This is a genomic window from Adhaeribacter swui, from assembly GCF_014217805.1.
GTDB classification, from domain to species: Bacteria; Bacteroidota; Bacteroidia; order Cytophagales; family Hymenobacteraceae; genus Adhaeribacter; species Adhaeribacter swui.
The window spans coordinates 519,045-634,387 of sequence record NZ_CP055156.1 but is presented as its reverse complement, the minus strand read 5'-3'; the positions used below and the strand labels follow the sequence as shown (position 1 = coordinate 634,387).

At 42.0% G+C, this 115,343-nt stretch carries 100 protein-coding genes and 5 tRNA genes (2 of these 105 cut by a window edge); 68 read left to right on the top strand and 37 right to left on the bottom strand.

Going from position 1 to position 115,343, the window contains the following annotated elements; all coding sequences use genetic code 11:
- On the top strand, positions 1 to 103 hold the end of the coding sequence (locus HUW51_RS03795; protein ID WP_185272667.1) for a peroxiredoxin. Its footprint begins 533 nt before the window's first position; the window shows 103 of its 636 coding nt (coding positions 534-636); the start codon falls outside the window, past its left edge; the stop codon is at positions 101 to 103.
- Between the two features lie 278 nt (positions 104 to 381).
- Positions 382 to 1,353 (top strand): sulfite exporter TauE/SafE family protein, encoded by a 972-nt coding sequence (locus HUW51_RS03790; protein WP_185272666.1) that lies wholly within the window; start codon positions 382 to 384, stop codon positions 1,351 to 1,353.
- Between the two features lie 151 nt (positions 1,354 to 1,504).
- Here HUW51_RS03790 and HUW51_RS03785 read toward each other — a convergent pair whose 3' ends face one another.
- Complete coding sequence (locus HUW51_RS03785) at positions 1,505 to 2,002, bottom strand: hypothetical protein (RefSeq protein WP_185272665.1); 498 nt, start codon at positions 2,000 to 2,002, stop codon at positions 1,505 to 1,507.
- Positions 2,003 to 2,064: 62 nt separating this feature from the next.
- Entirely contained in the window at positions 2,065 to 2,502 is a 438-nt protein-coding gene (locus tag HUW51_RS03780) for an OsmC family protein (RefSeq protein WP_185272664.1), read from the bottom strand.
- Positions 2,503 to 2,714: 212 nt separating this feature from the next.
- Here HUW51_RS03780 and HUW51_RS03775 point away from each other — a divergent pair, with 212 nt between their 5' ends.
- The 4 genes from HUW51_RS03775 to HUW51_RS03760 all read left to right on the top strand — a co-directional run bounded on the left by HUW51_RS03775 (position 2,715) and on the right by HUW51_RS03760 (position 8,010).
- Positions 2,715 to 4,211, top strand: a complete 1,497-nt coding sequence (locus HUW51_RS03775) for a GH3 auxin-responsive promoter family protein (protein ID WP_185272663.1) — start codon at positions 2,715 to 2,717, stop codon at positions 4,209 to 4,211.
- 30 nt (positions 4,212 to 4,241) lie between these two features.
- Positions 4,242 to 5,396: a 1-deoxy-D-xylulose-5-phosphate reductoisomerase gene (locus HUW51_RS03770; RefSeq protein ID WP_185272662.1), complete on the top strand. Its 1,155-nt coding sequence runs from the start codon at positions 4,242 to 4,244 to the stop codon at positions 5,394 to 5,396.
- A 92-nt stretch (positions 5,397 to 5,488) separates the two neighbouring features.
- Positions 5,489 to 6,814 carry an RIP metalloprotease RseP gene (rseP, locus tag HUW51_RS03765; RefSeq protein WP_185272661.1) on the top strand — a complete coding sequence of 442 codons (1,326 nt, stop codon included), beginning with the start codon at positions 5,489 to 5,491 and terminating at the stop codon, positions 6,812 to 6,814.
- Between the two features lie 17 nt (positions 6,815 to 6,831).
- On the top strand, positions 6,832 to 8,010 hold the full coding sequence (locus HUW51_RS03760; RefSeq protein ID WP_185272660.1) for a LysM peptidoglycan-binding domain-containing protein: 1,179 nt from the start codon (positions 6,832 to 6,834) through the stop codon (positions 8,008 to 8,010).
- Between the two features lie 95 nt (positions 8,011 to 8,105).
- On the opposite strand, the gene HUW51_RS03755 is transcribed toward HUW51_RS03760, so the two are convergent.
- Complete coding sequence (locus HUW51_RS03755) at positions 8,106 to 10,094, bottom strand: OmpA family protein (protein ID WP_185272659.1); 1,989 nt, start codon at positions 10,092 to 10,094, stop codon at positions 8,106 to 8,108.
- A gap of 389 nt (positions 10,095 to 10,483) precedes the next feature.
- On the opposite strand from HUW51_RS03755, the gene lon reads away from it, so the two are divergent.
- The 3 genes from lon to hslU all read left to right on the top strand — a co-directional run bounded on the left by lon (position 10,484) and on the right by hslU (position 15,567).
- Positions 10,484 to 12,979, top strand: coding sequence for an endopeptidase La (gene lon / locus HUW51_RS03750; RefSeq protein WP_185272658.1), 2,496 nt, complete (start codon positions 10,484 to 10,486; stop codon positions 12,977 to 12,979).
- Between the two features lie 37 nt (positions 12,980 to 13,016).
- Positions 13,017 to 14,057, top strand: a complete 1,041-nt coding sequence (porQ, locus tag HUW51_RS03745) for a type IX secretion system protein PorQ (RefSeq protein WP_185272657.1) — start codon at positions 13,017 to 13,019, stop codon at positions 14,055 to 14,057.
- 106 nt (positions 14,058 to 14,163) lie between these two features.
- The gene (gene hslU, locus HUW51_RS03740; protein ID WP_185272656.1) at positions 14,164 to 15,567 is read left to right on the top strand and encodes an ATP-dependent protease ATPase subunit HslU; all 1,404 of its coding nucleotides are present in this window, start codon (positions 14,164 to 14,166) and stop codon (positions 15,565 to 15,567) included.
- Positions 15,568 to 15,713: 146 nt separating this feature from the next.
- On the opposite strand, the gene HUW51_RS03735 is transcribed toward hslU, so the two are convergent.
- The 6 genes from HUW51_RS03735 to HUW51_RS03710 form a co-directional block, all read right to left on the bottom strand.
- Complete coding sequence (locus HUW51_RS03735) at positions 15,714 to 16,580, bottom strand: DUF2911 domain-containing protein (RefSeq protein WP_185272655.1); 867 nt, start codon at positions 16,578 to 16,580, stop codon at positions 15,714 to 15,716.
- Positions 16,581 to 16,739: 159 nt separating this feature from the next.
- Positions 16,740 to 18,575 (bottom strand): ABC transporter ATP-binding protein, encoded by a 1,836-nt coding sequence (locus HUW51_RS03730; RefSeq protein ID WP_185272654.1) that lies wholly within the window; start codon positions 18,573 to 18,575, stop codon positions 16,740 to 16,742.
- Between the two features lie 146 nt (positions 18,576 to 18,721).
- On the bottom strand, positions 18,722 to 20,206 hold the full coding sequence (locus HUW51_RS03725; protein WP_185272653.1) for a sodium:solute symporter: 1,485 nt from the start codon (positions 20,204 to 20,206) through the stop codon (positions 18,722 to 18,724).
- A 408-nt stretch (positions 20,207 to 20,614) separates the two neighbouring features.
- A complete protein-coding gene (locus tag HUW51_RS03720) occupies positions 20,615 to 21,613 on the bottom strand; it encodes an MBL fold metallo-hydrolase (RefSeq protein WP_185272652.1) in 999 nt (332 codons plus the stop codon).
- 250 nt (positions 21,614 to 21,863) lie between these two features.
- The gene (locus HUW51_RS03715; protein ID WP_228466928.1) at positions 21,864 to 23,651 is read right to left on the bottom strand and encodes a M61 family metallopeptidase; all 1,788 of its coding nucleotides are present in this window, start codon (positions 23,649 to 23,651) and stop codon (positions 21,864 to 21,866) included.
- 140 nt (positions 23,652 to 23,791) lie between these two features.
- Positions 23,792 to 24,457: a class I SAM-dependent methyltransferase gene (locus tag HUW51_RS03710; RefSeq protein ID WP_185272650.1), complete on the bottom strand. Its 666-nt coding sequence runs from the start codon at positions 24,455 to 24,457 to the stop codon at positions 23,792 to 23,794.
- 117 nt (positions 24,458 to 24,574) lie between these two features.
- On the opposite strand from HUW51_RS03710, the gene HUW51_RS03705 reads away from it, so the two are divergent.
- On the top strand, positions 24,575 to 25,459 hold the full coding sequence (locus tag HUW51_RS03705; protein ID WP_185272649.1) for a c-type cytochrome: 885 nt from the start codon (positions 24,575 to 24,577) through the stop codon (positions 25,457 to 25,459).
- A gap of 107 nt (positions 25,460 to 25,566) precedes the next feature.
- Here HUW51_RS03705 and HUW51_RS03700 read toward each other — a convergent pair whose 3' ends face one another.
- Both HUW51_RS03700 and thpR read right to left on the bottom strand, forming a co-directional pair.
- Positions 25,567 to 26,061, bottom strand: coding sequence for a CinA family protein (locus HUW51_RS03700; RefSeq protein WP_185272648.1), 495 nt, complete (start codon positions 26,059 to 26,061; stop codon positions 25,567 to 25,569).
- Positions 26,062 to 26,110: 49 nt separating this feature from the next.
- Positions 26,111 to 26,668 carry an RNA 2',3'-cyclic phosphodiesterase gene (gene thpR / locus HUW51_RS03695; protein WP_185272647.1) on the bottom strand — a complete coding sequence of 186 codons (558 nt, stop codon included), beginning with the start codon at positions 26,666 to 26,668 and terminating at the stop codon, positions 26,111 to 26,113.
- A gap of 248 nt (positions 26,669 to 26,916) precedes the next feature.
- Here thpR and HUW51_RS03690 point away from each other — a divergent pair.
- Positions 26,917 to 27,003, top strand: a tRNA-Leu gene (locus tag HUW51_RS03690).
- Positions 27,004 to 27,120: 117 nt separating this feature from the next.
- Here the strand turns inward: HUW51_RS03690 and HUW51_RS03685 are convergent.
- From HUW51_RS03685 to HUW51_RS03675, 3 genes are all read right to left on the bottom strand, one after another.
- Entirely contained in the window at positions 27,121 to 28,527 is a 1,407-nt protein-coding gene (locus HUW51_RS03685) for a serine hydrolase domain-containing protein (RefSeq protein WP_185272646.1), read from the bottom strand.
- Positions 28,528 to 29,087: 560 nt separating this feature from the next.
- Complete coding sequence (locus HUW51_RS03680) at positions 29,088 to 29,612, bottom strand: hypothetical protein (RefSeq protein ID WP_185272645.1); 525 nt, start codon at positions 29,610 to 29,612, stop codon at positions 29,088 to 29,090.
- Between the two features lie 76 nt (positions 29,613 to 29,688).
- Positions 29,689 to 31,074: a dicarboxylate/amino acid:cation symporter gene (locus tag HUW51_RS03675; protein WP_185272644.1), complete on the bottom strand. Its 1,386-nt coding sequence runs from the start codon at positions 31,072 to 31,074 to the stop codon at positions 29,689 to 29,691.
- A 259-nt stretch (positions 31,075 to 31,333) separates the two neighbouring features.
- Here HUW51_RS03675 and HUW51_RS03670 point away from each other — a divergent pair, with 259 nt between their 5' ends.
- Positions 31,334 to 32,320, top strand: coding sequence for a dipeptide epimerase (locus HUW51_RS03670; RefSeq protein WP_185272643.1), 987 nt, complete (start codon positions 31,334 to 31,336; stop codon positions 32,318 to 32,320).
- Between the two features lie 459 nt (positions 32,321 to 32,779).
- Here HUW51_RS03670 and HUW51_RS03665 read toward each other — a convergent pair whose 3' ends face one another.
- Entirely contained in the window at positions 32,780 to 33,430 is a 651-nt protein-coding gene (locus HUW51_RS03665) for a hypothetical protein (protein WP_185272642.1), read from the bottom strand.
- Between the two features lie 433 nt (positions 33,431 to 33,863).
- Positions 33,864 to 34,166: a hypothetical protein gene (locus HUW51_RS03660; RefSeq protein ID WP_185272641.1), complete on the bottom strand. Its 303-nt coding sequence runs from the start codon at positions 34,164 to 34,166 to the stop codon at positions 33,864 to 33,866.
- Positions 34,167 to 34,576: 410 nt separating this feature from the next.
- On the opposite strand from HUW51_RS03660, the gene HUW51_RS03655 reads away from it, so the two are divergent.
- From HUW51_RS03655 to HUW51_RS03640, 4 genes are all read left to right on the top strand, one after another.
- Positions 34,577 to 35,026: a MarR family winged helix-turn-helix transcriptional regulator gene (locus HUW51_RS03655; RefSeq protein WP_185272640.1), complete on the top strand. Its 450-nt coding sequence runs from the start codon at positions 34,577 to 34,579 to the stop codon at positions 35,024 to 35,026.
- Positions 35,027 to 35,085: 59 nt separating this feature from the next.
- Positions 35,086 to 35,739: a YceI family protein gene (locus HUW51_RS03650; RefSeq protein ID WP_185272639.1), complete on the top strand. Its 654-nt coding sequence runs from the start codon at positions 35,086 to 35,088 to the stop codon at positions 35,737 to 35,739.
- A gap of 571 nt (positions 35,740 to 36,310) precedes the next feature.
- Positions 36,311 to 37,066 (top strand): SDR family oxidoreductase, encoded by a 756-nt coding sequence (locus HUW51_RS03645; protein WP_185272638.1) that lies wholly within the window; start codon positions 36,311 to 36,313, stop codon positions 37,064 to 37,066.
- A 78-nt stretch (positions 37,067 to 37,144) separates the two neighbouring features.
- The gene (locus HUW51_RS03640) at positions 37,145 to 37,729 is read left to right on the top strand and encodes a TetR/AcrR family transcriptional regulator (protein ID WP_185272637.1); all 585 of its coding nucleotides are present in this window, start codon (positions 37,145 to 37,147) and stop codon (positions 37,727 to 37,729) included.
- 32 nt (positions 37,730 to 37,761) lie between these two features.
- Here HUW51_RS03640 and HUW51_RS03635 read toward each other — a convergent pair whose 3' ends face one another.
- The 8 genes from HUW51_RS03635 to HUW51_RS03600 all read right to left on the bottom strand — a co-directional run bounded on the left by HUW51_RS03635 (position 37,762) and on the right by HUW51_RS03600 (position 46,996).
- Complete coding sequence (locus HUW51_RS03635) at positions 37,762 to 38,271, bottom strand: DUF1493 family protein (protein WP_185272636.1); 510 nt, start codon at positions 38,269 to 38,271, stop codon at positions 37,762 to 37,764.
- 538 nt (positions 38,272 to 38,809) lie between these two features.
- Positions 38,810 to 39,523: a hypothetical protein gene (locus HUW51_RS03630; protein ID WP_185272635.1), complete on the bottom strand. Its 714-nt coding sequence runs from the start codon at positions 39,521 to 39,523 to the stop codon at positions 38,810 to 38,812.
- Positions 39,524 to 39,603: 80 nt separating this feature from the next.
- Positions 39,604 to 40,173: a hypothetical protein gene (locus HUW51_RS03625; protein ID WP_185272634.1), complete on the bottom strand. Its 570-nt coding sequence runs from the start codon at positions 40,171 to 40,173 to the stop codon at positions 39,604 to 39,606.
- A 223-nt stretch (positions 40,174 to 40,396) separates the two neighbouring features.
- Entirely contained in the window at positions 40,397 to 42,325 is a 1,929-nt protein-coding gene (locus tag HUW51_RS03620; RefSeq protein ID WP_185272633.1) for a peptidylprolyl isomerase, read from the bottom strand.
- Positions 42,326 to 42,390: 65 nt separating this feature from the next.
- Positions 42,391 to 43,011, bottom strand: coding sequence for a hypothetical protein (locus HUW51_RS03615; protein WP_185272632.1), 621 nt, complete (start codon positions 43,009 to 43,011; stop codon positions 42,391 to 42,393).
- Positions 43,012 to 43,149: 138 nt separating this feature from the next.
- Positions 43,150 to 44,106, bottom strand: a complete 957-nt coding sequence (locus tag HUW51_RS03610; protein WP_185272631.1) for a nitrilase family protein — start codon at positions 44,104 to 44,106, stop codon at positions 43,150 to 43,152.
- A 438-nt stretch (positions 44,107 to 44,544) separates the two neighbouring features.
- The gene (locus tag HUW51_RS03605; RefSeq protein ID WP_185272630.1) at positions 44,545 to 45,873 is read right to left on the bottom strand and encodes an inositol-3-phosphate synthase; all 1,329 of its coding nucleotides are present in this window, start codon (positions 45,871 to 45,873) and stop codon (positions 44,545 to 44,547) included.
- Between the two features lie 520 nt (positions 45,874 to 46,393).
- On the bottom strand, positions 46,394 to 46,996 hold the full coding sequence (locus HUW51_RS03600; RefSeq protein WP_185272629.1) for a histidine phosphatase family protein: 603 nt from the start codon (positions 46,994 to 46,996) through the stop codon (positions 46,394 to 46,396).
- A gap of 538 nt (positions 46,997 to 47,534) precedes the next feature.
- Between HUW51_RS03600 and HUW51_RS03595 the strand changes: the two genes are divergently transcribed.
- Both HUW51_RS03595 and HUW51_RS03590 read left to right on the top strand, forming a co-directional pair.
- Entirely contained in the window at positions 47,535 to 48,641 is a 1,107-nt protein-coding gene (locus tag HUW51_RS03595; protein WP_185272628.1) for a polysaccharide pyruvyl transferase family protein, read from the top strand.
- A complete protein-coding gene (locus HUW51_RS03590; RefSeq protein WP_228466927.1) occupies positions 48,638 to 50,023 on the top strand; it encodes a Coenzyme F420 hydrogenase/dehydrogenase, beta subunit C-terminal domain in 1,386 nt (461 codons plus the stop codon). The genes HUW51_RS03595 and HUW51_RS03590 overlap by 4 nt, the downstream gene beginning before the upstream one ends.
- A 498-nt stretch (positions 50,024 to 50,521) precedes the next feature.
- On the opposite strand, the gene HUW51_RS03585 is transcribed toward HUW51_RS03590, so the two are convergent.
- The 3 genes from HUW51_RS03585 to HUW51_RS03575 form a co-directional block, all read right to left on the bottom strand.
- Positions 50,522 to 51,448 carry a glycosyltransferase family protein gene (locus tag HUW51_RS03585; RefSeq protein WP_185272627.1) on the bottom strand — a complete coding sequence of 309 codons (927 nt, stop codon included), beginning with the start codon at positions 51,446 to 51,448 and terminating at the stop codon, positions 50,522 to 50,524.
- Between the two features lie 55 nt (positions 51,449 to 51,503).
- Entirely contained in the window at positions 51,504 to 52,388 is an 885-nt protein-coding gene (locus HUW51_RS03580; protein WP_185272626.1) for a glycoside hydrolase 5 family protein, read from the bottom strand.
- Between the two features lie 529 nt (positions 52,389 to 52,917).
- Entirely contained in the window at positions 52,918 to 54,120 is a 1,203-nt protein-coding gene (locus HUW51_RS03575; protein WP_185272625.1) for a THUMP-like domain-containing protein, read from the bottom strand.
- A 300-nt stretch (positions 54,121 to 54,420) separates the two neighbouring features.
- Here HUW51_RS03575 and ahcY point away from each other — a divergent pair, with 300 nt between their 5' ends.
- The 9 genes from ahcY to HUW51_RS03530 all read left to right on the top strand — a co-directional run bounded on the left by ahcY (position 54,421) and on the right by HUW51_RS03530 (position 65,134).
- Positions 54,421 to 55,728: an adenosylhomocysteinase gene (gene ahcY, locus HUW51_RS03570; RefSeq protein WP_185272624.1), complete on the top strand. Its 1,308-nt coding sequence runs from the start codon at positions 54,421 to 54,423 to the stop codon at positions 55,726 to 55,728.
- Positions 55,729 to 56,075: 347 nt separating this feature from the next.
- Entirely contained in the window at positions 56,076 to 56,828 is a 753-nt protein-coding gene (locus HUW51_RS03565) for a glycosyltransferase family 2 protein (RefSeq protein WP_185272623.1), read from the top strand.
- Positions 56,825 to 57,856 carry a glycosyltransferase family 9 protein gene (locus HUW51_RS03560; RefSeq protein WP_185272622.1) on the top strand — a complete coding sequence of 344 codons (1,032 nt, stop codon included), beginning with the start codon at positions 56,825 to 56,827 and terminating at the stop codon, positions 57,854 to 57,856. The genes HUW51_RS03565 and HUW51_RS03560 overlap by 4 nt, the downstream gene beginning before the upstream one ends.
- A gap of 114 nt (positions 57,857 to 57,970) precedes the next feature.
- Positions 57,971 to 59,290 (top strand): O-antigen ligase family protein, encoded by a 1,320-nt coding sequence (locus HUW51_RS03555; RefSeq protein WP_185272621.1) that lies wholly within the window; start codon positions 57,971 to 57,973, stop codon positions 59,288 to 59,290.
- A 230-nt stretch (positions 59,291 to 59,520) separates the two neighbouring features.
- On the top strand, positions 59,521 to 60,129 hold the full coding sequence (locus HUW51_RS03550) for a sigma-70 family RNA polymerase sigma factor (RefSeq protein ID WP_185272620.1): 609 nt from the start codon (positions 59,521 to 59,523) through the stop codon (positions 60,127 to 60,129).
- Positions 60,130 to 60,247: 118 nt separating this feature from the next.
- Entirely contained in the window at positions 60,248 to 60,526 is a 279-nt protein-coding gene (locus HUW51_RS03545; protein ID WP_185272619.1) for a zf-HC2 domain-containing protein, read from the top strand.
- A gap of 6 nt (positions 60,527 to 60,532) precedes the next feature.
- Positions 60,533 to 61,117 (top strand): guanylate kinase, encoded by a 585-nt coding sequence (gene gmk, locus HUW51_RS03540; protein WP_185272618.1) that lies wholly within the window; start codon positions 60,533 to 60,535, stop codon positions 61,115 to 61,117.
- Positions 61,114 to 61,686, top strand: coding sequence for a nicotinate (nicotinamide) nucleotide adenylyltransferase (gene nadD, locus HUW51_RS03535; RefSeq protein ID WP_185272617.1), 573 nt, complete (start codon positions 61,114 to 61,116; stop codon positions 61,684 to 61,686). Before gmk ends, nadD begins: the two co-directional genes overlap by 4 nt.
- 571 nt (positions 61,687 to 62,257) lie before the next feature.
- Positions 62,258 to 65,134: a TonB-dependent receptor gene (locus HUW51_RS03530; protein WP_185272616.1), complete on the top strand. Its 2,877-nt coding sequence runs from the start codon at positions 62,258 to 62,260 to the stop codon at positions 65,132 to 65,134.
- 120 nt (positions 65,135 to 65,254) lie between these two features.
- On the opposite strand, the gene HUW51_RS03525 is transcribed toward HUW51_RS03530, so the two are convergent.
- Positions 65,255 to 66,004, bottom strand: coding sequence for a hypothetical protein (locus tag HUW51_RS03525; protein ID WP_185272615.1), 750 nt, complete (start codon positions 66,002 to 66,004; stop codon positions 65,255 to 65,257).
- Positions 66,005 to 66,215: 211 nt separating this feature from the next.
- On the opposite strand from HUW51_RS03525, the gene HUW51_RS03520 reads away from it, so the two are divergent.
- Both HUW51_RS03520 and HUW51_RS03515 read left to right on the top strand, forming a co-directional pair.
- Positions 66,216 to 66,833, top strand: a complete 618-nt coding sequence (locus HUW51_RS03520; RefSeq protein WP_185272614.1) for a deoxynucleoside kinase — start codon at positions 66,216 to 66,218, stop codon at positions 66,831 to 66,833.
- 175 nt (positions 66,834 to 67,008) lie between these two features.
- On the top strand, positions 67,009 to 68,850 hold the full coding sequence (locus HUW51_RS03515; RefSeq protein ID WP_228466926.1) for a glycosyltransferase: 1,842 nt from the start codon (positions 67,009 to 67,011) through the stop codon (positions 68,848 to 68,850).
- Here HUW51_RS03515 and HUW51_RS03510 read toward each other — a convergent pair.
- Positions 68,847 to 69,944 (bottom strand): mechanosensitive ion channel family protein, encoded by a 1,098-nt coding sequence (locus HUW51_RS03510; RefSeq protein WP_185272613.1) that lies wholly within the window; start codon positions 69,942 to 69,944, stop codon positions 68,847 to 68,849. The two genes, HUW51_RS03515 and HUW51_RS03510, sit on opposite strands and share 4 nt — an antisense overlap.
- Before the next feature lie 194 nt (positions 69,945 to 70,138).
- Here HUW51_RS03510 and HUW51_RS03505 point away from each other — a divergent pair, with 194 nt between their 5' ends.
- From HUW51_RS03505 to purU, 4 genes are all read left to right on the top strand, one after another.
- Positions 70,139 to 70,888 carry a copper homeostasis protein CutC gene (locus HUW51_RS03505; RefSeq protein WP_185272612.1) on the top strand — a complete coding sequence of 250 codons (750 nt, stop codon included), beginning with the start codon at positions 70,139 to 70,141 and terminating at the stop codon, positions 70,886 to 70,888.
- A 716-nt stretch (positions 70,889 to 71,604) separates the two neighbouring features.
- Positions 71,605 to 71,907, top strand: coding sequence for a Dabb family protein (locus HUW51_RS03500; RefSeq protein ID WP_185272611.1), 303 nt, complete (start codon positions 71,605 to 71,607; stop codon positions 71,905 to 71,907).
- 79 nt (positions 71,908 to 71,986) lie between these two features.
- Positions 71,987 to 72,538 carry a HEAT repeat domain-containing protein gene (locus HUW51_RS03495; protein WP_394353952.1) on the top strand — a complete coding sequence of 184 codons (552 nt, stop codon included), beginning with the start codon at positions 71,987 to 71,989 and terminating at the stop codon, positions 72,536 to 72,538.
- Between the two features lie 90 nt (positions 72,539 to 72,628).
- Entirely contained in the window at positions 72,629 to 73,459 is an 831-nt protein-coding gene (gene purU, locus HUW51_RS03490; protein WP_185272609.1) for a formyltetrahydrofolate deformylase, read from the top strand.
- 85 nt (positions 73,460 to 73,544) lie between these two features.
- Here the strand turns inward: purU and HUW51_RS03485 are convergent, their stop codons facing one another.
- Positions 73,545 to 74,873: an ammonium transporter gene (locus HUW51_RS03485; protein ID WP_185272608.1), complete on the bottom strand. Its 1,329-nt coding sequence runs from the start codon at positions 74,871 to 74,873 to the stop codon at positions 73,545 to 73,547.
- A gap of 501 nt (positions 74,874 to 75,374) precedes the next feature.
- Here HUW51_RS03485 and HUW51_RS03480 point away from each other — a divergent pair.
- Both HUW51_RS03480 and fbaA read left to right on the top strand, forming a co-directional pair.
- Positions 75,375 to 76,718: a 1-acyl-sn-glycerol-3-phosphate acyltransferase gene (locus HUW51_RS03480; protein WP_185272607.1), complete on the top strand. Its 1,344-nt coding sequence runs from the start codon at positions 75,375 to 75,377 to the stop codon at positions 76,716 to 76,718.
- A 188-nt stretch (positions 76,719 to 76,906) separates the two neighbouring features.
- On the top strand, positions 76,907 to 77,983 hold the full coding sequence (fbaA, locus tag HUW51_RS03475) for a class II fructose-bisphosphate aldolase (RefSeq protein WP_185272606.1): 1,077 nt from the start codon (positions 76,907 to 76,909) through the stop codon (positions 77,981 to 77,983).
- Positions 77,984 to 78,051: 68 nt separating this feature from the next.
- Here the strand turns inward: fbaA and HUW51_RS03470 are convergent, their stop codons facing one another.
- Positions 78,052 to 80,472 (bottom strand): glycoside hydrolase family 31 protein, encoded by a 2,421-nt coding sequence (locus tag HUW51_RS03470; RefSeq protein WP_228466925.1) that lies wholly within the window; start codon positions 80,470 to 80,472, stop codon positions 78,052 to 78,054.
- Between the two features lie 368 nt (positions 80,473 to 80,840).
- Here HUW51_RS03470 and HUW51_RS03465 point away from each other — a divergent pair, with 368 nt between their 5' ends.
- Positions 80,841 to 82,193, top strand: coding sequence for a glycosyltransferase (locus tag HUW51_RS03465; RefSeq protein WP_185272605.1), 1,353 nt, complete (start codon positions 80,841 to 80,843; stop codon positions 82,191 to 82,193).
- A gap of 97 nt (positions 82,194 to 82,290) precedes the next feature.
- On the opposite strand, the gene HUW51_RS03460 is transcribed toward HUW51_RS03465, so the two are convergent.
- The 6 genes from HUW51_RS03460 to HUW51_RS03435 form a co-directional block, all read right to left on the bottom strand.
- The gene (locus tag HUW51_RS03460; protein WP_185272604.1) at positions 82,291 to 83,991 is read right to left on the bottom strand and encodes a GMC family oxidoreductase; all 1,701 of its coding nucleotides are present in this window, start codon (positions 83,989 to 83,991) and stop codon (positions 82,291 to 82,293) included.
- Between the two features lie 63 nt (positions 83,992 to 84,054).
- Positions 84,055 to 84,681 (bottom strand): gluconate 2-dehydrogenase subunit 3 family protein, encoded by a 627-nt coding sequence (locus tag HUW51_RS03455; protein WP_185272603.1) that lies wholly within the window; start codon positions 84,679 to 84,681, stop codon positions 84,055 to 84,057.
- A 247-nt stretch (positions 84,682 to 84,928) separates the two neighbouring features.
- Complete coding sequence (locus tag HUW51_RS03450) at positions 84,929 to 86,962, bottom strand: alpha amylase C-terminal domain-containing protein (RefSeq protein ID WP_185274420.1); 2,034 nt, start codon at positions 86,960 to 86,962, stop codon at positions 84,929 to 84,931.
- A gap of 315 nt (positions 86,963 to 87,277) precedes the next feature.
- Positions 87,278 to 87,841 carry a ribosome recycling factor gene (frr, locus tag HUW51_RS03445; protein WP_185272602.1) on the bottom strand — a complete coding sequence of 188 codons (564 nt, stop codon included), beginning with the start codon at positions 87,839 to 87,841 and terminating at the stop codon, positions 87,278 to 87,280.
- Positions 87,842 to 87,966: 125 nt separating this feature from the next.
- A complete protein-coding gene (gene pyrH / locus HUW51_RS03440) occupies positions 87,967 to 88,677 on the bottom strand; it encodes a UMP kinase (protein ID WP_185272601.1) in 711 nt (236 codons plus the stop codon).
- 157 nt (positions 88,678 to 88,834) lie between these two features.
- The gene (locus HUW51_RS03435) at positions 88,835 to 89,332 is read right to left on the bottom strand and encodes an acetyl-CoA carboxylase biotin carboxyl carrier protein subunit (RefSeq protein WP_185272600.1); all 498 of its coding nucleotides are present in this window, start codon (positions 89,330 to 89,332) and stop codon (positions 88,835 to 88,837) included.
- A gap of 87 nt (positions 89,333 to 89,419) precedes the next feature.
- On the opposite strand from HUW51_RS03435, the gene HUW51_RS03430 reads away from it, so the two are divergent.
- The 32 genes from HUW51_RS03430 to rplE all read left to right on the top strand — a co-directional run.
- Positions 89,420 to 92,002 carry a M1 family metallopeptidase gene (locus HUW51_RS03430; RefSeq protein ID WP_185272599.1) on the top strand — a complete coding sequence of 861 codons (2,583 nt, stop codon included), beginning with the start codon at positions 89,420 to 89,422 and terminating at the stop codon, positions 92,000 to 92,002.
- Positions 92,003 to 92,205: 203 nt separating this feature from the next.
- A tRNA-Tyr gene (locus HUW51_RS03425) sits at positions 92,206 to 92,288 on the top strand.
- Between the two features lie 77 nt (positions 92,289 to 92,365).
- A tRNA-Gly gene (locus HUW51_RS03420) sits at positions 92,366 to 92,438 on the top strand.
- Positions 92,439 to 92,487: 49 nt separating this feature from the next.
- Positions 92,488 to 92,559: transfer RNA gene (locus tag HUW51_RS03415), tRNA-Thr, on the top strand.
- Between the two features lie 97 nt (positions 92,560 to 92,656).
- Positions 92,657 to 93,844 (top strand): elongation factor Tu, encoded by a 1,188-nt coding sequence (gene tuf / locus HUW51_RS03410; RefSeq protein ID WP_185272598.1) that lies wholly within the window; start codon positions 92,657 to 92,659, stop codon positions 93,842 to 93,844.
- Between the two features lie 108 nt (positions 93,845 to 93,952).
- A tRNA-Trp gene (locus HUW51_RS03405) sits at positions 93,953 to 94,025 on the top strand.
- A 27-nt stretch (positions 94,026 to 94,052) separates the two neighbouring features.
- On the top strand, positions 94,053 to 94,244 hold the full coding sequence (gene secE, locus HUW51_RS03400) for a preprotein translocase subunit SecE (RefSeq protein WP_185272597.1): 192 nt from the start codon (positions 94,053 to 94,055) through the stop codon (positions 94,242 to 94,244).
- 11 nt (positions 94,245 to 94,255) lie between these two features.
- Positions 94,256 to 94,813 carry a transcription termination/antitermination protein NusG gene (gene nusG, locus HUW51_RS03395; protein ID WP_185272596.1) on the top strand — a complete coding sequence of 186 codons (558 nt, stop codon included), beginning with the start codon at positions 94,256 to 94,258 and terminating at the stop codon, positions 94,811 to 94,813.
- 93 nt (positions 94,814 to 94,906) lie between these two features.
- Positions 94,907 to 95,350 carry a 50S ribosomal protein L11 gene (gene rplK / locus HUW51_RS03390; RefSeq protein ID WP_185272595.1) on the top strand — a complete coding sequence of 148 codons (444 nt, stop codon included), beginning with the start codon at positions 94,907 to 94,909 and terminating at the stop codon, positions 95,348 to 95,350.
- Positions 95,351 to 95,363: 13 nt separating this feature from the next.
- A complete protein-coding gene (rplA, locus tag HUW51_RS03385) occupies positions 95,364 to 96,062 on the top strand; it encodes a 50S ribosomal protein L1 (protein ID WP_185272594.1) in 699 nt (232 codons plus the stop codon).
- Positions 96,063 to 96,066: 4 nt separating this feature from the next.
- On the top strand, positions 96,067 to 96,609 hold the full coding sequence (gene rplJ, locus HUW51_RS03380; protein ID WP_185272593.1) for a 50S ribosomal protein L10: 543 nt from the start codon (positions 96,067 to 96,069) through the stop codon (positions 96,607 to 96,609).
- A 38-nt stretch (positions 96,610 to 96,647) separates the two neighbouring features.
- Positions 96,648 to 97,031: a 50S ribosomal protein L7/L12 gene (gene rplL, locus HUW51_RS03375; RefSeq protein WP_185272592.1), complete on the top strand. Its 384-nt coding sequence runs from the start codon at positions 96,648 to 96,650 to the stop codon at positions 97,029 to 97,031.
- Between the two features lie 152 nt (positions 97,032 to 97,183).
- Positions 97,184 to 101,056 carry a DNA-directed RNA polymerase subunit beta gene (rpoB, locus tag HUW51_RS03370; protein ID WP_185272591.1) on the top strand — a complete coding sequence of 1,291 codons (3,873 nt, stop codon included), beginning with the start codon at positions 97,184 to 97,186 and terminating at the stop codon, positions 101,054 to 101,056.
- A gap of 96 nt (positions 101,057 to 101,152) precedes the next feature.
- Positions 101,153 to 105,466, top strand: coding sequence for a DNA-directed RNA polymerase subunit beta' (rpoC, locus tag HUW51_RS03365; protein ID WP_185272590.1), 4,314 nt, complete (start codon positions 101,153 to 101,155; stop codon positions 105,464 to 105,466).
- Between the two features lie 6 nt (positions 105,467 to 105,472).
- Positions 105,473 to 105,796, top strand: coding sequence for a DUF3467 domain-containing protein (locus HUW51_RS03360; protein ID WP_185272589.1), 324 nt, complete (start codon positions 105,473 to 105,475; stop codon positions 105,794 to 105,796).
- Positions 105,797 to 106,299: 503 nt separating this feature from the next.
- Positions 106,300 to 106,725, top strand: a complete 426-nt coding sequence (rpsL, locus tag HUW51_RS03355; RefSeq protein ID WP_185272588.1) for a 30S ribosomal protein S12 — start codon at positions 106,300 to 106,302, stop codon at positions 106,723 to 106,725.
- 16 nt (positions 106,726 to 106,741) lie between these two features.
- Positions 106,742 to 107,209: a 30S ribosomal protein S7 gene (gene rpsG / locus HUW51_RS03350; protein WP_185272587.1), complete on the top strand. Its 468-nt coding sequence runs from the start codon at positions 106,742 to 106,744 to the stop codon at positions 107,207 to 107,209.
- Between the two features lie 2 nt (positions 107,210 to 107,211).
- Positions 107,212 to 109,311: an elongation factor G gene (gene fusA / locus HUW51_RS03345; RefSeq protein ID WP_185272586.1), complete on the top strand. Its 2,100-nt coding sequence runs from the start codon at positions 107,212 to 107,214 to the stop codon at positions 109,309 to 109,311.
- Positions 109,312 to 109,322: 11 nt separating this feature from the next.
- Positions 109,323 to 109,628 carry a 30S ribosomal protein S10 gene (gene rpsJ / locus HUW51_RS03340; protein ID WP_106930172.1) on the top strand — a complete coding sequence of 102 codons (306 nt, stop codon included), beginning with the start codon at positions 109,323 to 109,325 and terminating at the stop codon, positions 109,626 to 109,628.
- 169 nt (positions 109,629 to 109,797) lie between these two features.
- Positions 109,798 to 110,415 carry a 50S ribosomal protein L3 gene (gene rplC / locus HUW51_RS03335; RefSeq protein ID WP_185272585.1) on the top strand — a complete coding sequence of 206 codons (618 nt, stop codon included), beginning with the start codon at positions 109,798 to 109,800 and terminating at the stop codon, positions 110,413 to 110,415.
- Between the two features lies 1 nt (position 110,416).
- Positions 110,417 to 111,046: a 50S ribosomal protein L4 gene (gene rplD, locus HUW51_RS03330; protein WP_185272584.1), complete on the top strand. Its 630-nt coding sequence runs from the start codon at positions 110,417 to 110,419 to the stop codon at positions 111,044 to 111,046.
- Between the two features lie 2 nt (positions 111,047 to 111,048).
- The gene (rplW, locus tag HUW51_RS03325; protein ID WP_185272583.1) at positions 111,049 to 111,336 is read left to right on the top strand and encodes a 50S ribosomal protein L23; all 288 of its coding nucleotides are present in this window, start codon (positions 111,049 to 111,051) and stop codon (positions 111,334 to 111,336) included.
- A 14-nt stretch (positions 111,337 to 111,350) separates the two neighbouring features.
- Complete coding sequence (gene rplB, locus HUW51_RS03320) at positions 111,351 to 112,175, top strand: 50S ribosomal protein L2 (RefSeq protein ID WP_185272582.1); 825 nt, start codon at positions 111,351 to 111,353, stop codon at positions 112,173 to 112,175.
- Positions 112,175 to 112,453 (top strand): 30S ribosomal protein S19, encoded by a 279-nt coding sequence (gene rpsS, locus HUW51_RS03315; protein WP_185272581.1) that lies wholly within the window; start codon positions 112,175 to 112,177, stop codon positions 112,451 to 112,453. The genes rplB and rpsS overlap by 1 nt, the downstream gene beginning before the upstream one ends.
- A gap of 2 nt (positions 112,454 to 112,455) precedes the next feature.
- On the top strand, positions 112,456 to 112,845 hold the full coding sequence (gene rplV / locus HUW51_RS03310) for a 50S ribosomal protein L22 (RefSeq protein WP_185272580.1): 390 nt from the start codon (positions 112,456 to 112,458) through the stop codon (positions 112,843 to 112,845).
- Between the two features lie 7 nt (positions 112,846 to 112,852).
- Positions 112,853 to 113,710 (top strand): 30S ribosomal protein S3, encoded by an 858-nt coding sequence (gene rpsC / locus HUW51_RS03305; RefSeq protein WP_185272579.1) that lies wholly within the window; start codon positions 112,853 to 112,855, stop codon positions 113,708 to 113,710.
- A 27-nt stretch (positions 113,711 to 113,737) separates the two neighbouring features.
- Positions 113,738 to 114,160: a 50S ribosomal protein L16 gene (rplP, locus tag HUW51_RS03300; RefSeq protein WP_185272578.1), complete on the top strand. Its 423-nt coding sequence runs from the start codon at positions 113,738 to 113,740 to the stop codon at positions 114,158 to 114,160.
- Between the two features lie 2 nt (positions 114,161 to 114,162).
- On the top strand, positions 114,163 to 114,369 hold the full coding sequence (gene rpmC / locus HUW51_RS03295; protein ID WP_185272577.1) for a 50S ribosomal protein L29: 207 nt from the start codon (positions 114,163 to 114,165) through the stop codon (positions 114,367 to 114,369).
- A 4-nt stretch (positions 114,370 to 114,373) separates the two neighbouring features.
- Positions 114,374 to 114,631 (top strand): 30S ribosomal protein S17, encoded by a 258-nt coding sequence (gene rpsQ / locus HUW51_RS03290; protein WP_185274419.1) that lies wholly within the window; start codon positions 114,374 to 114,376, stop codon positions 114,629 to 114,631.
- A 3-nt stretch (positions 114,632 to 114,634) separates the two neighbouring features.
- Entirely contained in the window at positions 114,635 to 115,003 is a 369-nt protein-coding gene (gene rplN / locus HUW51_RS03285) for a 50S ribosomal protein L14 (protein WP_106930152.1), read from the top strand.
- 2 nt (positions 115,004 to 115,005) lie between these two features.
- Positions 115,006 to 115,338 carry a 50S ribosomal protein L24 gene (gene rplX, locus HUW51_RS03280; RefSeq protein WP_185272576.1) on the top strand — a complete coding sequence of 111 codons (333 nt, stop codon included), beginning with the start codon at positions 115,006 to 115,008 and terminating at the stop codon, positions 115,336 to 115,338.
- Between the two features lies 1 nt (position 115,339).
- Positions 115,340 to 115,343: the beginning of a 50S ribosomal protein L5 gene (gene rplE / locus HUW51_RS03275; protein WP_185272575.1), read on the top strand. The gene runs 551 nt beyond the window's last position; the window shows 4 of its 555 coding nt (coding positions 1-4); it begins with the start codon at positions 115,340 to 115,342; its stop codon lies beyond the right edge, outside the window.

Here is a 115,343-nt window from a genome sequence, read left to right as displayed (position 1 = left end):
TGTGGTACCGGCAATTGCCACCGAAGATATTCCGGCTAAATTCCCGAAAGGGCACACGGTAATTAAACCGTACCTGCGTACTACCCCGCAGCCTAACTTGTAAGTATTTTTAAAAAGTAGCGGCAAACCAATTCGGGCACCGCTACTTTTTTTATGTGCCAGTTATTAGCGCTGCCTGCTCTTTTTATGGCAAAATCCGGAGAAAGGGTAATATAAATTCTGATAATCTGGTTTAAGCCATTACATAGGTGCAAAATCTAAAAATTTTAAAAAATTAGTTATTTGGCAAGCACCGCCTGCACCGTAAATCGCATCATTCCTTAAAATCGGACATTATTCTGGTTTGCTTTAATAGCTTTTATACCCGCTAATTTATTTTATATGCTACCCACTCATTCTTCCAGCGAAAACCCAACCGAAAATAAAAATGCGATTACGGCTATTTTACCAGATGCTATGAGTTCAACTGAAAAGCCAGAGAAAAGTAAAAACCAGCTTTGGCGTTATTTAGGTTTAGCGGCGGCAGTGGGCGTAACATTGCTGTTTATTAGCCAGGTGCCATTGCCACAGTCTACTACGGTGTATAACTGGCTGGCGCAAAATCTCACTTCGGAGTTTTTCTTGTACATGCTGGGTGGTTTTATTGCCCAAATGGTAGATGGCGCTTTGGGTATGGCTTATGGCCTCACGTCTACTACTTTTTTACTTTCGGTGGGCATTACGCCCGCGGCGGCCAGTGCCAGCGTACACGCTTCCGAAGTTTTTACCAGTGGCGCTTCGGGGCTCATGCATTTAAAATTGAAAAATGTAAACCGCAAGCTATTTACTTCGCTATTAATTCCGGGTGTAATCGGGGCCGGTTTGGGAGCCTATATTTTATCGTCCCTGGAAGATTACAATTATATTATGAAACCAATAGTGGCCGGTTATACCCTGGTTCTGGGTGTATTAATCATAATAAAAGCTTTTAAGCCCAACCGGAAGAAGTTAAAAGAAAAATTAATACCCCCATTAGCGGTTTTTGGTGGTTTTATGGATTCCGTTGGGGGTGGAGGCTGGGGCCCGATTGTGTCTTCTACGTTAATTGCCGGCGGCCATTCGCCCCGTTTTACCATTGGCTCTGTTAACCTGGCCGAGTTTTTTATTGCGCTGGCCAGCTCCCTTACTTTTTTTACTATGATTGGCATCCACCACTGGCAGATTATTGCGGGCTTAATTTTGGGCGGCGTAATTGCAGCGCCCATTGCAGCCAATATGTCGAAAAAACTGCCGGTTAAAAGTCTGATGATACTAGTGGGCGTGCTGGTAATTCTGGTAAGTATCCGGATTTTGTATCTGGCTTTAGCCGGCTAATTTTGCTAAGATAAGCTAAGAAGGCCAGATGAAAAATCTGGCTGTTCGACTTTCTCCATCCGGTACAATCTGCCCTAAATTTTAAAAATTTAAAAATCCAGCGCGACTTGCTTTCGGTAGCAATATGCCGGAATAGCTACTTCGTGCAGTTTTACTTAAGATCACTGGTAGGAATTTGCCCTTCGGTGATAGCAAAATCAAACTTCAGGGCCATAATATGAAGTTGCTCTTTAATTTTTTTTAAATTTCTACGACGGCTGATGATCTTTAAATCAATAACATGCTTTTCGCCGTTTTTCAGGAGCAGCCGCAAGGCCAAGGGGGCAATGTGCAGGTGGGCTAGTTCTTCGAAAGAGTAAACCGTTTTAGGCCGGAAATGTCCGCGCTTCAAAACAATATAATCGGGAGTAATTTCAAAGTACGATTGTGTGCCAAATACAGGGGTGTTTTGCGCCAGAATATACACCAGGTAGCCAATGGCAAAGGTCAGAAATACGTAATGAAAAAAGTGGCTGTCGTTCGTAGGGCTTTCGGTAAATAATAGAAATAAGGCGTAAATAATCCAGAAAAAAACTAAAGCCAATTGCACCCCAAACGAAATACGGGCATTCCGGGACGGCCGCAATCCTACGCGTACCAATGATTTCATAGAATAATTTTAAGTTACCAATAAGAAAGTAGCGGCCCCAAGCAGGGCCGCTAGCAATAAGTTTATGCGCTTTTTAAAGACGCTTTTAAGGTAATATCCGGCACGCCGCCCAAGGCCTGCGAAATAGGGCAGCCTTTTTTGGCTTTTTGAGCGTGCTCCTGAAAATCGCTGTCGCTTAAGCCGGGTACTTCGGCTTCGGTTACCACATCAATGCGGGTAACAAACGGACCGCCATCTTTGCTGCCTAAGTTTACTTTAGCCGAGGTATTAATTGCGGTAGCGGGGCTACCGGCTTGTTCGAGCAAACTACTCAGGAACATAGAATAACAAGCTGCCAAAGCAGCGCCGATTAATTCCTCCGGGTTTGTTCCATTCGGGTCGTTTTCGAAACGGGTCCGGAAGGAGTAAGGTGTATTTAAGGCCCCACTCTCGGTAGATACCGTACCATTGCCGTTTTTTAAGCCGCCGTTCCAGACAGCTTTACCAGTTGTAAATGCCATAGTTTTAAAATTTGATAGGTTTAGTGCTTTATTACGCGATTTACTTAAAATAAATAAGATTGCCAAGGTGTATACGAGCGTCAACCCCGGGAGTAATCCCGATTCCTGGAGTACGCAGTGCGGGCAAAGTTGGTTAAAAACTACGAACCAGGCATTACAACTACCAGCTAATATAATTACCTTTACCATCCGCTAAGCGTTTCACGTGATCTATGGGTTTAAAAGCTGCTTTAAGTAAACCATTTGCCGCCTACATACACCAGCGTAACCAAGCCTGGATACAACAACCCGCGCTGGCGCAACAGAAAATTTTTAAAAATTTAATCCAGCAAAGCGGGCAAACGGTATTTGGCCGTGATCATCATTTTAAAGATATCCGGAGCCACTCCGATTATATCCAAGCCGTACCCGTCCGGGACTACGAGGGTTTAAAGCCTTACTTTGAAAAAGTAAAAAAAGGCGAATCTAACGTGTTGTGGCCGGGTAAACCTATTTATTTTGCTAAAACCTCGGGTACTACTTCGGGTACCAAATATATACCCATTACCCGCGATTCTATATCGAACCACATTAACGGTGCCCGCGATGCCTTATTAGCGTACGTACACCAAACGGGTAAATCTACTTTTCTGGACGGTAAATTAATTTTCTTATCGGGTAGTCCGGAGCTCGACGAAGTAGGTGGCGTTAAAACCGGACGCTTGTCGGGTATTGCTAACCACCACGTGCCGGCTTATTTGCGGCGCAACCAATTGCCAAGCTACCAAACCAACTGCATCGACGATTGGGAAACAAAGCTGGATGCCATTATTGCCGAAACCATTAACCAGCGCATGACCCTGATTTCGGGTATTCCGCCCTGGGTACAAATGTATTTCGATAAAATTACCGCTCTTACAGGTAAGAAAATTAAAGACGTATTTCCGGATTTTTCTTTGTTTGTATACGGCGGCGTAAACTTTGAGCCATACCGGGCTAAGCTCATCGAAAGCATCGGCAAACCCATAGATTCGATTGAGTTATTTCCGGCTTCGGAAGGTTTTTTTGCTTACCAAAACGAGCAAGACGATCCGGGCATGTTGCTGTTGCTCAATTCCGGTATTTTCTACGAATTTATACCAGCCAGCGAATATTACGATGAAAACCCACAACGCTTAACCATTTCGGAAGTAGAAACGGGGGTAAATTATGCTTTGGTGGTGAGCAGCAATGCCGGGCTGTGGAGCTACTCCATTGGCGATACGGTAAAATTTACGTCTACCAATCCCTACAAAGTAATCGTGAGCGGGCGTATCAAGCATTTTATTTCGGCTTTTGGCGAGCACGTTATCGGCGAAGAAGTAGAAAAAGCTTTGCGTAACACCATGCAAAAATTTACAGAAGTAGAGGTGGTAGAATTTACGGTAGCGCCTTACGTAAGTCAAACGGCTGGTAAATCGTACCACGAATGGTTTATTGCCTTTGCCCGTCCACCGCACGATGCAACAGCCTTCCAACTGGAGCTGGATAGCCAACTGCGGCAGCTTAACGTGTATTACGACGACTTAATTGCCGGCAATATTCTGGCCCCGCTGAAACTAACCGCTTTGCCGCCGGATGCTTTTCAGCGCTACATGAAAGATTTAGGAAAACTAGGCGGACAAAACAAAGTACCCCGTTTAAGCAATGACCGGACCATTGCCGACGCGTTGCAGCGCATGAAAATTTAAAAAATAGCATTATTTAACTATACAGGTAAATTGAAAAAAAGAATAGCGGTATTAGGTTCTACTGGTTCCATAGGCACCCAAGCCTTAGAAGTAATTCAGGCTCAACCAGACGCGTTTGAAGTAGAAGTACTTACCGCCAACAACAACGCTGATCTGCTCATTCAGCAAGCTTTACAGGTAAAACCCAACGTGGTAGTTATCTGCCGCGAAGAATTATACGACCAGGTTTTCGATGCGCTTGACCCCCACAATATAAAAGTGTACGCCGGCAAAAACGCCCTGAAAAGCGTAGTGCAAATGGATACCATTGATGTGGTATTAACCGCCATGGTAGGTTATTCGGGTTTAGAGCCTACCATAAAAGCCATTGAAGCTGGTAAAAATATTGCCCTGGCCAATAAAGAAACCTTGGTTGTAGCGGGCCAGTTAATTACCGACTTAGCCCGGGAAAAAGGCGTTAACATTTACCCCGTCGATTCGGAGCACAGCGCTATTTTCCAGTGTTTGGCAGGAGAGTTTCATAATCCCATCGAGAAAATTATTCTTACCGCTTCCGGTGGACCGTTCCGGGGCAAAGATCGCCAGTATTTAAGCACCGTAACCCGGGAACAAGCTTTAAAGCATCCTAACTGGGACATGGGCGCTAAAATTACCATCGATTCGGCTTCGCTCATGAACAAAGGCTTGGAGGTAATCGAAGCCAAGTGGTTGTTTCATTTACAAAATCAACAGATTGAAGTAATTGTGCACCCGCAGTCGATTGTGCACTCGCTGGTGCAGTTTCAGGATGGTTCATTAAAAGCGCAACTGGGTTTACCCGATATGAAATTACCGATTCAGTACGCCTTAAGTTATCCCAATAGACTAAAAAACAATTTCCCCCGTTTTAACTTCGTCGATTACCCGCAACTCACCTTCGAGAAGCCCAACTTGGAAACTTTTCGGAACCTGGCATTGGCGTTTGCCGCTATGGAGCAAGGGGGCAATGCCGCCTGTATTTTAAATGCAGCTAACGAAGTCGCCGTTAGTGCTTTCCTGGATAACAAAATAGGTTTTTTGCAAATGTCGGATATAATAGAAAGTTGTCTGGCAAAAGTTGCTTATATTGCTCATCCGGCACTTACCGATTACGTAGCCACCGACCAGGAAACACGACGGATAGCGCAGGAAATGATTAAATTGTAACTTTAAAACCCTAAATTTGTTTTTCGAACAGGTTCTTGTTTCCTGATTATTAGTGAATACAGAAGCCAACGGAATTTTTTAAATATTTTTAAATGCAATTCTCAGCACCAGAAATTTTAGATTTTTTTATTACGGTAGCCCAGTTTCTTCTGGGGTTATCCTTTTTAGTGGCCATCCACGAGTTTGGTCACATGTTAACGGCCAAGTGGTTTGGCATGCGCGTGGAAAAATACGCCATTGGCTTTCCGCCTAAAATCATCGGGAAGCAAATCGGCGAAACGGAGTACATGATTGGCGCCGTGCCCTTAGGCGGGTTCGTAAAAATTTCCGGGATGGTAGACGAATCTTTGGATACCAACGCGTTAAACGAGCCGCCCAAACCTTACGAGTTTAGAGCGAAACCCGCCTGGCAACGCCTGATTGTAATGTTAGGCGGTGTTATTGTAAACGTGCTAGCGGGTATTATTATCTTTATTTTACTGCTTTACTTTAACGGCGAACGGTATTTGCTGGCTGATGATGCCAAATACGGTATCGTAGCAACCGAGGTAGGTAAGCAAATAGGGTTAAAAGATGGTGACAAAATAGTTAAGGTTAATGGCAAAGCGGTAAAAGAGTTTGATGAAATCAACAACCCGGATATATTGCTCGGCAGCAACAAAATTACTTACACCATTAACCGCGACGGTAATTTGTTAGATATAGTACCGCCGGCCAATTTACTCGACGAAATTACTAAGAAAAATGAACCCATTGCGGTAGAGCGAAGCCCGTTTGCCATTATTGGGGTTAAGAAAGAATCCGCGATTAAGGCTGGTTTAAAAACAGGTGACAAAATTGTGCAGGTGGCCGGGCAACCGGTGCAGTACTACCACGAGTTTCAAAAGGCGTTGCAAAGCAATGTAGGTAAGGTAATTAACGTGGTTGTAAAAAGAGATAACCAGGATGTTACTTTACAAGTGCCGGTAAATAAAAAAGGGCAATTAGGTATTGAAGTAAAAAGCTTACTAAACTATAATACCCGGCAATATTCCCTGGCAGAATCTATTCCGCTGGGTACGCAAAAAGCTTTTAATGTAATTGTATTAAACATAAAAGGCTTTGCTAAAATCTTCCGCGGCGAAATTAAAGCCAGCAATGCGGTAAGTGGCCCCATTGGTATTGCCAGTTTATTTGGTGGTTCGTGGGTTATGTTTTGGTCGTTGGTGGGCATGCTTTCCATGGTTCTGGCATTTATGAATTTACTACCCATTCCGGCTTTGGATGGTGGACACGTCATGTTCCTGACCTACGAAATGGTTACAGGACAAAAGCCTTCGGATAAGTTTTTAGAGAATGCGCAGAAAGTAGGCATGGTACTCTTGCTGGGCTTAATGGTTTATGCCTTCGGCAACGATATCTATAAATTATTTACCTGAACTTAAAATGAATAGTTATGCAAAGATGGGGAAGACCAGGAGGGAAACTATTTTTTTTAATTTTTCTATTTTGCCAATCCGTTTGCGCGCAATCGCTGGTTACTGATTCCGTTTCTACTGGCAGTAATCAGGAAATAACCGGTCAGCACCTGGTTCAACCCGGCGATACTTATTACCGGCTGTCTAAAATATACCAGGTGCCGGTAGATTCTTTAATTTCCTGGAACGGGGCAAGTTTGCCAGTAGGTAAAACTATTCGGGTGCGTTCCCAAAGTTTAATAGAGCCAGCGAAAGCATCTGGAGCAACAGTTAAAGCGCAGGCACCACGGCTTAATTCGCCGGCTAAAGCAAAAGCAGCCGATAGTAAAAATACTGCTACTGCTTCGGAGCCTCCCCAACCCGTAAGTACCACCATCACCCATTACGACAAAGAAGATCATGCAACTTCGGCAATGCATAAAACTACCCAACGTATAATGGTAGTACCCTTTGATCCGTACCTGTACTTTTCGGATGCTGATGAAGATATTTCCCGGCAGTCCAAAATTCCCCGGCCCGATGTACGTTATACATTCCGTAGCCGCTTGAGCGCTTTACTTACGCCAAATGGTTTTGAAACCATTAACTTACTGCACGGAGGAACCAGCAGAAGTGCCGATTCTTTGCCGGCTATTTATAAGGCTCTGGATTACCAGTACCTGCCAGTAACGGCTTCAAAGTATAACCCTTTACCTCCCAAGCAAAAAACAATATTGTCTGGACCAAAAGCCTGGTTTCAGAAACAAAAAGCCAAGGTGGGAATAACAACGCCCCAAGAGGCAACGGCCGCAACTGCCGCTGACAAATATTACGGGGTAACTGCGAAAAGCTCTGATTTTTATACTTATTACAACAATCGCTACCAGCTCGATTATTATTTATTCATCAATCAGTTCGAAATTCATACGGATTACAGCAACTGCCTCGACCGGACTACGCAGGATTTTATCCGGGAATTTACGGTGCATTATACCTTGGTGGATGCTCAAGGAAATTTGATTGCCGGTAATAAAGTTAAGATTCCGTACGTGTCCAATGTGAACGATCTGGATAAAATTAGCCGCGATAATCTGGGCAAAATAGCGCAACGCATTTTAGACGACCTGCCACCCGCCCAAATACCAAACTCTGAAGCCGCTGCCGCAGACCAAAACTAAACTATACCTTTCCATAAACTAAGGTTGAAGTGTATTCAGTTTTTAAAATTTGTTATTTTTTAAAAACTGAATACACTATAAATTCTTCCTTCCTGCTATTCTTTCAAATTAGCGGGTTCTGGTTTTATTAGTTTAAATTCTACGCGCCGGTTAATGCGCCGGTCTTCTTCGGTTACTTCGTCGCGTAAAGGTTCGGAGTTGCCGTAACCCCAGGCTTGCACCCGGTTGTCGGGAATTTTGCCTTTTTGCTCAATGTATTTCTTTATGGAGTCGGCGCGTTTCTGCGATAATTCGGTATTAAAATCCGGGTCACCACTGCTATCAGTGTGGCCGCCTATTTTTAGTTGAAAGGTTGGATGATCCGCCAGAAACAAGACAATCCGGTCGAGGATCGGTTCCATAATTGGTTTAATGTCTGATTTGCCTTCGTCAAATTCAATATTTTTAAAAATTAACGGCAGTTTATAATCTATCGCTGAGGTCATTATTTTAAAAACCGTGTCTTGCTTCAGGTCAATTTCTTTTTCTACACTAAAAAAATCCGGGCTTTGAATTAAAAGCATGTATCGGTTTTGGTCAATCAAGTCAAAATCAAAAGAGCCATCGTTCCGGATGTATTTAGAAGCTACCTCAATGCCGTTAGTTAAATCAATTACCGAAACAATGCCGTTTAGGGGCGCATTGGTAACCGAGTCCACGAGCGTGCCTTCCAGGCGGGTTACCGCTAGCGGGTGGGCTTCCATGGGTAACGGAAAAGAATATAAATCCAGATTTTTTAAATCGTTGGGCTCCGAGCGGGCATAGTATAAGTTTTCGGATTTGCCATCGATGGTAAAGTAGTATTCGCTGCCTTTGCCGTTTACCAAGGGACCGATGTTGCGGGGTTCCTGCCAGCGGCCATTAACGCGGTACGTTTTATAGATATCAAAATCGCCGTTATTCAGGAGTTGTCCCCGGGAGCTGAAGTACAAAACCTGGTATTTCGGGTGAAAAAACGGGCTTACTTCGCTTTCGCGGGTATTAATTACTGGCCCCATGTTTTTGGCGGGTGCCCAGCGGCCGTTTTTAAGTTTGTACGTGAAATAAATATCCGAAGTGCCAAAACCACCCAATCGATCAGAGGCAAAGTAAAGCGTATCTTCGTTTTGCGATAGCGTTGGTTGCGAGTCCCAGGCCGGGCTATTTACCTGCATGCCCAAATTTTTAATGTTGCCCCAGGTACCGTCTTTCATTTTTTTAGCCACGTACAAATCGCAATTGCCGTGGCAATCGCGGCAGTCGCAACGGGCAAAATACAAGGTTTGTCCGTCTTTGCTCAGGCAGGCCGAGCCTTCATTATAAATACTATTTATGGGTTTACCGAATGATTTTGCTTTTTCCCAGTTACCGTCTACATTGTCCGTATAAAATAAATCTTCGTTGTAGCCCGAGTTGATGGAAGGCCCCCGGTTGCGACGCGAAGTAAAAATTAAACGCCCCGTGTTAGAGTTAATGGTAGGGCCATAATCTTCGAATTTCGAGTTAATATCTGGGCCCATGTTGGTGTATACGCCTTTGGGCGGCTGAAACGTATTAACGGATTTGCGGTACTCCACCAGTTCGTAGTAAAAATCTAGGGGCAAGTACAACGATTTGGATTTTGCCTCCAGAGAATCATAATACAACTGAATCTTGGTGATATCGGAGCGGTGGTGTTTCAGGGCTAAGCGGTAAAACGCTTTTGCGTGGTCCATGTCGTTAACCCGCTCGTATAATTGCGCTAACCGCCACAGTAAAGAAGTATTCCGGTAAAAATTTTCGATGCCAAAGTTGTTCACGTAATTCCGGAGCAAAGGCAATGCTTTAAGGTATTCTTTCCGTTTTTCGAGCCGGTTTATGTTTTTTAATGCCCGGCGATCTTCGTAGTACGGAATTTTATCTACGTTCGGAAAATCAATAATTACTTCGGCCTTAGGCTGCTGCCGGTGAGCGGTGCTGTCGGTAACTGATTTTTTTTTGAGCGAGAGTTTCGTTTGGGCCAGGGCTGGTCCAAAAGTGCTGCAAAGCAAAGCCAAAAACAAGTTAAATACAAAAAAGCGACGCATACAACCAATTCAGCATTACCGGCACGGATATTCAATTAATCAAATATACCGTAAAATAATTCAAAACCACAAAAACTTCGTTAATAGATGCATAACGTAGTTTTAATTAATAAAATCAGCTACTTGTATAATAGCCAAATTTGCAATAATCCGTTTAAGTAACAACCGGATTAAAAGTTATCCGGATTTTAAAATTTTAAAAAAATACAAGCCCAGTAGCCTTGCCAACCATTTCAACCTTAAAAATTGGCTGGTGCTATCCTCTTTTTTAGGATAGTTTTTAAAATGGCACTGCTGGTATTGGCATAGGACTTGAGAATTACTTATATTGATTTAAATTTACAATTCACTTCGCTGGTTGCTGTCAGTTTGGCACGGCCTTGTACACTATGGACTATAACGCCACTAATCTTCAGGAGTTGTTACTCGCTGCTAATCGGAGCAACGACCCGGAAGATATGATCTCGATTATTACTACTGAACCTGAACATGACGAATTAGCTGGAAAAAAGGCGCCGGAGTTGCTGCCTATTTTGCCGGTACGCAATACCGTTTTATTTCCGGGAGTAGTGCTGCCCATTACCGTTACCCGCAAAAAATCAATCCGGTTGGTGCGCAAAGCTTACCGGGGAAACAAAATACTGGGCGTAATTGCTCAGAAAAATACCAAAAGCGACGACCCTACCCGCGATGATTTGTACACGGTGGGTACCATGGCTAAAATTTTAAAAATGTTGGTGTTGCCCGATGGTAATACTACCATTATTATTCAAGGCCAGACCCGGTTTGAGATTAAAGAAGTAGTGCGGGAAATTCCGTATTTAACGGCCACGGTTAGTTACTGCCAGGAGTCTTTCCCGGCCAAGCCCAGCAAAGAAGTAAAAGCCTTGGTACAGTCGTTGAAAGATGCGGCGGCTAAAATGCTGAAACTCAATCCGGAGATTCCGCAGGAAGCCCAGGTGGCCCTGGATAACATTGATTCGCCGAGCTTCTTAACGCATTTCTTATCGTCGAACATTAACGTGGAAGTGCAGCAAAAGCAATCGCTGCTGGAGATTAACGATGGCGTAGAACGCGGTACTACCTTGCTGCAACTCATGTTGCGCGAGATCCAGATGCTGGAAATCAAGCACGAGATTCATACCAAAGTACACACCGATATTGACCAACAACAGCGGGATTACTTTTTGCGGCAGCAAATAAAAGTTTTGCAGGATGAGTTGGGTTTCGATGGGCCAGATCAGGAAATTGAGCGTTTCCGGGAAGCAGCCAAAAAGAAAAAATGGCCGGAAGCAGTAGCAAAGCATTTTAATAAAGAAATTGAAAAATTAGCCCGTTTAAACCCGGCAGCGGCAGAGTACCCGGTTTCGGTGAACTACGTCGAGTTTCTGTTGGATTTGCCTTGGGGCGAATACACGAAGGATAACTTTAATTTAAAAAGAACCAAGAAAATTCTGGATGCCGACCATTACGGCCTGGAAAAAGTAAAAGAGCGCATAATCGAGTATTTAGCGGTTTTAAAGCTGAAAAACGATATGAAAGCGCCCATTTTGTGCTTGTTTGGGCCTCCCGGCGTAGGTAAAACTTCGTTAGGTCGTTCAATAGCCAAATCGTTGGGCCGCAAATATGTCAGGATGTCACTGGGTGGCGTACGCGACGAAGCCGAAATCCGGGGGCACCGCAAAACCTATGTGGGGGCTATGCCGGGCAAAATTGTGAGCCAGATTAAAAAAATTGGTTCCGCCAACCCGGTTATCGTACTCGACGAAATTGATAAAATTAGCTCCGATTTTCGCGGCGATCCTTCTTCGGCTTTGTTGGAAGTACTGGATCCGGAGCAAAATAGTACGTTCGTAGATAATTACCTGGAGGTGGAATACGACTTATCGAAGGTTTTATTTATTGCTACGGCTAATTCCCTGGATACCATTCAGCCGGCCCTGCGCGACCGCATGGAAATTATTGATATTACCGGTTATACCATCGAAGAAAAAACCGAAATTGCTAAAAAGCATTTGGTGCCTAAACAAAAAGCCGAGCACGGTTTAGAACCCAAAGACGTTGTTTTCTCTGCGGCCGCTATTCAAAAAATAATTGAAGATTATACCCGCGAGTCGGGCGTACGTAGCCTGGAACGCAAAATTGGTGCGGTTGCCCGGAACATTGCCAAAGCCAAAGCCCTGGAGGAAGAATTTAAAAAAGTAATCGACCCGACGGATGTAGTAAGAATTCTGGGACCCGAAATTTTTGATAAAGAAATTTACCAGGATAACGACACCGCCGGCGTAGTTACCGGCCTGGCCTGGACTTCGGTAGGCGGCGATATCTTGTTTATCGAATCGATTCTGAGCCGGGGTAAAGGCAAATTAACCTTATCGGGGCAGTTGGGCGATGTAATGAAGGAATCGGCTGTAACGGCGCTGTCTTATTTAAAGGCGCACGCGGCAGATTTAAAAATTGATTACCGGATTTTTGACCAATACGATTTGCACATTCACTTTCCGGAAGGAGCAGTGCCGAAAGATGGACCATCGGCGGGGATTGCTATTTTTACTTCCATCGCCTCGGTATTTACGCAACGCAAAGTACGGTCGCATTTGGCCATGACCGGTGAAATTACCTTGCGCGGCAAAGTATTACCGGTGGGGGGCATTAAAGAAAAAATATTAGCCGCCAAACGGGCCGGTATTAAAGATGTAATTCTGTGCCAGAAAAACCGGAAAGATATTAACGAAATTCCGGCCGAATACATTAAAGATTTAAATATTCATTTTGTAGATAAAGCTCCGGATGTGCTGCAAATTGCCTTACTGCAGGAAAAAGTAGCCCACCCGCTGAATCTGGAAATTAGCGAACCCGTGTTGCCAATTGCGGCGGAGGTTTAATTTAAAAAATTAGGAAAATGGTTCTAATACTTAGGTAATGTTGTTAAACCAAAGAACCATTTTTACCTTTTTTTTATTTTTACAGGCATTTATTGGGCACGGACAGGTTGGTAGCCGACAAGTTTTTTCTTTTCTGGATAATCCGGCCGGTGCCCGTTTAGCGGCTTTGGGCAGCGTAAATGTATCGGCGCCGGGCACAGATGCCACCATGTTGCAGGCAAATCCGGCCTTGTTGCAAGCAGGCATGCACAAACACCTGGCACTAAGCTACACCGATTATATTGCCGATATTTCGCTGAGCTCGGTTTATTACGCCGTAAATCATCCTAAATACGGGCAATGGGGAGCCGGTTTGCAGTACCTGGGTTACGGCGATTTCACGCAAACCGATCCTACAGGGCAATCCACCGGCAGTTTTTCGGTTCACGATTACGTGCTAAGCCTTACGCACGCCACCACGCTAAAACCATTTACGCTAGGCGCCACGTTAAAATTTGCCCTTTCGGGAATTGCCGAATATAAATCAACAGCGGCGCTGGTAGACTTAGGGGGCATTTATAAACATCCGGAAAAAGAACTGTACGTGGGGCTGGCGCTGAAGAATATCGGGTATCAACTTAAAACGTTTACCGGCGAAAAACGCGTTGCCATGCCTTTTGATGCGCAATTGGGCGTAACCTATAAGCCCGAACACATGCCTTTGCAATTCTCGGTAACCGCGCACCACCTTCAACAGTTTAACATCAGCTATTCCGATACCACCCAATCCGGACTATACCTGGTAAACCCGCCAGCTACTACTTTTACTGACAAGCTGGCCCGGCATTTTGTGGTGAGCAGTCAGTTTTTACTCAGCAAGAATTTTCAGGTTATAGTGGGTTATAACCACTTGCGCCGGCAAGAACTGCGGCTGGAAACTAAATCGGGTGGTGCTGGTTTATCTATGGGAGCTACCGTGCGGGTAAAATCGTTTGAGTTTATTTTTACGCGGGCGTATTACCACGTAGCTGGGGCGAGTAATGCTTTTACGGTTATTTCAAATGTAACGCCGCTTTTTAAAAAGAAAACCAGGGTTTAATCCGTTTTATTAATTTTGAACGTATAATTTCTTTTTACCAAAATTTTAAAAATTTAAAAAATTACGAAGAACTCCCGCTAAGGAGTTTATTCCGGAACATACCATTATGCTAGATACCACGCAATATTTAACCCCGGTACAAATTGTAGCCGAACTAGATAAGTACATTATTGGGCAGCACGAAGCAAAACGCAATGTTGCTATTGCCTTGCGTAACCGCTGGCGCCGCATGCACGCCGCCGCCGACATGCAAAACGAAATAGTACCGAATAATATATTAATGATTGGCGCTACCGGTGTTGGTAAAACCGAAATTGCCCGCCGTTTAGCCAGTATTGCCGATGCGCCTTTTACCAAAGTAGAAGCTTCTAAATTTACCGAAGTAGGTTACGTAGGCCGCGACGTGGAAAGCATGGTGCGCGATTTGGTAGAGCAATCGGTGAATATGGTGAAAACCCGCCGGAAAGAAGAAGTAAAGGTTCAGGCGGCCCAGGCCGTAGAAGACATTATTCTGGATGCGTTAATTCCGCCGGTTACCAGTGCGCCCGCCAAACCTTACGCCGGATTTTCTACTACCCACGATGATTCGCAAATGCCCGACAGCGACCAGGAACTGAACGAACGCACCCGCGAAAAATTCCGATTAAAAATCCGGAACGGCGAACTGGAGGATCGTAAAATTGAAATAAAGGTGCAGCAGAATAGTTCGGCCGGCGTGGGCGTGCTGGGGCCGGGCATCGACGAGGCTTCCATGATGAATATTCAGGAAATGATTAGCGGCATGATGCCCAAGAAAACCCGCAAACGTAAAGTTACCATTGCCGAAGCCCGTAAAATTTTGCTGGAAGAAGAAGCCGTGAAGCTGATTGACATGGACGAGGTGAAAGAAGAAGCCATCCGGAAAGCCGAAAATGCGGGCGTTATTTTTATCGACGAAATTGATAAAATTGCTTCGGCCAGCAATAAAGGTGGGGGCGGACCTGATGTAAGCCGGGAAGGCGTGCAGCGCGACTTGTTGCCCATCGTGGAAGGTAGCACCGTAAGCACCAAATACGGCGTTATTAAAACCGATCATATATTGTTTGTGGCTGCCGGCGCTTTTCACGTAGCCAAACCTTCGGATTTAATACCGGAATTACAAGGCCGTTTCCCGATTCGGGTAGAACTGAATAGCTTAACCAAAGAAGATTTTTACAGCATTTTAAAATTCCCGAAAAATGCTTTAACCAAGCAATACGAAGCCTTGCTGCAAGCCGAAGAAGTAGAGTTAACTTTCTCAGACGATGCTTTACATAAAATTGCCGAGATTGCTTTTGAGGTAAACGCCGAAGTAGAAAATATTGGCGCCCGTCGCTTACAAACTGTAGTAAGCCAGTTATTAAACGAAATTTTGTTTGATGTGCCGGATAAAATCGGGGCCAATGCCAAAGTAATGATTACCGCCGAAATGGTAGACGAGAAACTATCCGGCATGGTGAAAAACCGGGATCTGAGCCAATATATTTTGTAGTAAAAAGTGAATTTTTAAAAAATTAAAATAGAAAGTTAGATTACGTTCTACACTTCTGTTTACTATAATATAAAAAAAGCCGATGTAAGTACTTACATCGGCTTTTTTGTGATTTTTAAAATTAGAAATTTTTAAAAATCAATAATCTATTTGGATTTCGCCCACTCGGCAATGGCTTGTTCGTTCATGCGTACGTAATCGTCGTTTTTAGCGGCTTTGGCCAGTTCAATAGATTTTTGCGCTGAGGCAGTAGCTCCTTTAAAATCTTTGGCCCGGGCCTGAATTTTAGCTTGGGTGTGCATGTTCCAGAACTTCGGATCTTTTTCGTTGGCTTTTTTAATCCACTCCAGAGCTAATTTATTGTCTTTGTTGTTTTCGTAGTAGTAGCTGGCGGCAGCGGCGTACATATCAGCGCTAACGTTTTGCCCATTAACTACCTGCTCCTGAATTTGCTTCATTACTTTGCTTTCTACCTCGGTAACTATTTTAAATTTAACCGACGTATTTTCCCAGAGTAATTCTACGTTAGCGGTAGCCGGGGTAAGGTCCGAAAAGTTAATGGTAAAGGTTTCGGTGCGGTTAGTTAACCGGATGGGTTTTACTGTGAAGCGGGTTACGTCTTCTTCTTTTTTGTAACCTTCTGTGTTGCCACCCAGCGTTAAGTTTTTGTTTAACACAATGGTCCACTCGTTTTCGTTCGGAATGGTATACAACGCGTATTCGCCGGCCGGCACTTTGTTGCCTTGTACCGTTACATCGTCTTTAAAAGTGATTTTGGTGGTGCCATTCGCACCCGTACGCCAAGGTTCACCAAACGGCCGAACTCCCCCGAAAACTTTGCGGCCTTTAGCACTAGGCCGCGAATATTCAACCGAAATAGTAGTAAGACCAACCTTCTGGCTTACGGTGCCAAGCGGACTAGCTTGCGGCGTTTCTAACTGAGCAAAGGCCATATTGGCAGAAAGCAGACAAGCCACAACAACCGACATACTTCCGGTGATAAATTTTTTCATTTTTTAAAAAATTAATAATTTGGATAATAGAATTTACCAGTAAAAATAAGGAAAACTACCGGTAAGCTAAATGCTTTTTAAAAAGATACTTTTGGGTAAGGATAGGATAAAAAATAACCAATCCGTTGCCAAATTGGTTATTTCGGTTTTTTTTAAATTTTAGCTTAATTCAAATTGTAGCCGGAGTAAGTTGGCGTACAAGCCGTTTTCGTTGAGCGATAATTCTTCGTGGGTGCCTTGCTCGGCTATCTGACCGTTTTCTATTACCAATATTTTATCGGCTTTCCGGATGGTAGATAAGCGGTGCGCAATAATAATGCTGGTACGGCCTTTCATCAGTTCGTCCATGGCTTGTTGTACCAGTTTCTCCGATTCAGAATCTAAAGAGCTGGTAGCTTCGTCGAGGATAAGAATAGCCGGATTTTTTAAAATTGCCCGGGCAATGGCAATACGTTGCCGCTGCCCACCCGATAATTTAATGCCGCGTTCGCCCACCACCGTGTCCAGTTGTTCCGGGAAAGATTGAATAAACTGGTAAGCATTGGCTTTTATGGCGGCCTGTATAATTTCTTCTTCGGTAGCATTGGGCTTGCCGTAAGCAATGTTTTCGCGGATAGTGCCGCCAAATAATAAAACTTCCTGCGGCACAATGCCAATATTGCGGCGCAGCTCGGTTAAGTTTATATCGTTTATATTTTGCCCGTCGATGCAAATCTGGCCGCCTTTTAAGTTATAAAACTTCATGAGCAAAGCCACAATCGTAGATTTACCAGCCCCGCTGGGTCCCACCAGAGCTACTTTTTCGCCGGACTGAATTTGAAACGAGATATCTTTTAAAACCGCAATATCAGGCCGGGTAGGATAAGAGAAGGCTACCTGGTCGTATTCAATGTTTCCGCTTACTTTTAAAGCAGCACCCGTGGTATTTTCTTTATTAGTAGGCTCTTCCGGTTCGTCTAAAATTTCTAAAACGCGGTCAGCGGCGCCCAGCGACGTTTGCACGCGACCGTACATATCACCTAAACCACCTACCGAGGCTCCGATAAATGTAGTATAAATAATAAATTGTACTAATTGACCAATGGTTAACTCCCCGCTTTCTACAAGCGAAGCTCCAAACCACAACACCAGAATAATGCCACCAAAAAGCCCCACAATAATAAAAGAAACAAATGCTCCCCGGAAGTAAGAAGCTTTTAAAGCATTTCGAACGGCATTGCCCAACGACCGGTTATAGCGGCCAATTTCAAATAATTCGTTCGTAAAGGCTTTTACCACGTTAATGGCCTGCAGCGTTTCTTCTACAATTACGTTGGTTTTTCCTATTTCTTCCTGGGTTGCTTTCGATAATTTTTTAATCCGTTTTCCGAAAACGAATGCCAGGAGTACCAATACCGGAAAAGTGCCCAGCATAAACAAAGACAACTTTACCGAAGTAACCATAATAATGATTACCCCCACAATTAAGGTAACCAATTGCCGGAACAACTCGGCTAAAGTAATAGAAAACGTATCCTGTAACTGAGCAACATCGGAAGTAATGCGGCTGGTAATTTCGCCTACCCTTTTTTGCTCGAAAAACGGAATGGGCAGCACCACAAACTTCGCGTATAACGAGCGCCGGATATCGGCTACGGCAAATTCACTTACCTGGGCGAAAAAGTAAATCCGGAAAAACGAAAAAATACCTTGCAGCACAATTACCCCGAATAAACCCAGGGAAATCAAATTGATATTTTTTAAAAAAGCTAGGCCGGTACCCGTTGCAGCGCCAGTAGCCGAATCGACTAACTGACCCGTAAGGGCCGGAAATATCATAAACGTAGAGCTGGATAAGGCTAAGAATATAAGCCCGATAATAAATTTAACTTTATAAGGAAGGGTGTATTTAAAAATACGAAGACCTTTCTGAAAGTTTTCTTTGGTTAGTGGTTTTTTGCCGGAAGTGGAGTCATCGGTATTGTTGGCTCTTCCCCCGAATCCGCGTTTAGCCATTAAATAATGTTAAGCTGGTAGTATTATCTATTTTAAACACGAAGTACGTGTAAATCGTTTGCAAAGGTAGGTATTCTTAAGAATTAAGCAGGGTTTATCGCTCTAGAATTACTGAATCTTATTTCTGGTAGATAACCTTGTCTTTTTCAATTATTTACCATCTCACCGGTGGTTGGTTCCAAAACGGCCGATGCCGGTCGCGAAATGCTGAGCAGACCCAGGATGGTGATAAAACCATTTAGCATTAAAATCTCGAACCCAAACTCGTAGCCCCAGAACCATTCTTTGGAATTGATATTGATTATATACGTAAGAATGGGCGCTAAAAAGCAAACTACCGGTACCAATTTATCCTGTAAGTTCCGGCGAATAAATAAGCCGAAGAAGTACAAGCCCAGTAACGGCCCGTAGGTATAACCCGCAATTTTAAAAACAGCGGTTACCACGCTCTCGTCGTTAATAATTTTAAAAATTACAATTACCAGCATCAGCAGCAGCGAAAAGCCAATGTGCACGTAAAATTTAAGCTTCTGGCGCTGGGTTTCGGGACGATTTTTAAAATCCAGAAAATCGACGCAGAATGAGGTGGTAAGGGCAGTTAAAGCAGAGTCGGCGCTGGCGTAGGTAATGGCTACAATACCCAGAATAAAAGCTATCGCGGCAAAAGCCGGAAAATAATTAAGCGCTAAAAACGGAAAAACATCGTCGCCTTTAGTGGGTAAGGTAATGCCTTTGGCTTCGGCAAAAATGTACAACAGGGCTCCCAGGGATAAGAACAAAATATTTACCAGCACCAAAATAATGCTGAACGTAAACATGTTTTTTTGCGCTTCGCCCAGGTTTTTACAACTCAGGTTTTTTTGCATCATGTCCTGGTCCAGACCGGTCATTACAATGGTAATAAAAGCGCCCGAGAAAAACTGCTTCATAAAATACCGGCTGTCTTTTACGTCCCAAAAAAATACTTTAGAAAAGCTACTTTCTTCCACGGTTTTAACCAGCCCCTGAAACGATAAATTTAACTCGTCGGAGATTAAAACAATGCTGGTTCCCACGCAGATCAGCATCGCCAAAGTCTGAAAAGTATCGGTCCAGATAATGGTTTTCATGCCTCCCCGGAACGTGTATACCCAAATAAGGCCAATAGTAATAAATACCGAAACGTAAAAAGGAACACCTAACGCATCAAAAACGGCTAATTGTAATACCCCGGCTACCACGTACAAGCGTAAAGCGGCGCCAATGGTACGCGCCAGCAAAAAGAAAAAAGCGCCGGTTTTATACGACCAATAGCCAAAGCGCTGCTCCAGGTAGGCATAGATGGAAATTAAATTTAACCGGTAATACAGCGGCATGAGAATGGTGGCAATTACCAGATAACCCAACAAATACCCGAATACGAATTGCATGTACGAAAACTCGGCTTTATTTACCATGCCCGGAATGGAGATAAAAGTAACCCCGGAAAGGGAAGTACCAATCATCCCGAAAGCCACTACAAACCACGGCGACTTGCGGTTGGCCAGAAAAAAGGAATCGGTGTTATCGGATTTGCTGCTGGTAAGAAACGAGATTAGGATTAAAATGCAGAAGTAAGCCGCAATAATGCTAATAATGGTAATCGGCGACATAGGAGGTTACAGGTTACAAGTTGCAGGTTGCAAGTTACAAGTTATTTTGGTTACAAGTTGCAGGTTATTCTGGTTAGAAAGTTGGAAGGTTGGAAGGTTAGAAGGTTGTAAGATCAGAAAGTTGGAAATTTAGAAATTTAAAAAACAGACTAATCTATTTCTCTGCCTAAGTACTACGCCTACCTGCCGCCAGTTTAGCGTTAGCGTAACTGGTGGCTGTTTATACTGGCAAGCTTTCAGCTTGCGTCAAGTTGAAAACTTGACCTATTAGGAACCCCCAGCTACAAGCTGGCGGTAGTAAATTTTTAAAAAATTCCATTGCAAGCACGCCTTGCTCGCGCCAACAGAAATTAAGCAAGTTAATTATTGCCGACATCTTAAAACCTTCCAACTTTCCAACCTTCCAACTCACAAAAGTACCCGCTCGCCTACGGCCGGAATTTTTAGTTTGCCTTGTAGTTTGCCAGCGGCGGCTAGTTCCTGCATCCAGCGGATGGATTCGCCAGCGGGTTCGTCGGATAAGTCGAAGGTACCGTAGTGCATTGGGATAAGAGTTTTAGCTCCCAGGTCGTTGCAGGCTTGCACCGCTTCCGGCGGATTCATATGACTGAGTTGCATCAGGTAGGGCGGTTTGTAGGCACCAATGGGTAAAATAGCTACATCGGGTGGACCAAATAATTCTTTAATTTCGGCAAAGTGCTTTTCGTAGGCGCTATCGCCGCCAAAATAGATAAGCTGGGTAGCCGTTTGAAAAAGAAAGCTGCCCCACAAGATTTTGTTCATGTCAGTTAAGCCCCGACGGTGCCAATGGGCAGCGGGTAAATAATATACTGCTACGCCTAAATTTTCCGGCAAGCTGTATTGCTGGTACCAGCCGGCTTCCTGGTACGTTATACCGGGCGCCATGTGGTGCAATAACTCGCCCATAGCCAACGGAATAAGTGCTTTTACCTGCGGATTGTTTTTCACGAGGGCTTTAATGGATTTTTCGTCCAGGTGGTCGCGATGCCCATGCGACAGGGCCAGGTAATCAATGTGGCGGATGTCGTTAATGGAACAAGGCAAAGGGTGCCGCCGGCGCAGAAACGGAGAATCGAGTAAAACCGGATCTAACAAAAACGAAACCCCATTTAGTTGCAGTAAAAACGAGGCGTGCCCCAACCAAACCAGTAGATCATTGTTAGCCGTAAACACCTGCGCGTCCGGAATAACGGGCGGTACGTATTTGTCTTTTTCTTTCTCGGCTTTTTGCGGATTAGGGGAAAGTTGCCATTTCAATACTGTTTTAAACGATGGGGTATATAACTCGTCGCCGTTGGCAAATTGGCCATCTATTATTTTGTTGCCCGGGTAATTAGGTTTAACGGTTTTTAAGTGATCGTTGCGCCGGTAACGGATGGTTGTCAAGGTTTGATGGTTTGAAGGTTGAAAAGTTAAAAGGTTAGAAAGTTAAAAGGTTGAAAAGCTGAAATTTTAAAAAATTGAATTTTTATTAAACGTTTAAAGTAAAAATTTAAAAATAGCAGACTTTTACAAACAAGGCAGTGCCCGCGTTTGTGTCTTCACAAACGATTTTCCAAGTCTTTTTGGGTTAAATTAAAATTCATAAGACTAAGTATTGCCTAAAACCTTCAACCTAAAACCTTTAACTTAATACTTATTTACTGCCGAGCCAGTTTTGCCGAAAGGCTTTCTGCGTTTTGGTAAGTTTACCACCCGCATTTTCGGTAGGTACAATCTCCCAGCTAGGGTTTTCAGTTAAAGTTACACTACTCTGTTTAACCTGGCCTTGTTGCATAAACGCGATAGTAACTTTATCGTTAGGCTGGTGCTTGGTTAATACGGCATCTAAGCCGGCTTTGGAGGTAATGGGTTGGTTATTTAAACGCAGAATAACATCTTGTTTATCGAGCCCGGCCTGGTACAAAGGACTGCCCACAAAAGTAAAATTAGTTAAGGTTGCTTTCTCATCCGGGAAGGCAATCGGCACCAGGCCCAGACTAGCTTTGCCAGGCAAACTTTTACGTAATTCCAAGCCAGCCGCCTTTAGTAAATTTTTATAATCGGTTAAGGTTTTACCGAAAATATGATTTTGAAAGAAATTACGGGCAAATGCTTCGTCGCGGGTAACGGTAGCCAGGGAGTTTTGCAAATCGGTTAAGGTATAAGGCTTTTCGGGTTTGCCGTAGGTTTGCCACAAGGCCTGCATGTAGTTATCTAGGGTTAAATTTTTAAATTTTTGCCGCAGCTCCAAATCCAGCGCCAGGGCAATTACGCTGCCGTAGGTATAATACGAAATGTAGGTGTTCAGGCGGTTTATCGGGTCTATGGATTGGGCGGCATCCACAAACGGTGCTTGCATGCTCATTTCTACCGGCGAAAAGTAGTTTTTACCCGGGGCATTCAATACAAAGTTAAGTTCGTTCCCAAAGCTGGTTATAGCCTCGTCGAAGGTGCTGTTTTTGCTGCGGTGTACGAGCAAGTCGCCGTAGTAACTGGTAAAACCTTCGGCAAACCACAAGGCGTCGCTCATATTGGCTTCGGCAAAGTTAAACGGTTCCAGGCTTTTGGGCCGAATCCGTTCCACGTTCCAGGAATGAAAAAACTCATGCGACACAGTACCTAAATGATCGGCAAAATGTGTGGCCAGAGGATGCGTACTGGTTACTACGGTAGAGTTGCGGTGTTCCATGCCGTCGCCCACCGACTGGGGCATGTAGCAGGCGATAAAAGTATATGTGCCGTAATCGTATTCGGGTAATTCGCCGTAAACAGCGCGTGCTTGAGCTACTACTTGTTTGGTGGCTTCCGTGTAGCGGTTGGCATCGGCCTCGATGCCGGTGTGGTGCAGGGCAATCCGGATGGTTTTTGTTTTGCCTTTATCGTTTATTTGCCATTGTTGCCACGTAAAATTGCTCAGTTCCACTGGGCTATCCATTAAGTATTGCATTGTGGGCGCCCAAAAAGTAGTTTCGTTTACGGGTTTTAACTGCGTAGCCACCGTCCAGTTTTTACCCGACGCTATCGTAAACTTTACCGTGGCTGGGCTATTCTCAAAACCTATTGCGTACATTAAAGTAGCGGGCATGTTTAAGTGGGCATGTTGTTCGTCGATGCCGTTATACGTGCCATCGGCCCGAAAACCAAAAAGCGTATACGTTATTTTTACCGTACCATCGTGGTTGCTCAGGTTCCATTGGTGCGGGTTCGGGCGATTAATTGTTACGGGTTTGCCCTGGCCATTTACGGCTTTTACGTTGTATACATTTTTGGCAAATTCGTGCAGGGCGTACCGGCCCGGCGAAGAGCGGCTCATGCGTACCTCCAGGGTGGGGGTTTTTATCTCCCGGAACTCCACCGTTACTTCAGCTTCGTGATGAACCGCGTTGGGGAAAGCCAGCGAATAATGAACCTCAGCCTGTGCCCAGGCACTTACAGAAAGCAAAAAATTTAAAAAAAAGCAAAAACAGAAACGCCGCATATAAAACAGTTTTCCAGAAGAAGTAAAATATTTAACCTAAAAGAACGGATATTTTTACCAAACCAAAAACGATCAGCTACAAATAAAATTTAACCCTGGTCAGGCTAAGAATTGGATTTTTGATAAGCCCGCGCCTGAATAAAGCCGTTAAAAAAAGATTGGCTGCTTACTAAGTTTAAAGGTAATTTCTGAAATAATCCGGATAAATCGGGTAACGTGTTGGTGGGTAAACCTTCCAGCCAACCAAAAAAAGTATACATCAATCGGGCCATGCCGGAGCGCCACCATTTCCCCCAACCTTTTAGTTCCGGTGCAATAAAAAAGTCGGCCAGTAACCACAAACCCCCGGGCTGCAGATAAGGAAGTAAACAATGGAGCATCTGTTGCGTTTGCGCCGTTGGGTAAAGGTCCAGCACAAACGGCGTAAAAATAACCTGATATTGTTCGTGGGCAAGTAAGGCCGTTTCTGTACCCAGCCGAAGGTCAATTTTTAAAAAATTAGATGATAATTGAGCGGCTACCTGTCGGGCTTTAGCCAACATGCCCGGCGATGCTTCCAGGTAAGTAATTTTTAAGGGAATTTGTAATCGGGCAAGATCTTGCAAAATCCAACCGCTGCCACCGCCAATTATTAGCACGGAGGCCTGGGGTGGTATAAAAGAAAGTAAAGCTACCTGCGATTGCCGGATAGCGCCACCATAAATTATTTGGGCCAACCAATCATAAAACCATACCGAATGGTTGAAGGCGGCGGGGGTACGTAGTTCCACGTAATTTGTTTTAAAATCTGGAAATATTATGGTAAATATTTGACAAGTAGGATGTTGTTTAATGATCTTTGTTTTATATATTACTAAACTCTTAATTAATCCAAATATAATCCTATCATGAAAAAAGTACTTAAATGGCTCGCAATTGGTATTGGTTCGCTGGTTTTATTACTGGTAATTGCCTATACGGTAATTTACTTTAAAACAGAAAGCCGAATTAATAAACAGTACGCTATTAATGTGCAGCAGATTGCTGTAACCCAAGATTCGGCTGCTTTGGTTCGGGGCGAACACCTGGTACAAATTAAAGGTTGCCGGGAATGTCACGGGGAAGATTTAGGAGGCAAAGTATTTATTGATGATCCGCAATTAGGTAGGATTGTTGCGGCTAACTTAACGCAAGGCAAAGGGGGTATTATGCGCGAATATACCAAAGCCGATTTAACCCGGGCCTTAAAACACGGCGTTCGAAAAGATGGCAAATCGGTTTTATTTATGCCTTCGGAAGAGTACAACCCGCTTTCGGCAGAAGACTTAGGCGCTTTGATGTCTTACGTTAAAAGCTTACGGCCCGTTGACCGGGAATTGCCTAAACACGAGATTAAACCTTTGTTGCGCGTATTAACCGCCTTTGATAAATTTCCGTTGCTGCCAGCCGAAAAAATTGATCATACCAAGCAAAGTACTCCAACCGTTACCCCAGAAATTACGGCCAATTACGGGCAGTATGTGGCAGTAGCTTGCATTGGGTGCCACCGGACCAATTATAAAGGAGGAGAGCCATTAGTACCAGGTTCGCCCATGGTGCCTAATATTACTAAATCTGGAAACCTTGGTAAATGGACCGAGGCCGAATTTATTAATACTTTACGCACCGGTAAAACTCCCGAAGGAAAGCAAATGGATCCCAAAAATATGCCCTGGACCATGACCAAAGAATTTAGTGATACCGAAATTAAATCGGTTTACCTGTTCCTGAAAAACCTGCCGGCAGAAGGATGATTTTAGTTGAAAAGTTAAAAATTTAAAAAATTGAAAAGTTTAAAGGTGGTAAGGTTAGAAAATCGTTTTAATCTTACAACCTTTTGCTGTAATCTATACGCTATAATTTATTCGCGTTCAAAGTGGCGGTCGATGGTGTTTTCAATTTTTTCAAAAATAAACTCGGCAGCTTGTTTGCGGATGTCGCCGTTTTCCTGCGAAAATTCCTGGCGGAATTCTTCTACCCGGCTCTTGCAATAGATTGAGAAGAAAATGGTGCCAACCGGTTTTTCGCTGGTTTCCGAAGCCCCCTGCCCACTTAAGCCCGTTACCGATACGCACATTTCGGCGTTTAATAATTTATACAAGCCCAGCACCATCTCATTAGTTACTTGCTGCGATTCGGCGGTGTATAATTTTAAAGTTTGCTTTTTTACGCCCAATACTTTTTGCTTTACTTCTTCGGCGTAGGTAACAATACTGCCCAGTAATACATCGCTGGCACCTTTAGCTTTTACAAATTCCGAGATTAGCATACCACCGGTTACACTTTCGGCAAAAGCAATGGTTAATTTTTTATCGCGTAGCTTAGTAACAATCCGGGTTAAATCTGTAGCATTCATAAATAAATTATAAGGTGCCCACTCTATACTGTATTTAAAGAGCTTAGGTTTACGAATCTGCTGTTTTAAGAGGGTACATCACTAAAATACGGTACTCCGGGTGCGGACTTTTGAACTCCGACTGCCACAAAGCCAGGGCGTTTACGGGTAAACTCATGTGTTGCGTTTTAAAATCCAAGATAGGCAAATGTATGGGTTTAGGCATATCTTTCCGGAAGCGGGCTAAGGTAATATGCGGAATGTAGTCGGGGTTGGTTGGTTTGATGCCTAAATGAGTGGTAACCGCTTGGCACAATTCTGTAAAAGCCGGGTGAGCGGTAAATCGAGCCCAGATTAAACGCGGCGATTTAGGTTTAGGACCAGGCTCTATACATTCTAAATCTAAGTTAAAAGCAGAATAACTTTCGGCTACTTTTTTCACCGCACTAATAATCTTATCTACCTTATCCGGGGGTACTTCGCCTAAAAAGTGTACCGTTAAATGCAGGTTGGTATCCGGTACAAACCGGATAGCATTGCTAATAAAAGCAAGTTGTTGTTCCTGAAAAAATGCCTGCAGGCTATTGGGTATGGGTACCGCAATAAACAAACGTTGGGTAGAGGCCATAGAACTTACACGTGTTTTAAGAAAAATACTTACCTGCTTCTTAAGAGTTGTATGTGCCCCGGTTTTTTTTTAATAGGACTTAGTTACTCTGAGAAAATTAAGTGCTGGAAGCTGATTTTAATGTAATGACGCAGTGGAATAAAAATAACCCGGGTAGCTTCGTTTGATTTCCGGCTAAATTTTAAAAATATTCTTTACGATAGGCAGATAATAGAATATTTATTTTACCTTTGCCCTTCGAAAATTGAGCGCACGTGGCGGAACTGGTAGACGTGCAGGTCTCAGAAGCCTGTGGGAGTTGTCCCGTGGGAGTTCGATTCTCCCCGTGCGCACCAATGCAAAAGCCGGCTAATTAGCCGGCTTTTTTTATGTTCTTCTGTATTAAACTACTTCTTTCCTAATTCTAAAAATTTAAAAAATTACTAAGTTGTTGCTCTAAGTATGAGGCCATGTTACTGCGCATTAGCCGGGTTGTTGGTAAACAAATCTATTTCGGGCCAATCTGTTTTTAACAAAGTTTGATTTTTAACCGTGGATTCGAAGGCTTCGGTTATTTGGAACGGTTGCGTATTGTTGCGGGTATTGGCCAATATGGCAAAGCTGTACTCATCATCTAAACGGGTAAGCAGGGTAGAGGTGCCAGGCAAAGAACCGGTGTGGCTCCAGTTAAAATACCCCATGTAGGTCTGGTTTAATAAGTCCTTGGATATAATATCAGATTTCTGGTTGTTCCGGTCGATGTGCACCATTAAACGCATTAAATCGGTGGCAGAAGCCAACCAACCGCCGTTAGCATCCATGCGACTGATGTTATAAGCATACGGATTGTCGTCGGGTTGGTAGTACGTAACTTCGTTTAAAGCATTCTGTTGCGGTGAGTTCCCGGCAATACGCATATCAATAATGTTTAAAGGCTGCAAAATCTCGGATTGTACAAAAGCCGAATAAGTTTTACCAGATACCTTTTCGATGATACGGCCTAAAACGCAATAGCCAAAGTTAGAGTAGTAATAAGTGGAGCCAGGCGTGTAAGTTAACGGACGGGTTTGCACCACCTCCGCAATCAGTTCTTTATACGAGTACGTAGGGTTGGCTACTATTGGGTCGTTGGGTTGGTTAATCCAGCCCGATTTATGTTCCAGCAGGTCTTGTACGGTTATAGCGCTTACGTTGGAGTTAGCTGGTGCCGTGCCATAATCATTACCTAGAATGCCGTTTGCACCAAAAACTTTATCGGTAAGTTTTAGTTTGCCATCCTGTACTAATTTTAAAATAGCTACTACCGTAACGGGTTTAGAAATACTGGCAATCCGGAATAAACTTTGGTTATCTACAGGTTGCTTAGTCTCCAGATTAGCGTAGCCGTAACTTTTGGCAAATACCAGTTTTTCGTTTTTTACAATAGCCAACGAAATGCCGGGAATCTGGTATTGCTGCAACAGTTTCTCCATAGCCTGGTCCATCTCCGGAAATACCGGGCTTAGCTCCAGGTTAACGTAGTTCGCCGAACCATTTGGGGCAATTATTTTATACAATACCGGGTTAGAAAAATCATTTTCGGTTTCGCCGCTTACCTGTTCCGTGTTGTTAATGTAAACTTTCGTGTCCGGCGCGTTCGTAAACGAAGCTATGAGTTTGTTAAAAGCCAATCCGGTGGGTACTGATACGCTGATTTTTTCACTGGAAATTTGCCCTACCAAGTCTTGGGATAATTGCGGATTAAACGCTTTTAAAAACTTAAAAGCCGACAAATAACTCTGCCGTAAATTAGTTTGCGGAGCAACAATCTCATTGTCCTCTTTTTGGCAACTTGCTAAAAATAATACAAGCGCCAAAAGCACCCATTTTCCTGATTTCATTTATTGGAAAATGAGCTAATTATATTATTTTTTAAATGATTGCTCCGGCTGGCGTTTGCGGCAGAAATACTTTCTTTTATTTTGCTGAGGTAACAGGAAAAGAAGAAATTAAGCGTAAATTTTACTTCAATAAGCATTATTAATTAGTTTTACCAATTTTTGGATGTGCAAAACTAGATTATAATTAGCAGTATTGAAATATGGTAAATTGAACTATTCTAACATTGTGATAGAATAGGTTATTAGAAGGCGAAACTAGGTAGGTTAGATAAAAGTGCTATTCCGGATAAGCTAAAATTTGCTGCCCGGTAGTACATACAGCCACTTAAAAGTATTTATTTAAAAAAAATAGCCAAGAAACAAGTCGGAAAGATAAGGCAAGGGTATGTTGTAATAATTTGATTTATAAAGGAATATGTTTTGTAAAACTAGCAATTGTTGCTCCTGTTATAGTTCAAAATGCTAGACCTGTAATTTTTAAAATATTCGAATAATAAAACCGGGTGTAAATAATAGTAGGATTAAAGTGGCGGGCTTCAGACTTTTTAAATAATTATCCATCAGGCTTTAAGTTGTTTTAGTAAATGGCGGCCTCTGGCGTTTACGGCCGCTCCACCTTTAGCCATCTCGGTTTTTATTAAATCAATGGTTTCCTGCCGTAACCAATCGTGTTGCCGGGATAGGTTAGCCATGGCCTGCAGGCAATGCACTTTCATAAATTTATTGGGATCGGTGTACAGCCAGGTTTCTAAGTAGTTCAGTACGGTGGCCAGTGTATCGTCCGTTAAAGGGAGGTAAGACAAAAGCAAACCTACCTGCCAGCACATTACAGCAGGTTGCATTTGGGGCAAGGCAGCTAATAAAGCTGCCTCATAAGGAATAACGAGATGCGGGTACCAACGCGCTACTTTCTCGGCGATACCGGCGGCGCGGCGCGCCAAATCAGTCCCGGTATCCGGGTGCAGCATAGCCTCCATAAAAACCTGAAATTTCTCCGGGTTATCGCCAACCTCCTGCACTACTTGCTTTACCAAATCGGGCGATTTAGTACCGGAAGTAGCTAAGCGGGCAAGTAAAGGATCCATTTTTTAAATTTTTAAAAATTCAAAATCAATAAATAGAACCTCCGGAAGTTACAAGTGCCGGTAGAGAAAGAGGTTTTTAAATTTCTTCTACCAATACCTGTTCCGGCGTAGGATTATCCTGGAACTCGCCTTCCCAACGGGCAATAACTGCCGATGCCAGGCAATTGCCCGTTACATTCACCGCAGTGCGGGCCATATCCATTAATTCGTCGATGCCCAAAATAATAAAAATAGGCTCAATGGGTAAATTAAACGATGCGGCAGTACCCAATAATATTACCAAAGAAGCCCGCGGCACGCCGGCCACTCCCTTGCTGGTAAGCATTAAAGTAAACACCATAAGTAATTGCTGCTCCCAGGGCATATCAATACCGGCGGCCTGCGCCACAAAAATAGAAGCCAGCGATAAGTACAAGGTAGTGCCATCAAGGTTAAAAGAATAACCCATAGGCATAACAAAAGCAATAATTTTGCGGGGTACGCCAATACGCTCCATGGCTTCCATGGCCCGGGGCAAGGCTGCCTCGGAACTGGTGGTAGCAAACGCAATGGAAACCGGTTCGGCAATGGCAGCAACAAATTTTTTAACCGGAATCCGGAAAAAGTAGGCTACCGGCAGGAGCACTAACAATACAAAAGCCGCCAACGATACATAAAGTGTAGCGAGCAGCTTAAATAAGTTTACCAATATACCAAAGCCCATGTGGCCCACAGTGTAAGCAATAGCGGCACCTACGGCAACAGGGGCAAATAGCATAATAATGTTGGTGAACTTAAACATGGTTTCCGAAAGACTTTCGGCAAAATCCAGCATGGGGCGGCGTTTGGCCTCGCTAAGCATCGCCAGCGCAATACCAAACAAAATACTGAACACAACAATCTGTAAAACATCGCCCTCGGCTACCGATTTAGCAATGTTTTCCGGGAAAATGTGCAGAATAATATCCGATACCGACTGTGCTGCCGGTTTTGTTATTTCTTCGGTAACGGGGGCTTTTAACTGAATGCCTTCGCCGGCCTTACTAATATTTATCGCAATTAAGCCAATAAACAAGGCCAGGGTAGTAACTACTTCAAAGTAAATCAGGGCTTTAATACCCATGCTGCCTACTTGTTTTAAGTTGGAGTGCCCCGCAATACCCACCACCAGCGTACCAAAAAGCAAAGGGGCAATAATGGTTTTTACCAGTTTTAAGAAAATTTTGCTTAATACGTTTAAGTTTTGGGCGAATGTGGGAAAATCGTAACCTATTTCGGCGCCAATGGCCATACTCACCAAAATCCAGGTGGTAAGCGAACGTTTGCGAAAAGCATAAAATACCAGCATGGCAATTACTACCCACCGGACAACCTGTAAAATAACCGGAGAGATTTGCAGATGGCCATATTCGTTTAACAAAGAAAGGCCTAAAGCAACGGCAAGGGAAATTAGTATGAGTACTACAAAGCGGGAGTTGCGCATAAAGAAAAAGGTATTAACCAGTAAGCCGCCAGATTTTTAAAATTTAAGTTTCTGCGGTGATTTTTAGTGGCCAAAGGCAAGTTTATGTTCAATTAGTTAACAAATATATTACTTATTTTTCGATTTCACCGGAAAATGGCTTATCGCTCCTTTGTAAGCAGGTGGTTAAACAGCATACTTTAAAGTGCCTTGGCATGGGAGTAACGTAATAATGCCGGAGAATTTATATCTTACTTCCTGATTTTTAAAATTTCTCTTTATGCTAAACTGGCACCTCGAAACCAAGGAATTGCACTTGCGCTATACCTGGAAAATTGCCCGGAATGCAGCGGATAGTAAGACAAACTTATTTGTACGGGTGGTAGACGGTGCGTGCCAAGGGCTGGGCGAAGCTGCACCGAATAGCCGCTACCACGAGACGCCTGAATTATTGGTGCAGCAGTTTAAAAGCTTAGTTCAAAATGGCCTGGCGCAGGTAAACTCAATGGCTGCGATGCAGGATTTTTTAAAATTTTACCCGGTGGCTAATGCTTTACGTTTTGCTATCGAGTCGGCGTACGTGCATTTGCTTTGCCAGCAGCAAAACATTTCGGTGAGCCAGTTTTTGGGCCTGAAATTTACTGCCAAAGTGCCCACGATGTATACGTTGCCCATTATGGCGCCCGGGTTAATCTCTGATTTTGTACAGTTGAACAATTTAAACCGGTTTCAGGTATTAAAAATAAAAGTAAACCAACCCGATGCTTTGGCCTTGGTACAAGCTACCGCTGCAGTTAGCCGGCGGCCCTTTGTTATTGATGGCAACGAAGCCTGGGAAAACCCGGAGGAAGTAGTGGCCTTTATGCGCCAGTTAAAAGATTTGCCCGTTTTATTTATAGAACAACCCTTGCCCGCCAGTAAAGTTGAAGAATACCGGTATTTAAAAAAGAACAGCCCGCTGCCTGTATTTGCCGATGAATCAGTAACGGATAAACCGGATTTCTTAGTGCTGCGCGATCAGTTTCACGGCGTTAACATGAAGTTAATGAAAGCCGGCGGCTATATAAACGGTTTACGCATTTTGCAGGAAACGCAAAAACATGGTTTGCAGCCCATGATTGGCTGTATGGTAGAATCTTCATTAGGTATTTGGTCAGCAATGCAGTTGTGTGCCGGTATCCGGTACGCCGACCTGGATGGATTCTTAATTTTAAAAGATGAGCCTCTGGGCTTAGTCCGGGAACAAGACGGGGAACTGATTTTTTAAATTTCAGGCAATTTACCAGAATGTGATGCAAGCTGTTCGGTATTTAAATTAAGACAAAGCTGGTTGCCAGGAGCAGGAGCAATACGGCCCCCTTACCGGTAAAATCACGAGAAGGCTGTTTGCATCTGTGATAATTTAAAAAAAGTCCCCGCAACTTGGGTAATTAGTATACGGTGGCGCTGATTTACTTTACAATCCTGCATTCCCGCCAGCTTTAGCTGGCGGTTAGTTATAAAAGTGCATGTATAAAAGTGCATGGCTTAATAAGCGTTACCCTTAAAACTGCTAATTTTTAAAATTTTCGATTTCTCAAATCTAGCAACTGCGGGCAGCCTACCGATAAATATAGCTTTAAAAGAAAATAAAAAAGCTAACAGACAAGGTCTGTTAGCTTTTTAGCGCCTATTATGAAAAAACTATAAATTCTTCTTCTTTAAATTAGTTTTAGTTAAAAAACTATTACTTACCACCGGTAGTTCCGCCGCTAGTTGTACCGCCAGTAGTTCCTGTACCAGAAGTAGTTCCGCTGGTAGTGCCGGTGCCAGATGTGGTTCCGGTGCCTGCCGTAGTACCCCCTGCCGTAGTGCCACCAGCAGTAGTACCGCCGGTAGTAGTACTACCTGCAGTTGTTCCCATCCGGGAGCCAGCGGTAGTACCAGTAGTAGAACCCGTAGTGGTGCCTCTGGTAGTTCTGCCGGAAGTTGTACCCGAAGTAGTTCCTACAGTAGTACCAGCTGTAGTTCTAGAGGTAGTTCCGCTGGTAGTACCGGCAGTTGTTCCTACTGTAGTACCAGCAGTTGTGCCAACGGTGGTACCGGCTGTAGTTCCAACGGTGGTACCAGCAGTAGTAGTGCCAGTTGTGGTGCCAATGGTAGTACCCGCGGTGGTTCCGCTGGTTGTACCTAAAGTAGTAGTTCCGCTAGTGGTTCCGGCGGTTGTACCCGCGGTAGTTCTGCCGCTGGTTGTGCCCACTGTAGTTCCGGCAGTAGTGCCGCTTGTGGTTGTTCCTGTTGTCCCGGCTGTAGAGCCTCCGCTAGTAGTTTGCGCATTTGCCAAATAAGAAGCAAAAACTAAGGCAACGGCTGGTAATAACTTTAACTTGTTTGTCATGACTGTACGCTTTTAAAATTAAAACTTAAAAATTTTTAGAGGGCTGTTGAAAAAGCCATTGTTTATGGTCTTTTTCTGGTATAATTACCCAACCCAATTTTTAATGTGCTTTCTTAATATTTGGATTTTTTATTTCTGATTAAAAAATCTGTAAGAAATGCACGTTCTTTTTACGAGGGTTTAAAAATTAAAAATGAAAAAAAAATACCTAATTTTCGTCCTGATAAATACGTAAATTCACTTGTTTATAGGATTTAAAAAAGATTTAATGCAATTTTTAAAGATTGACTGGTTTTGAGGTTAATTAATATCCGGTGAGTAAACAAGCCGGTTAAATTTAAATAATTGTACTTTTCAAAAAATGTTATTCAAGCCTACGGCACTGCCCCAGCGGCTTCGCTTTGTCTTAATTGGGTTTTTATCAGGCTTTTACTTAGTAAGGGTTTGTTTTTTTGTTTTTCGTAGGAGTGGGCTTCGAACGTTTTTTTTGCTTTTTGGTGCCAGGTGCCGTAGCTATACTGGTGCCATTTTCCGGAACCGTAACTACCGAGTCGGTACGGGTAGAGGTTGCTTTCGTGGTATTCGGCGAAACACTTTTATCAGTGGTGGGAGAAGCAGTAGTGGCCGGCGTATTTTGGTTTGGTTTGCTCGTGGCCGGGTTAGTTGTTTGCGCCAGGGCCGGCATGCCGACCAAAGCTAAAAGCAAGGCGATTAAACCATTTTTTATCTTTTTCATCTTCAAGTCTGTGTATAATAACCTTGTTTGGCTTAACGGAACAGCTTGCTTTAAGGTTAACTAAATAACTGCTTTCTGGAGTGCTAAGGGTTTATTCAGGTAAATGTCTTAGCCAAATGCATCTGGGCGTAACCAATTATTTTTACATTAACTTGGCCTGAACTTATTTTAACGTGGGTTCGGGTTTTGCAAAGAATTTATTTGCGTAGGGCTCATTCTTATATGTTTCGATCTTGTTGGCGTCTTCTAACTAGGTAGTTTAATGCCATGTACAGCAGGTTCTAAAACCAGGATATTACATTTCTGTTTATAAGAAGATCTTGCTTGGGTTTCTGAGCGGAATAAAATAATTTCAAAAATATGTTGCAACATTAAATGTATGTACATATATTTGCATCGTAGTTAAGGATATGAAAATAGAAGAAGAAATTAAGCAACGTACTTTTAAAGATGTGTATCAAAAAGTATACATCAACCTGATTTTTACGGCGGGTTGGTTGCAGGAGCAGCAAGCGGTGGTTTTTAAAAAATATAATATTACGCTGCCGCAGTTTAATATTCTGCGCATTTTACGGGGGCAGTATCCCAAACCGGCTACGGTAAACTTACTCATCGAGCGCATGCTCGATAAAACATCCAATGCTTCGCGCATTGTAGATAAACTGGAGGCGAAAGAACTGGTAACCCGGCACCAGTGTCCCAACGACCGCCGCACAGTAGATATCTTAATAACTGACAAAGGCTTGGCCTTACTGCAGCAAATTGACGAGGCCGAGGGTACGCAGATTAAAGGTTTGCAAAACATATCGGCGGCCGAAGCCGAGGAGCTCAGTCGCTTACTGGATAAAATCCGGGATTAATTTAAACACAGTATTTCAAAAATTTAAAAATTTATAAAATCACAACCTGTTTAATTATTATGAAAAAGTTTTTTTTATCGGCTGCTGTTGTAGCCAGCTTATTTGTTGCTCAAGTTAGTTCCGCGCAAACTTTGGCCTCTGTCACCCCTAAAGCTAAAAAAGTAGCTGTGGCTGCTACTACCTATAAAGTAGAAACTGCACAAAGCAACCTGGAGTGGAATGGCAAAAAAGTGACTGGCGAACATACCGGTAACATCTCTATCTCTAAAGGCGATATTTTAGTAAACGGTAATAAAATTGTGGGCGGTAATGTAGTGATTGATATGAACTCGATTACCAACAAAGACATTACCGAGGATGAATACAAACAAAAATTACTGGGACATTTAAAGTCCGATGATTTCTTCTCGGCAGAGAAACACCCAACCGGTACTTTCAAAATTACCAGTGTAACTCCCATTAAAGGTGCCCAAGCTGGTGCGGCTAATTACACCGTAAAAGGCAATTTAACTTTAAAAGGAATTACCAAACCTATTTCTTTCCCGGCTACCGTTAATGTAAAAGATGGGGTTGCTTCGGCTACCGGTACCGCTACTTTAGACCGTACCCAGTGGGACATTAAATACAACTCTAAGAGCTTCTTCCCGAATATTGCGGACAAGGCTATTTACGACGACTTTACCGTTAAATTTAATTTAGTAGCTAAAAAGTAATTTTTAAAATTCTCACCTATTCTGAATAGCCTTGGTGTACTAGCCAGGCAAAATTTTAATTACCTGTGAAAATAAAGAAGCTGGCTTATGCCGGCTTTTTTGTTTTTAAGCTAAAGCTTTGTTAATAATTTAAGTACGCAGAAATCAATCGAATCAAATCTAGTTTATTTAATTTTCCTTTTTTGCATAAGTCCAATAAAAAGAAACCCAATTCCTAAACTGATGAGACCAGCGGTAAATCCTACCTTATAGTTAAGCGAAAACTCTTTCCGGATTAAATAGCCGTATATTTTACTTTACTTACTATCAAATACCGTCATTCCAGAAGAATCTAACCAGTAGGTAACCGATTAGATTCTTCTGGAATTCTTCGAATTCTACAGAATGACGGAGATGAAGAAGAATGGCTTAGCTTATATAGCACGCAGCTACGGTAAACAGCAAGGTGAAGCCAATAATAATTTTGTACATTTTTTTCATAATTATAAATTTTTAAAATTTTAATTTGGAATGTTCGGTCCGTATTGTAGATATTTGTGGAACATTTGTTCCAGAATTAAATATTAAAACAATGACCAAATTACAAAACAAAGTAGCCGTAGTAACCGGCGGAAATTCCGGAATCGGGCTGGCAACCGCGCAAGAGTTTATCAATCAAGGCGCCAAAGTGGTGATAACCGGCCGCAACCAGGCAACCCTCGATGAAACTGTTCAGCAATTAGGCAGTAATGCTGTTGGCATTCGATCGGATGCGGCCAATATAAATGATATAGATAAGCTGGTGGAGCAGGTAAAAGCTACTTACGACAAGGTAGATGTGCTTTTTGTTAACGCCGGGGTGGCCATGCAAGAACCAGTAGGGCAAATTACCGAAGAAACCTTCGATACCGTGGCGGACATAAATTTTAAAGGCGCGGTTTTTACCACCGAAAAGTTTATTCCTATCCTGAACGATGGGGCGTCCATTATTCACATGACCTCTGTGAGTGCGTTTACCTATGCCCAGGGAACATCTATTTATTCGGCCAGCAAAGCGGCTCTTACGGCGTACAGCAAAACCGCAGCGCTGGAGTTGGCCGGTAGAAAAATCAGGGTTAACACCGTGGCTCCGGCCATGACCGAAACCCCAATCATTTACCAAGGACAATTCGCTAGCGACGAGATTCACTCGTTTATCCGCAGCCGCATGCCATTTAAACGCTACGGCCAACCCGCAGAAGTAGCCAAACTGGTAACTTTTCTGGCATCCGATGATGCTTCCTTTATTTCCGGCGCCGAGTACACCATCGATAGTGGCGCTTCGGTAAACGCCCCGTTGCGGAGCTAATTTTTTTGCCAAAATATGGAACATTCGTTCCGGATTACGTATCTTTGTGAGATATAATGGTCTCACAAAGATATTTTTATGGCTAGAACGAAGGTATTTGACGAGGATTTGATTTTAGACAAAGCAATGAATTTATTCTGGGAAAAAGGCTACAATGCTACCTCAGCGCAAGATTTGGTGGATCGGCTGGGCATTAGCCGTTCCAGTTTGTACGACACCTACGGCGACAAGCATTCGCTGTACGTAAGCGCCTTAAAAAAATATCGCCGTGACCGCATTGACGATACTATAAAAGCTGCCGAAACCGCCGAAGATGTAGAGCAATACCTCCGGGATATTTTTGAGTTAGTAAAAAACGAGGCTATTCAGGAAAACCACGCCCGGGGTTGTTTTATGGTAAATTCGGCCGTAGAAATGGCCCCTTGCGACGAAGAAGTAGCCGCTATCGCTAATTCTATTATGCACGATGTAGAAGAAGCCGTGTGTAAAGCCATTGAACGAGGGCAAAACCAAGGGGTTTTTTCTAACGAACATTCGGCCCGTTCCTTAGCCCGGTTTTTATTCAATTCCTTAAACGGCTTGCGGGTTACCGTTAAATTCGACGCCAATAAACAAGCTTTCGACGATATTGTGAACGTTTGCTTGTCGGCTTTAAAGTGTTGATTTACGGCAGAATGTGTTGATTTCTATTGTTGTTAAGCAACGCCTTTTTTTATCACAAACTTAACAGTTTCTCTTTTTATAAATTTCCCTTTAATTGCTGTCGTAATCAAATCTTCCACAGTTAGTTTTTCAAGTTTGCTTGGCCAAATTTTGTTAAAAAATTTATTAATCTGGTCGGAATTGATAAAGTTGAAAATCTTTTTGCCCTGTTCACTATCAAAAGGGTACACAATTCCGGCTATAAAAGTTTTTACTAGAAATAGAGTTATCAAAAGTGCTATTATTGGGATTAGCAATGGGTTTACGTAAACGCCTTCTGGAGAAAAGTATTTACTGAAGTCAAACCCATCTAAATCAACTTTAAATTTTTGAGCAAATTTCTCCAATAACTCAACCGCATCATCGCCGGTTATCCCTAAATCATTTTCAATGCTACTTTTAAAATTAGTGTCATCTTCCCACCAATATTCTGTTTTTATAAAATTAACCACAGATTCAGAAACTTCTCTAAGATAGGAATAACGGATCTCGACTGCTTCCATGTTTTTATTTTTTAAGATGTTGCCTAACGTTCTTTTCGGTAATTCTTCTCCTTTTAGTTAGCTTTTATATTGAACACTTTTTGAACGTGTAAATAAATTCCAACAATCAAATAAATTAGAAGAAGGGGTATACCAAAAAATGTAAACAATAAGGGTGGAAATACCCATGGTAGTCCACTTATAACTAATGAAATTAGAACCCAACTTTTTAACTTCATTTGATCTCCATATATGGCGTTCAATTTCACATTTATAATTCCTAATCCCCACAAGATGAAAATGTATGGGATGAGGGTTTGTAATTCACTATTGAATTCCAACATTAAGATTAAGCCCAAATAGCTTAAGATTAAAAAAGTTAATGAAAGTATTTTTATTAGGTTCATTCTGTTTTGAATGTGGTACAACGTTAAAGTGTTTATGAAGTTGTGGCATTTGAAAAACGTCTGTTTCAATTAACCACAAAAGCAAAATAGCGATTTATAGCTGAATGCTCGTTCGTCCAGCCACAATTTTATAAACACACTGTTGGGCGCAGTTAATCTTTTGTAATATTCGTGGTTAGTCCAAATGCCTCATTTATAGTTCTTGCTTCCTCAATAGCTTTAGGTTTCAAGGTTGTTTTAAATTTATAATGCTTCCCATACACATCACGGATTTTGATAACTACTTTTATCGTTCCGTCTCCATCAGAACTTTTGGGATTAAGATTTCCCCATGCTTCTCCTTGTTCAAAATATGCTACACCAACAATACTTTCACCCACGTCCAGCGAATCAGTACGTCTTTGATTAAAAACATCTGACCTTGTCCTCAAAGGTGGTATGAAAACCAAAGATTCGCCATACTCAAACTTAAAATCAGCAAAAATATGGGATTGAGGAAGCCAAACCATTTGCTTGTCAAAAAGCTTCGTCTTAGTTGTGTTTTTGTAATAACCTAAGTAGATTTTGTCAATGGAAGTGGGCATATTTCCAACGTTGGCAATAGACATATACACAGCAAATCCTGTTTGATGCAAGTTGAATGTTTCATTAAGTTGTTCTTCGTACGATTGATTTCCTGTATAAAAAAATGAAAAGAAGGAAGACTTTTCAATAAATCTAACTTTTAATTTTGGTTTCTTTATAAGAGAGTTAAATAAGCCACTTATCCAACCGAAAAGTATTGTTACTAAAAACAAAATCAGAGAAAGAAACCCACTGTTATCATTTGTCCACTTGATAAGGTCTGTCCAACTATTACTTAACAACTTTCTAAAATTTAATTGCGCCCAACGTTCTTGGCTAAAAAGCGTGAAATGGTTTTTAGGTGTTGTTGAGCTTAGTTATTCTATTTCCACGGTTGCCAATCAGGATCTATTTTCTTTACTCCTTCCTGTACCCGCCCGTAATAATTAGGTCCATCACTATCATAAGATTCTAACATGTCATAAGCTAAGAAGATACCCAGAAGAAGCAATTCATCTTCATCATTGTTTGCTATCACAAACGCACGGTCATACTTGAACAGGTTCACCGTCCTTTTGTCAAAGCGAGCTACCTGTCTCTCGTCTTTGAAGAGCGATTTTTGATGCCACTTATGATGATAAAATGCATACTGATGATTCTTATATTCAAATGTCCAGTAACCTTTAGAATAATTTTGAATCGTTATCTCTAGTGATGTTGCCGACTCAGGAAAATTAATGATAAAAGTTGCTTTCGACCATCTATTAATACCAGGAAACCAGATGTTGTTTCCAATTTTTACTAACGCCACCAACTCGTCAGTGGAATTAAATATCTCTGAGTAGTCACCTTTAAAGAAAAACTGCCTGTGACGCCCTTTGAATATTGGCTTTTCAATTCCAAGCTTGTAAAAAGTGTACTTATTTCCTTTTTGGGAAATATCTAATCTCATAATTTTAATTAAGCTCAACTAGAAGATAAATGGAGCTACTCCGGTTATCTGCACTATATTTTAAAGGTAATTAGCTTGAAAACATAAGTGAAGCTACTCCTGTATTTATAGTTATTTGCTAATATACGAAATAATACTAATTTAACTCAGTAACCTATTCCTTAATCCGCAGATTTAATTGGTTGAAAATTTAAAAAACTTATCCTAAGGGTAATTTAAAAAATTACCGCAACCGTACTTCCTGAATTTTATCACCAATTTCCAGCAGAGGTAAAACTTCCAGGCCTTTAATCACGCGGGCGAAGATGGAGTAGCGGCCATCGAGGTGCGGGGTGGGGGAGTGGGTGATAAACCATTGGCAGCTTTCGGTGTCTTTGCCCGCCGAGGCCATGCCGAGGTATCCTTCGCGGTAATGCAGGTCGTGGAGTTCCGAGCGGATGGAGTAATCGGTGCCGCCCCAACCATCGCCGCGCGGGTCGCCGCCCTGAATAACGAAGTTAGGCACCACCCGGTGAAAGTTTTTGCCGTTGAAAAAGTCGCTTTGGGCTAATTGCACAAAATTAGCCACCGTGCCCGGTGCTTCTTCCACGAACAACTGCAAAATTATTTCGCCGCGGTTGGTTTGAATGCTTACTTCTTGCTTAGCCGGTAAGCTTTGCACCAAGGTCCAGTCGATGGGGTGGGAGAGCGGGTTTTTGGGCGTTGGCGGCTCGGGTTTACCTTCCAGAAAAGCAATGGTTTTTACTACTTCCTGGTACGCTTCGTTGTCGCGGGGTAAAACAAGTTTGGCTAAGGCATTTTTTAAAAAATTAATATCAGTGTACTCGTTTTTAAAATTTAATTCCGGCTGACGAAGCAAACCCGCGGTAATACCAATAACGGCTAAGTCGCCGGAAGCAATGGCTCGTTTAAATAAATCGGCAAAATGCTTTTTCTGGTTCGCCGGAAAGTTTTTATCGCTGCGGATCTGGGTGAGCGCTTCGATACCATACGTCCGGATGACGGGGATATCGGTGGCGAAGGTTTCTTTTTCTACAAACGCAGCCCCGGCAAAGTCTTTGGCGGCGGCCGTTAATAAAGCGGCTTTTTCGTAGTTATTGTTGCTTTGATTATATCTTTCCTGAATGCTCGTTAAAACTTCTTGTTTATCGGGGTGTTGTTTCAGAGCGGCACCCAATAAGGTAGCTCGTACACGCCAGCGTAAAGTTTGCTCGGCTTTTAATAATAACGCGTCAGCTTGGTCCGGGGTAGATTGCGTGGCAATTACATCGGCGGCCGTAAGGGCTACGTTTATGTTTTTATCGGCGAGGCCGCGCCACAAAATTGGTTTGGCGGCGGCGTATTCCAGGTTAACGGTGGCGCGCAAGGCGCTTAAACGTACGCGGTAATCTGGTTCAGTTTCCATAATCCCGTCCAGTTCTTCAGCTAAATTAGCGGCTTTAACCTTGGTAAGCGCCTGAGACGCTGCCATTCTTACGTCTACGCTGGGGTCAATTTGGGCGGTGTTTACCAGTGTGGCGGCATGCGGCGAAAGATCGAGTTTAGGCGTGCGGGCTAGAAAATGAGCCGCCGCCAAACGGGTTTCGGGATTGGGTGCCGTTAAGAAACTTACCGCTTTCAGAATGGCTTGGTCGAAGTTGAGCGGTCGGGAATGAGCCCGGTAAATCCCCCAGGCCTGACCAGCCTGCACTTCAGATACCGTAAAGTCGAATTTTACCAGCGCATCCAAGCCTTTTTGCGTCGCGCATTTACCTAAAGCTTCCAGCAACTCCGCCCGTACCGCTGCGTTTTGTTCTTTTTCAATGGCGATTAGTAAAGTTTCTTCGGTAGTGGGTTTACCTATTTGCCCTAGGGCGTAAGCGGCCGATTGCCGTACCGCAGTTTCGGGGTCGGAGAGCAAAGCAACCAACGGGGGGATGGCGAGTGAGTCCTGCACCGAGGCAAAAGCCATGGCGGCTTCCTGACGGTAGCGGGCCGTTGGATTTTTTAAAAAAGGTAAAAGTTGATTGGTTTGCCGTTCGTCCTGAGCCGTGTAAATAGTTTGCAGGGTAACATCTTTAAATTTGTTGCCCAACTCAGTTGCATTTTGCCGGCCAGTTACCCGGCAACCCGTAATAGATAAATAAATCAGCAGCAAGTAAAAGTATCTCATACGAAAAGCTCTCGGGAGGGAAGATACAGAAAAGCCCGGAAATTTGCAGGCCCAGTTTAATCCATTTACAGTCCCAGCGTGTTGGCCTCAGGCAGTTCACCCAAACCGTTTTCCTGGGTAATCCAATCCAGCAAGGCAATAAATACATCCAGGTTCCAGGTGTCTTTAAAATACAGGTTGGTGTAAATGGCGTAATCGGTTTGGTTATTGAGTACCAACCGGTCGTGCAGGATTTGGTAGTGCAGTTCCGGCCAGGTAATCAGGAGCGGCTTTCCGGTTAAGTCGGTGGCTTTATGCAACGTAATGCCGGTGCGGCTAACCTGGCAATGCCCCACCGCGATAGTGCCATTATTTTTTAAAATTTCTTTATGCCGGAGCCAGATTTGATCAGTAGTTTGCTCCCAAATGGCGGCGGTAATTCGGTCTTCCAGGTCAAGGAAATAATCCTGGTCAATATCAAAGTAACAGGTGAGCAAAATATCCAGTTGCTGGGTAGCGGTTTTCAGGCCTAAATAGTGTTGCTCGCCCACCCGGAACCGGTAAAACTGTAAGGCTTTGGCATATTGTTTTATGCCGATTATATCTTTCCGGAAAATGGTTCGGCGGTTAAACTGAATAACTTCCTCGTTGATTAACAAGACCTTGTTTTTTCGGCCGAAGGAGCTCAGTTTAATCGTTTCGTTCACGGTTATAGGTGTTTAGATATAATCGGAGTGGGGTTAACGATTAAAATTTTAAAAAATTTAAAACTAGGGTTTGTGGGTTATACTGTTAAATTATTATAGAGTTGGTTTGGATTAAAAATCCATAAAAACAGGGAAGAATTATTTACTATCGGCTTGCAGCCAAACTACTTTTTGTTCCGGGTTATGTTCCTGGCCGATAATGTCGCGGTACAAATCCGGACGACGGGCTTTGATGTACCGGGTGCCACCGGCTTGTTGCAGTTTCTCGGGCGTGAGCGTTGCTATTTGTATTTCGTTACCCAGTTGGCGGCATTCCGCAATTACATCGCCAAACGGATCGATAATCATGGAGCAGCCATTTTTAAGCTGGTCGGCATCCATGCCAATGGGGTTTGAGAAAACGGCATAAATAGCGTTATCGTAGGCGCGGGCGGGTAACCACTTCATGAGCCAACCCCGGCCTTTCATGCCATCAAACTCCAGCCGCAGCGAAGTAGGGTCATTTTCGCGGTTTTCCCAAAGTTTCGGGTCCACGAAGCCAGCGCCGGGCCGCGTAGACGGCGTACACATGGTTACGTGCGGCATAAAAATAATATTGGCACCTAGCAGTTTGGTTGCCCGTACGTTTTCGATTACGTTATTGTCGTAGCAAATTAAAATGCCGCATTTCCAGCCCAGCAAATCGAACACGCAGTAGCTATCACCCGGCGTAATGTGCGGATTGATAAACGGGTGCAACTTGCGGTATTTCGCCACCAAGCCTGTAGCATCTACGCAAACATAAGCTTTGTAAATTTTATCGTCCTGGTCCTTCTCGAACAAACCCGCCAGTACAGCTATTTGGTATTTGGTAGCTATTTCGGTTAATTTTTGAATACTCGGACCATCCGGAATAAACTCAGCTAAGTCGAGCATTTGCTCCCGGGTTAATTCCCGGGCGTGGGTATAACCGGTAATGGAGCACTCATGAAAAGAGATTACCTGGGCGTCTTGCTCTGCCGCTTGCCGGCTTAATTCTTCTATTATACTTAAATTATACGCTTTATCGCCGCTTTTATTCTCGAACTGCGCCGTGGCTACTTTTAATTTTTCCATTCTGAATAGGTAGTACGTTTTAAGTTTTAAGTATTAGGTTATTCCGGAATTGGCAATTAAACGAAAGTTATAAGACATTCGCTAACTTAAAAATTTAAAATTATAGGTTAGAGCTTCTTGCTTGGAATACATTTATAAAGTAAAGCCAGCTGGCGATATTGATTATAGATTATTCATTCAGGAGTGGCCTAAAAGTTGGCAGTGAAGACACTGCCAACGGGCGGATATTAATTAAGAATTAAGATTTGCAGCAAATGTTTGTATTCCATAGCCGCTATCGTTTGTGTCTTCACAAACGATTTTATGGATTGGCTTTTCCTGCATCCAGTTTTTGTAAAATATTTATTTTTTAAATTATCACCAAAAAGCTGGTTAAAATAAAAAGTGCCGGTTACAAAACCGGCACTTCCATTTATGATAAGGCAGAACTTAAATAGTTTACAACGAAGCTTCTACTAAATCCTGATCGAAATCCTGGCCTTGGTGCGTAATAATTTCTTCGCCCATGAGTTGGCGTAAAGTGTTTTGCAGTCCTATTAATTGCTTGAAAATATCGTGTTCCGGGTGCAAGCCAGATTCAGTTTGCGGCGACTTAAAGTAAAAAGACAACCACTCCTGAATGCCCGACATGCCAGCGCGTTTAGCTAAATCGCTGAACAACGCTAAATCCAGCACCAACGGAGCAGCCAGAATAGAATCGCGGCACAAAAAGTTAATTTTTATTTGCATGGAGTAACCCAGCCAGCCAAAAATATCAATGTTGTCCCAGCTTTCTTTGTTGTCGCCGGCCGGGGGGTAATAGTTGATTCTTACTTTGTGATAAATTTCGCCGTACAGTTCCGGGTTGGTTTCGGGTTGCAGAATATCTTCGAGTACGCTTAATTTCGAAACTTCTTTGGTTTTAAAATTGTCCGGATGATCGAGCACGTAGCCATCGCGGTTACCCAGAATATTCGATGAAAACCAGCCTTTTACGCCTAAAGCCCGCGCCTGCAAACCGGGAGCCAGGATAGTTTTCATTAAAGTTTGGCCGGTTTTAAAATCTTTACCGCCGATGGGGGTATCGGTTTGTTTGGCTAGTTCGATTAAAGCCGGAATATCGCAGGTTAAATTAGGAGCGCCATTCATAAAAGGTACGCCCAGTTTTAAAGCCGCGTAAGCATAAATCATAGAAGGGGCAATGGCCGGATCGTTGTTGCGCAAGCCTTCTTCAAAACTGGCCAGGGTTTGGTGTACCGCCGAAGGTTCCAAATAAATTTCGGTGGAACCACACCACACGAGTACCACGCGGGAGCAATCGTTGGCTTCTTTAAAATTTTCGATGTCGTCCATTACGGCCTTGGCCAGATCGGCTTTGGTAGCCGCTTGTTTTACGTTATCGCCGTGCAGGTTGGCAATATATGCTTGGTCAAAAACGGCTTTCATGGGCTTAATGGCTTCCAGTTCGGCGCGAACGGCGTGCAGCAACATAGGCTCCAGTACTTTAGCGTTCAGGGCGGCTTCAAACACATTATCGCTATACACATCCCAACCACCAAAAACAATGTCATGCAGGTCAGCGAGCGGTACAAAATCTTTAATTTTGGGGTTCCGGTTTTCTGATTTTTTTCCTAACCGGATATTTCCCATCTGGGTTAAAGAGCCAACCGGCTGCGCCAGATTTTTTTTCACGGCTTCTACACCGGCAATAAGGGTAGTGGCTACGGCACCTAACCCCGGGGTTAATATACCAAGCTTTCCTGTTGCTTTTTCAATGGTATTATGCATGTGAATTATCTTTAGTGATATAACTACTCGACTGTTAAAAAGCTTTTGAAACAGGAATATAGCTAAATTGTTACAGTATCAAACCTGTTTATGTTAAATAAAATACGGTAAAAAGGCAAAATTAGGTTTTAACTGCCAGATTTTCAGCTGAAAGCTACTCTTACTAACAAGGTTTTTATTTAAAATTTTAAGCTGGCATTTATTTCTACTGTTATTATCGCGAGCGTACTTTTTGAAATAAAAATTACTGGCATTTTTAGAAAAAGCTGCCGGAACTGAAAAAAAAATAATAACGCCTTGGCCTAATTGCAAAATTTAAAAATGTACTGAGTTAAGCTACTTTCCTGAGGGTTGTACGTTAACTACCGGATGGTGTTACTTGCCAGTGTAAAACTTGCCACTCAGGTAAGGCAATAGCGCCCGCAACAAAGGTGATTTAAGGTGGCAAAAAACCAAATTTAGTTGTAAAAAGTGCTTTTGGTGTTTAGCCTGTTTGTTTAGTAATAAGCAATATTATAAGTTAAATCTTTAGGTCGCCAGTATCGTTTATCACTAAAATTTTAGCCGTTTCCGGAAAAATTTGAATCACACTTACCGAAGCCGGACTAATTTCGATGCGCTGAAACATATCCAGGTGAATGCCGCCATAATAAGCCAGAGCGGCTTTTATTAAATCTGAATGGCTCACAACGGCAATGGTTTGTTGTTGGTGCTGGTGGTATAATTTTTCGATGCCGGCAATTATGCGGGTCTGGGCTTCCAGCATCATTTCGCCGCCGGGTATGCGCGTTTGGCTCCTAAAAGAGTTAAAATGTTGAAATTGGGTTTGCCCTTGCAGTTTCTCAAAAGTAGCGTTGGTCCAGTCGCCGAAGTCAATTTCTAAAAAATCCGGAGAAATAAGTGTTTTTAAATTATGTAAGTTCGCTACTGGCTCGGCAGTTTCTACGGCGCGTTCTAAGGGGCTGCTATAAATAGCCGCCAGCGGTACATTGGCGAGCCGCGAAGCCAACTGTTGCGCTTGTTCGCGACCGGTGTTATTTAAGGAAACACCCGGCAAACGGCCCGATAAACGCTTTCCTACCGAGTCGGTTAAAGCATGGCGAATAAGAAGTAGGTTAAGCATTCTGTTTTATTTTAGCTGGGCGAACGTGTGTAATCCAGCGCTTCTTTTTTAATTGTTCCGGATAAATACCTTACTTTACGGCAAGATTGTTGGCGCGGTAATTTTTAAAATTTTGCCTTTTAACGAAGCTTACCCGGTTACCGTTTTAGTTCTTTTCTTGTTTAACAATTTTTAAAATTAGCGAGGCTTAGGATTTTAAAAGTTTAACTGCCCCGCAATGCTTGTTCAGGTGGTTGAATAGAAAACACAACCTGGCTGCTTATTTCATAGCGTATTTGTCAGCCGTTATAGATTTAATTAGCTTCGCCGAAATCTATTTAACTGAAGTTGTATACCAATAGCCTGGTTCTCAAAAATATATCAGGTGCGTAACAAACATCCAAGCACAAACAACTAATTGCCAGGATAACCTAAATTGCCTTTATCCCGTTCGGTGTTACCGAAACCCTTAGCCGATTGACTGTAAAATTTAAATTTTTAAAATTTAGGTCTGGTTAAGATTTAACGATTATTTATTGACCCTTTTCTGAAAGATACATTGGAGCATACAAATAAAGATACTTTAAAAATCGGCGTTCTTACTTTTCACCGGTGCATTAATTACGGAAGTTACTGGCAGGCGCGCTGTTTAACCGAAGGCTTGCAGGGCCGCGGCCACCAGGTAGAAATTCTGGATCACGACTCGGACCGGGTAAACCAGGCCGAATGGACTTGCGCTTTTCAGCCGGTATTACCTACGCACGTACCTAAATCGGATTACCCGCTGTACCGCGAGAAAATTTTAAAATTTTTTAAAATTTTTAAAACCATGCCTTTGTCGCGGCGCTTTCAACTGGAGAATCCGGCCGAAATGGATAACTACGATGTGGTGGTAGTGGGCAGCGACGAAGTATGGAATTTATCGCACCCGTGGTTTGGCGGCTGTTCCATCTTTTATGGCGACAACGTGCGGGCCAAGCGACTGATTTCGTACGCGGCTAGTTTTGGTAATTACGATGCAACCTGGGGCATGGACCCCAACTGGGCCGAAAAGCTGCGCAACTTCGATCAGATTTCGGTGCGCGACGCTAACTCGCAAGAAATTGTAAAAAATGCTTTAGGATTTGAGCCCGAAATGGTACTGGACCCTTGCTTGCAGTTCCCGGTAACGCCCGATGATCGCAGCTTAAGTCGATTGCCAAAAGCGTATATTGCCGTTTACGGCCATAATTTTTCCGAATCGTTTGCCCGCGAAATTCAAGCTTACGCCAAGAGCAAAAACTTGCCACTCATCAGCATTGGGTACCGCAATGACTGGGCCGACGAACAATGGCTTACCGCCGATCCGCATGATTTCGCGCATTTTATGGCGAAAGCCGAAGCCGTAGCCACTAACTTTTTTCACGGTTGTGTTTTTGCTTTGCGCAATGCCAGGCCGTTTGTGTGCGAAACCACGCCTTACCGGCGCTATAAACTACAAGGTTTAATGGCTAAAATTGGCGGCGAAAAGCATTTAATTCTGGAAGGTACGCCATCAGAGGTGATCGAAGCCCGCTTAAGCGAGCCTTTAAACCCCGAAATTACCGCAAGAATAAACTTATTGCGGCAATCATCTAACGCGTACCTGGACCGGGCGCTGAGCACGAAACAATTACAACCCGCATGAGCGCTTTAGTAAGTCCGCAGGAAATTGTGTGTTCGGGTTTGTGCATTGGGTGCGGCAGTTGCGTGGCCCAAGCCAATTTACCCGACGTACAGATGAACTTTGATGATTACGGCCAGTTAAAACCTACGGGTAATAATGCCTGGTTTAATCAGCGTTCGGTTAACTTTACCCAAACCTGCCCGTTTTCGCCGGAAGCCAAAAACGAAGATTATTTAGCCGATAAGTTATACCCGGCCGCCCAACGGCAACACCCTAGTATTGGTCGGTTTGAGAATGCGTACGTAGGGCACGTGGGCGAGGAAGATTTCCGTTTGCAAGGCAGTTCGGGCGGCATGGTTACCTGGGTAGCCACCGAGTTAATGCGCCAGGGTTTGATTGATGGCGTAGCGCACGTCATTGCCACCGAAGATCCGCAAACCAATGGCCGTTATTTCCGTTACCGCATTGCCCGCACCGAAGAAGAGGTCAGGGCCGGCGCTAAGTCGCGGTATTACCCTATTGAGTTATCCGAAATTTTAAAAACTATTCGCGAAGTTCCGGGCCGGTACGCCGTAGTGGGCATTCCGTGTTTTATTAAAGCCGTGCAGTTACTACGCCGCGAAGATCCCGTTATACGGGAGCGCATTAAGTTTACTTTGGGCCTGTTTTGCGGCCACATGAAAAGCGCCCGCTTCGTGGAAAGCTTTGCCTGGCAGATGAACGTACCCGTAAATCAGATTGAAAAGGTAGAGTATCGCCTGAAAGACCATAACCACCCGGCTAATTGGTACAACGCCCAACTGACCTTGCGCAATGGCCAAAAAGTAAACCGCCTCTGGTGGCATTTAGCCGATGGCGACTGGGGCGCCGGTTTTTACATGAATTCCGCGTGTAATTACTGCGACGACGTAGTAGCCGAAACCGCCGATATTTCTTTCGGCGATGCCTGGGTAGAACCGTATTCTTCGGATGGTAGAGGCACCAACGTGGTAGTGGTACGCTCTCCGGTAATAGAACAACTGGTTGCTAACGCTATTCAGGAAAATAGATTAGAATTAAAACAAGTGGATGCCGAATTTGTGCACCAAACGCAAGCCGCCGGTTTCCGGCAGCGTCGTGAAGGTTTAGCTTACCGATTAACCTGGCAGAAAAAAGGCGTGAAACCGCGTAAACGCGTTGCCCCGGATGCCAAAACGCCTACCCGGCATCGCAAGCTTATCTACCGGACACGCTATTACATTTCGGCGTGGAGTAACCGGGTATTTAAATTTGCCCGCCATCTCCAGAAACCACCAATTTATTACCGCTGGGCGCGCGTAGTCGCCGCCGTTTACCACGGACTGGCCTACCACCAAGGAAAAGTTAAAGAAATGTTCAAACGCTACAGCGAACTAAAAGGATAAAAAAAGCGGAGATCACAAGTCTCCGCTTTTTATTTGTTGTAAGCCAATTTTTTAAATTTTTACATTTTGTTATGGCTAGAAAGTGGCTATTAAATATTCCTGTCAACAAATAGATTTTTAAATAATCTTAAAATTCTAATTCGCCAGTCAGGAGACTGGCATTTGTCTATAAGTCACGCTACGCTAAGACTTGCGCCAGGGATTTAGCTAGGAATTTAAATTTAGCTAGGAATTTAATAAGTAAAAAAACACATGAACAATCAAGAAAGACGGTAACTAAGCGCAACTGATACCAGTTTGGCTGTTGAGGGCCTTCTAAGGTTCCGGTTCTGCGGAGCAGAATTCCGCAGCGAAGCGAGGAAAGGAAGCTTAGACCGCCCGAAAGAGCCAAACGAGGCCCGCCGGCCACGAGGCAAAACTTGTAGCCAGCAAGCTAGATAGCACCACAGCATGGAGACGGGAACCGGCTCCAAAGAAGAAAAAAGAATAAGTAATAACTTAATCTTTATCTCTACTAAGCTTACTTAACTCCTCCGCAACACGGCTAATAACTTTATCCCAATTACCGGATTGAGTCTGCCGAAACAAATGCATGGTCGGATACCACGGACTATCATCCCGATCATCCATCCACCGCCAGTCCGCTTCAGTACGCAATAAAGTCCAAACCGGTATACCCATAGCGCCGGCCAAATGCGCCGGCATGGAATCCACGGTAATTAGTAAATCCAAGTCTTTTACTACCCGGGCATAATCATACAAACTAAAGTTACCCGGAAATTCCCCAAATTTACCGTTCCAACCAGCTTCAGGGGCATTAGCTTGTAGCATGTAAAATTGAAGGGATGGTAACTCGGCCAACGGTGTTAATGAAGAAAACGGAATAGAACGGCTTTCGTCCCAATCTCCCGCTTTCCATACTAAGCCTACTTTTAATCTGCTATTATCAGACGTAAGAACCAAAGGCTCTGCGTGCAAATAAGGCACCTGCGCTGGTAGGGTAGCCAGGGTAGTGCGGAAGTAATGCGGCAATTCCATGATTTCGATATCGGCATCATAATCTACTTCGGGCGTACCATCGTGCAGCGGCAAAAGCTGGTCAATGCCAGATACGGTTTTTAAAAGCGGGATGAGCGGAGCTTGCGCCCAAACAATCACTTTAGCAGCAATTTCTTTCAGCAAAGGCATGTACCGGATAAACTGGACGGTATCGCCCAAGCCGTGGTAACAACGCACCAGTACGCGCTTGCCGACTAAAGAGCTGCCATCCCAGATGTATTGGAAATGCCGGGGCAAGTGCCAGCAAGGCTGACCTGCCCGGGCTTTCAAATCCGCATCACTTTTTTTCCAGGCTTCTTCAAACTTTCCCCGACGCATATGTTGCATCCACACGTCCGGTTCAGCCTCCTGAATTTGTTCGCTCATGAATTGGTTATTTGTTACTCGTAATCAGTTATCCGATTAAGAAAATTTTTAAAAATTAAGCGTAACGGCGCATCATGGTTACGCAGAAATCAGCGAACTCTTCAATATTTTGGGGCGGACTGGTATGGTGCGGCTGAATTCCTTTGGACTCCGGGGTAAAGCAGAACGTAACGGTTAAATCAAATTCTTCCAGTTTTTTCATCACGTGGTCGAACCACACTTCGGCGTTGGGGCGCAGCCAATCGGCCCAGCTTAAGCCGGTACGCAGGTGCTTTACCCCTAACTTCCGCAGCCAATCTATAGCCTGGTCTAAACGGTGATCTTCGAAATGGAACCACTGGCAAATACCGAATTCCGGGGTATAGTCGGAGAAATGTTTTAAGGCTAATTTAGGCGTGCCGTCTTCGCGCAGCAAACCCATATGAAAATGACGGTAATATGAAGAACCCTCGGCTTCGCGGTGGCGGGTAGTTGCTTCCCAGGCTTGCGGTAAATCGTATAAGCTGTACCAGTGCGCCCGCGGTACGCGTCCCATTAATAATTCAGCCGTCCGTTTTAGCCCAAATTCCTGTACTTCTTCGGCACCAAAACTGGAAATACCTACTTCCGTTACCCACACCGGTAAATTGGTTACGGCTTCAATTTCGGCTATTTTATTGGGCCACTCGTGTATCGACCATAAATTCCAGTCCAGCGGGAAACCGTGCACTGCTATGGCGTTTAAATCATCAAGAGCACCGTAGCTTTGCATGCGATTTATAAAACTAGGATCAATGGGAGAAATACCGCCGAGAACGCGCAAGATGCCCGGGTTTTCGGCTTTAACGGCTTGAGCGGCTAATTTTACCATTTGGCCGTAAATCCGCCATTCCGGATCTATTTGAGGGTCCCAGTGCGATTTGTTGTTAGGTTCGTTCCAGAATTTTACTGCTTCAATCATATTTTAAATAAGGTCTGTTTTAATCACCGGAATAGCTGTACGCGGGAAGAGTCGGGCAGTTCGGTGCGCGGGCAAATATAATTTACTTTTTCAGGATTACCGGAATTTAAAAATTGGGCTGCGAGGCCACAGATTAACAAATAAAATTGTCTGGAACCTGGATTTAGATTATAAAGATAGAAGCTGTTTTTCTTCTTTCGGTTATCGGTTAATGAGTTAACTATTTGTAAAACAGAATTAAAATAATGATAAAAGGCAGGCCACCTTCTTCAGTCACAGAAAACCGAGTTAGGCTTACTTCAACTGCTTCTCTGCACCAATTAGCTGAGCAAAGGGTAAGCGCATTAATTATGGTTTACCCGCTTTTTCTCTCGGTTTTGAAAAAGGCGAATCTGTAAATTTTAAAAATTTAAAAAATGGCCAGCGAAAAGAAATTTGCGGAAAGCAGCTCGGTTGTTATTTAAAGCTACATTTTAAAGTTAAATGCAAAAGTTTAACATTTAATATCCGGAGACTTGTGACTTAATACTTATTTACCGGCAGCAGCTTTTTCACAGACCAGAATAATAGGCTTTTGGTGCATATCCGTCGTAGCAAATAAGTATTGGTCGCCGCCTTCCTGCAAACCTAGCTTTTTGCGGATAGCTGCTACGGGTTCCGGGAAATTACGCGCCGTGATGTTGGCTTTTTTAGAGGGTAAATAAGGGAGAATATCTTTTTTCTGGTATTTACAAATGGCGCGGCAGCTAAAAGCCCGGCCCGGAAAATCTGTCACTAAAGTTTCGGAGGTATATAAATGGCTGTTGCGGTGCAGTTTATTTACGCGGTATTGCTGGGCTACGCTTTTAAAGCCACCTGCTTTTAGAATAGCCGTGTTGGGTTCGTAAATAAAAGCTTGAGGTTCGGAATAAGTAATTGCTGCCGCTTCCTCTTCTGATTTTTTAAATTTAAAAGCAATTTCTGCTTGGGTGGCGCGTAAGTTTACCGCTACGTATTCCGGCTCCGCGGGCACATCTGCTTGTAAGAGGTACAGCACTTCCTTGCATTCATTATCTACGGCCACTACCGTAATGGTACTTACCTGGCCCAACTGCTGGCGAGCTTGTTCAATATCCAGCATGGGAGAGGTTTTTAGTAAAATTTGGTCGGCCTTCCGGAAAAGCAAGGGAAGTAACTGCAATACATCCGGTTCGCAATCCGTAAGAAAATGGAGCTTCTGGTTAGCGTTACCCCGGCGGGCCGGGTCCAGGTAAATGCAATCGGCCTTGCTATTAAAATTTTTTAAAAAATCGGCCGCTGAACCAGCCTGAAATTGAATGTTGGTAGCGCCTAGTACAGTAGCATTATACGCGGCAATAGCAGTCAGTTCCGCATTCTGTTCCACGTAATGTACTTGCTCAAAATGTTGGGCAAAGTAAAAGCTATCAATCCCAAATCCGCCGGTTAAATCAATTAATAAGTTTCCGCTTACCAGCCCGGCTTTATATTGCGCCGTTAATTCCGAAGAGCTTTGTTCTAACGACAAGAAAGGCGGGTAGATAATCTGTAAGTTTTGATACCAGAGCGGCAGCTTGCTTTTAACTTTTTGCCGGGCTTGTATGTAGTGCACCAGGCGAGGCACGTCTAAACCTTTGTACCGGTGTTGTTGCAAGAGCAATTTAGCTGGATCGGCTTGGGCGTGTTCCTGCACAAAATCCTGTTCGGTGCTCGAAAGAGGTTGTAAATCCGGCATTTATCCGTTCGAAAAATTAAAATTTTTAAAAAATCGTGTCATCAAAGCAACATAAGAGGCCTGATGTAGTTGTTAATAGGCATCAGTAATTTACAGCTTAGATATAGTATTACTGGTGCCAGCGGGCCAACAGGGATTATCTGTTGCTAAGCCGAACTCTTTATTCTTTAATTTGTTGTAAACTAAACGTATTGTGAAAGCAACAGGTAATGAGCCACTTCTGTATAAAGCCTTTAGCACTACCGAGTTTTGCAGTTCATAAACCTATTCTGTAACTTTGCCATTCAAAACTATATAAAAATGATCGAAACCGCCCTTAACTACAAAGTTAAAGATATCTCACTCGCCGAGTGGGGTCGGAAAGAAATTAGATTAGCCGAAGCCGAAATGCCGGGCTTAATGGCTATCCGCGAAGAGTTTGGTCCTTCCAAGCCTTTGCAAGGTGCCCGTATTGCCGGTTGCTTGCACATGACTATACAAACTGCGGTTTTAATTGAAACCCTGGTGGAATTAGGTGCCGAAGTAACCTGGTCTTCCTGCAATATATTCTCTACTCAGGATCATGCAGCGGCAGCTATTGCGGCTGCCGGTATTCCGGTATTTGCCTGGAAAGGCATGAACGAAGAAGAATTTAACTGGTGCATCGAACAAACCTTGTTCTTTGGCGAGGATCGCAAACCTTTAAACATGATTCTGGACGATGGTGGCGATTTAACCAACATGGTGCTGGATCAATATCCGGAATTAGCCGCTGGTGTTCGGGGAATCTCAGAAGAAACTACCACCGGGGTGCATCGCTTATACGAGCGCGTGAAAAATGGCACATTACCGTTGCCTGCTATTAATATTAACGACTCCGTTACAAAATCCAAATTCGATAACAAATACGGCTGTAAAGAATCTTTAGTAGACGCTATTCGCCGGGCAACCGACGTAATGATGGCTGGTAAAGTGGCCGTGGTTGCTGGTTACGGTGACGTAGGAAAAGGTTCGGCGGCTTCGTTGCGGGGCGCTGGTGCCCGCGTAATTGTTACCGAAATTGACCCGATTTGTGCTTTACAAGCGGCTATGGATGGTTTTGCCGTGAAGAAAATGGCGGATGCCGTTAAGGAAGCAGATATTGTGGTAACCGCTACCGGTAACTGCGATATTATCCGGGAAGAACATTTCCGCGCTTTAAAAGATAAAGCCATTGTGTGTAACATCGGTCACTTCGACGATGAAATTGACATGGCTTGGTTAAACAAAAACTACGGCCACACCAAAGATACCATTAAGCCACAGGTAGATTTATACAACATCGAAGGCAAAGACCTGATTGTGTTGGCCGAAGGCCGTTTGGTAAACTTAGGTTGTGCTACTGGTCACCCTTCTTTTGTAATGTCTAACTCTTTCTCTAACCAGGTGTTAGCGCAAATAGAACTGTGGACCAATGCTGCCAGCTACGAAAACCAGGTGTATACCTTACCGAAGCACCTCGACGAAAAAGTAGCCCGTTTGCATTTAGCTAAAATTGGCGTGGAACTGGAAGAATTAACCGATCATCAATCTGCTTACATCGGGGTAGAAAAACAAGGCCCGTATAAACCCGAGTATTACCGTTACTAAATCACGGATTTTCGCGGATTATTTTTAGTACGCGGATTATCTTTTGAGTATATATTTTAAAAGAGCCGGATTTTCATTCGGCTCTTTTTATTTTGTTTTAAGAGGTATGTGCTTCTGAGTAATGATGTTGTATTTATGCAGAGTTTTTACCAAAACAGCGTTGCTATTTGAGCTTTCGTGCCCTTGAGAAAGTGCAGTGCCTTCGTTTGTGTCTCCACAAACGATATTGTATTACAGCGAAAGTTCTTTAATAAAAGCTGTTGCGGTAAAAATTTAAAAATTCAACATCCTATTCCGGAAAATCCGATATTCGCGCAGAATTTAACTGCGTCCTAAATTTAAGATTGATGTTCGTAAAATTGTCGGTGGTAATTATTACGTTTAACGAGGAACGCAACATTGGGCGCTGCCTGGAAAGCGTAAAAAATCTAGCCGACGATATGGTAGTGGTAGATTCGTACTCTACAGATAACACCGCCCAAATTTGCGCCCAATATGGCGCCCGGTTTGTTTCGCGGGCTTTTACCGGTTACGTCGATCAAAAAAACTTTGCCAATAGCCAGGCCGCCTACCCGCATATTCTTTCCCTGGATGCCGACGAAGTTGTTACTCCGGAACTCGAAAAATCCATACTGGCCATAAAAGCGAACTGGCAATTAGCCGGTTATTACCTGGTGCGCTTAACCAATTACTGCGGTTCCTGGATTCGGCACGGTGGCTGGTACCCCGATAAAAAATTGCGTTTGTATAACCGCGAGCAAGGCCAATGGCAAGGTTTGTTATTGCACGAAGTTTACCAGGTGCAACCCAACCAAACTACCGGTTTGCTGAAAGGCGATTTGCATCATTATTCTTTCCATAGCCTGGAAGATCACCTGAAACAAATTAATCATTTTACCACCATTGCCTGTCAGGAATTAAAGCTGAAAAACAAACGTCCGGGTTTATGGCCCATGCTGGTAAAGCCGCCGTTTAAGTTTTTTCAGATGTATTTTTTAAAATTTGGCTGGCGCGATGGCTTTGCCGGATTTTGCGTGGCGGTATTGTCGGGGTACGCGGTTTTTGTAAAGTACGCGAAACTATACTGGGCTAACCGATGAAGAACTTGAACGCTCCCGTTAAAACCATTCTGATCAGCCGGATTGATGCGATTGGGGATGTGGTGCTCACGCTGCCCATGGCGGGCTGGATAAAGCAAAACGTACCCGACGCGCGCGTGCTGTTTTTGGGGCGTACGTACACGGCGCCCGTAGTAGCTTGCTGTAAATACGTAGATCAGTTTTTAAATTGGGATGATATAAAAGATTTGCCAGTAGCCGAACAAGTCCGGTTTTTTAAAAATCAGCAAATCAGTAGCATTATCCATGTCTTCCCGAATAAGCAGATTGCGCAAGTAACTCGCCAAGCAAGTATAAAACAACGCATTGGTACGCGCAATCGGTGGTTTCATTGGTTTACGGTCAATGCTTTAGTAAACCTCAGTCGCCGCCACTCGCCTTACCACGAAAGCCAGTTAAACTTTGCTCTACTCCGGCCTTTGGGTTTAAAAACTATCCCTACTTTACCGGAGGTAACCGCTTACCTGGATTTTTCCAGAATAACTCCGCTGTCGGATAAATGGCAAGAATTTTTAAAAAATGATCAGCCCTGTATTATTCTGCACCCAAAATCAAAAGGCAGTGCCCGGGAGTGGGACTTAGCGCATTTTTCTCAATTGGCTCGCCAACTACATGGCTTAGGCTGGCAGGTTTTTATTTCGGGCTCAACGGCAGAGGGAGAGTTGTTGCAGGATTGGCTCCGCGAAAATCAGAATTTTATTACAAATGTAACTGGTAAATTTTCATTATCCGAGTTTATTAGTTTTATGAAAGCTTGTACCGGTTTAGTAGGAGCCAGTACTGGCCCTTTGCATTTAGCAGCTAGTGTGGGCATTCATGCGTTGGGCTTGTATCCGCCCATTAAGCCCATGCATCCGGGGCGCTGGGCACCAATAGGCCCAAGGGCCGAATACCTGGTAGTACCCAAAGATTGCAGCGATTGCCGGAAAACGCCCGGTAGTTGTGTATGCATTCAGCAGATTACTGTAGCGGAGGTAGTTAGCCAAGTGCAGCAATGGCGCCCAGAATAATAAAATTAACCGCCGTAAAGCGACTTTCGTTTATCCCGCGTTCCTGATTAACTTCGTGCCTGCTTATGCTATTTTTCGATACCTATTCTTTTTACTTTAACGGCAACACCCGGCATGCGTACTGCGGTTACTAAACCCTGGACTTTGTTTGAACCGCAAGATTCCCGAACCCAGCGGCTGTATTTTGGGTTATGCGCCTTGTTTCTGATTGGGCTGTTCTTTTCCCGTGCCCTGATTACGGCCGTGCCTGTTGCTTTGCTTATTTTGGCGCTTACCGCCAACGATTTTAGCCAAAAATTTAAAATTTTAATTAAAAACTGGTCGGCTTTAGGTTTAGCGGCAATTTATGGTTTGTTGCTGGTGAGTATTATTTACACCCAAGATGCCCATAACTGGGGCAAGCAAGTGTACCGGTATGCGGGGTTGTTTTTATTTCCGGTAGCCGGTGGGTTGTTACCACCCTTGCGCGCGAAACAAATTTACATTCTGCTTTACTTTTATTTGCTGCTCACTACCATTATCACCATTGGCACCATGGGGCAGTATTTCAGCAACATTCAAGCCTATAACGAACTGATTACCCACAGCCAGAATCCGCCTACCATAAACCGCATTTTTCATATTCATTTTGGCGTGATGATGACCTTATCCATTTTCTTTGCGGTTTATATCTATCGGGCACCGTGGGTATTCTGGCAAAAAAAAGAAAAATACCTGGCTTTACTTTGTGCCCTGATTTTGGTAACATCCATGCATATTCTGGCTTACCGCACTGGTTTACTGGCTTTGTACGTTACTTTAATTTTTAAAATTTTTTGGTTTATAAAAACCAAAAAAAAGTATTTGCTGGGAGTTGGTTTATTGGCAATATTATTTACGGTGCCGGTGGTAGCTTATTTTTCTTTGGAGTCGGTGCGGTTTCGCGTAGAAAATACCCGGACCGATATTTCGCGCTACGTGCAGCATCAGGATATTAATTATTACTCCATTGCGCAACGTTTAGCCGCCTGGGAAACAGCTTTTGCAGTAATTAAAAAAAATGCCCTGGTGGGTGTAGGCCTTGCCGATGTTAAAATGGAAATGCGGAACCAGTATGCGGTGCAGGATTTTAATTTAAAAAAAGAAAATCAAGTAATGATTCATAACCAGTATTTGCACATACTGATGGGATCGGGTATTATTGGGCTGATTTTATTTTTAGGCGTACTGCTGTATCCGTTTTATAAATTACAGGGCCTGCAGGATTGGTGTTTAAGCGCTTTTTTGCTAACCTGCGGCACCGCTATGCTGGTAGATTCTTTTTTTGAACTGCAGCGGGGCTTAAATTTATTTGCCTTTTTTTATCTGCTGCTTATCGTGCAAAAAGAACAACGCGTATTAACCCAAAACCGGTTTGGGGTAAATGAAAAAGGCGCACCAGTAACTATAAAATAAGTTTAAATATCTCGGAAAAGCACTTAGTTATATCTTATTGCTGCTATTTTCGTACGTGCTACGTACGAGACCGTAACTAAATCCGAAAATAGAGGTAACAGATAATTATTTTAAAATTCCTGTTTCTGTATGGCTGGTATTGGCGTACGGACTAAACGGTAACCTGCCTGTTATCGTAGTTTTACGTATAAGGTAGGTTTTATAGGTTTTTAACATTCAAATTAAGTTAAATGAGCGAGCAAGGAAGCAATCAGCTAAGTAAACAAGAAAAAGATACCCGGTTCGAGGCAGAATTGCTGCCTATTATCGACCCGCTGTATAACTTTGCTTTTAGACTTACCTTAGACGAAGACGATGCGAACGACCTGGTTCAGGAGACCTATCTGAAGGCGTACCGGTTCTTTGATTACTTCGAACCCGGAACTAACGCTAAAGCCTGGCTGTTCCGGATACTAAAGAATTCGTTTATTAATGATTTCAGGAAGAAAAGTAAGCAGCCGGCTAAAGTTGATTACAGCGAAGTAGAAGGGTATTATAATTCGGAAGGTTTAGATGGCGACGGCGAGATTGCCACTACCTCGGATATGCGCTCGCAGAGCGTGCAGGAATTAATCGGCGACGAAGTAGCTAGTGCGCTTAATTCGTTACCCGTCGATTTCCGGACGGTAATTATCCTCTGCGACCTGGAAGGGTTTACGTACGAAGAAATGGCCAAAATTCTGGACATACCTATTGGTACGGTTCGCTCCCGTTTACACCGAGCCCGGAACTTTTTAAAGGAAAAACTAGAAAAATATGCCCGTTCGATGGGCTATAACGGAGAGAATGACGAAGAGTAATTAAAAAAAATAAAAAAATATATAAAGCTGTAAATTTTTATTTGGATTTTTTGTTACCAAGGAAATAGCCAGGTAAATTATACAACTAACCCGAGTAAAATCGCAACCACCAACGCCCATGAATACAAGCCTTACCATGCAACATGCCCTAACCGAAGAAGGTCCTAAAACTGACTGCGAGAAAGTAGTAGAGTTATTAGACGTAATTATTGACGGCGAAGCCACTGCCGAAGATCGTCATTATTTTTTTAAGCACCTCGAAACTTGCCAGGACTGTTTTAAAGCCCACGATAAGCACCAGCAACTTAAATTTTTCTTAAAAGATCATATTAAGCGCAAAATGGTGCCCGCCAATTTAATGGGCTCTATCAGAACAGTTATTCATGAAACCGTTTAATCCGGAATGCAAGGTAAGATTATTATATTTTCGGCGCCTTCGGGGGCAGGTAAAACCACTATTGTAAAGCATTTACTCCAAGTTAATCCCCATTTGGGTTTTTCTATTTCGGCCTGCACCCGCGATAAACGGGGCCGCAACGAAACGCACGGTAAAGATTATTACTTTATTACTCCCGAAGATTTTCGTCGAAAAATTGAAAACGACGAATTTGTAGAGTGGGAAGAAGTATACGAAGGCGCTTTTTACGGCACTTTAAAATCAGAGATTGAACGCATCTGGAGCACCGGCAAGCATGCTATTCTGGATGTAGACGTAAAAGGCGGGTTGCACATTAAAGAATTTTACCAGGATCGGGCGCTGGCCGTTTTTGTAAAACCTCCTTCCATCGAAGCCTTGGCCCAACGGCTCGAAGCCCGGGCTACCGATTCGGCTTCCAGTATTTCCAGCCGCGTATTTAAAGCTAAATTTGAGTTGAGTTTCGAAGATAAATTCGATAAAGTAATTGTAAACGACAACCTGGAAGATGCGTTCCGGAAAGCGGAAAAATTAGTGAACGAATTTCTGGGAGTGGAAGAACGTGTGGTATGAAAGTAGGCCTGCTTTTCGGGTCTTTTAATCCCATTCACACCGGTCATTTAATTTTAGCTAATTACATGGCCAACAACACCGATTTAAGTGCCGTTTGGCTGGTAGTTTCGCCGCAAAATCCGTTTAAAGCCAGCGCCTCGCTGTTGCACGAGTTCGACCGGCTGCATATGGTAAACTTGGCTATTGATAAAAATACCCGGTTGGGCGTATCGGATATTGAGTTTAAAATGCCAAAGCCGAGTTATACCATAGATTCGCTTACCTACCTGCAGGATAAATATCCGTCTTATGAGTTTGTGTTGATCATGGGCGAAGATAATTTGCCCTCTTTCCCGAAATGGAAAAACTACGAGCAAATTTTAAATTTTTTTGAAGTTTACGTGTATCCCCGTTCCGGTACGCCGCCATCCGCTTTAAAAGAGCACCCCAAAGTAAAAATGGTACCTGCTCCCCTGCTGGATATCTCGGCCACCTTTATCCGCGACTGCGTACACCAAGGCAAATCCATCACCTACATGGTACCCGAAGAGGTAGAAAACTATATTAAACTTAAAAAATTCTGGTTGTAATAACCCCTGAATTGTTGTAAATAAGTAGCAGGATAAAACCTGCTTTTTTTATGCCCTTTATCTAAGATGCAGTGTTGTATTTTTAAATTTATTTAATTACGTATATTAATATCGGTTTGTACTTAAATACAACTTTTTGATTAATAGTATTTTAATTTTTATATGCCATGCAACAAACAGCCTAGACCAGATGCAGTATACAATTACCAGCTAACTATGCAACAGATAGTATTAGCCAGGTGCAAAATACGACGCTAAACTGTTTGAGCGTTCAGCGAGTTTTTAGCGTCTTGATTTTTTTGGTTCTTTTTGTATCAAGACAAAAAGAACAGAACCTCAGCTATAAAACAGCTTCACTCAGAAATAAAGCGACTGCAGCAGCTATGCGAACGAGAGCTTTTACTTCTCTGAGTTGCAAGTCACGGAAGTAACTTCCGCGCCATAGTAGGGTGTTATTTTTTTAATTTTACCAATTTTGTTGCTCCTGCATTAAACTTTATTAACTCCCAGGCATCCAAGAAACTCACGTTCCGTTTCTGATGCTATGAAAATATGGTTTACATTTTGGCTGTTGGCATTAACGCTTCCGGTGCTGGGGCAGTCTTTTCTAATAGAAGGTACCGTAACCGATAATCGGGATAATTCGGCTTTGCCGGGTGCTACCGTGTTGCTCCTCCGTTTACCCGATTCCACGCAGTCGGCGGTTATAACGAATGCTACCGGCCGGTTTGCTTTTCAGCAAACGCCGGGCAGGTATTTGCTCCGGGTGTCGTTTCTGAGTTACCAAACCGCCGAACGTTCTATTAATCTAACGAATACTCCGATAAATTTAGGTACTATTGCCTTAACGGCCGACACTCGGCAATTAAAGGAAGTGCAGGTAATTGGCAAAACGCCTACGGCAGTACAAAAAGGCGATACCACCGAGTTAAATGCCAGAGCCTTTAAAACCAACCCCGATGCCAATGCCACCGATTTAATTCAGAAAATGCCCGGCATTAACGTACAGGATGGCCAGGTAAAAGCCCAGGGCGAAAACGTGCAACGCGTGTTGGTAGATGGCAAAGAGTTTTTTGGCGACGATGTAAATGCCACTTTAAATAATTTGCCCGCCGAAGTAATTGATAAAATTCAGATTCTGGAAGAACAAAGCGAGCAAGCTCGGGTGTCGGGGTTTGATGACGGTACTCGGGTGAAAACCCTAAACATTGTAACGCGCGCCGATAGACGAACTGGTCAGTTTGGGCGGGTGTACGCCGGAGCCGGTACCGATGCCCGCTATCAGGTAGGCGGCAGTTTAAATTTTTTTAAACCCGGTCAGCGCTTAACTATTCTGGGGCAATCTAATTCCATCAATCAGCAAAACTTTTCCGGCGAAGATTTAATTGGCGTTTCCAGCGGCGGTGGAGGAGGTGGCCGGGGTGGAAGAGGCGGTGGTGGACCGGGCGGTGGTGGTTTTAGCGGTGGCAACGACTTTGCCTTGCCGCAGCTAAACGGCATTACCAAAACCCATTCGGCAGGCTTAAACTACTCGGGCCAGATTGGTAAAAAATTAGAAATTACTGGCAGTTATTTTGGCAATTATACCGATAACGATGCTTATGAGAAATCTTTTTTGCAGTATGTCGTTAACCAGCGCTTGCCTTACAACTCAGAAAGTGAGGTAAATAACTCTTCCAATCAAAACTACAACCACCGGTTAAACTTTAGGTTGGAATACAAAATAGACTCGGCCAACACTATTTTTATGCGCCCTCGCTTCAGTTTGCAAGGCCGCGATGCTTTGGCGGGTATTAACCGCCTCCGGAGTATGGATACCTCGCAGGTTACCGAAACTGTGGGGCAAAGTAAGTCAAACTCCCTGGGTTTAAATTTTACGAACGAATTTACTTTTCAGCACCGGTTTGCCAAACGGGGCCGCACGCTTTCAATTGGCTTAGGAACTACCCTGAATAACCGCGATGTGGATTCTTATAACCAATCCGAAACAGAACAATTTAACCCCGATGAATATATATCCATTAACCAGCGCAACGACCAAGAGGTAAAAGGTTGGAGCTTGACGCCCTCGCTTTCGTACTCTGAGCCTTTAAGTAAATTCAGTCAGTTGCAGTTTAACTACTCCGGTACCATTCAACGCAACGAATCGGATAGAAGGGCTTATAACTTTATTGACGAGGAAGAAGGCTATACCGGCTTTGATCCGCGCTTTTCCAACACCTTCTTAAATTTTAATCCACAGCACCGGGTGGGAGTAGGCTACCGTTTCCGGACGCAGGATAACAAGCTAAATTTAAATTTTAATACTTCGTACCAATACTCGGAGCTAAATAACAAGCGGGAGTTTCCTACTGTTAATTCTTTTTCTAGGGGTTTTCATAATGTGGTGCCGAATGCCCGGTTGCAGTATAACATAAATAAGCAGAAAAACTTTAGGCTGTTTTACCGGGGAGCCACTAATCCGCCCACGGTAGAGCAATTGCAGGATGTAGTTACTTTAAGCAACGATTCGTTGCGGTTTACGGTAGGTAATCCCAACCTAAATCAGTTTTACCGGCATTTTGTTAATTTTCGTTATTCGGCTACTAACTTGGAAAAAGCCAGTACTTTTTTTGTTGGCGTAAATGCCTCGGTTAATCAAAACCCAATCGTAAACGAAACCATTATTGCCGATTCTACCGAAGTTATTTTTGGCGTACCGCTTATTCGGAACCAACAGATTACCAGGCCCACCAACGTAAACGGCCAGTATAGTTTTACCGGGTTTGTGAACTACGGTATTCCCGTAAAAGCCCTTAAAACCAATATAAACGTAGATGCCAATGCGGGCTACAACAAAAATCCGGGTTACTTAAACGGAATTTTAAATTTTTCTTACACGCAAACCTACGGGGTGGGCTTAACTTTAAGCAGCAACATCAGTGAGAACCTGGATTTTACTTTGGCCAGTAACGGCACCATGAATTTTACGGAAAACTCAGCAACGGTGGGTCGGAATAATAATTATTACACGCTGATTAACCGGGCGCGGGTAAACTGGATTTTCTGGAAAGGCTTGGTTTTACAATCCGACTTTTCGCAGCGGATTTACTCGGGTTTAAGCGCCAATTACAACCAGAATTACAGTTTGTGGAACGTGAGCGTGGGCAAGAAGTTTTTCCCGAAACGCAACGGCGATTTACGCTTAGTGGTGTACGATTTACTCAAACAAAACAACAGCATCCAGCGCAACATCCAGCCTACTTATATCGAAGACGTAGAAACCCGAACTTTGCAACGGTATTTTATGCTGTCGTTTACTTATACCATTCGGCAGTATAATGGCAGCAACAATTCTAACGGCAATACTCCCAACAACCCCGGTAACCGCGAACGCCGTCCCGGTGACTTTAATCCTGGTAATCGCGGTTTTGGTCCGGGTGGTCCGGGCGGTGCTCCAATAAATTAAAAAATTTAAAAAATAAATTGAAGAGTTTCCTAAAGAAGATGTGTCAAACTGAAAATAATTTATAACGGATAACAACTTGGCGAAAGCAGTATATTAAAATTTCTGTTTTTAAAAAGATATTTATTTTAATTTATATTTTGCCGATCTGCTTTTGCCAAGCTGTTGTTGCCGGTATTTTTTTCGCTCTTTTTTATATTTCTTCTGCTCTTTTTCCGTTAAGATTCTAATTGCAATTTCTGGTCCTCCATTGTAATAACTCTCAAAAGGAATTTGCTTTGAAAACTCTTGCCAAAACGTTTGCGCATTTACTATACTGAATGCACTGTCGACAAATGCCTGAACTAGCATAGCTTCTTTCAAGGAGCCTTGCGCTTTGGGCGTCCAATAGCTTTTGAACGAATAAGTGTCTTTTGTTGAATGTTCAATGATGTAAGTTATCCCGTCAAATCCTTGCTGCCATCCTTTTATTGAATCCTCAGTCGGAAGAACCAAAACATTACTTAATGTTAGTAGCTTTCTTAAAAGTCGCACAGCATCAAATGTTATAGGCTTTGATTTGATGAAAGTTCGATTGGTTGGCTCTTCATTTCTATCTACGTGTTCGTCTGTCCATGTTGTAAGTTTCCCAAAAAGGCTGCCCGTGTTGTCTTGCCAAATGTCAATAACTTGCGTATTGGTCCAGATGCGAACATGCTCAGATTCTAATGTATTGTCCAGCAGAGGGAGTGAAAGTTTATTTGCACGTTTAGTTATATATTTAAACCATAATGTCGTATCGCCATTTGGTTTGATGATATTGTAAAAGGTTTTACCTTGTCTGAAAGAGGAAAAGCAAATCAATAAAGCAGCTATGGTCTTCAGGATTTTCATAGAATTACCACAAACTTTTAAATATAGGAGTATTTCATGCCTTAATCCAATTACTACAATTAATTGGAAGCACCTGCAATTAAAATTCTATAATCACTAGCTATAGGCAATCTTTTAAAATAATTCACCCTCCCACCTGATAAAACCCAAGCCAATACCGCTTCTTTACCGTATAACGGGCAACTTGTAACGTGCAACCTGTAACGCATTTATGCATATTGCGATAGTCGGAAATATTGGCGCTGGTAAAACCACGTTGGCGCAAAAATTAGCGCAGCATTACAAATGGGCGCTCTTCGAAGAAATAGTAGATAACAATCCGTACCTGAAAGATTTTTACGACGACATGCCCCGCTGGGCTTTTCATCTGCAGGTTTACTTTCTGAATAGTCGTTTCCGGCAGGTGCAGCAAATTAAGCACTCCGAAAAAAGCGTGGTGCAAGACCGTACCGTGTACGAAGATGCTTATATTTTTGCCCGCAACCTGTACCAGTCGGGGATGATGAGCGAGCGCGACTTTGATAATTACTTTGAGCTGTACCGGTCTTTAATTAGCCTGGTATCGCCCCCGGATCTGTTAATTTACTTAAAAGCCGACTTACCGAAATTAATCGGGCAAATTGAAAAACGGAACCGCGAGTACGAAAACAACATCAGCATTCAGTATTTGCGCAGTTTAAACGAGCAATACGAAAACTGGATCAGCCACTACGATTTAGGGAAATTGCTTGTAATTGACGTGAATAAGCTGGATTTTGTAGCCAATCCTGAAGATTTAGGCTTTATTATAAACAAAGTAAATCTGGAGTTATTCGGCTTATTCCGGTAAAGCCCGGGAAATGTAAAATTTAAAAAATTTACATCCCGAAGCATGATTTAACCGTTAATCAAATTTTTTTGCGGTTAATACGCTAAAGTAGTTTCTACTTGGGCCAATTTACCGTAATAATCTGGAGTAATTTTTTACCTTTAAGAGTATACTTCCACATTTAAACCATCTGCCCGTGATAGATTTAAATTATCCTGCCAAGTTAAACGAAGAAGCGCTGAAGCAAGCGTTGTTAGCCGAAATTGCCTGGGAAGTGTGTAACCAGGTAGGCGGTATTTATACTGTAATTCAAACCAAGGTACAGTCGATGATTGATCAGTGGGGGAGTTGTTACTTTCTGATTGGGCCTTATTTTCCGAAAACCGCTGCGGCCGAGTTTGAACCGACCGATGATTACAGCAGTCCGTTTGGCCAAGCCGTTTTAAAAATGCGCAATATGGGCTACGAAGTGCATTTCGGGCATTGGCTTGTGGCGGGTAACCCACTGGTAGTGTTGCTTAACCCGTATAGCGTATACGACCGCCTCGGCGAAATTAAATACGCACTCTACGCCGATCACGACATCCCTTCGCCGGATAACGACGAATTGTTAAACCAGACCATTGCTTTTGGTCATATGGTTAAAGTGTTTCTGTCGGTACTTATTTCGCCGGGTATTACCGATCGGCCGGTGATTGCGCATTTTCACGAGTGGATGGTGGGTAGTGCTATTCCTGCTTTGCGCCGGGATCAGGCTAAATTAAAAATTGTGTTTACCACGCACGCTACTTTACTGGGCCGTTACCTGGCCATGAACGATCCGTCATTTTATGATAATTTAACGTCGGTAAACTGGCTGAAAGAAGCGCAGCATTTTAACATAGAAACAGCCGTTAGGATAGAACGTGCTGCGGCTCACGGCGCGCATATTTTTAGTACGGTGAGTCAGGTTACGGCGCGCGAGTGTATCTTTTTGCTCGATCGCATACCGGATGTGTTGTTGCCCAATGGTTTAAACATCGAGCGGTTTACGGCCATCCACGAGTTCCAAAACCTGCATGCCCAGTTTAAAGAGAAGATTCACCAGTTTGTGATGGGGCATTTTTTCCAGAGTTATCCTTTCGACCTGGATCATACTTTGTATTTTTTTACCTCGGGCCGGTACGAGTACCGCAACAAAGGTTTTGATGTTACCCTGGAGGCGCTGGCGCGCTTAAATTACCGCATGCAAGAAGCCGGCATCAAGAAAACGGTGGTTATGTTTTTTGTGACCAAGCAACCATATACCTCCATTAACGCCCACGTGCTGCAATCGCGGGCCATGATGCAGGAAATCCGGGAAACCTGCGAGACCATTGAGCGGCAAATTGGCGAAAAGCTGTTTTACTACGCGGCTTCTAACTCCGATTTTAAACTGCCCAACATGAGTGAGTTTGTGGACGATTACTGGCAATTGCGTTACCGTCGGAATTTACAATCCTGGAAAACGCATATCTTACCCAGTGTAGTAACCCATAACCTGGTGCACGACCATTCCGATGAAATTTTAAATTTTTTACGTTCGGCGCACTTAATTAACAATGCCCACGACCGGGTTAAGATTGTATACCATCCGGATTTTATTTCTGCTACCAACCCGTTGTTTGGTTTAGATTACGGGCAATTTGTGCGGGGTTGCCACTTAGGTATTTTCCCGAGCTACTATGAGCCGTGGGGATATACCCCATTGGAATGTATTGCCCGCGGCGTACCGGCTGTAACTAGTGATTTGGCTGGCTTTGGCGATTACCTGGCCAACCGGCAAGTAGACGAAGAAACCGCGCGGGGTACGTACGTAATCAAGCGCCGGAACAAGAGCTTCGACGATGCGGTAACGCAACTCACTAATTACTTATTCGACTACGTGCGGTTAACCCAACGGGAGCGTATTTCGTTGCGGAACAGCGTCGAAAATTCGTCGGTGGAGTTTGATTGGAAAAACCTGCGGAAGCATTATAACCGGGCCTACGTGTTGGCCCTGGAAAAAGAATACACCTAGGCATCGCCTAAACTATGGCGCAAGGAACCGGCTCCGGCCGGTACCTCGTTCCGGGTTTTGGGCAAGCTATCCGGGAAGTTCTGCTGAATATACGCCACTAATTTCTCCCGGATTTCGCAACGTAATTCAAAAGCATTTGGGGAGTTGGAAGCACTCACCAGAGCCCGTAATTCCAAAGTTTTTTCTTTTGATTCGGTTACGTGCAGTTTACAAACCCGCTTATCCCATAGCGGCGAAGCAGCAGCTAAACGTTCTAATTCTGCCCGAACGGCATCTACCGGAATAGTATAATCCAGGTACAAATAAACGGTTCCGAGTAGTTCCGCGTTCGAGCGTGTCCAGTTCTGGAAAGGTTTTTCGATAAAATAATTTATGGGCAGCACCAAGCGGCGTTGATCCCAGATGCGCACCACCACGTAAGTCAACGTAATTTCTTCAATGTTGCCGTATTCGCCTTCCAATAAAACCACGTCATCAATCCGGATGGGCTGGGTAAAAGCAATCTGAAAACCGGCCAGCAAATTGGCTAACGAACGTTGCGCCGCAAAACCCACGATAATCCCCACAATTCCCGCCGAAGTAAGTAAACCCGTGCCAATTTTACGCACGGTGGCAAAGCTCATCAGCACCAACGATAGGGCCACAAAAGCAATACTAATTACCACTAAGCGTTTAATAAACTGCAGTTGGGTAATTACTTTTCGTTCCCGGAAATTATCAGCTTTGGATATTTGATAACTCTTCCGGACTACTTCTTCAAACACATAAACCGCCCTGATCAGTACCCAGGCAAAAGTTATAATTAAACTGGTTTCAATAATGCGCCGCATTACCTCAAAACTGCCTCCGGTTAAGGGCATTAAGGGGGCCACAAACGAAAACACCAGCACCGGTAAAAAATAACCAAGTGGCCGCTTCACAAACCTAACGATCGATGAAATAAGAATGGCCTCCGTACGGTGGCGGCTATACAGAACCAGCGTTTTAAAAATTAAAAGATTAAAGAGTAACCCTACCACCAGGCTCCCGATAATTAAGCCGGCCGCATGTAAAACTTTCTCGAGCAAGTAAGGAATTGGTAAACCTAAATCCATCTGGCTTATCTTGATTTTGGGTTTTAACTAATATATCGTCCTACGAAATTGCTTTATTTTCGCGACAATATACCCGAATGTTTTACTTTTATGGCCAGTTAAGAACTATAAAAATAGCAGGTATTTTATTTTGGCTGTTTTAGCTAGTGTTAATGCAACCAAATCATAGAATTTTAAAAATTTTAAATTTTATAATGGATCAATTGTTATTAGAGATTTGTACCGATTCGGTAGCCTCGTGCCGCGAAGCCGAGAAAGGAGGGGCAGCCCGGGTAGAACTTTGCGCTAATTTATTTGAGGGCGGTACTACGCCTACTGCGGGTTGTATAAAAATTGCCCGTGAGCAAGTAAATATTCCTATTCACGTAATTTTACGACCCCGGGGTGGCGATTTCTGTTATTCCGATGAGGAGTTTGCCGTAATGCAGCACGATTTAGAAGTAATAAAGAGTTTAGGTGCCGACGGCGTGGTTATTGGTATTCTGCAAGCTGACGGCAGCATTGATATAGCGCGTACGGCCGCTTTAATTGAGCAGGCGCGCCCCATGAAGATTACTTTTCACCGGGCTTTTGATATGGTAGCTGATCCTTTTGGGGCCATTGAGCAGTTGATAGCGTTAGGCGTGGAACGGATTTTAACTTCGGGCCTGGAAAAGTCAGCGTTAGAAGGTTCAGAACTTATTGCGCAGTTAATTCAGCAAGCCGCTGGAAGAATTATTATTATGCCGGGTGGCGGCATCACCAACCGTAACATTGCCCGGTTAAAACGCGAAACTGGCGCCGTGGAATTTCACTTAACCGCCCGCGAGAAATTACCCAGCCCTATGACTTACCGTAACCATAATGCTTTTATGGGTGGGGAACTCCGTGTACCTGAGTATGAATTAGCTTTTACCAGCGCCCACAAAGTAGCTCAAACTCAAAAAGCCTTGCAAACGAGTTAAGTGAATTGCTGTTATCAGGTGCTTATCCAATAGCCATCAAGTTAAATCCTCACTATGGCGCGGATTTACTTCCGTGACTTTCGAATAATCAACTTAGCTTAAAAAGTTCTCGTTCGCATAGCCGCTGTACTAGTTCTGATTGCTAGTTGAAGTTGTTTCATAGTTGAGGTTCTGTTCTTTTTGTCTTGATACAAAAAGAACCAAAAAAATCAAGACGCTAAAAACTCGCTGAACGCTCGAACAGTTTAGCATCAATCCTTGCACCTGGCTTAAGCTATCTGTTGCATAGTAGATTAAGGAAAATTAAAGTTGTTCTGCCTGCTTCCAGTTTAACGCAGTGTAAAGGGAGTTATTGATAGTGGCCAGTTTTCAACTGGCAGGAAGTTGAAAACTTCCTTTTATAAATATTCACCAGCTACAAGCTGGCGGGATTTACATGAGAGATGTATTATTAGTTCTGCGGCTTACGGTTAATGAAATTTAATGGTATATAAGGATTTAGCGCTTCAGAAACTCTGTTGGGGTATTTGCTAAAATAGATGGACACAAGCTAACCTGGGTTTGGTCAATATTTTTTTACTAATTCAGCAACGAGCAACGAACAACGAATAACGAGCAACGAACATCCTGTAACTATTTAGATTTTAAAAATTAAGTAGGCAATATTTTCAGAAACCTATAAATTGCCGGCCATATTCATCATTAATCTGCCAGTTATGTTTGTACACCACGTATTTTTCTTTTTAAAACCCGAATTAAACCAAGAGCAGCAAGCAGCCTTTGAGGCGGGCGTAAAATCGCTGTTGCCCATAAAGTATGTAAAATTAGGCGATGTAGGAAAACCGGCCTCTACCGACCGCCCGGTTATTGATCGGTCTTATTCGTATTCGTTGTTGCTGGTTTTTGAAAATCTGGCCGATCACGATGCTTACCAGGTGGATCCTATTCACCTGAATTTTGTGGATACCTGCAAGCAGTACTGGGAGCGCGTGCAGATTTACGATTCGGAAACAGTATAATTTAAAAATTTAAAAGCCTTCTGTTTGTAGCAGAAGGCTTTTTCGTGCGTATGCTATTTGATTGTTGTAATTGATACAAGTGATAAAAATTTTGGATATCCAAACTGAAATTTTAAAATTTTGGCAATGGGCAGAAATGTCTCCAGAAGACTACTCTAAAAATAGAGGATACGGAGAGTGGGAAGGGTTATATCCAGGATGGAAGGAATTAGAAAAAGCAATAGATGAAGCAATATTCAAGCTAAATGAACACTTTGACTATAAAACTGCAGAAATTCTAATTCAAGCGCTTGCCATTGATAATGAAGCTGAAGGGGTTCTTGAAAAAATAGAAGGAAGATTAAAGAACTATAAGGATTTCATTGAATTGGTTATAAAATCAAATCAACCCGAAGCAAGATGGCAAATTGCGGAACTACTCGGAAGAATAAACTTAAAAAACAGAGATGAAATTTTAAGTAATTTAATAATTGAGGATGAAGACAATTATGTTAAAAGGAGAGCCTTGCTCAGTTTAAATTTAATAAATCCTTTAAGAGCCATTCAGCTAGCAGTAAAATTTGTTGATAATGAAGATGACTATTTAAAAATGGTTGCTACTAAAATTATTTCTGGTGAAACAAATTACTAATTACAACGCCATGTATAAGTAAAGTTTCGCCTAACTTACTTCATGTACTTAATCATTACTACACTCCAACCTGTGTTATAATTCGATAAAATGATTTACACCTTACGCATTGATTGCCCCGACCGGAAAGGGTTGATTTATGACATTACCCGCGTGGTTTTTAAGCATAATTTAAATATTATCAGCAACGATGAGTTTGTAGATAATACCTTAAATCATTTTTACATGCGCGCCGAAGTAGAGGGCGAAATACAGGTAGAACAAGTAACTGCCGAACTGTACATGGTTTTACCCGCCGGCGTAATCATACAACTGCTGCCGCAGCAAAAGAAAAATATTGTTATACTGGTTACCAAAGAACATCATTGTCTCGGCGATTTATTATTGCGCTACGAGTTTAACGATTTGCAGGCGAACATTCTGGCGGTAATCGGGAATTACGACGTATTAGAGCCCTTGGTAACCCGTTTCGGTATACCGTTCCATTATGTAACTCACGAAGGCAAAACCCGCGAAGCCCACGACGCCGAAATGATGCAGATTGTGCAAAGCTACCAGCCCGATTATATTGTGTTGGCTAAATACATGCGGGTATTAAATCCGGCTTTTGTCAGCCGGTTTCCCCGACAGATCATTAACATTCATCATTCATTTTTACCAGCCTTTATTGGGGCTAATCCTTATAAGCAAGCCTACGAGCGCGGGGTAAAGATTATTGGCGCCACGGCGCACTTTGTGAGCAACGAACTGGATGAGGGACCCATTATAGCGCAAAACGTAATTCAGGTAAACCATTCGCACAGCGCCCGCGACATGGCGCAGTCGGGCAGGGATGTCGAGAAGATTGTTTTGGCGCAAGCTTTAAAACTGGTTTTTGCCGATAAGGTGTTCGTAAGCGGCAACAAAACAATTATTTTTTAAAAAATATATTTTCCAGGAGTTTATAAAACAAAGCGGGGCGCCAGATTTGGCGCCCCGCTTTGTTTTATAAATTAAAATGTTAAAACTAGGCTACTAATAATTTTTCTTCGTGTTGCGATACATCTAAACCAATGCTTTCGTCTTCTGGTGATACGCGTAGCGGTGAAATCAGGTCAGTAATTTTCAATAAAACAAAAGTACCCAGGAAAGAGAAAGCCACTACAATGCCCAAAGCCGTTAAGTGAATCAGGAACAATTTGGTTTCGCCGTAGAATAAACCGTTACCGGTAGTGTTGCCGGGGTTAATGCCTTGGTGTGCAAAAATACCAGTCATTAACATACCTACCATACCACCTATACCGTGGCAAGGAAACACATCCAGGGTGTCGTCTAAGCTGGTTCTGCCTCTCCAGGAAACAGCCAGGTTGCTAATAATAGCGGCAATGGTGCCAATAAAGATACTTACCGAAATACCTACAAAGCCGGCAGCAGGAGTAATGGCCACTAAACCAACTACTACGCCAATACAGAAGCCCATAGCCGAAGGCTTTTTGCCCCGGAATGCATCAAATAAAATCCAGGCTAAACCAGCAGCAGCAGCGGCTGTGTTGGTGGTAGCAAAAGCCGAAGCAGCTAAACCACTGGCGCTAACAGCCGAACCGGCGTTAAAACCAAACCAGCCAAACCATAATAAACCGGTACCAATTAATACAAACGGGATGTTAGCCGGAGTAGTGTGCATCTGATCGGTTTTGCGTTTACCTAAATACATAGCAGAAGCTAAAGCGGCGCAACCAGCCGAAATGTGTACTACAGTACCACCGGCAAAGTCTAAAACGCCCATGTTAAATAAGAAACCTTGTGGGTGCCAGGTCCAGTGCGCAATAGGAGCGTAAATAAACATGCTGAACAAGCAGGCCAATAAGATATAAGAAGTAAAGCGAATTCTTTCGGAAAAAGAGCCAGTAATAAGCGCCGGGGTAATAACCGCGAATTTTAATTGGAAGAAAGCAAATAACACTAACGGAATAGTGGCAGCTAAAGGCCAAGGCTTGCTTTCGAGTACGCCATTAAACATAAAATACGTGCGCGGGTCGCCGATAAAACCACCAATAGAGTCGCCGAAAGCCAGACTGAAGCCCACAACTACCCACAAAATGCTAATAACACCCATGCAGATAAAGCTCTGCAACATCGTTGAAATAACATTTTTAGCATTTACCATGCCTCCGTAAAATAAGGCTAAACCCGGAGTCATTAATAAAACCAAACCTGTTGCTGCCAGCATCCAGGCTACGTCGCCCGAATTTAAATCTTCCGTTGGCATGCTGCCGGGCACTCCCGACAAGGCTACACCCAGTACGCTGATAATAACCAGCATGGAAAAGGGAACGATAGATAATTTTTCTTTCATGGGTAATTAATTAGATGTGATGAATAGTTGATGTACGATTCAAACATAATAATAATTTTAAATTAATACCTAATTTTTAGAGGCAAATTTTTAAAAAATGTACATTAATAGTGAATAATGCCTTTGTAAATAGGTGTAATAGGTTAAAAATACTTAAATAATGAGATTTGTAGATTAAATATAAACTTGTTTGTTGTTTGGGTGCTTAATAATTAAGAGGTGTTGCGTTTTATTTATTGATAAATCAAAATTGCTTATTAAATATAGTGTGGTTTTTTAGAATTAAATGCGTTTTTGCTTCTGGGTATATAGACTATAGAAAGTAAACAGGAATAAAATGCTGATTTTAGATAAACCGGGTTGCTACTACAGAGGTAAGTTAAATTACGTTGTACTGCCAGCTTTGTAGTAAATATGTAGCATTGCCTAAACCTTAATAATAGTAATTACTTATTAGTACAGTTTAGTATAGTAATTAGTAGGGTAGTTAATTTGCCAAGTATGGGGTATTTTATTCTGAAGCTTATTTTTCGGGTTGCTTTAAAAATTTTTTACAGCAAAATAGAAATAAAACAACCTGGCTCGCTGCCAACCAAGGGTCCATTGCTTTTGGTGGCTAACCACCCCAATACTTTTATGGACCCGATTGTTATTGCTTCTTTATTTCAACAAGAAGTTTACTTTATTGCCAAGAGTACCGTTTTTAATACGCCTTTCCGGAAGTGGCTACTCGGCAAAATGAATTTAATTCCGGTTTATCGCCGCGAAGACGGAAATGCTACTGCGGGCGCCAATGAAGCAACTTTTGAAAAATGCTATCAATTTTTACAGGCCGCAGGTACTTTGTTGATTTTTCCGGAAGGAAACAGTTTTAATGAACGCCGGCTACGCCCATTAAAAACCGGCGCTGCCCGAATTGCCCTGGGAGCCGCCGCCCGGAGTAATTTTAACCAACCCGTAACCATACTCCCCGTTGGCTTAAACTATGCAGAACCCACCCGCTTTCGTTCCCGGTTATTTATTTCGGTGGCAGCTCCTATAGCGGTAAGTCAGTGGGCGGCGGTATACCAGCATAATCCGAGCGAGGCAGTAAAACAATTAACCGGACAAATCCGGGAAGCATTGGAAGCACAGGTGATTCATACCTATTCCCAAGAAGACGATGCTTTAGTGAAGCAAGTAGAGGCCGTTTTTAAAAATAAGCTCGTTACAGACCACCAGGTAAATAACAGCGCCGAAGAATTTGAGCTTACCCGGCATATTGTTTCCAGTTTAGAATTTTTTAAAAAATCTGAGCCGGAACGAATAAATAAAATCCAGGAAAAACTAACCGCTTATCTAAGCCAATTAAATCAATTAGGTTTACAAGATCAGCTCTTTTACGATTCTACTGGAAAACGCCATTTAGGAAAGTGGCTGTTTACCTCCGGAATATTTTTTGTGCTCGGGTTTCCTTTGTACCTGTTAGGTTTATTAACCAACTACCTGCCTTACATTATTCCGGCTAAAGTAGCCAAGGCCTTAACCGAGGAAGAAGAATTTGTAGCGCCTATTCTGTTGAGTACCGGTATATTTACCTTTCCTTTGTTTTACTTTCTTGAAGGGTTTATTGTCTGGTATTTAACCCATTCCTTAATTTTACTGCTCCTTTTTTTACTGTTATTGCCCGTTGCTGGTTTTTTTGTGCTTTATTATTACCAGCAAATAAAAAAGGTGCAAGCCACTTTAAAGCTTCAGACTTTATTTTTTAGCCAACGTAAATTAATCAGCAATTTAATGCAGCAGCGGGAGTTGTTAATTGCGGAGCTAGACCTTGCCCGCCAGCAGTACTTACAAAAAATTTAAGTAGTTGCTTTCTGTAAAAAGCAGCTTTGTTTTAGTAAATGAGTTATTTTATTGAAAAGTAAAAGCATAAATTTTTAATTTGAATAAAAAAAAGTAGTATTGCGCTGGTTTAATTAGAAAAAATTAATTTAAACCAACTATCCTTTTCCTAACAGTTCAATAAACCTTTATTAATTATATTTTAAGCAATGAGTGACGTGATGACCAAATTTAAACCGGGCGTATTATTCGGCGACGATGTGCAAGCCTTATTTAATTATGCCAACGAAAATAACTTTGCCCTTCCGGCAGTAAACGTAATTAGCACCGAAACCGTTAATGCGGTGCTGGAAACGGCTAAGGCCGTAAATTCCCCGGTCATCATTCAGTTTTCGAATGGCGGTGCCCAGTATTTTGCTGGTAAAGGCTTAAGCAACGAAGGACAAAAAGCCGCTATTATCGGTGGTATTTCCGGGGCGCATCACGTGCATTTAATGGCCGAAGCTTACGGAGTGCCGGTTGTATTACACACCGACCATGCCGCTAAAAAGTTATTACCCTGGATTGATGGTTTATTAGATGCCGGCGAGAAGTTTTACGCCCAGCACGGTAAGCCATTATACAGCTCGCACATGCTCGATTTATCTGAAGAAGAAATTCAGGAAAACATTGAAACCTGCGCCCGTTATTTAGAGCGCATGAATAAAATGGGCATGACCGTGGAGATTGAACTGGGAGTAACCGGCGGCGAAGAAGACGGCGTTGATAACTCGGATGTAGATGCTTCGCACTTATACACCCAGCCCGAGCACGTAGCTTATGCCTACGAAACTTTAAAAGCCATTAGCGATCATTTTACCGTTGCGGCAGCTTTCGGTAACGTACATGGTGTTTACAAGCCCGGTAACGTTGAGTTGCGTCCCGAAATTTTAAAAAATTCGCAAGAGTTTATTCAGCAAAAATTTGGTACTAAGCCAAACCCGGTAAACTTTGTTTTCCACGGCGGTTCTGGCTCCGAAAAACACAAAATCAAAGAAGCTATTGAGTACGGTGCCGTTAAAATGAATATCGATACCGATATGCAATGGGCTTTCTGGGATGGTATCCGGAATTACTACGAAAACAAAAAAGGCTACCTGCAAGCGCAAATTGGTAACCCCGATGGCGAAGATAGCCCGAACAAAAAATTCTATGACCCTCGGGTGTGGTTACGCGAAGGCGAAAAGAACTTTATCGCCCGTTTAAAAGAAGCTTTTGAAGATTTAAATGCTTTAAACCGCAACTAAAAATTAAAAAATTTAAAAAAAGAAGCCACTGGAATTATTCAGTGGCTTCTTTTTTAAATTTTCGGCAATTACCTAATGGTTAAACTCTGGAAGTTTGCGTTTACCAGAAGGGTGTAAGTTTGTAAAGCATCGTCTTTTGTAATCTGGCTTAAGGCAATGGTTTGCTCATCTAATTCGGCTGTAGTTATTTCAAAAGGTAAACCGTGGAGCACAATTTTACAAACTTTGTAAGTAGGCGTAAAATTACCGGTGGCGGTTTGCTGTAAGTTTAAACTTTGCGTGGTGCCCACTGTAGCAAATTTCTTTATCATACAATCTCCGTTTTGGTAGCCATAGCCATCGCCGGCATCTTCGAACAACGTGCTTTGGTGTGCTCCGTTTTTGTGGTATACGTGTAACGTTAACGCTTCAATTGCTTTTTCCCCGACGTATTGCTGCACCGGGTACATGGGAATAACAGCGCCGGCCTGCACGTACAGCGGTATCCGGTCTAACTTGGCTTCGGCCCAAACTTCTTTGCCGCCCGCCACTATTTCATCGGTCCAGTAATAATACCAGTTGCCTCGCGGTAAATACAACCAGCGCCCATCGGCTTCGGGCTGGGTAATGGGGCAAACCAGCAAATTTTCGCCTAACCCAAATTCAGCCATGCGCAGGTACGTTTCCGAGTCGTATTGGTCCAGGTAAACCAAAGGTTTTAACATGGGGGTGCCGTAGGTGACGTACTGCCAAAAGGTAGTATACATGTAGGGCATAAACTGGTAGCGCAATTGAATAAACTTCCGGGCCAAATTGGTATTTTCATCGCCAAACGACCAAGGTTCCTGATCGCCGTGGTCGCCGGAAGAATGGGTCCGGCAAAAAGGATGAAATACTCCTAAAGCCAGCCACCGGATGTATAATTCGCCGGAAGGAGTATCAATAAATCCGCCAATATCGGAGCCGGCAAACGAGTAGCCCGAAATACTTAACCGCTGGCATTGAATGTTGGCTAGCCACATGTGTTCCCAACTGGCAATGTTATCGCCGGTCCAGGTGGCGGCAAAACGCTGCACCCCGGAATAACCCGAACGGGTTATGGTAAATGGCCGGTTGGGGTAAGCGTATTTTTTTACTCCCTGGTTGGTAGCCCGGGCCATTTGCATGCCATAAATGTTATGGGCTTTTTTATGGCTGCACGAATTCCCATCATAATCAAAACGAACGTCATCCGGGAAAGTGCCTTGTTCAAACACGGCGGGTTCATTCATGTCGTTCCAAACGCCTTTAATGCCGCTAGCCAATAAATCTTTAAACAAACCGGCCCACCATTCGCGCACATTCGGGCGCGTAAAATCCGGGAAATTGCAAAGCCCGGGCCATACCGAACCTTTCATGAGGGGGCCGTCAGCCCGTCGGCAGAAATAATCGTTGGCTAGGCCTTCTTGATAAACCCAGTAATCTTTGTCTATTTTAATGCCCGGGTCAATAATAACTACCATTTTAAAACCGTCATCCGCCAGTTCTTGTACCATGCGTTTGGGTTCTGGAAAACGATCTTTGCTCCAAGTAAAACACCGGAAACCTTCCATGTAATCAATATCCAGGTAAATGGCGTCGCAGGGAATTTGCCGATCGCGAAAACCGGCTGCTATTTCTTTTACCCGCTGCTCGGGGTAATAACTCCATTTACACTGGTGATAACCTAAAGCCCACAAGGGAGGCAATTCCGGTTTGCCAGTTAAATTGGTGTACTGGGCGGTTACTTCTACTAACTCGGGTCCGTAAATAAAGTAATAATTCATTTCGCCACCCATGGCCCAGTAGCTGGTTACATTGCTGCGTTCGGCGGCAAAATCAAAATAACTCCGGAAACTATTGTCGAAGAACATGCCGTACGCAATTTTCTGGTGCAAGCCAATGTAAAACGGAATATTTTTGTAAAGCGGGTCGGAGTTTTTACCATAACCGTAAGTGTCGCTGCCCCAGTTTTGCACCCGTTTACCCCGCAGGTTCATGTTAAAAGCTTTATCGCCGAGCCCGTAATAATGCTCGCCGCCTTGTACCTTTTTGCTTATTTTTACAATGTCGTTGCCAGTTTCGCGGTCGTATTCCCAGTGGAAACCTCTTTCGTCTTCAATTAAAATCGTACCCGATTTATCGAGTATTCTAACTGAGAGATTTTCTTTCCAGATGGTAATTATAATGCGGTTGGTAGTAATGCGGTAATGGTCGGGTTTTTCTTTAAATTCTAAAGTAGGCTTTTCGGGTTGGTAAGTTTCCGATAGGGCATAAGAAAAATCCCGTGGAAAATCGCCATCAACGGCATACCGGAACCGGATAATTTTATCGGTTACTGCTTTAACGTGTAAAATAACATTATTCTCGCAGTAAAAGTAAAAGTCATTATTTTCGTATTTACAATCCAGTATAGCACCGGCAAACAGTTCTCCTTTTTTGTTTGCCAGGTCATTTAACATGTAATTACCTTCTTGGATTATATTTTCCATATAATTGTATTAGAATTATTTAAGTTGGTTGGAGGAGGAGTAGATTTGGCGCAGAAAAAAATAATAATTTTTTAAATTATTTATTTGAATTGATATTTCTTTATTAAATTCGTAAAAAAAATAAAGGATTATTAAATACATTAGCCATAATTCGGTTGATATTTAGATTACAACTAAATATTTGTTGTTATTAAAAGTAAGTAGTACCCGCAATTTTTCGTATTATACTTCTTTGGAATGTTTCCTTTCCAGAAGAAATTTAACGAATATATATAGTATTTTTTGATTATTTAATATTCAAATAGGAATAATTCATAAAAAATAAATTATTGGTTCTGTTTTCAGACGTTGTTAAAGAAGCTACTTACATGAAAAAGCTAAAAGTATTGATGTTAGGTTGGGAGTTCCCCCCAATTGTTACTGGCGGATTAGGTGCTGCCTGTTATGGTATCTCTAAATCTCTGGCAGGTAAGGTCGATCTTACGCTCATCCTGCCTAAATCGGACCCGGATTTTATTCTTCAAAATGTAGATTTAACCGGTCTTAACAACATCGATATTCAGAATATTAAAGCAGAATTTACCAAACCAGAATATTCGGCTTTTGGCGAGGTTATGTACGTGCCGGCTAACATTTTACCTTACCAGGAAGCCGAGGAACAAGTAGCTATAGTTCCGGAAACTAGCACTACTAAAAGCGAACAGGCCGCCGAAACTGTTACGGCTCCGGTTAAACCCGCCTATCATCCAGTTACAATTACCGAGCCAGTAGAAGAGCTAAACGTGTTTGGCCACACCAGCCTCGAAAAAATGGATGCTAATTCAGCGGTTATCCAGTATGCCCGGTATGCTACCCGGTTGGCTTCGCAAAAAGACTTTGATGTTATTTATGCCCACGACTGGATGACTTTTCTGGCCGGGGTAGAATTAAAATTGGTAAGTGGTAAGCCTTTGGTGGTACACGTGCACTCGCTTAGCTACGACCGGGCCGGTAAAGATAGCCAGGGATGGATTTATGAGCTGGAAAAACAAGCCTTAGAAAAAGCTGATTTTATAATTCCGGTGAGTGAGTACACGTCCAAGATAATTCAAACGCAGTACGGGATTTCGCCGGAACGTATCCAGTCGGTTTACAACGGTATTGATCCGAAACAGCCGGTACGTAAAGAAAAATCGTCGGACGAAGACAAGCTGGTTTTGTTTTTGGGCCGGATAACTGAACAAAAAGGAGCTTCTTATTTCCTGGATATTGCCGCTAAAGTATTAGAGCAAACAAAAGATGTGCAGTTTGTAATGGCGGGTACTGGTAACCAGTTGCAAGAACTGTTAAACTCTGATCAATATTTACAACTAGATAATAAATTTGAATTTACCGGGTTTTTGGACCGGGAGAAAGTTGATAATTTGTTAGCCATTGCTGATGTGTATTGCATGCCTTCGGTATCCGAACCTTTTGGATTATCGGCCATTGAAGCGGCACAATACGGTGTGCCAACCGTACTCTCCAACCAATCTGGTGCTGCGGAGGTGTTGCACAGTGCTTTAAAAGCTGATTATAATGATACCGAAACGATGGCGGCGCACATTATTTCTTTACTGCAGGATGAAACGTTGCGGGAAAAAGTAATTACTGATTCTTACCAGGACATTGAATCACTTACCTGGGAAAATGCCGCTGAGGAGATTCTGGAAATTTTGGAGAAAGTAGTAGAACAAGCGTAATTTTTAAAATTTTTACTTTTCTACGCTATCATATATAACAAAGCCCGACTATTTAGTCGGCCTTTGTTATTTTAAGTTAACGGCATTTACGTTTAGGCTATGCAATATTGCCTTTTTTCAATTCTTTAACGGCGTAATCAGCAGCCCGGGCGGTTAAAGCCATATACGTGAGAGATGGATTCTGGCAAGCGGCCGAAGTCATACAGGCGCCATCGGTTACAAACACGTTTTTAACTTCGTGCATTTGGTTAAAAGCATTTAATACCGACGTTTTAGGATCGCGGCCCATACGAGCGGTGCCCATCTCGTGAATTGCCATACCGGGATAAGAACCATTATCGTAGGTGGTCACATTTTTAAGACCAGCGGCTTCCAACATCTCGGCAGCATCGTTCATCATATCTTTCCGCATTTTCATTTCGTTGTCTTTAAACTCGGCGTCAATGTCCAGGGTAGGTAAGCCCCATTTATCTTTCCGTTCTTTGTTTAAAGTAACCCGGTTATCGGAGTAGGGCAGGCATTCGCCAAAACCAGTTAAGTTCATCTTCCACTGTCCGGGTTTGGTGAGTTCTTCTTTAAAGTTAGCGCCAATGCCCATTTCGGCCACGCCGCGCATCCAGCTATCGCGGCTAGCGCCACCTTGGTAGCCAAAACCCCGGATGTAGTCGCGTTTTTCGTTACCTAAATTGCGGAAACGCGGAATGTAAATGCCATTAGCCCGGCGGCCATAGTAATATTGATCTTCAAAACCTTCGGCTTCACCGGTAGCGCCAATCCGGAAATGATGATCCATTAAATTACGGCCTAATTCCCCGCTGGAGTTACCTAAACCATTCGGGAAACGGTTAGAGATTGAATTTAACAGGATGAAAGTGGTACCCAGCGTAGAGCCGTTTACAAAAATGATTTTGGCAAAGTAATCGGTAGTAGCGCTTGTTTCTGTGTTTATTACCGTTACCCCAGTAGCTTTATTTAGTTTTTCATCAAAAATAATGTTGCTTACTAAAGAGTGGGGCTGCAAGGTAAGATTACCAGTTGCCACGGCCGCGGGTAACGTAGAAGCCTGGGTGCTAAAATAAGCGCCGAAAGGGCAGCCCCGGCTACACAAATTACGATATTGGCAAGAGGCCCGTCCGTTATGCGGTTGAGTTAAGTTAGCTACGCGGCCAATGGTAAGGTGGCGGCCTTTAAACTTAGATTCAATGTGTTTTTTAACTTCTTTCTCCACGCAGTTTAACTCCATGGGCGGCAAAAACTCGCCGTCGGGCAGGTGGGGTATGTTTTCTTTGGCGCCACTAATGCCCGCAAATTTCTCTACGTAATCGTACCAGGGCGCAATATCTTTGTACCGGATGGGCCAATCCACGGCAATACCTTGTTTGGCATTGGCTTCAAAGTCCAGATCGGCGAGGCGATAAGACTGCCGCCCCCACATGATAGATTTACCCCCTACAATATTGCCCCGGTACCAGTCAAAACGTTTTTTCTCGCTATAAGGCGCATCGTTATCATTTATCCAGAAACTTTCGTTGGTTTCGTTATAAGGGTAATCCCGGCTTAAGTAAGGGTGGGTTTCTTTTTGCGCTAAAGTGATTTTACCGCGGTGAGCAAACTCCCAGGGATGTTTCATGGCGGTAGTGTAATCTTTTACGTGCTCTACGTTCCGGCCCCGTTCGAGTAATAAAACTTTTAAGCCTTTTTCGGTGAGTTCTTTGGCGGCCCAACCGCCACTGATGCCCGAGCCAATAACTATAGCGTCGTAGGTATTTTGTTCTTTTGCTTTACCGTTTATATTCATGAAAAGAGAAATCTAAAGAATTTTTTAAAAAATAGGCGTTCGGAGATGTTATAGTGGCCCTGATTAAGTAGCCCAACCTTTCTGACCTGGTTTTAATGGAACGCAACCTTCAAACTTACCGGGCACATGCACATAGGCTAAGGCTTTGGTAGCGCCTAACTCCGAGGTAAAATAGCCCACTAGCGTCATTTCTTTCATCATCGAGAAGAACGGCGGTTCAGCTTCTTTCTCTTTTTCGGCGCGGGTTTTAGCTTGGGCTTTTATTCGGTTTTGTTCTTCCCGTTCTGCTTTAGCTAAGGCCTCTTCTTTCTGGAGCAATGCTACTTGTTGGTCGGGTTTGCAATCTAAAAATTCGGTGCCGTGGGCTTGTTTGGCACGCTCATCTAAAGTATCTAATCCTTTAAAAAAACGTTGCTGATCCTTTTCCGGATAACAATCGGCCAACATGATTAATACATAATCCGGAACTTTAGCTTCTTTGGCCCCCGGAGTGTCGGTGGCCGGAATAATAATTTCCGTGATTTCCTCAATCATGGCTTTGTGTTTATCCGAGACAAGGGTAGTAGTTTTAGTGTCTTGGTTGTTGCTGGTTTTAGTTTCGCAACTGTACAACAAGCCAGATAGGAGCGGAGCGGAAATGGTACTGCCCATTAAAGCGGCCACGCGCAGCATAGCTTCTCTTCTGTCCATTAGTTAATTTTTGAAAGGGAGTTAGATTTACAATTAATTGTAAACAATTTACAAGATTTTATTTCAAAAACTACTTAAGTATTTATACGATTTGAGAATTATATATCTGGAATAATGAATTATAATTTTTATTAGTTAATTTTTAAAAAATAAAGTTTTTTGTTTGAAAAAGTATAAAGGTAAAAACATAAAAAAAGCAGGTATTTACCCTACTTTTTCGTATAAATCTTAAAACTATAATGGCTGCTTAACTAAATTCTGGCTTTCTTTTAAAAACCAGAGCGGTGCGGTTGGTGCTATAAATGCGTAGCTTCGCAACTCCTTCTTCGGTGTAAGTAAAATATTCCACTGTTGAATCTATGCGGTTAAAGCCTCCGAAATCAGCATCATCTGAAGTTAAAATAAGCTGGTAGGTGCCGGGTTCGGGCACGGTAAAAGTGTACCCGAATATAGAATTTTGTATACTAAAGTTGAAAACAAAGATGAGGTTAGCCCGCTCGAAAACGATAATATTGTTGGCGGTATCCATATTTAGTTGCTGGGCCTGGGGAGCAGCTAAAACGTGATTTTTTAAAATAGTTTTAATCATAGCCTGATCAAAATTCCCCATAAACTTATATTTTAAGTCTGGGTTATCAATCAAGGACCATTGCCGGCGGGCGTGTTTATGACTCCAGTTATTGCCTTGCCGCGGAAAATCTACCCACTCCGGATGGCCAAACTCGTTGCCAATAAAATTCAAATAACCTTCGCCGCCCAAAGAAATGGTGATAAGCCGAATCATTTTGTGTAAAGCTATGCCCCGGTCGATAATTAAGTTAGGGTCGTTTACGCTCATGTGAAAATACATTTCTTTATCCATGAGCCAAAAGGCCAGGGTTTTATCGCCCACTAAGGCCTGGTCGTGCGACTCGGCATAAGCAATGGTTTTTTCCAGGTACCGCCGATTGGTAAGTACGCCCCACATCTCGTAAATATTCCAATCTTCGTCGCGGGTATGTTTTAAAAGCTTAATCCAGTAATCCGGAATACCCATGCCTAACCGGTAATCGAAACCAACACCTCCGTGCTCTATGGGCCGGCAAAGGCCCGGCATGCCGCTCATGTCTTCGGCAATGCAAATAGCGCCGGGTTTTACTTCCTGCACCAGGGTGGTAGCCAGTTGCAAGTATAGTATGGCATCGTTATCTACTCCTTCCACAAAATATTTGCTGTAGTTGTCAAAAGCTACGCCTTCGCCGTGGTGGTGGTACAACATGGAGGTAACCCCATCAAACCGGAAACCATCGAAATGAAACTCTTCGAGCCAGTATCTTAAGTTTGAAAGTAAAAATTGTTGAACCTCTGGTTTGCCGTAGTTAAATAACCGCGAATCCCAACCAGGGTGGAAGCCCCGCGGACCCGCATGAAAATACTGATCACCGGAACCATCAAAATTAGCTAAACCTTCGGCAATGTTTTTAACCGCGTGGGAGTGTACCACATCCATAATCACGGCGATACCTAATTTGTGGGCTTCGTTTACCAGATATTTTAAATCTTCGGGCGTGCCAAAACGCGAAGACGGCGCGAAAAAGTTAGATACATGGTAGCCAAACGAACCGTAATACGGGTGTTCCATTACGGCCATTAACTGAATGCAATTATAACCGCCCCGGTGAATGCGGGGTAAAATCTCATCGGCAAATTCGCGGTATGTTCCAACGCCTTCTTTTTCCTGCGCCATGCCGGTATGGCATTCATAAATTACAGGTTCGGTAATAGTAGAAACTGAAAAGGCTTCGTCGGTCCAGATAAACGATTCTTCGGGCAACCATACCTGGCCGGCAAAATCATAACTAACCGGATCCTGAACGGCACGCCGAATGTAAGGCGGAATCCGGTCGAGTTGCCCATTGGCCGCATCTACGTGTACTTTTACTTTGGTTTGATGCCCAAATACGTTGGCGTATTCCTGATCTGGTAAAAATATTTCCCAAATACCTCCTTCCTTTTTTTGCAAAGGATGCGAGCTACGATTCCAGTTATTAAAATCGCCGATTAGAGAAAGTTGCCGGGCGGCTGGTGCCCACTCCCGGTACCACCAACCTTCATTTTTAGGATCGTAATTAATGCCTAAATATTGGTGCTGATTGGCAAAATCAGGAAGTGATCCGTATTGTTGTTGTATTTGCTCCAGGGTTAAGTTAAACTGGTCCTGGCGTTTAATTATATCTGGGGTAAAAGGACTAAGCCAGCCATCGTCTTTAACTAATTGGGGTATGTTCTCTATTTCTTCCATACAGGCTATGTTCTTGCGTAAATTGTATGTCCCGGTAAACGAATCTTTGCCTTGGTAAGATAAGGTTTTTGCCAGTTTTAATTCTTTTTTTTTTGTTTTTGGCAAATTGTACTTCCTGTTGTAAAGGTAAAAAACTAGCGCCGGCGTTAAATTTTAAAAATTTTTCATTTTCGGCAGCGCTATTACCAACCCTATTTCTTTTTTTGTTCTTTGATTACTATCCGGGTTAAATGCGGGTGTTTCTTCTCACTACAAAAAACAGAAAAGCCCTTCTGCTTCTAACAAAAGGGCTTTTCTACTATATTTTTAAAAAAATCAAATTGTCATGATTTCTGATTCTTTTTTACTCAGCAGGTCATCTACTTTTACAATGTAAGAATCGGTAAGCTTTTGCACTTTTACCTCTGCATCTTTAATGGCATCTTCGGCAGCACCTTCTTTTAAAAGCTTGCGCAAAGAATCGTTAACATCTTTGCGAATGTTACGAACCCGTACTTTGCCGCTTTCGCCTTCGCCTTTAGCTTGCTTTACCAAATCCCGCCGACGTTGTTCGGTTAAAGCCGGAATATTTAAACGTACGGCATCGGCCTCTTGTAATGGATTTAAACCTAAATCACTGTTTTTTATAGCTTTATTAATTTCACCCAGCATATTTTTTTCCCAAGGTTTAATTAATAAAGTACGGGTATCGGGGGTGCTGATGTTAGCTACCTGCGAAATAGGCGTGGAAGTGCCATAATAATCTACCCGTAAATCTTCAATCATAGCGGGTGAAGCTTTTCCGGCCCGAATTTTACTTAGTTCAACACCCGTATGCTGTAAGGCCTTGGCCATTGATTCTTCTGCTTCGCTGAGATAAAACTGAATTTCTTCTTCCATACAATTAAGTTATCGATATAATAAGCGCAGTTAAAACTAAACGCTAAACGTACGTAAAAAAGTAATATTTTAAATAATTACAAAATGTAAAAAATAGCGGAATGTGAAACGGTAAACTGCTACGTTTAAGAAGATACCAAGGTGCCCACCGAATCATCGCCGTCTAAAATACGACGTAAGTTGCCCGCCCGGTTCATGTCGAATACAATAATAGGCAGGTCATTTTCTTTACAAAGTGTGAAAGCCGTCATGTCCATTACGTTCAGGTTTTTCTCAAATACATCCTGAAAAGTAAGATGCGTAAAACGAACTGCATCCGGATTTTTTTCGGGGTCGGCTGTATAAATGCCATCTACGCGGGTTCCTTTTAAAACCACATCGGCCTCAATCTCAACGGCCCGCAAGCTAGCCGCCGAATCGGTAGTGAAATACGGGCTACCAATGCCTGCTCCAAAAATTACCACTCTGCCTTTTTCTAAGTGGCGCATGGCCCGGCGGCGGATGTAAGGCTCACAAACTTGCTGAATATTGATACCGGAGAGCAACCGGGTTGTAATACCTTCTTTTTCTAAAGCGCTTTGCAGGGCCATACTGTTAATAACCGTAGCTAGCATGCCCATGTAATCGCCTTGTACCCGGTCTAAGCCCATGGAGTCGGCCTGTGAACCGCGGTAGATATTACCGCCACCAATTACTACCGCAATTTCGGCTCCTTGTTCGGCGGCTCCTTTAATTTCGTGCGCATATTGGATCAGGCGTTTGGTATCAATACCATATTGTTGCTCGCCCATTAGCGCTTCGCCGCTTAATTTTAAAAGAATTCGTTTGTATTTCATTTAGCTTATTACCCAAAGTTTAAACTCTTTGGTTTTAATTAATTATTAGTCCGTTTAAATGCACCAGTTTAGTTAATTGCTGGTTGTAGTTACTGCCCTTAAAGTTAAATGGTAATTGCTCTTACTTTTCTAACCTGCGCTTTGTGCCCAGGCAAACTTAAAATTCCAGAATAACCTGATTTTTTTCTACGTTCTGGCGTACGGCCACTTTAATGGCTTTTACTAAACCATCGCCCGGCGATTTTAAAATATTTTCCATTTTCATGGCTTCCAAAATTATTATGGGGTCTCCTTTTTTTACCTCTTGGCCCACAGAAACTTTTATGTCAAGGATTAAACCGGGCATGGGCGCTTTTACTTCGTTAATCTTATTCGCATTCACCTGGCTCATACCCATTTTTTCTAAAAGCAGGTCAAAGCGATCCTGCAAAGCTAGCTCGTGTAATTGGCCATTTACTTTAATAATAAATGTTTTAGTTACATAATCCGCTTTAACTAGTTCGGCCGTAAAAGATTGGTGGTTATGGATAATGTGAAATCGGTTAGCGCCAAGAGGCACAAAATCCCAGGAAAAAGGAGCAGTATCTACAAGTATTTCATTTTTTTTGATATCAATCTGCCATTGTTTTCCGTTAGCAGTTTTTACTTGTAGCATAATAATGATATTCTTTTGGGCCCCAAATATAATTGAAATCCGGAAGTAAATGTAGAAATTGCCGGCAAATTTAAAACAATTAAGGAAATGCGTGATAAGTTTTGGGGTGGCCTTAGTATCATACTGGCTGTGTTGGGTGGGTTTGGTTGTAAAACCAATCTAGCAAATATTCCGGTAACCAATAACAATACTGCCGTCTCCTCGGTGGCTCCGGTACCGCTACGTGATACCATAACTTTGCAGCAGGATAGTATCCCGGAGTGGGTATCTAAAAAAGGGCCTTATCAACCGGCAAGAACCCTGCTTTCTGATTTAATTCATACGCGTCTTAAAATTCGTTTTGATTGGAACAAGCAACAGGCCATCGGAGAAGCGGTGCTTACTTTAAAGCCGTATTTTTATCCGCAGAATACCGCTGTTTTGGATGCGAAAGGTTTCACGATTCAGCGTGTTAAACTAGTAAGTGGCACGGCTACTAAAGATTTGCAATATACTTATGATAACCTGAAACTTACCGTAAAACTCGACAAAACCTACACCCGTAATCAGGAATATAAATTACTAATTAATTACATTGCCAACCCCAATAACCTGCAAGTAAAAGGCAGTGTGGCTATTACATCCGATAAAGGTTTGTATTTTATAAATCCGTTAGGCAAAGAACCTAACAAACCTAAGCAGATATGGACCCAGGGTGAAACAGAAGCTAATTCAGCCTGGTTACCCACGATAGATTCGCCGAATGAGCGCATGACGCAGGAATTTTACATAACCGTAGATCCGCAATACACGACCCTGTCTAACGGTTTACTGGTAAGCTCAGTAAAGAACCCCGATGGTACCCGAACGGATTACTGGAAAATGGATAAGCCCCATGCGCCTTATTTAGCCATGATGGCAGTAGGAGAATTTGCGGTGGTGCGCGATAAGTGGCGTAATTTAAATGTTGATTTCTATGTAGAGCCAAAATTTAAAAATACGGCTAAAGCTGTTTTTGGCCATACTCCCGAAATGATGGAGTTCTTTTCTAAAAAATTAGGAATGGATTTTCCGTGGCAAAAATATGCTTCGGTGGTAGTGCGCGATTACGTTTCTGGAGCAATGGAAAATACTACTGCTTCGGTTTTTATGGAAAGCTTACAACTTTCCCGGCGAGAGTTATTAGATACAAACTGGGATTTTATTATTGCACATGAGCTGTTTCACCAATGGTTTGGCGATTTAGTAACCCTGGAAAGCTGGGCTAACTTGCCTTTAAACGAATCTTTTGCCAATTACAGCGAATATTTATGGGAGGAACACAAAAATGGAAAAGCCGCTGCCGATGCATTAAACCTGAAGGAACTTAATGAATATTTAGCCGAAGCCGAAACCAAACAAGAACCCTTAATCCGTTATCATTATCAGGATAAAGAAGATATGTTTGACAGCCATTCTTACGCCAAAGGTGGCCGGGTTTTACACATGCTTCGGAATTATGTAGGTGATGAAGCTTTTTTTACGGCTTTACACAACTACTTAAAAGCAAACCAATTTACCTCCGTAGAGTTAGCCGAGCTGCGCATGGCCTTTGAGGATGTAACCGGCGAAGATTTAAACTGGTTTTTTGATCAGTGGTTTTTAAAACCTGGCCACCCAGACTTAAAAGTGGTGCATACCTACCAAAACGGTCAAGTAAAACTGGCTGTCACGCAGCAACAAGACTCCCTTTATACCCCTGTTTATCGCCTGCCTGTAACAATTGCTATTTATAATGGCAAAGAAAAGAAAGAGCATGAAATTGTTATTACCAAAGCACAACAAGAATTTCAATTTCCGGTTAAGTCTCAACCTGAACTGGTGGTATTCGACGCCAAGCAGCAGTTATTAGGTACAATAGATCATCCTAAAACGGAGGCTGAATTAATTTACCAGTTTTATAATGTTGATCAATATTTACCGAAGTACGAAGCAATAACCAAATTAACCGAAAAAGTAAATGAGCCCGCTGTACTAGCCATGATCCGGTCAGCTTTAAAAGATAAAACTTTTCAGATAAGATCGGCAGCATTGAATGCCCTGGCTAAATATACCGGTTCAGAGTCTGAAATCTTATTTAAGGAATTGCAACAAGTAGCTAAAAAAGACCAGAAAAGCGCTGTGCGGGCAGATGCCGTTACGGCCATTGCCTCGCTGAATAACCCCGCAGTTTTCGAAATTTTAGAACAATCTCTTTCCGATTCATCTTATGCGGTAATAGCAGCCGGTATCGAAGGCTTAATTACTACCAAAAATGGGCAAGTAGCACCTAAATTAAAACAATTTGATAATAGCACAAGTAGCGAATTATTAAGAGCACTGTCGGGTTATTATGCTCGTTTTGGTAATCCAACTTACTTCGATTGGTTTTTAAAAAATATTGAAATTGTAAAAGGTGAGAATTTATACTTCTTTACTCAAAATTTTGGCGGCTTTTTAATGAACTTTGGCCCTCAGGTAGATCTTAACAAGGGGATAATAAAATTAGAAGATATGGCCCGCAACCACGAGACTTATTTTATAAGGTTAGCTGCTTTTCAAGCCCTAAGCATAGCTTCAGATTCTGAGGAACAGCGAAAGAAGTTGATAGAAATTAAAAAAAATGAAAAAGATCCAAAGCTGATTCGGATTTACACCAACATTCCGGATTAGCCGAAAATTAAGTAATTACTTGAAATTCAATGGTAAATGTGGATGGTTGCGAATGTGTAAAATTGAGCTTGCCAAATAAAATTAAAAACTGTAAAACATTTTTGCAGAAAAGTTTGACAAAGAAAAAAAACCATCTAATTTTGCAACTCCTTACGAAACAGCCTCGCTGTTAAATCAGGGTGGTTCTTTAAATTAATGAAGCCGGGGAGATTCCAGAGCGGCCAAATGGGACGGACTGTAACTCCGTTGTAGTGATACTTCGAAGGTTCGAATCCTTCTCTCCCCACATTTAAAAGAATGAACAATGTTTGTGTAATGGCAATTGTGCTTATCTTGCAAACCTCTCATTCGAAAGTTACATAAGCGGGAGTAGCTCAGTTGGTAGAGCGACAGCCTTCCAAGCTGTAGGTCGCGGGTTCGAACCTCGTCTCCCGCTCAAACACCAACAGTATAGAACTTGTGGAATTTTAAAGTTCTATAATGCTGCCGACGTAGCTCAGGGGTAGAGTACTTCCTTGGTAAGGAAGGGGTCGTGGGTTCAATTCCCATCGTTGGCTCAATAGCATTTTCCGCTTAGCGAAGCTTTGTGCTTGTTAAGCGGTTTTGTATATTAATGAAATAATAAAAATTTAACAATTCAATAATAAAAATACAATGGCAAAAGAAAATTTTGATCGCTCGAAGCCGCACGTTAACATCGGTACCATCGGGCACGTTGACCACGGTAAAACAACCCTGACTGCCGCTATCACTCAGGTTTTAGCGAACAAAGGTCTTGCCGAGAAAAGAGATTTCTCCTCTATCGATAACGCTCCCGAAGAAAAAGAACGTGGTATTACCATTAACACTTCTCACGTGGAATATGCTACGGCTAACCGTCACTACGCACACGTAGATTGCCCTGGTCACGCTGACTATGTGAAAAACATGGTTACTGGTGCTGCCCAGATGGACGGCGCTATCCTGGTAGTGGCTGCTACAGATGGTCCAATGCCGCAAACTCGTGAGCACATCCTGTTGGCTCGTCAGGTAGGTGTACCTCAACTAGTTGTTTTCATGAACAAAGTTGACATGGTAGACGACCCAGAATTATTAGAGCTGGTAGAAATGGAAATTCGGGAATTATTATCATTCTACGATTTCGATGGTGATAACATTCCGGTAATCCAAGGTTCTGCATTAGGTGGTTTAAATGGAGATGCTAAGTGGGTTGCTACTATCGAGCAATTAATGGAAGCAGTAGATAACTTTATTCCAATTCCTACTCGTTTAACAGATCTTCCATTCTTGATGCCAGTAGAAGACGTGTTCTCTATTACAGGTCGTGGTACTGTGGCTACTGGTCGTATTGAGCGTGGTGTAATCAACTCTGGCGAACCTGTTGATATCTTAGGTATGGGTGCTGAAGGTTTAAAATCTACAGTAACAGGGGTAGAGATGTTCCGCAAAATCCTAGACAGAGGTGAAGCTGGTGATAACGTAGGTTTATTGTTACGTGGTATCGACAAAGACCAAATCCGTCGAGGTATGGTTATTTGCAAGCCAGGTTCTGTTAAACCGCACGCTGAGTTTAAAGCGGAAGTTTACGTATTATCTAAAGAAGAAGGTGGTCGTCATACGCCATTCTTTAACAAATACCGTCCACAGTTTTATCTGCGTACAACTGACGTAACTGGTGAAATTGTTCTGCCAGAAGGTGTAGAAATGGTTATGCCTGGTGATAACATTACTATTACTGTTAAATTAATTAACAAAGTAGCAATGGAGAAAGGCTTACGTTTTGCGATTCGTGAAGGTGGTCGTACCGTAGGTGCTGGTCAGGTAACTGAGATTTTAGACTAATTTTTAAATAAATTTAATCCGCTCTCAAATAAAAACTGGGAGCGGATTTGTTTATATATATAAATTAATTAAATTTGCACTCCATTTCAAAAATGGTGTGCATTTTTTACGGGTGTAGCTCAATTGGTAGAGTAGTGGTCTCCAAAACCATTGGCTGGGAGTTCGAGTCTCTCCACCCGTGCAAATAATTTTGGCAATTTCGTAGTAGATGGAAAAGGTTAAGAAATATATCAGTGATACAGTTGAGGAAATGAGACACCGTGTTTCATGGCCAAAATATGCGGAGTTGCAAAATAGCTCGGTATTAGTGTTGGTAGGCTCAATTGTGTTTGCGATTGTTGTAGGCCTCATGGATTTTGTGTACGATTCTACTTTATCGTGGTTTTATAACCAATTTTAATCTAGAAGTTCATGGCAGATTTAAAATGGTATGTAGTTCGTGCGGTAAGTGGTCAAGAAAAAAAGGCTAAATCCTATCTTGAAACCGAAATTGCCCGGCAAGAGCTTACAGACTACGTACCGCAAGTTCTAATTCCGGCAGAAAAAGTCTACGAAATGCGGAATGGAAAAAAAAGAGTTAGAGAGCGTAATTTTTTTCCAGGCTACATTTTAATTCATGCTGATCTATCCCACGGTGAAGCAGAGCACATCATCATTAGTACTCCAGGTGTGATTGGATTTTTGGGAGCTAATGAAGGTTCTGCAATGAAAAAGCCGGTTCCCTTACGTTTGTCTGAAGTAAATCGTATTCTGGGCAAGGTTGATGAAACGGATGAAACAGAAGAAACTTTAGAATCTCCATTTATAGTTGGAGAAACAGTGAAGGTGATGGATGGACCATTTAATGGATTTGCCGGAACTGTAGAAGAGGTGTTTGAAGAAAGAAAGAAACTCAACGTAATGGTAAAGATTTTTGGTAGAAATACCCCGGTTGAGTTAAACTACATGCAAGTAGAGAAAGAATCTTAAAAGGTTTGGTGTTAACAGCTCTTAGTACCAAATTTTAAAAATAAGGAGCTAAATAAATAATTTTACTTAAGCAATTAGCTGAAGTTTTAAAAAATGGCAAAAGAAATAAAAGGTTACCTGAAATTACAGGTAAAGGGAGGTGCCGCGAATCCATCGCCACCGATTGGACCTGCACTTGGCTCTAAAGGCTTAAATATAATGGAGTTCTGTAAGCAATTTAATGCTAGAACCCAAGATAAAGCCGGCCAAATCTGTCCCGTACTGATTACAATCTACACTGACAAGTCATTCGACTTTGTTATCAAAACTCCTCCAGCTCCAGTGTTACTGCTTGATGCTGCTAAAGTTAAAAATGGTTCAAAAGAACCAAACCGGAATAAGGTTGGTTCAGTTACCTGGGATCAGGTTAGAGCAATTGCAGAAACAAAAATGCCCGACTTAAACGCATTTAAAATTGAATCTGCAATGAAGTTGGTAGCAGGTACTGCACGCAGTATGGGGATTACAGTTACTGGAAAAGCTCCATGGAGCGAATAAGTGTTAGAAAGTAATGGCAAAAAATACTAAAAACAGGAAAGCTGCTTTAGCGAAAGTAGACCTGAATAAAGAATATTCTTTACTGGATGCAGCAGGAGTAGTGAAAGAAATTACTTTCACCAAGTTTGATGCATCTGTAGACATTGACGTGCGTTTAGGAGTAGATCCTCGTAAAGCTGATCAAATGGTTCGTGGTATAGCTACATTACCACATGGAACTGGTAAAACAGTGCGGGTTCTTGTACTTTGCACTCCAGATAAGGAGCAGGAAGCGAAGGATGCTGGAGCAGACTACGTTGGATTAGATGAATATATTCAAAAGATTGAAAAAGGCTGGACAGATGTTGATGTAATTATTACAATGCCTTCTGTTATGGCTAAAGTAGGTCGTTTAGGACGTATTTTAGGTCCACGTAATTTAATGCCTAATCCTAAATCTGGTACTGTAACACCTGAAGTAGGCAAAGCTGTAAAAGAAGTAAAAGCAGGTAAAATTGATTTTAAAGTTGATAAAACCGGCATTATTCACACGAGCATTGGTAAAGTTTCTTTTTCTCCGGAAAAGCTAGCCGAGAACGCTTCAGAAGTAATTTCAACATTAAATCGGTTAAAACCATCATCTGCAAAAGGAACTTATATCAGAAGTATTACATTGTCTAGCACAATGAGTCCAGCAGTTCCAGTAGATCCAAGTTTAACTTCAGGAAAATAAGAGAATGACAAGGGAAGAAAAACAAGCTATAGTTGATGAACTAGCGGATAAATTTGCTACACATCAAGTTTTTTATATTACAAATGCAGCTGGTTTAACCGTAGCTAGTATCAATCGTTTCCGGAGATTATGCTATGATAGAGGCATGGAGTATAAAGTATATAAAAATACTTTAATCCGCAAAGCGCTAGATACTTTGAACGCAGATACTACATCGTTAGATGTGGCTTTAAAAGGACAATCAGGTGTTTTGTTTTCAAAAGAATCTGGAAGTGCTCCTGCTAAGCTTTTAAAAGCTTTTTATAAAGCTGAAGCCTATGGTAAAGGTGTAGAACCTAAACCAGCATTTAAAGGAGCTTACATAGATAGTGATGTATTTGTTGGTGCTGAAAACTTAGAAGTACTAAACACAATTAAGTCGAAGCAAGATTTGATAGGCGAGATTATTGGTCTATTACAATCTCCTGCGAAAAATGTTATTTCGGCACTTCAGGGTGGTGGTAACAAACTTGCTGGTATCCTAAAAACATTGTCTGAAAAAGAATAACTTAAACAATAAATAATAACTTTAATTTTTAAATAAAAATGGCAGATTTAAAAGCATTCGCTGAGCAGTTAGTTAATTTAACTGTAAAAGAGGTAAATGAACTAGCTACAATCCTAAAGGATGAATACGGCATTGAGCCGGCAGCTGCAGCTCCTGTGATGGTAGCCGGCGGTGCTGCTGGTGGATCAGATGCTCCTGCAGCTGAAGAAAAAACAGCTTTTGATGTAATATTGAAGAGTGCTGGTGCTTCTAAACTAGCAGTAGTGAAATTAGTAAAAGAATTAACTGGTTTAGGCCTGAAAGAAGCTAAAGAATTAGTTGATGCTGCTCCAAAACCATTGAAAGAAGGTGTTGCTAAAGATGAAGCAGAATCTCTGAAAAAATCTTTAGAGGAAGCAGGTGCTGAAGTGGAGGTTAAATAAATAAACTTAATCCTTACAATCTTCTACCAATAAGTAGACCTGGCAATTTAGTCAGGTCTTTTCCTGTTTGTACCCAAGAAACTTTCTAATATGCATTTAAAAGGTACTTGGGCTAAATATAAATAAGTTTGTAAACTTTAAATATCAAAGTTTTGGCTAAACATAAAATAAGTGAGCGCATTAACTTCGCTTCGATTACACCCGTAATTGACTACCCAGATTTTCTTGATGTTCAGCTACAATCTTTTCGCGACTTTTTTCAATTAGAAACACCCGCTGAAAACCGGACAGATGAAGGACTGTTTAAGGTATTTGCTGAGAACTTTCCAATTTCTGACTCTCGGGAAAATTTTGTTCTTGAATTTATTGATTATCATGTTGACCCACCTAAATATTCTGTTGATGAATGTATTGATCGGGGTTTAACATATTCTGTGCCTTTAAAGGCAAAGCTTCGTCTGATTTGTAATGACGAAGATAATGAAGATTTCGAAACTATCGAACAGGAAGTTTTCTTAGGAAATATTCCTTATATGACGGAAAAAGGATCTTTTGTTATCAACGGAGCAGAACGGGTTATTGTTTCTCAGCTACATCGCTCGCCGGGAGTATTCTTTGCTCAAAGTAAACATACTAACGGAACAAAACTATATTCAGCCCGGATTATTCCTTTTAAAGGTTCCTGGATTGAATTTGCTACTGACGTAAACAACGTGATGTATGCCTATATAGATCGGAAAAAGAAATTTCCAGTAACTACTCTACTCCGGGCTATTGGATACGGTACAGATAAAGATATTTTGGATTTATTCGGGCTATCGGAAGAAGTACCTGCTGATAAAAAGACCATGAAGAAAGCTGTAGGACGTAAGTTAGCCGCAAGGGTATTACGTACCTGGACAGAAGATTTCGTGGATGAAGATACTGGTGAAGTTGTTTCTATTGACCGGAATGAAGTTTTATTAGAGCGTGATTCCACTTTAACCGAAGAAGATATTGACACCATTCTGGATTCTGGAGCAAAGTCGATTATTCTGCATCGGGAAAATGTAAATATTGCCGATTATACTATCATCTATAATACGTTACAAAAAGATAATTCTAACTCTGAGCAAGAAGCTGTTGAGCAGATTTATCGTCAGTTACGTAATACAGAAGCTCCAGACGTAGAAACTGCTCGTGATATTATCCAGAAGTTATTCTTCTCGGATAAGCGTTACGATTTAGGAGATGTTGGAAGGTATCGCATAAATAAAAAATTAGGCCTGGATAATAACTGGGATGCAAAGGTACTTACGAATGAAGACATAGTTCTTATTGTAAAATACCTAATAGGTTTAATTAACTCTAAAGCTGTAGTAGACGATATCGACCACTTAAGCAATCGTCGGGTACGCACCGTAGGTGAGCAATTATATGCTCAATTTGGTGTAGGACTAGCCCGTATGGCTCGTACCATCAAAGAACGTATGAACGTTCGGGATAACGAGGAGTTTAAGCCGGTTGACTTGATCAATGCAAGAACTCTTTCTTCAGTTATTAACTCTTTCTTTGGTACAAACCAGTTATCTCAGTTTATGGACCAAACTAACCCTTTGGCCGAGATAACTCACAAACGCCGGGTTTCTGCCTTAGGACCAGGAGGTTTATCTAGAGAGAGGGCCGGGTTTGAGGTTCGTGACGTACACTATACCCACTACGGACGTTTGTGTACAATTGAAACACCTGAAGGACCAAACATCGGTTTGATTTCTTCCTTATGTGTACATGCCCGGGTAAATAATATGGGTTTCATTGAAACTCCATACCGTAAAGTAACCGAAGGAAAGGTAGAAGTAGAAAAAGGTGTCGTTTACTTAACTGCGGAAGAAGAAGATACACACCATATTGCCCAGGCAAACGCAGTGATAGATGAAGGAGGTAATTTCTTATCCGATAGAGTAAAAGGACGTTTTGAAGGTGACTTCCCAGTTACAGAACCATCGACTTATACGTATATGGACGTGGCTCCTAATCAAATCGTATCAGTGGCGGCGTCTCTAATTCCATTCTTAGAACACGACGATGCTAACCGGGCCTTGATGGGTTCAAACATGCAACGTCAAGCTGTACCATTATTAAAGCCACAAGCTCCAATTGTAGGTACTGGCTTAGAAGGGCGTGCTGCAATTGATTCAAGAGCTTTAATTGTAGCTGAAGGTCCAGGAGTTGTTGAATTTGTGGATGCAACAAAGGTGGTAGTTAAATACGACTTGAGCGAAGATGATAAATTAGTAAGCTTCGACGCTGAGTATGTAACCTATGATCTGATTAAATTCAGAAGAACTAACCAAGATACGTGCATTAACTTAACTCCCATTGTGCATAGAGGCGACATAGTGAAAAAAGGTCAGGCTTTATGCGAAGGCTACGCAACCAATGATGGTGAATTAGCTTTAGGACGTAATTTGCAAGTAGCCTTTATGCCATGGCAAGGTTATAACTTTGAGGATGCTATCGTAATTTCGGAGAAAGTAGTACGTGATGATGTATTTACTTCTATCCACATAGAGGAATTTGAGTTAGAAGTAAGAGAGACTAAGAGGGGAGAAGAAGAATTAACGTCTGAAATTCCTAACGTTAGTGAAGAAGCTGTTCGTAACTTAGATGAAAACGGTATTATCCGCCGGGGTGCTGAGGTAAAAGAAGGTGATATTTTAATTGGTAAGATTACGCCAAAAGGTGAAACAGATCCAACTCCTGAAGAAAAGCTTTTAAGAGCTATTTTCGGGGATAAGGCTGGTGATGTGAAAGACGCCTCTCTTAAAGCGCCACCATCTTTAAACGGGGTAGTTATAGAAACCAAGTTGTTCTCCCGTCCGAAAAAAGATAAAAATCTTCGGGCTAAGTCTAAGAAAGAAGTTGAAGATTTAAAGTCGCATTATAACAGCGAATTAAAAGCTGTAAAAAATATAATGATCGATAAATTATCTCAATTACTTGATGGACAAGTTACTAATGGGGTTAAGCATAAGTTTGGGGACGAAATCATGTCGAAAGGTGTGAAATTCTCCCGGAAAAACATTGCGGAAAACTTATTTCCGGATAAAAACCCTTATAAAGACGAGAGTAATTACGCCGTACCAGAAGAAGTAAATTTATTTAAAGATCTGATTCTGGAGAACTGGACTGCCGATGAACGAATTAATAATATGGTTATTGAGCTGGTTAAAAATTATAACAAGCGTCGTAACAATATTTCTGCTCGTTTCAAACGGGAGCGATTTACATTAGAAGTTGGGGATGAGTTACCAGCCGGTATTGTACAATTAGCAAAAGTTTATATTGCCAAAAAGCGTAAGCTTAAAGTAGGTGATAAAATGGCGGGGCGGCATGGTAATAAAGGGGTAGTAGCTCGTATTGTTCGAGAAGAAGATATGCCTTTCTTAGAAGATGGTACACCAATGGACATTGTATTAAATCCATTAGGGGTACCTTCCCGGATGAACATTGGCCAGATTTATGAAACAGTATTAGGTTGGGCAGGTTTAAAGTTAGGTAAAAAGTACGCTACACCAATTTTTGATGGCGCATCTGAGGAACAAGTATCTGCCGAGTTGACAGAGGCTGGCGTACCACGTTATGGCCGGACTTATCTATATGATGGATTAACCGGTGATAAATTTGATCAGCCTGTTACAGTTGGTGTGATTTACATGCTGAAGTTAGGTCACTTAGTAGATGATAAGATGCACGCGCGTTCTATAGGACCGTACTCATTAATTACACAACAACCGTTGGGTGGTAAAGCCCAATTTGGTGGCCAGCGTTTTGGTGAGATGGAAGTTTGGGCGTTAGAAGCTTTTGGTGCATCTCATGTATTGCAAGAGATTCTGACTGTTAAATCAGATGATGTAATTGGTAGAGCCAAGGCTTACGAAGCTATAGTAAAAGGTGATGTATTGCCAAAACCTAATATACCAGAATCATTTAATGTATTGATTCATGAGTTAAGAGGTTTGGCTCTTGAAATCACATTAGATTAACACATATTTAAAAGCGAAGACCAGAAATGAAATGTTTCTGGTCTTCCTTTCGTTGTGTTTAGAACAGACAAATTGTATAATTTTCAAATCTGAAAAATGGCATTTGCAAAAAATAAAAAATTAGTTCAGGACTTCTCTAAAGTTACAATTAGCCTGGCTTCTCCGGAGTCTATTCTGGAACGGTCGAATGGTGAAGTAACTAAGCCGGAAACAATTAACTACAGAACTTACAAACCTGAAATGGGTGGTTTATTCTGTGAGCGAATTTTTGGTCCGGTTAAAGATTGGGAATGTCACTGCGGTAAATATAAAAGAATCAGATATAAAGGTATTATCTGCGACCGTTGCGGTGTAGAAGTAACGGAGAAAAAGGTACGCCGGGAGCGGATGGGCCATATTGAATTAGTGGTTCCGGTTGCTCATATCTGGTACTTTAAATCATTGCCAAATAAAATTGGTTACTTATTAGGGCTACCTACTAAAAAATTAGATCAGATTATCTACTACGAACGGTATGTAGTAGTTCAACCTGGTATTTTAGCTGAAGATGGTGTTAACACTTTAGATTTCTTAACGGAAGATGAATATCTGGATATGATAGATAAACTTCCTCGGGAAAATCAAATGTTAGACAATAGTGATCCTAACAAATTCATTGCAAAGATGGGCGCTGAGGCATTAGAGTTATTGTTAACTCGAATTAACCTTGATGATTTGTCTTATGAATTACGCTATTCTGCCGCTCACGAAACCTCGCAGCAGCGAAAAGGAGAAGCATTAAAAAGGTTACGTGTTGTAGAAGCTTTCCGGGATGCAGCTACGCGGATAGAAAATAAACCTGAGTGGATGGTAATCCGGATGGTTCCAGTAATTCCGCCAGAACTGCGTCCATTAGTGCCATTGGATGGTGGGCGTTTTGCTACATCAGATTTAAATGATTTGTATCGTCGGGTTATTATCCGGAATAATCGTTTGAAAAGATTAATTGAGATTAAAGCTCCCGAAGTAATTTTACGGAATGAAAAGCGTATGTTACAGGAAGCTGTTGATTCTTTATTCGACAATTCTCGTAAAGTAAACGCGGTGCGGGCGGAAGGTAACCGAGCCTTAAAATCTCTTTCAGATATGTTGAAAGGTAAGCAAGGCCGTTTCCGTCAAAACCTATTAGGTAAGCGGGTAGATTATTCAGGCCGTTCCGTAATTGTTGTTGGCCCGGAATTAAAGCTGCATGAATGCGGTCTGCCTAAAAACATGGCTGCTGAGCTTTTTAAGCCGTTTATCATTCGCAAGTTGATTGAACGGGGTATTGTTAAAACAGTAAAATCAGCCAAGAAAATTGTAGACCGGAAAGACCCGGTTGTTTGGGACATTCTAGAAAACGTGTTGAAAGGACATCCGGTATTATTGAACCGGGCTCCTACGCTTCACCGTTTAGGTATTCAAGCTTTCCAACCTAAGTTAATTGAAGGTAAAGCGATTCAGTTACACCCATTAGTATGTACTGCTTTTAACGCTGACTTTGACGGTGACCAAATGGCGGTACACGTTCCACTTGGTCCGGCGGCTATTTTGGAAGCCTCAATGTTAATGTTGGCATCACATAATATTCTGAACCCAGCTAATGGTGCGCCAATTGCAGTACCATCGCAGGACATGGTATTGGGCTTATATTATGTAACTAAAGGGAAGCGTTCTACTGAAAACGAGAAAATCGCGGGAGAAGGTAGAACATTCTATAGTGCTGAAGAAGTAATAATTGCTATTAATGAAGGCCAACTTTCTAAACATGCCTACATAAAGGTTAGAACGAACGTACTGGACGAAAATGAAAAGATAGTAACCAAAGTTATTGAGACGGTAGCTGGTCGGGTACTATTCAATCAATTTGTGCCGGAAGAAGTGGGCTTTGTGGATGAACTTTTGACTAAGAAAAAATTACAGCAGATTATTTCCCGAGTGTTTAAAGCAACTGGTATGGCTCGTACGGCCCAGTTCCTGGATGATATTAAAACTTTAGGATTCCAGTCTGCTTACAAAGGTGGTTTGTCAATGGGGCTTGGCGATATCGTTATTCCAAAAGAAAAAGATATACTGGTAGAGCAAGCCAAAAAAGATGTTGATGCAGTATGGGCAAACTATTCCATGGGTTTAATCACCGACAACGAACGATACAATCAGGTAATTGATATCTGGACTCGTATAAACAACCAGATTACGGAAACTCTGATGAGTCGTCTGGAAAAAGACGATCAAGGATTTAACTCTATTTATATGATGATGCACTCTGGAGCACGTGGTTCCCGGGAGCAGATACGTCAGTTAGGTGGTATGCGGGGACTGATGGCGAAGCCACAGAAATCATTACAAGGTTCAGTAGGAGAAATTATTGAGAACCCTATTCTTTCTAATTTTAAGGAAGGTTTAGATGTAATTGAATACTTTATTTCTACGCACGGTGCTCGTAAAGGTTTGGCCGATACAGCACTTAAAACCGCAGATGCTGGTTACTTGACACGTCGTTTAGTTGACGTTTCTCAGGACGTGATCGTGAACGAAGAAGATTGCGGTACCTTACGTGGTTTGGAAGTAAGTGCACTTAAGGATAATGAGGATATTGTTGAATCTCTTTCAGAAAGAATTCTCGGCCGGGTAAATGTTCACGACATTATTGATCCAGTAAATAATGAAATGATCTTAGAGGCGGGTTCTGAGATTACAGAAGAGATAACTAGAAAAATAGAAGCTACCTCAATCGAAACTATTGAAATCCGTTCGGTGCTTACTTGCGAAAGCAAGCGTGGAATTTGTGCCAAATGTTATGGCCGTAACCTTTCTTCTGGACGTATGGTGCAGAAAGGGGAAGCCGTTGGTGTTATTGCAGCTCAGTCAATTGGGGAACCAGGTACTCAGTTAACTCTTCGTACTTTCCACGTGGGTGGTACGGCATCAAACATTGCTGTAGATGCAGCTATCAGGGCTAAGTTTAATGGAGTAATTGAGTTTGAAGATGTTCGGACGATAGAAACAGTCAATAATGAAGGTGCTACAGTTAAAGTAGTAATGGGGCGTTCTGGTGAAGTGAGAATTGTAGAACCAGGTACAAATAAAATCCTGATCACAAATCACGTTCCTTATGGTTCATTCTTAACGGTTGAAGAAGGCCAAACTATTAACAAAGGTGATGAGATTTGCGCATGGGATCCGTACAATGCAGTAATTTTATCTGAATTTGATGGTCTTATTTCATACGAGTCTTTAATTGAAGGTATCACTTACCGGGAAGAATCGGATGAGCAAACCGGTCACCGGGAAAAAGTAATTATTGAAACCAAAGATAAGACTCAAAACCCATCTATCGTTGTAAATCCAAGTAGCGGAGAAAGCAAAGGTTATAATATTCCGGTAGGGGCTCACCTGACCGTAGAAGACGGAGAGCAGATTAGAGCAGGACAAATTTTAGCTAAAATACCACGTGCAATTGGTAAGACCCGTGATATTACTGGTGGTTTGCCACGTGTTACGGAGTTATTTGAAGCTCGTAATCCATCTAATCCTGCGGTAGTATCGGAGATTGACGGAGTAGTTACATACGGTGGAGTTAAACGCGGTAACCGTGAAATCTTCATTGAATCGAAAGATGGCGTGAAGAAAAAGTACATGGTGCCATTATCAAAGCACATCCTTGTTCAGGATAACGATTTTATCCGGGCCGGATTGCCTCTATCTGATGGTGCTATTACTCCAACGGATATCTTAAATATTCAAGGCCCAGGTGCAGTACAAGAATACTTGGTTAACGAGATTCAAGAAGTTTACCGCTTACAAGGGGTAAAAATCAATGATAAGCACATTGAGGTAGTAGTTCGCCAGATGATGCAGAAAGTTATGGTGATAGATCCAGGAGATACAACTTTCCTAGAGAATCAAATTGTAGATAAAGTTTCTTTCATGGAAGAAAACGATACGATTATTGATATGAAAGTTGTGGAAGATGCTGGTGATTCATCAAATTTAAAACCAGGACAAATTGTTACTTCACGCCGGTTACGAGATGAGAACTCGAGTTTAAAACGCCGTGACTTACGTTTAGTAACAGTACGCGATGCGCAACCAGCTGTGTCTAAGCCAACACTACAAGGAATAACGCAAGCTTCCTTAGGTACTCAAAGCTTTATCTCTGCTGCTTCATTCCAAGAAACAACTAAAGTGTTAAGTGAAGCTGCTATTAAAGGAAAAGCAGATGAGCTTTTAGGCCTGAAAGAAAACGTGATTGTAGGGCACCTGATTCCTGCTGGTACTGGTTTACGCGAATATAATAATTTAATTGTAGGGTCACGGGAAGAGTACGACTCGCTAATTGCTTCTAAGCAAGCAACTAAAGCCAGACAGTCTGAATTATTAAATAGATAAAATCGTATGGCAAAGGAATCGGTTAAAAATGATCAGAATCAAATTAATATTGAACTCACTGAAGAAATTGCAGAAGGGGAATACGCTAATTTGGCTATGATTGCACATTCCAGTAGCGAGTTTGTAATTGATTTTATCCGTTTAATGCCAGGAATACCGAAGGCAAAGGTTAAATCTAGAATTGTTATCACACCAGAGCATGCAAAACGATTGTTAGCAGCTTTAGCAGATAATATTCAAAGATATGAGACTTCTTTTGGTACAATCAAACAAACTCAAGAAGAACCAAGTTTTCCGATGAACTTTGGGAATAATATAGGTGAAGCATAACCTACTACATAACATAAAAAGGCCCTTGTTAGTAGCAAGGGCTTTTTTATGTTATGTATTTAGGATTTTTTTAAAAGATAACAATTTAGCACATCCTGTTTTTATTAAAAAAATATAAAATTTAGGAATAGTGTATTATCATATCAAGTAAAAGCAAGTAGAAGTTACTAGTGAATATAAGATAGTTACAGAAAAGCAGTAATAACTTATTTGTTTTAAGTAGAATAATATAAAGCTTCTGACTATATATCATAGAAGATAAGGCAACTAAATATCTGGCTATATTAAAAAGTTACATAGATGTAAAAGAATAGGATTTGAACTTAATCCAATTTTAAAATAGAATAATTTAGGGTAGAGATAGAATGAAGTTACTCTATATTCATTAAATAACTAATAACATCCTAATAATTACTTAATTAAATTTTTGATTTTGCAAAGTAAATTATATACCTTTGCAAACCGTTTTTGGAAGAAAATAGATTATTATAAAACATTATTAAATGCCTACTATACAGCAATTAGTAAGAAAAGGTAGAGAAAAGTTAACAACAAAATCAAAATCTCCTGCCTTAGATTCATGCCCACAAAGAAGAGGTGTGTGTACCCGTGTTTATACGACTACTCCTAAAAAGCCAAACTCAGCTATGAGAAAAGTAGCTAGAGTGCGCTTAACAAATGGAAAAGAAGTAAATGCTTACATTCCTGGGGAAGGACATAATTTGCAGGAACACTCAATTGTATTAATCCGAGGCGGTAGAGTTAAAGATTTGCCTGGAGTTCGTTACCATATAATTCGTGGGGCATTAGATACAGCAGGAGTTAATGGTAGGTTACAAAGAAGATCCAAGTACGGAGCAAAGCGTCCTAAACCAGGACAAGCAGCTGCTGCTAAAGGCGGTAAACCAGCTCCAGGTAAAAAGAAATAAAATAGTTTGTTAAAAGATGAGAAAAGCAAAACCTAAAAATAGAGTTCTTCTTCCAGACCCAAAGTATAAAGAAACTTTGGTAACAAGATTTGTAAACTACCTGATGTATGACGGTAAGAAAAGTATTGCTTACAATATTTTTTATGATGCATGCGAAGTGGTAGAAAAAAGAACAAAAGAAAATGGTTTAGAGACTTGGAGAAAGGCTTTAAATAATATTATGCCTAGCGTAGAGGTTAAAAGCCGCCGGGTGGGCGGTGCAACTTTTCAAGTTCCAACAGAAGTAAGACCTGATAGAAAAATTTCATTAGGTATCAAATGGATGATTCTGTACGCTAGAAAGCGGGGTGAAAAAACGATGACTGATAAACTAGCAGGAGAAATAATTGCTGCTGCTAAAGGGGAAGGTGCTGCTGTTAAGAAAAAAGATGATACTCACCGGATGGCTGAAGCAAATAAAGCCTTCTCACATTTTAGATTTTAAAAATGGCTCGCGATTTAAAGTTCACAAGAAATATTGGTATTGCTGCACACATTGATGCAGGTAAAACAACCACAACAGAACGTATTCTTTACTATTCTGGAGTAAGCCATAAAATAGGTGAGGTTCATGATGGAGCTGCAACTATGGACTGGATGGAACAGGAGCAGGAACGCGGAATTACAATTACTTCAGCGGCTACTACTGTTAATTGGAATTATAGAGGAGATAAATACCACATTAACATTATCGATACACCAGGACACGTTGATTTTACAGTGGAAGTAAACCGTTCTCTTAGGGTATTAGATGGTTTAGTTTTCTTGTTTAGCGCTGTTGATGGTGTAGAACCTCAATCAGAAACAAACTGGCGATTAGCAAATAACTATAATGTTGCCCGTATTGGTTTCGTAAATAAAATGGACAGGTCTGGTGCAGACTTCCTTGCTGTAGTAAGACAAGTGAAAGAAATGTTGGGAAGTAATGCAGTAGCATTACAATTGCCAATTGGTTCCGAAGATAATTTTAGAGGGGTAGTTGATTTAGTAAATTTCCGGGGCATTGAATGGAATGAGCATGATAAAGGAATGACCTTTACAGAAGTTCCAATTCCAGATGATATGCTGGAAGAAGCAAAAGAATATCGGGAGAAGTTATTAGAAGCAGTAGCCGAGTACGATGAAAGCTTAATGGAAAAATATTTCGAAGATCCTGAATCTATCACGGAAGATGAAATATTAGCTGCATTAAGAAAAGCTACTATTGATATGGCTATTGTACCTATGCTCTGCGGTTCTTCTTTCAAAAACAAAGGGGTACAAACCATGCTTGATTATGTAATGGCATTGTGTCCTTCTCCTTTAGATAAAGAAAGTATTAAAGGTACAAATCCAGATACAGGAGAAGAAGTTGCTCGTAAGCCATCAGAAAGTGATCCTTTTGCTGCATTAGCATTTAAAATTGCTACTGACCCGTATGTTGGCCGCCTTTGCTTTATACGAGCCTATTCAGGAGTATTGGAATCAGGTTCATATGTATACAACACGCGTTCAAATAATAAAGAACGTATTTCAAGAATCTTTCAAATGCATGCTAATAAGCAAAATGCAATTGAAAGATTAAGTGCGGGAGACATTGGTGCAGTAGTTGGTTTTAAAGACATTAAAACGGGTGATACTCTTTGTGCGCAGGACGCCAAAATTGTACTGGAAGCAATGGATTTTCCAGAACCAGTAATTGGGTATGCAATTGAGCCTAAAACACAAGCTGACGCTGATAAAATGGGTATGGCAATTGGAAAACTTGTTGAAGAAGATCCCACTTTGCAAGTACATACTGATCAGGAAACAGGCCAAACCATTTTGAGAGGAATGGGAGAGCTTCACCTGGAAATTATTATGGATCGCCTTAAAAGAGAATTTAAGGTAGAAATAAATCAAGGAGCGCCACAAGTAGCATATAAAGAAACAATAACTAAAAGCGTTGAACATCGGGAAACTTATAAAAAGCAATCTGGTGGTAGAGGTAAATTTGGTGATATTGTTTTTGAAATCGGACCTCGCACAGATGATAAAGCTGGTTTAGAGTTTGTTAATGCAATAGTTGGTGGTGTTATTCCAAAAGAATTTATTCCTGCGATTCAGAAAGGCTTTGAAGAAGCAATGAAAGATGGCGTATTAGCTGGATTCCCGATCGAAGCTATGAAAGTACGTTTATTCCACGGCTCTTACCATGAAGTAGATTCGGATGCATTGTCTTTTGAGTTAGCAGCTCGCCAAGGCTTTAAAGAAGCAGCACGTAAATGTGCTCCTAAGCTACTAGAACCTATAATGGCGTTAGAAGTTATCACGCCAGATGAATATACTGGGCCTGTTACAGGAGATTTAAATAGAAGAAGAGGTTTAATGAAAGGAATGGACACAAAAGCTGGTTCACAAGTAGTAAAAGCTGATGTGCCCTTGTCTGAATTGTTTGGCTATGTAACCGATTTAAGAACTTTAACATCAGGTAGAGCAACGGCAAACTTAACATTCTCTCATTATGAGCAAGTGCCGCAGAACCTTGCGGATGCAATTGTAGCAAAAATTAAAGGAACCGGTAAATAGTAAAGAATAATATGAATCAGAAAATAAGAATTAAATTAAAATCTTACGACCATAACTTGGTTGATAAATCTTCTGAGAAGATTGTCAAGGCAGTTAAGGCTACCGGTGCCATTGTAAGTGGTCCAATTCCATTGCCAACCGAAAAAGATAAATTTACAGTTTTAAGATCTCCCCACGTAAATAAAAAAGCAAGAGAACAATTTCAATTATGTACTTACAAGCGCTTAGTTGATATTTACTCTACTAGTTCTAAAACCGTGGATGCTTTAATGAAATTAGAGTTACCTAGTGGAGTAGATGTTGAAATAAAAGTTTGATAATTGATACATTTATAAAAAGAGGAACCTGATGATTTCTGGTTCCTTTTTTTATGTATGTATTTAATTATTTGCTAGATAAAGTTTGTAAATTATAATATTAATTTACTATCTTTGCACTCCCTTAGCGAAAGGTTAAGGTGGAATTTTGTATTAATCAAAAAAAAGAATGCCTGGAATTATCGGTAAAAAAATCGGAATGACAAGCCTCTTCACGCCTGAAGGAAAAAGCGTAGCAGTTACGCTGATTCAAGCAGGACCTTGTGTAGTGACACAGGTTAAAACTGTAGAAGTGGATGGTTACCAAGCTGTACAATTAGGCTTTGGTGATGTAAAAGAAAAAAAAGTTTCTCGTGCTTTAAACGGACACTTTAAAAAAGCTAACGCTTCTGCTAAGGCTAAAGTTGTTGAATTTAGAACAGAAGATGAAAGTTTTAAATTAGGGGATACAGTAGGTGTTGACTTATTTGAAGAAGGAGAGTACTTGGATGTAGTTGGTACATCTAAAGGTAAAGGCTTTCAAGGGGTAGTGAAACGTTACAACTTCGGTGGTGTTGGTGGCCAAACACATGGTCAGCATAACCGGGCTCGGCATCCAGGTTCAATTGGAGCATGCTCTTGGCCCTCAAGAGTTTTCAAAGGTATGCGTATGGCAGGCCGCATGGGTAATAATCGCGTAAAAATCCAGAACCTACGGGTAATGCGCGTCTTATCAGACAAAAATTTAATTTTAGTAAGTGGCTCTGTTCCTGGTGCCAAAAATTCATTTGTTGTATTAGAGAAATAAAATGGAACTTTCTGTATTAAATATTAATGGACAGGATACTGGCAGAAAGGTATCTCTTTCAGATGAAATATTTGGAATTGAGCCAAATAACCATGCTATGTATCTGGATGTAAAGCAATTTTTAGCCAACCAGAGACAAGGTACTCATAAATCAAAAGAACGTAACGAGGTTTCTGGAACTACTAAAAAGCTTAAAAAGCAAAAAGGTACAGGTGGCGCACGTGCCGGTTCAATGAAATCACCTGTATTTATAGGTGGTGGTAGAGTGTTTGGACCTAGACCAAGAAACTACTCATTTAAATTAAATAAAAAAGTAAAATCTTTAGCTAGAATATCTGCATTGTCTTCTTTAATGAAAGATAATAAAATAGCTTTAGTTGAACCGATTCAATTAGCTCAACCAAAAACTAAAGATTTTACTTCGATTTTAACTAATTTATCTATTGCTGATAAAAAAACATTAGTTGTTACATCCGAAGCAAACGAGAATGTATTTCTGTCAAGCCGTAATTTAAAACGAGTTAAAGTATTAACAGCTGCAAATTTAACTACTTATGATTTGTTGAATACAGACAATCTGTTATTAACAGAAGAAACTGTAAGTACGTTAGAAAAACTCTATACGAGATAAAAATGGAAATTCTGAAAAGACCTTTAGTAACGGAGAAAATGACCGCTTTGAACGAGAAAGGCAAATATGCATTCGAAGTTGGTAAAAACGCAAACAAAGTAGAGATAAAGAAGCATATCGAAAAACTCTATGGAGTAACAGTAGAGAAGGTGGCTACTATGCGTATACAAGGTAAATTGAAAACTAAAAATACCAAAGCTGGTGTCGTATCTGGGCGTAAGCCAATGGTAAAAAAAGCAATTGTCACTGTTAAAGAAGGTGATATTATTGATTTTTACAGTAGCATTTAATACGTAACTATAAAATGGCATTAAAAAAATTAAGACCAATAACACCAGGTCAAAGATTTAGAATTGCGCCGGAGTTTGATGAGATTACAACTTCAACTCCTGAAAAATCTTTGTTGGCACCAATTTCAAAATCTGGTGGTAGAAATGATTCCGGTAAAATGACAATGCGCTACATTGGCGGTGGTCATAAAAAACAGTACCGGTTAGTAGATTTTAAAAGAAATAAATACGGTGTTCCGGCTGTTGTGAAGTCGATTGAATATGATCCAAATCGGACAGCACGAATTGCATTACTTTACTATGCAGATGGGGAAAAAAGCTATATTTTAGCTCCTGCTGGTTTAAAAGTTGGAAGCACTGTAATATCAGGTCCAGGTGTGGCACCAGAAGTGGGGAATTGCTTGCCTTTGACGGATATTCCTTTAGGTACTATTGTACATAATATAGAGTTAATGCCGGGTAATGGCGGAACACTAGCCAGAAGTGCAGGAACCTATGCTCAATTAGTAGCTCGTGAAAGTAAATATGCTACTTTGAAATTACCTTCAGGCGAAATGCGGATGGTTCTTGTTAACTGTGTTGCTACAGTAGGTACTGTATCTAATGCAGATCACATGAATGAAAATCTAGGCAAGGCAGGTAGAAGCAGATGGTTAGGCATTCGTCCAAGAGTAAGAGGTGTTGCTATGAACCCTGTTGATCACCCTATGGGTGGTGGTGAAGGTAAATCATCAGGTGGGCACCCACGTTCACGTAAAGGTTTGTACGCAAAAGGTAGAAAAACAAGAAATAAAAATAAATATTCTGAGAACCTGATTGTTAATAGAGGTAAAAAATAATGGGAAGATCATTAAAAAAAGGGCCTTATATTGACTTTCGGCTCGAGAATAAAGTTACTACAATGGACAGCTCTGGTAAAAAAGCTGTTATAAAAACTTGGTCACGTCGTTCTATGATTTCACCTGATTTTGTAGGGCATACGTTTGCAGTACATAATGGCAATAAATTTATTCCGGTTTATGTGACGGAAAATATGGTTGGACATAAATTAGGTGAATTTGCTCCAACTCGTAATTTCCGTGGTCACGTAGCTAAGAAAGATAAAGGTAAAAGATAAGCATGGAAGCAATAGCTAAATTAAAAAACGTTCCAACATCACCTCGTAAAATGCGTCTTGTGGCGAACTTAGTAAGAGGAAAGAGTGTTAACAAAGCTTTGGGTTTATTAAAATTTGAAGCTAACGCTGGAGCTGAGAAAATTGAAAAGCTTCTTTTATCTGCATTATCTAATTGGCAACAGAAGAACGAAGATGTTCGCTTAGAAGATGCTAACTTAGTTATAAAAAGCATTTTTGTAGATGAAGGTAAAATGCTGAAAAGACTAAGACCAGCTCCTCAGGGCCGGGGTCATAGAATCAGAAAGCGTTCGAATCATGTGACAATAGTCATTGATAGTATTTCAGAAGAAGAATTAGTAAGTATTTCACAAAACTCGGTTAAAGCCAAATAAATTCAAGATGGGACAAAAAGTTAATCCGGTAGGTTTTAGACTAGGCGTTATTAAAGGTTGGGATTCTAACTGGTATGGCGGTAAAGATTTTGCTGAAAAACTTATTGAGGATGAAAAGATAAGAAAATATATCTTAGCACGGATTCCTAAAGGTGGTATTTCAAAAATTGTATTGGAAAGAACCTTAAAGAGAATTACAATAACAATTAATACTGCAAGACCTGGTGTTGTAATTGGTAAAGGAGGGCAAGAGGTAGATAAAATCAAAGAAGAGTTAAAGAAAATCACTAATAAGGATGTTCAAATTAACATATTCGAGATCAAAAGACCAGAGCTTGATGCTAAATTAGTGGGAGAGTCCGTAGCTCAGCAATTACAGGCTCGTATTTCCTTTAGAAGAGCAATGAAGCAAGCTATTGCTTCTGCTATTCGGGTAGGTGCTGAAGGAGTAAAAATCCAGGTTTCTGGACGTTTAGGTGGCGCTGAAATGGCCCGTACTGAACACTATAAAGAAGGTCGTACTCCATTGCATACATTACGTGCTGATATTGACTATGCTTTATCTGAGGCGCAGACAGTATATGGTAAACTTGGCATTAAAGTATGGATCTTTAAAGGAGAAGTCTTTGGTAAAAAAGATTTGTCTCCAAATCAAGAACCTGCTAAAGCCGTAAATAATTCAGCAACTTCGCCAAGAAATGAACGAGGTGGAGACAGAACAGACCGAGATAGAAGCGGTGACCGTAATTCAAGAGGAAGAAATGATCGTAATGATCGTGGTGAAGGACGCAATGATCGGGGTAACCGGGGTAATAATAGCCGAGGTGGTTCAAATAGAGGAGGCGGTGGTGCTGGCCGTCGTTAATAATTTACATATTAAGAGAAATTAAAAATGTTACAGCCAAAAAGGACCGTTTATAGAAAAATGCATAAAGGCCGGGTTAATGGGTTTGCTTATAGAGGCAGTACTATTTCCTTTGGTTCCTTTGCTATAAAATCATTAGAAGCATCTTGGATTACCAGTCGCCAAATAGAAGCTGCTCGTATTGCCATGACAAGAGCAATGAAAAGGGAAGGACAGGTTTGGATTCGTATATTTCCTGATAAACCTATTACTAAAAAGCCTGCTGAGGTTCGGATGGGTAAAGGTAAAGGATCTCCGGAATATTGGGTAGCAGTAATCAAACCAGGTACCATTTTGTTTGAGTCAGATGGAGTTGACCTTGCTACTGCTCAAGAATCGTTGCGGTTAGCTGCTCAAAAGTTACCAGTTAAAACCAAGTTTGTTGTACGTAGAGATTACGTTGAGAAATAATTATGAAATATTCAGATATAAGAGCACTTTCCTTAAATGAACTAAAGGAGCGCCTTGCTGTAGAAAGAACAAATAATCAAAACTTACGGTTTGCTCATTCAATTTCTCCTCTTGAAAATCCCTTAAAGATAAAAGAGTCGCGGAAGATTATAGCAAAATTAAATACAGAGTTGCGTAATCGGGAATTAAACACAAGCTCTCAATTATAATATGATGGAAACGAGAAATTTAAGAAAAGAAAAAACTGGTAGAGTTGTATCAAATAAAATGAACAAATCTATTACTGTAGTTGTGGAAAGCAAAATGAAGCATCCAATCTATGGTAAGTTCGTTTCTAAATCCACAAAGTTTAAGGCTCATGACGAAAGAAATGAGTGTGGAGTTGGTGATACGGTTAGAATAATGGAAACGCGGCCTTTAAGTAAAACGAAGAATTGGCGTTTAGTTGAAATAATTGAAAGAGCAAAATAGGAAATGATACAGCAAGAATCAAGGTTATCAGTTGCCGATAATAGCGGAGCCAAAGAAGTTCTTTGCATTAGGGTACTAGGTGGTACTGGTAAAAAATATGCTTCTATTGGAGATAAAATCATTGTAACTGTAAAGTCTGCCCTTACTTCGGGTAATGTTAAGAAAGGATCAGTTTCTAAAGCAGTAGTTGTAAGAACGAAAAAAGAAATCCGTCGAAAAGATGGATCATATATCCGTTTTGATGATAATGCTGCTGTATTATTGAATAATAACGATGAACCACGTGGAACACGTATCTTTGGTCCAGTGGCTCGTGAGTTAAGAGAAAAGCAATTTATGAAAATTGTTTCATTAGCACCTGAAGTATTATAATCATGAAACAAGTTATAGAAAAGCCATACAAACTACATGTTAAAACTGGTGATACAGTTAAGGTAATTGCAGGTAACGAAAAGGGCAATACAGGTAGAATTATATCAGTACTTACTAAAACTAATAAAGTAGTTGTAGAAGGTTTAAATATGGTTACAAAACATAATAAACCAACTGCGAAAACGCCTAATGGTGGCATTACCCAAAAGGAAGCTCCTATTCATGCAAGTAATGTTATGTTAGTAGAAGGCGACCAAGTAGTGAGAACAGGCAAAAAGTTAAACGCTGAAGGTAAGTTGCAGCGTTATTCAAAAAAAACTGGAGAGAATATATAAAATGG

What these genes read in the sequence shown, in the direction of transcription:
- lon (WP_185272658.1), top strand. Translation starts at nt 10,484, where the DNA reads ATGGACTATAACGCCACTAATCTTCAGGAGTTGTTACTCGCTGCTAAT.
- HUW51_RS03465 (WP_185272605.1), top strand. Translation starts at nt 80,841, where the DNA reads ATGAAAAAGCTAAAAGTATTGATGTTAGGTTGGGAGTTCCCCCCAATT.
- HUW51_RS03585 (WP_185272627.1), bottom strand. Translation starts at nt 51,448, where the DNA reads ATGAGCGAACAAATTCAGGAGGCTGAACCGGACGTGTGGATGCAACAT.
- HUW51_RS03655 (WP_185272640.1), top strand. Translation starts at nt 34,577, where the DNA reads ATGAAAATAGAAGAAGAAATTAAGCAACGTACTTTTAAAGATGTGTAT.
- HUW51_RS03485 (WP_185272608.1), bottom strand. Translation starts at nt 74,873, where the DNA reads ATGAAAGAAAAATTATCTATCGTTCCCTTTTCCATGCTGGTTATTATC.
- HUW51_RS03675 (WP_185272644.1), bottom strand. Translation starts at nt 31,074, where the DNA reads ATGCGCAACTCCCGCTTTGTAGTACTCATACTAATTTCCCTTGCCGTT.
- secE (WP_185272597.1), top strand. Translation starts at nt 94,053, where the DNA reads ATGGAAAAGGTTAAGAAATATATCAGTGATACAGTTGAGGAAATGAGA.
- rseP (WP_185272661.1), top strand. Translation starts at nt 5,489, where the DNA reads ATGCAATTCTCAGCACCAGAAATTTTAGATTTTTTTATTACGGTAGCC.
- HUW51_RS03600 (WP_185272629.1), bottom strand. Translation starts at nt 46,996, where the DNA reads ATGCTTAACCTACTTCTTATTCGCCATGCTTTAACCGACTCGGTAGGA.
- rplN (WP_106930152.1), top strand. Translation starts at nt 114,635, where the DNA reads ATGATACAGCAAGAATCAAGGTTATCAGTTGCCGATAATAGCGGAGCC.
- HUW51_RS03725 (WP_185272653.1), bottom strand. Translation starts at nt 20,206, where the DNA reads ATGTCGCCGATTACCATTATTAGCATTATTGCGGCTTACTTCTGCATT.
- tuf (WP_185272598.1), top strand. Translation starts at nt 92,657, where the DNA reads ATGGCAAAAGAAAATTTTGATCGCTCGAAGCCGCACGTTAACATCGGT.
- HUW51_RS03590 (WP_228466927.1), top strand. Translation starts at nt 48,638, where the DNA reads ATGAGCGCTTTAGTAAGTCCGCAGGAAATTGTGTGTTCGGGTTTGTGC.
- HUW51_RS03605 (WP_185272630.1), bottom strand. Translation starts at nt 45,873, where the DNA reads ATGCATAATACCATTGAAAAAGCAACAGGAAAGCTTGGTATATTAACC.
- HUW51_RS03525 (WP_185272615.1), bottom strand. Translation starts at nt 66,004, where the DNA reads ATGAAAATCCTGAAGACCATAGCTGCTTTATTGATTTGCTTTTCCTCT.
- frr (WP_185272602.1), bottom strand. Translation starts at nt 87,841, where the DNA reads ATGGAAGAAGAAATTCAGTTTTATCTCAGCGAAGCAGAAGAATCAATG.
- rpsS (WP_185272581.1), top strand. Translation starts at nt 112,175, where the DNA reads ATGGGAAGATCATTAAAAAAAGGGCCTTATATTGACTTTCGGCTCGAG.
- HUW51_RS03510 (WP_185272613.1), bottom strand. Translation starts at nt 69,944, where the DNA reads ATGGATTTAGGTTTACCAATTCCTTACTTGCTCGAGAAAGTTTTACAT.
- rpmC (WP_185272577.1), top strand. Translation starts at nt 114,163, where the DNA reads ATGAAATATTCAGATATAAGAGCACTTTCCTTAAATGAACTAAAGGAG.
- HUW51_RS03555 (WP_185272621.1), top strand. Translation starts at nt 57,971, where the DNA reads ATGCGTACTGCGGTTACTAAACCCTGGACTTTGTTTGAACCGCAAGAT.
- rpsC (WP_185272579.1), top strand. Translation starts at nt 112,853, where the DNA reads ATGGGACAAAAAGTTAATCCGGTAGGTTTTAGACTAGGCGTTATTAAA.
- HUW51_RS03685 (WP_185272646.1), bottom strand. Translation starts at nt 28,527, where the DNA reads ATGAAATCAGGAAAATGGGTGCTTTTGGCGCTTGTATTATTTTTAGCA.
- HUW51_RS03790 (WP_185272666.1), top strand. Translation starts at nt 382, where the DNA reads ATGCTACCCACTCATTCTTCCAGCGAAAACCCAACCGAAAATAAAAAT.
- HUW51_RS03470 (WP_228466925.1), bottom strand. Translation starts at nt 80,472, where the DNA reads ATGGAAAATATAATCCAAGAAGGTAATTACATGTTAAATGACCTGGCA.
- HUW51_RS03435 (WP_185272600.1), bottom strand. Translation starts at nt 89,332, where the DNA reads ATGCTACAAGTAAAAACTGCTAACGGAAAACAATGGCAGATTGATATC.
- HUW51_RS03480 (WP_185272607.1), top strand. Translation starts at nt 75,375, where the DNA reads ATGGGGTATTTTATTCTGAAGCTTATTTTTCGGGTTGCTTTAAAAATT.
- HUW51_RS03450 (WP_185274420.1), bottom strand. Translation starts at nt 86,962, where the DNA reads ATGGAAGAAATAGAGAACATACCCCAATTAGTTAAAGACGATGGCTGG.
- HUW51_RS03620 (WP_185272633.1), bottom strand. Translation starts at nt 42,325, where the DNA reads ATGAGATACTTTTACTTGCTGCTGATTTATTTATCTATTACGGGTTGC.
- HUW51_RS03660 (WP_185272641.1), bottom strand. Translation starts at nt 34,166, where the DNA reads ATGAAAAAGATAAAAAATGGTTTAATCGCCTTGCTTTTAGCTTTGGTC.
- rplA (WP_185272594.1), top strand. Translation starts at nt 95,364, where the DNA reads ATGGCAAAAAATACTAAAAACAGGAAAGCTGCTTTAGCGAAAGTAGAC.
- HUW51_RS03650 (WP_185272639.1), top strand. Translation starts at nt 35,086, where the DNA reads ATGAAAAAGTTTTTTTTATCGGCTGCTGTTGTAGCCAGCTTATTTGTT.
- HUW51_RS03645 (WP_185272638.1), top strand. Translation starts at nt 36,311, where the DNA reads ATGACCAAATTACAAAACAAAGTAGCCGTAGTAACCGGCGGAAATTCC.
- HUW51_RS03520 (WP_185272614.1), top strand. Translation starts at nt 66,216, where the DNA reads ATGCATATTGCGATAGTCGGAAATATTGGCGCTGGTAAAACCACGTTG.
- rpsJ (WP_106930172.1), top strand. Translation starts at nt 109,323, where the DNA reads ATGAATCAGAAAATAAGAATTAAATTAAAATCTTACGACCATAACTTG.
- HUW51_RS03360 (WP_185272589.1), top strand. Translation starts at nt 105,473, where the DNA reads ATGGCAAAGGAATCGGTTAAAAATGATCAGAATCAAATTAATATTGAA.
- HUW51_RS03500 (WP_185272611.1), top strand. Translation starts at nt 71,605, where the DNA reads ATGTTTGTACACCACGTATTTTTCTTTTTAAAACCCGAATTAAACCAA.
- HUW51_RS03670 (WP_185272643.1), top strand. Translation starts at nt 31,334, where the DNA reads ATGCTAAACTGGCACCTCGAAACCAAGGAATTGCACTTGCGCTATACC.
- rplL (WP_185272592.1), top strand. Translation starts at nt 96,648, where the DNA reads ATGGCAGATTTAAAAGCATTCGCTGAGCAGTTAGTTAATTTAACTGTA.
- rpsQ (WP_185274419.1), top strand. Translation starts at nt 114,374, where the DNA reads ATGGAAACGAGAAATTTAAGAAAAGAAAAAACTGGTAGAGTTGTATCA.
- HUW51_RS03430 (WP_185272599.1), top strand. Translation starts at nt 89,420, where the DNA reads ATGCGTGATAAGTTTTGGGGTGGCCTTAGTATCATACTGGCTGTGTTG.
- rplP (WP_185272578.1), top strand. Translation starts at nt 113,738, where the DNA reads ATGTTACAGCCAAAAAGGACCGTTTATAGAAAAATGCATAAAGGCCGG.
- rpsL (WP_185272588.1), top strand. Translation starts at nt 106,300, where the DNA reads ATGCCTACTATACAGCAATTAGTAAGAAAAGGTAGAGAAAAGTTAACA.
- hslU (WP_185272656.1), top strand. Translation starts at nt 14,164, where the DNA reads ATGCTAGATACCACGCAATATTTAACCCCGGTACAAATTGTAGCCGAA.
- HUW51_RS03505 (WP_185272612.1), top strand. Translation starts at nt 70,139, where the DNA reads ATGGATCAATTGTTATTAGAGATTTGTACCGATTCGGTAGCCTCGTGC.
- HUW51_RS03680 (WP_185272645.1), bottom strand. Translation starts at nt 29,612, where the DNA reads ATGGATCCTTTACTTGCCCGCTTAGCTACTTCCGGTACTAAATCGCCC.
- purU (WP_185272609.1), top strand. Translation starts at nt 72,629, where the DNA reads ATGATTTACACCTTACGCATTGATTGCCCCGACCGGAAAGGGTTGATT.
- HUW51_RS03455 (WP_185272603.1), bottom strand. Translation starts at nt 84,681, where the DNA reads ATGGACAGAAGAGAAGCTATGCTGCGCGTGGCCGCTTTAATGGGCAGT.
- rplW (WP_185272583.1), top strand. Translation starts at nt 111,049, where the DNA reads ATGGAAATTCTGAAAAGACCTTTAGTAACGGAGAAAATGACCGCTTTG.
- rpoC (WP_185272590.1), top strand. Translation starts at nt 101,153, where the DNA reads ATGGCATTTGCAAAAAATAAAAAATTAGTTCAGGACTTCTCTAAAGTT.
- rplJ (WP_185272593.1), top strand. Translation starts at nt 96,067, where the DNA reads ATGACAAGGGAAGAAAAACAAGCTATAGTTGATGAACTAGCGGATAAA.
- HUW51_RS03545 (WP_185272619.1), top strand. Translation starts at nt 60,248, where the DNA reads ATGAATACAAGCCTTACCATGCAACATGCCCTAACCGAAGAAGGTCCT.
- HUW51_RS03775 (WP_185272663.1), top strand. Translation starts at nt 2,715, where the DNA reads ATGGGTTTAAAAGCTGCTTTAAGTAAACCATTTGCCGCCTACATACAC.
- rplD (WP_185272584.1), top strand. Translation starts at nt 110,417, where the DNA reads ATGGAACTTTCTGTATTAAATATTAATGGACAGGATACTGGCAGAAAG.
- HUW51_RS03785 (WP_185272665.1), bottom strand. Translation starts at nt 2,002, where the DNA reads ATGAAATCATTGGTACGCGTAGGATTGCGGCCGTCCCGGAATGCCCGT.
- rplC (WP_185272585.1), top strand. Translation starts at nt 109,798, where the DNA reads ATGCCTGGAATTATCGGTAAAAAAATCGGAATGACAAGCCTCTTCACG.
- rplX (WP_185272576.1), top strand. Translation starts at nt 115,006, where the DNA reads ATGAAACAAGTTATAGAAAAGCCATACAAACTACATGTTAAAACTGGT.
- fbaA (WP_185272606.1), top strand. Translation starts at nt 76,907, where the DNA reads ATGAGTGACGTGATGACCAAATTTAAACCGGGCGTATTATTCGGCGAC.
- HUW51_RS03610 (WP_185272631.1), bottom strand. Translation starts at nt 44,106, where the DNA reads ATGGAAAAATTAAAAGTAGCCACGGCGCAGTTCGAGAATAAAAGCGGC.
- HUW51_RS03460 (WP_185272604.1), bottom strand. Translation starts at nt 83,991, where the DNA reads ATGAATATAAACGGTAAAGCAAAAGAACAAAATACCTACGACGCTATA.
- thpR (WP_185272647.1), bottom strand. Translation starts at nt 26,668, where the DNA reads ATGGCCTCTACCCAACGTTTGTTTATTGCGGTACCCATACCCAATAGC.
- rplK (WP_185272595.1), top strand. Translation starts at nt 94,907, where the DNA reads ATGGCAAAAGAAATAAAAGGTTACCTGAAATTACAGGTAAAGGGAGGT.
- gmk (WP_185272618.1), top strand. Translation starts at nt 60,533, where the DNA reads ATGCAAGGTAAGATTATTATATTTTCGGCGCCTTCGGGGGCAGGTAAA.
- HUW51_RS03780 (WP_185272664.1), bottom strand. Translation starts at nt 2,502, where the DNA reads ATGGCATTTACAACTGGTAAAGCTGTCTGGAACGGCGGCTTAAAAAAC.
- nusG (WP_185272596.1), top strand. Translation starts at nt 94,256, where the DNA reads ATGGCAGATTTAAAATGGTATGTAGTTCGTGCGGTAAGTGGTCAAGAA.
- HUW51_RS03705 (WP_185272649.1), top strand. Translation starts at nt 24,575, where the DNA reads ATGAAAAAAGTACTTAAATGGCTCGCAATTGGTATTGGTTCGCTGGTT.
- HUW51_RS03735 (WP_185272655.1), bottom strand. Translation starts at nt 16,580, where the DNA reads ATGAAAAAATTTATCACCGGAAGTATGTCGGTTGTTGTGGCTTGTCTG.
- HUW51_RS03580 (WP_185272626.1), bottom strand. Translation starts at nt 52,388, where the DNA reads ATGATTGAAGCAGTAAAATTCTGGAACGAACCTAACAACAAATCGCAC.
- HUW51_RS03640 (WP_185272637.1), top strand. Translation starts at nt 37,145, where the DNA reads ATGGCTAGAACGAAGGTATTTGACGAGGATTTGATTTTAGACAAAGCA.
- HUW51_RS03560 (WP_185272622.1), top strand. Translation starts at nt 56,825, where the DNA reads ATGAAGAACTTGAACGCTCCCGTTAAAACCATTCTGATCAGCCGGATT.
- HUW51_RS03700 (WP_185272648.1), bottom strand. Translation starts at nt 26,061, where the DNA reads ATGAATGCTACAGATTTAACCCGGATTGTTACTAAGCTACGCGATAAA.
- HUW51_RS03565 (WP_185272623.1), top strand. Translation starts at nt 56,076, where the DNA reads ATGTTCGTAAAATTGTCGGTGGTAATTATTACGTTTAACGAGGAACGC.
- HUW51_RS03575 (WP_185272625.1), bottom strand. Translation starts at nt 54,120, where the DNA reads ATGCCGGATTTACAACCTCTTTCGAGCACCGAACAGGATTTTGTGCAG.
- HUW51_RS03760 (WP_185272660.1), top strand. Translation starts at nt 6,832, where the DNA reads ATGCAAAGATGGGGAAGACCAGGAGGGAAACTATTTTTTTTAATTTTT.
- HUW51_RS03550 (WP_185272620.1), top strand. Translation starts at nt 59,521, where the DNA reads ATGAGCGAGCAAGGAAGCAATCAGCTAAGTAAACAAGAAAAAGATACC.
- ahcY (WP_185272624.1), top strand. Translation starts at nt 54,421, where the DNA reads ATGATCGAAACCGCCCTTAACTACAAAGTTAAAGATATCTCACTCGCC.
- rpsG (WP_185272587.1), top strand. Translation starts at nt 106,742, where the DNA reads ATGAGAAAAGCAAAACCTAAAAATAGAGTTCTTCTTCCAGACCCAAAG.
- pyrH (WP_185272601.1), bottom strand. Translation starts at nt 88,677, where the DNA reads ATGAAATACAAACGAATTCTTTTAAAATTAAGCGGCGAAGCGCTAATG.
- rplB (WP_185272582.1), top strand. Translation starts at nt 111,351, where the DNA reads ATGGCATTAAAAAAATTAAGACCAATAACACCAGGTCAAAGATTTAGA.
- HUW51_RS03755 (WP_185272659.1), bottom strand. Translation starts at nt 10,094, where the DNA reads ATGCGTCGCTTTTTTGTATTTAACTTGTTTTTGGCTTTGCTTTGCAGC.
- HUW51_RS03625 (WP_185272634.1), bottom strand. Translation starts at nt 40,173, where the DNA reads ATGAGATTAGATATTTCCCAAAAAGGAAATAAGTACACTTTTTACAAG.
- porQ (WP_185272657.1), top strand. Translation starts at nt 13,017, where the DNA reads ATGTTGTTAAACCAAAGAACCATTTTTACCTTTTTTTTATTTTTACAG.
- nadD (WP_185272617.1), top strand. Translation starts at nt 61,114, where the DNA reads ATGAAAGTAGGCCTGCTTTTCGGGTCTTTTAATCCCATTCACACCGGT.
- rplV (WP_185272580.1), top strand. Translation starts at nt 112,456, where the DNA reads ATGGAAGCAATAGCTAAATTAAAAAACGTTCCAACATCACCTCGTAAA.
- HUW51_RS03730 (WP_185272654.1), bottom strand. Translation starts at nt 18,575, where the DNA reads ATGGCTAAACGCGGATTCGGGGGAAGAGCCAACAATACCGATGACTCC.
- HUW51_RS03665 (WP_185272642.1), bottom strand. Translation starts at nt 33,430, where the DNA reads ATGACAAACAAGTTAAAGTTATTACCAGCCGTTGCCTTAGTTTTTGCT.
- HUW51_RS03635 (WP_185272636.1), bottom strand. Translation starts at nt 38,271, where the DNA reads ATGGAAGCAGTCGAGATCCGTTATTCCTATCTTAGAGAAGTTTCTGAA.
- fusA (WP_185272586.1), top strand. Translation starts at nt 107,212, where the DNA reads ATGGCTCGCGATTTAAAGTTCACAAGAAATATTGGTATTGCTGCACAC.